105 protein-coding genes, 1 pseudogene and 1 riboswitch (1 of these 107 running past the window's edge) are annotated in these 115,343 nt (G+C 48.5%); of the genes and pseudogenes, 61 read left to right on the top strand and 45 right to left on the bottom strand.

All coding sequences use genetic code 11. The features are described 5' to 3' along the window. Positions 1–267, top strand: partial view of a competence protein CoiA gene (locus J4760_RS08375; RefSeq protein ID WP_237605423.1) — the 3' end only. Its footprint begins 690 nt before the window's first position; only the last 267 of its 957 coding nucleotides appear in the window; the start codon falls outside the window, past its left edge; its stop codon occupies positions 265–267. A gap of 68 nt (positions 268–335) precedes the next feature. Then, complete coding sequence (gene pepF / locus J4760_RS08370; protein WP_237605422.1) at positions 336–2,135, top strand: oligoendopeptidase F; 1,800 nt, start codon at positions 336–338, stop codon at positions 2,133–2,135. Between the two features lie 437 nt (positions 2,136–2,572). Here the strand turns inward: pepF and J4760_RS08365 are convergent, their stop codons facing one another. From J4760_RS08365 to J4760_RS08355, 3 genes are read right to left on the bottom strand one after another with little or no spacing between them, the layout of a single operon-like run. Further along, positions 2,573–3,364, bottom strand: coding sequence for a DsbA family protein (locus J4760_RS08365; protein ID WP_237605421.1), 792 nt, complete (start codon positions 3,362–3,364; stop codon positions 2,573–2,575). A 13-nt stretch (positions 3,365–3,377) separates the two neighbouring features. Beyond that, the gene (locus J4760_RS08360) at positions 3,378–3,746 is read right to left on the bottom strand and encodes a globin domain-containing protein (RefSeq protein ID WP_237605420.1); all 369 of its coding nucleotides are present in this window, start codon (positions 3,744–3,746) and stop codon (positions 3,378–3,380) included. Further along, positions 3,730–4,332, bottom strand: coding sequence for a CYTH domain-containing protein (locus tag J4760_RS08355; RefSeq protein ID WP_145284262.1), 603 nt, complete (start codon positions 4,330–4,332; stop codon positions 3,730–3,732). The genes J4760_RS08360 and J4760_RS08355 overlap by 17 nt, the downstream gene beginning before the upstream one ends. 119 nt (positions 4,333–4,451) lie before the next feature. Here J4760_RS08355 and J4760_RS08350 point away from each other — a divergent pair, with 119 nt between their 5' ends. The 6 genes from J4760_RS08350 (at position 4,452) to fabI (ending at position 10,547) form a co-directional block, all read left to right on the top strand. After that, the gene (locus tag J4760_RS08350) at positions 4,452–4,796 is read left to right on the top strand and encodes a UPF0738 family protein (RefSeq protein ID WP_237605419.1); all 345 of its coding nucleotides are present in this window, start codon (positions 4,452–4,454) and stop codon (positions 4,794–4,796) included. 26 nt (positions 4,797–4,822) lie between these two features. Beyond that, positions 4,823–5,446 carry a GTP diphosphokinase gene (gene yjbM / locus J4760_RS08345; RefSeq protein WP_145284267.1) on the top strand — a complete coding sequence of 208 codons (624 nt, stop codon included), beginning with the start codon at positions 4,823–4,825 and terminating at the stop codon, positions 5,444–5,446. A 35-nt stretch (positions 5,447–5,481) separates the two neighbouring features. Next, positions 5,482–6,276 carry an NAD kinase gene (locus J4760_RS08340; protein ID WP_237605418.1) on the top strand — a complete coding sequence of 265 codons (795 nt, stop codon included), beginning with the start codon at positions 5,482–5,484 and terminating at the stop codon, positions 6,274–6,276. A gap of 78 nt (positions 6,277–6,354) precedes the next feature. Beyond that, positions 6,355–7,728: a magnesium transporter gene (mgtE, locus tag J4760_RS08335; protein WP_145284273.1), complete on the top strand. Its 1,374-nt coding sequence runs from the start codon at positions 6,355–6,357 to the stop codon at positions 7,726–7,728. A gap of 10 nt (positions 7,729–7,738) precedes the next feature. Beyond that, positions 7,739–9,598 carry a cation:proton antiporter family protein gene (locus J4760_RS08330; protein ID WP_237605417.1) on the top strand — a complete coding sequence of 620 codons (1,860 nt, stop codon included), beginning with the start codon at positions 7,739–7,741 and terminating at the stop codon, positions 9,596–9,598. A gap of 181 nt (positions 9,599–9,779) precedes the next feature. After that, entirely contained in the window at positions 9,780–10,547 is a 768-nt protein-coding gene (gene fabI, locus J4760_RS08325) for an enoyl-ACP reductase FabI (RefSeq protein ID WP_237605416.1), read from the top strand. A 111-nt stretch (positions 10,548–10,658) separates the two neighbouring features. Here the strand turns inward: fabI and J4760_RS08320 are convergent, their stop codons facing one another. From J4760_RS08320 to J4760_RS08310, 3 genes are all read right to left on the bottom strand, one after another. After that, positions 10,659–11,171 (bottom strand): YjcG family protein, encoded by a 513-nt coding sequence (locus J4760_RS08320; RefSeq protein WP_145284282.1) that lies wholly within the window; start codon positions 11,169–11,171, stop codon positions 10,659–10,661. 64 nt (positions 11,172–11,235) lie between these two features. Further along, a complete protein-coding gene (locus J4760_RS08315; protein WP_145284284.1) occupies positions 11,236–11,961 on the bottom strand; it encodes an alpha/beta hydrolase in 726 nt (241 codons plus the stop codon). A 66-nt stretch (positions 11,962–12,027) separates the two neighbouring features. Then, a complete protein-coding gene (locus J4760_RS08310; RefSeq protein WP_237605415.1) occupies positions 12,028–13,587 on the bottom strand; it encodes an alanine/glycine:cation symporter family protein in 1,560 nt (519 codons plus the stop codon). A gap of 155 nt (positions 13,588–13,742) precedes the next feature. Between J4760_RS08310 and J4760_RS08305 the strand changes: the two genes are divergently transcribed. Both J4760_RS08305 and J4760_RS08300 read left to right on the top strand, forming a co-directional pair. After that, the gene (locus J4760_RS08305) at positions 13,743–14,843 is read left to right on the top strand and encodes an AI-2E family transporter (protein WP_237605414.1); all 1,101 of its coding nucleotides are present in this window, start codon (positions 13,743–13,745) and stop codon (positions 14,841–14,843) included. A gap of 121 nt (positions 14,844–14,964) precedes the next feature. Then, a complete protein-coding gene (locus J4760_RS08300) occupies positions 14,965–15,699 on the top strand; it encodes an MBL fold metallo-hydrolase (RefSeq protein WP_237605413.1) in 735 nt (244 codons plus the stop codon). 89 nt (positions 15,700–15,788) lie between these two features. On the opposite strand, the gene J4760_RS08295 is transcribed toward J4760_RS08300, so the two are convergent. The 3 genes from J4760_RS08295 to J4760_RS08285 are packed head-to-tail and all read right to left on the bottom strand — an operon-like array spanning position 15,789 to position 18,864. After that, positions 15,789–17,351, bottom strand: coding sequence for an ABC transporter permease (locus J4760_RS08295; RefSeq protein ID WP_237605412.1), 1,563 nt, complete (start codon positions 17,349–17,351; stop codon positions 15,789–15,791). Then, positions 17,348–18,238 (bottom strand): ABC transporter ATP-binding protein, encoded by an 891-nt coding sequence (locus J4760_RS08290; RefSeq protein WP_237605411.1) that lies wholly within the window; start codon positions 18,236–18,238, stop codon positions 17,348–17,350. Before J4760_RS08290 ends, J4760_RS08295 begins: the two co-directional genes overlap by 4 nt. Positions 18,239–18,240: 2 nt before the next feature. Beyond that, positions 18,241–18,864, bottom strand: coding sequence for a TetR/AcrR family transcriptional regulator (locus J4760_RS08285; protein WP_237605410.1), 624 nt, complete (start codon positions 18,862–18,864; stop codon positions 18,241–18,243). Between the two features lie 121 nt (positions 18,865–18,985). Here J4760_RS08285 and J4760_RS08280 point away from each other — a divergent pair, with 121 nt between their 5' ends. Further along, positions 18,986–19,777, top strand: a complete 792-nt coding sequence (locus tag J4760_RS08280; RefSeq protein WP_237605409.1) for a M23 family metallopeptidase — start codon at positions 18,986–18,988, stop codon at positions 19,775–19,777. Positions 19,778–19,885: 108 nt separating this feature from the next. Here J4760_RS08280 and J4760_RS08275 read toward each other — a convergent pair whose 3' ends face one another. Further along, positions 19,886–20,290 (bottom strand): hypothetical protein, encoded by a 405-nt coding sequence (locus J4760_RS08275; RefSeq protein ID WP_145284308.1) that lies wholly within the window; start codon positions 20,288–20,290, stop codon positions 19,886–19,888. Positions 20,291–20,372: 82 nt separating this feature from the next. Between J4760_RS08275 and J4760_RS08270 the strand changes: the two genes are divergently transcribed. The 4 genes from J4760_RS08270 (at position 20,373) to galU (ending at position 24,782) form a co-directional block, all read left to right on the top strand. Beyond that, complete coding sequence (locus J4760_RS08270) at positions 20,373–21,164, top strand: gluconate 2-dehydrogenase subunit 3 family protein (protein ID WP_237605408.1); 792 nt, start codon at positions 20,373–20,375, stop codon at positions 21,162–21,164. After that, entirely contained in the window at positions 21,164–22,894 is a 1,731-nt protein-coding gene (locus tag J4760_RS08265) for a GMC family oxidoreductase (protein ID WP_237605407.1), read from the top strand. Before J4760_RS08270 ends, J4760_RS08265 begins: the two co-directional genes overlap by 1 nt. Positions 22,895–22,903: 9 nt before the next feature. After that, entirely contained in the window at positions 22,904–23,770 is an 867-nt protein-coding gene (gene tatC, locus J4760_RS08260) for a twin-arginine translocase subunit TatC (RefSeq protein ID WP_237605406.1), read from the top strand. Positions 23,771–23,897: 127 nt separating this feature from the next. Then, positions 23,898–24,782, top strand: a complete 885-nt coding sequence (gene galU / locus J4760_RS08255) for a UTP--glucose-1-phosphate uridylyltransferase GalU (RefSeq protein WP_237605405.1) — start codon at positions 23,898–23,900, stop codon at positions 24,780–24,782. 80 nt (positions 24,783–24,862) lie between these two features. Here the strand turns inward: galU and tatC (J4760_RS08250) are convergent, their stop codons facing one another. From tatC (J4760_RS08250) to J4760_RS08240, 3 genes are all read right to left on the bottom strand, one after another. After that, complete coding sequence (gene tatC, locus J4760_RS08250) at positions 24,863–25,681, bottom strand: twin-arginine translocase subunit TatC (RefSeq protein ID WP_237605404.1); 819 nt, start codon at positions 25,679–25,681, stop codon at positions 24,863–24,865. An 89-nt stretch (positions 25,682–25,770) separates the two neighbouring features. Then, on the bottom strand, positions 25,771–27,489 hold the full coding sequence (locus tag J4760_RS08245) for a GMC family oxidoreductase (RefSeq protein WP_237605403.1): 1,719 nt from the start codon (positions 27,487–27,489) through the stop codon (positions 25,771–25,773). Between the two features lie 18 nt (positions 27,490–27,507). Further along, complete coding sequence (locus J4760_RS08240) at positions 27,508–28,284, bottom strand: gluconate 2-dehydrogenase subunit 3 family protein (RefSeq protein ID WP_237605402.1); 777 nt, start codon at positions 28,282–28,284, stop codon at positions 27,508–27,510. 97 nt (positions 28,285–28,381) lie between these two features. On the opposite strand from J4760_RS08240, the gene J4760_RS08235 reads away from it, so the two are divergent. Both J4760_RS08235 and J4760_RS08230 read left to right on the top strand, forming a co-directional pair. Beyond that, positions 28,382–28,813 carry a 6TM ABC transporter family protein gene (locus tag J4760_RS08235; protein ID WP_237605401.1) on the top strand — a complete coding sequence of 144 codons (432 nt, stop codon included), beginning with the start codon at positions 28,382–28,384 and terminating at the stop codon, positions 28,811–28,813. 147 nt (positions 28,814–28,960) lie between these two features. Next, positions 28,961–29,947, top strand: coding sequence for a nuclease-related domain-containing protein (locus J4760_RS08230; protein WP_237605400.1), 987 nt, complete (start codon positions 28,961–28,963; stop codon positions 29,945–29,947). Positions 29,948–30,520: 573 nt separating this feature from the next. Here the strand turns inward: J4760_RS08230 and J4760_RS08225 are convergent. Continuing rightward, the gene (locus J4760_RS08225) at positions 30,521–31,666 is read right to left on the bottom strand and encodes a CapA family protein (RefSeq protein ID WP_237605399.1); all 1,146 of its coding nucleotides are present in this window, start codon (positions 31,664–31,666) and stop codon (positions 30,521–30,523) included. Between the two features lie 85 nt (positions 31,667–31,751). Continuing rightward, entirely contained in the window at positions 31,752–32,948 is a 1,197-nt protein-coding gene (locus J4760_RS08220; protein WP_237605398.1) for an MFS transporter, read from the bottom strand. Between the two features lie 160 nt (positions 32,949–33,108). Between J4760_RS08220 and J4760_RS08215 the strand changes: the two genes are divergently transcribed. The 7 genes from J4760_RS08215 (at position 33,109) to J4760_RS08185 (ending at position 41,475) form a co-directional block, all read left to right on the top strand. Further along, positions 33,109–34,596 (top strand): UDP-N-acetylmuramoyl-L-alanyl-D-glutamate--2,6-diaminopimelate ligase, encoded by a 1,488-nt coding sequence (locus J4760_RS08215; protein WP_237605397.1) that lies wholly within the window; start codon positions 33,109–33,111, stop codon positions 34,594–34,596. Next, a complete protein-coding gene (locus tag J4760_RS08210) occupies positions 34,583–34,822 on the top strand; it encodes a YueH family protein (RefSeq protein ID WP_237605396.1) in 240 nt (79 codons plus the stop codon). The genes J4760_RS08215 and J4760_RS08210 overlap by 14 nt, the downstream gene beginning before the upstream one ends. 10 nt (positions 34,823–34,832) lie before the next feature. Then, positions 34,833–36,389, top strand: a complete 1,557-nt coding sequence (locus tag J4760_RS08205) for a peptide chain release factor 3 (protein WP_237605395.1) — start codon at positions 34,833–34,835, stop codon at positions 36,387–36,389. 256 nt (positions 36,390–36,645) lie between these two features. Then, positions 36,646–37,449, top strand: a complete 804-nt coding sequence (locus J4760_RS08200) for a TerC family protein (RefSeq protein WP_145284338.1) — start codon at positions 36,646–36,648, stop codon at positions 37,447–37,449. A gap of 44 nt (positions 37,450–37,493) precedes the next feature. Then, positions 37,494–39,053: a S1C family serine protease gene (locus J4760_RS08195; protein WP_237605394.1), complete on the top strand. Its 1,560-nt coding sequence runs from the start codon at positions 37,494–37,496 to the stop codon at positions 39,051–39,053. Between the two features lie 175 nt (positions 39,054–39,228). Beyond that, a complete protein-coding gene (locus tag J4760_RS08190; protein ID WP_237605393.1) occupies positions 39,229–40,584 on the top strand; it encodes a TrkH family potassium uptake protein in 1,356 nt (451 codons plus the stop codon). Positions 40,585–40,620: 36 nt separating this feature from the next. After that, positions 40,621–41,475, top strand: a complete 855-nt coding sequence (locus tag J4760_RS08185; protein WP_237605392.1) for a bifunctional UDP-sugar hydrolase/5'-nucleotidase — start codon at positions 40,621–40,623, stop codon at positions 41,473–41,475. A gap of 619 nt (positions 41,476–42,094) precedes the next feature. Here the strand turns inward: J4760_RS08185 and J4760_RS08180 are convergent. The 4 genes from J4760_RS08180 to J4760_RS08165 all read right to left on the bottom strand — a co-directional run bounded on the left by J4760_RS08180 (position 42,095) and on the right by J4760_RS08165 (position 43,565). Then, positions 42,095–42,286, bottom strand: a complete 192-nt coding sequence (locus J4760_RS08180) for a YkvS family protein (RefSeq protein ID WP_145284350.1) — start codon at positions 42,284–42,286, stop codon at positions 42,095–42,097. 139 nt (positions 42,287–42,425) lie between these two features. After that, the gene (locus tag J4760_RS08175; RefSeq protein ID WP_237605391.1) at positions 42,426–42,776 is read right to left on the bottom strand and encodes a spore coat protein; all 351 of its coding nucleotides are present in this window, start codon (positions 42,774–42,776) and stop codon (positions 42,426–42,428) included. 18 nt (positions 42,777–42,794) lie between these two features. Next, positions 42,795–43,001, bottom strand: coding sequence for a spore coat protein (locus J4760_RS08170; protein ID WP_237605390.1), 207 nt, complete (start codon positions 42,999–43,001; stop codon positions 42,795–42,797). An 84-nt stretch (positions 43,002–43,085) separates the two neighbouring features. Next, on the bottom strand, positions 43,086–43,565 hold the full coding sequence (locus J4760_RS08165) for a sigma-70 family RNA polymerase sigma factor (protein WP_237605389.1): 480 nt from the start codon (positions 43,563–43,565) through the stop codon (positions 43,086–43,088). Positions 43,566–43,774: 209 nt separating this feature from the next. Between J4760_RS08165 and J4760_RS08160 the strand changes: the two genes are divergently transcribed. The 4 genes from J4760_RS08160 to J4760_RS08145 all read left to right on the top strand — a co-directional run bounded on the left by J4760_RS08160 (position 43,775) and on the right by J4760_RS08145 (position 47,311). Further along, positions 43,775–44,281, top strand: coding sequence for a competence protein ComK (locus J4760_RS08160; protein WP_237605388.1), 507 nt, complete (start codon positions 43,775–43,777; stop codon positions 44,279–44,281). A 95-nt stretch (positions 44,282–44,376) separates the two neighbouring features. Continuing rightward, positions 44,377–45,930, top strand: coding sequence for a hypothetical protein (locus J4760_RS08155; RefSeq protein ID WP_237605387.1), 1,554 nt, complete (start codon positions 44,377–44,379; stop codon positions 45,928–45,930). After that, entirely contained in the window at positions 45,908–46,702 is a 795-nt protein-coding gene (locus tag J4760_RS08150) for a hypothetical protein (RefSeq protein ID WP_145284370.1), read from the top strand. The genes J4760_RS08155 and J4760_RS08150 overlap by 23 nt, the downstream gene beginning before the upstream one ends. A 192-nt stretch (positions 46,703–46,894) precedes the next feature. Beyond that, positions 46,895–47,311 carry a MarR family winged helix-turn-helix transcriptional regulator gene (locus J4760_RS08145; protein WP_237605386.1) on the top strand — a complete coding sequence of 139 codons (417 nt, stop codon included), beginning with the start codon at positions 46,895–46,897 and terminating at the stop codon, positions 47,309–47,311. 43 nt (positions 47,312–47,354) lie between these two features. On the opposite strand, the gene J4760_RS08140 is transcribed toward J4760_RS08145, so the two are convergent. Next, on the bottom strand, positions 47,355–47,654 hold the full coding sequence (locus tag J4760_RS08140) for a spore coat protein (protein ID WP_145284376.1): 300 nt from the start codon (positions 47,652–47,654) through the stop codon (positions 47,355–47,357). Between the two features lie 27 nt (positions 47,655–47,681). Next, entirely contained in the window at positions 47,682–47,909 is a 228-nt protein-coding gene (locus J4760_RS08135; protein ID WP_145284378.1) for a spore coat protein, read from the bottom strand. Between the two features lie 159 nt (positions 47,910–48,068). Between J4760_RS08135 and J4760_RS08130 the strand changes: the two genes are divergently transcribed. The 9 genes from J4760_RS08130 to J4760_RS08090 all read left to right on the top strand — a co-directional run bounded on the left by J4760_RS08130 (position 48,069) and on the right by J4760_RS08090 (position 57,443). Beyond that, positions 48,069–48,827 carry a MerR family transcriptional regulator gene (locus tag J4760_RS08130; protein WP_237605385.1) on the top strand — a complete coding sequence of 253 codons (759 nt, stop codon included), beginning with the start codon at positions 48,069–48,071 and terminating at the stop codon, positions 48,825–48,827. Positions 48,828–49,065: 238 nt separating this feature from the next. Further along, positions 49,066–49,875 carry an ABC transporter permease gene (locus J4760_RS08125; RefSeq protein WP_237605384.1) on the top strand — a complete coding sequence of 270 codons (810 nt, stop codon included), beginning with the start codon at positions 49,066–49,068 and terminating at the stop codon, positions 49,873–49,875. 13 nt (positions 49,876–49,888) lie between these two features. Then, positions 49,889–51,040, top strand: coding sequence for a glycosyltransferase family 4 protein (locus tag J4760_RS08120; protein WP_145284386.1), 1,152 nt, complete (start codon positions 49,889–49,891; stop codon positions 51,038–51,040). Next, positions 51,027–51,407 (top strand): hypothetical protein, encoded by a 381-nt coding sequence (locus tag J4760_RS08115; protein WP_145284389.1) that lies wholly within the window; start codon positions 51,027–51,029, stop codon positions 51,405–51,407. Before J4760_RS08120 ends, J4760_RS08115 begins: the two co-directional genes overlap by 14 nt. Then, positions 51,400–52,035, top strand: a complete 636-nt coding sequence (locus J4760_RS08110) for a hypothetical protein (RefSeq protein WP_237605383.1) — start codon at positions 51,400–51,402, stop codon at positions 52,033–52,035. The genes J4760_RS08115 and J4760_RS08110 overlap by 8 nt, the downstream gene beginning before the upstream one ends. Next, positions 52,035–54,128 carry a hypothetical protein gene (locus tag J4760_RS08105; protein ID WP_237605382.1) on the top strand — a complete coding sequence of 698 codons (2,094 nt, stop codon included), beginning with the start codon at positions 52,035–52,037 and terminating at the stop codon, positions 54,126–54,128. The genes J4760_RS08110 and J4760_RS08105 overlap by 1 nt, the downstream gene beginning before the upstream one ends. An 11-nt stretch (positions 54,129–54,139) precedes the next feature. Next, on the top strand, positions 54,140–55,048 hold the full coding sequence (locus tag J4760_RS08100) for an ABC transporter ATP-binding protein (RefSeq protein ID WP_145284398.1): 909 nt from the start codon (positions 54,140–54,142) through the stop codon (positions 55,046–55,048). Between the two features lie 23 nt (positions 55,049–55,071). After that, positions 55,072–55,284 (top strand): hypothetical protein, encoded by a 213-nt coding sequence (locus J4760_RS08095; RefSeq protein ID WP_145284400.1) that lies wholly within the window; start codon positions 55,072–55,074, stop codon positions 55,282–55,284. 8 nt (positions 55,285–55,292) lie between these two features. Then, the gene (locus J4760_RS08090; protein WP_237605381.1) at positions 55,293–57,443 is read left to right on the top strand and encodes a glycosyltransferase; all 2,151 of its coding nucleotides are present in this window, start codon (positions 55,293–55,295) and stop codon (positions 57,441–57,443) included. 23 nt (positions 57,444–57,466) lie between these two features. On the opposite strand, the gene J4760_RS08085 is transcribed toward J4760_RS08090, so the two are convergent. Continuing rightward, entirely contained in the window at positions 57,467–58,405 is a 939-nt protein-coding gene (locus tag J4760_RS08085; RefSeq protein ID WP_237605380.1) for a leucine-rich repeat domain-containing protein, read from the bottom strand. Between the two features lie 121 nt (positions 58,406–58,526). On the opposite strand from J4760_RS08085, the gene J4760_RS08080 reads away from it, so the two are divergent. Further along, positions 58,527–59,270, top strand: coding sequence for a polyphosphate polymerase domain-containing protein (locus tag J4760_RS08080; RefSeq protein WP_237605379.1), 744 nt, complete (start codon positions 58,527–58,529; stop codon positions 59,268–59,270). Then, the gene (locus J4760_RS08075; RefSeq protein WP_145284412.1) at positions 59,267–59,956 is read left to right on the top strand and encodes a DUF4956 domain-containing protein; all 690 of its coding nucleotides are present in this window, start codon (positions 59,267–59,269) and stop codon (positions 59,954–59,956) included. Before J4760_RS08080 ends, J4760_RS08075 begins: the two co-directional genes overlap by 4 nt. A gap of 44 nt (positions 59,957–60,000) precedes the next feature. On the opposite strand, the gene J4760_RS08070 is transcribed toward J4760_RS08075, so the two are convergent. The 8 genes from J4760_RS08070 to J4760_RS08035 all read right to left on the bottom strand — a co-directional run bounded on the left by J4760_RS08070 (position 60,001) and on the right by J4760_RS08035 (position 68,225). Continuing rightward, a complete protein-coding gene (locus tag J4760_RS08070; RefSeq protein WP_237605378.1) occupies positions 60,001–61,734 on the bottom strand; it encodes a CotH kinase family protein in 1,734 nt (577 codons plus the stop codon). Positions 61,735–61,915: 181 nt separating this feature from the next. Further along, entirely contained in the window at positions 61,916–62,992 is a 1,077-nt protein-coding gene (locus J4760_RS08065) for an acyl-CoA dehydrogenase family protein (protein ID WP_237605377.1), read from the bottom strand. Then, positions 62,985–63,743 (bottom strand): ABC transporter ATP-binding protein, encoded by a 759-nt coding sequence (locus J4760_RS08060; RefSeq protein WP_145284421.1) that lies wholly within the window; start codon positions 63,741–63,743, stop codon positions 62,985–62,987. The genes J4760_RS08065 and J4760_RS08060 overlap by 8 nt, the downstream gene beginning before the upstream one ends. Then, the gene (locus tag J4760_RS08055) at positions 63,733–64,515 is read right to left on the bottom strand and encodes an ABC transporter permease (RefSeq protein ID WP_237605376.1); all 783 of its coding nucleotides are present in this window, start codon (positions 64,513–64,515) and stop codon (positions 63,733–63,735) included. The genes J4760_RS08060 and J4760_RS08055 overlap by 11 nt, the downstream gene beginning before the upstream one ends. 16 nt (positions 64,516–64,531) lie before the next feature. After that, the gene (locus tag J4760_RS08050) at positions 64,532–65,533 is read right to left on the bottom strand and encodes an ABC transporter substrate-binding protein (RefSeq protein ID WP_237605375.1); all 1,002 of its coding nucleotides are present in this window, start codon (positions 65,531–65,533) and stop codon (positions 64,532–64,534) included. A 112-nt stretch (positions 65,534–65,645) separates the two neighbouring features. Further along, a riboswitch (TPP riboswitch) is annotated at positions 65,646–65,744 on the bottom strand. 121 nt (positions 65,745–65,865) lie between these two features. Continuing rightward, positions 65,866–66,294, bottom strand: a complete 429-nt coding sequence (locus tag J4760_RS08045; protein WP_237605374.1) for a GNAT family N-acetyltransferase — start codon at positions 66,292–66,294, stop codon at positions 65,866–65,868. Positions 66,295–66,305: 11 nt separating this feature from the next. Further along, positions 66,306–66,773 carry a DUF2538 family protein gene (locus J4760_RS08040; RefSeq protein WP_237605373.1) on the bottom strand — a complete coding sequence of 156 codons (468 nt, stop codon included), beginning with the start codon at positions 66,771–66,773 and terminating at the stop codon, positions 66,306–66,308. A gap of 9 nt (positions 66,774–66,782) precedes the next feature. Further along, complete coding sequence (locus J4760_RS08035; protein WP_237605372.1) at positions 66,783–68,225, bottom strand: LCP family protein; 1,443 nt, start codon at positions 68,223–68,225, stop codon at positions 66,783–66,785. 197 nt (positions 68,226–68,422) lie between these two features. Between J4760_RS08035 and J4760_RS08030 the strand changes: the two genes are divergently transcribed. Beyond that, the gene (locus tag J4760_RS08030; RefSeq protein ID WP_237605371.1) at positions 68,423–69,592 is read left to right on the top strand and encodes a glycosyltransferase; all 1,170 of its coding nucleotides are present in this window, start codon (positions 68,423–68,425) and stop codon (positions 69,590–69,592) included. Between the two features lie 36 nt (positions 69,593–69,628). On the opposite strand, the gene J4760_RS08025 is transcribed toward J4760_RS08030, so the two are convergent. Then, on the bottom strand, positions 69,629–74,419 hold the full coding sequence (locus J4760_RS08025) for an N-acetylmuramoyl-L-alanine amidase (protein ID WP_237605370.1): 4,791 nt from the start codon (positions 74,417–74,419) through the stop codon (positions 69,629–69,631). A gap of 289 nt (positions 74,420–74,708) precedes the next feature. Here J4760_RS08025 and J4760_RS08020 point away from each other — a divergent pair, with 289 nt between their 5' ends. From J4760_RS08020 to J4760_RS07975, 10 genes are all read left to right on the top strand, one after another. Continuing rightward, positions 74,709–75,518, top strand: coding sequence for an ABC transporter permease (locus J4760_RS08020; RefSeq protein ID WP_237605369.1), 810 nt, complete (start codon positions 74,709–74,711; stop codon positions 75,516–75,518). A gap of 15 nt (positions 75,519–75,533) precedes the next feature. Further along, the gene (locus tag J4760_RS08015) at positions 75,534–76,457 is read left to right on the top strand and encodes a hypothetical protein (protein ID WP_237605368.1); all 924 of its coding nucleotides are present in this window, start codon (positions 75,534–75,536) and stop codon (positions 76,455–76,457) included. Beyond that, entirely contained in the window at positions 76,457–79,081 is a 2,625-nt protein-coding gene (locus tag J4760_RS08010; protein WP_237605367.1) for a glycosyltransferase, read from the top strand. Before J4760_RS08015 ends, J4760_RS08010 begins: the two co-directional genes overlap by 1 nt. Before the next feature lie 99 nt (positions 79,082–79,180). After that, entirely contained in the window at positions 79,181–81,166 is a 1,986-nt protein-coding gene (locus J4760_RS08005; protein ID WP_237605366.1) for an acyltransferase family protein, read from the top strand. An 11-nt stretch (positions 81,167–81,177) separates the two neighbouring features. Continuing rightward, the gene (locus tag J4760_RS08000) at positions 81,178–82,464 is read left to right on the top strand and encodes a glycosyltransferase (RefSeq protein ID WP_237605365.1); all 1,287 of its coding nucleotides are present in this window, start codon (positions 81,178–81,180) and stop codon (positions 82,462–82,464) included. A gap of 23 nt (positions 82,465–82,487) precedes the next feature. Next, complete coding sequence (locus J4760_RS07995; protein WP_237605364.1) at positions 82,488–83,399, top strand: ABC transporter ATP-binding protein; 912 nt, start codon at positions 82,488–82,490, stop codon at positions 83,397–83,399. A 24-nt stretch (positions 83,400–83,423) separates the two neighbouring features. Further along, a complete protein-coding gene (locus J4760_RS07990) occupies positions 83,424–85,274 on the top strand; it encodes a hypothetical protein (RefSeq protein WP_237605363.1) in 1,851 nt (616 codons plus the stop codon). Positions 85,275–85,288: 14 nt separating this feature from the next. Further along, positions 85,289–86,122: an alpha/beta hydrolase gene (locus J4760_RS07985; RefSeq protein WP_237605362.1), complete on the top strand. Its 834-nt coding sequence runs from the start codon at positions 85,289–85,291 to the stop codon at positions 86,120–86,122. Between the two features lie 91 nt (positions 86,123–86,213). Then, on the top strand, positions 86,214–87,467 hold the full coding sequence (locus J4760_RS07980) for a nucleotide sugar dehydrogenase (protein WP_237605361.1): 1,254 nt from the start codon (positions 86,214–86,216) through the stop codon (positions 87,465–87,467). 67 nt (positions 87,468–87,534) lie between these two features. After that, on the top strand, positions 87,535–88,548 hold the full coding sequence (locus tag J4760_RS07975) for a hypothetical protein (protein WP_237605360.1): 1,014 nt from the start codon (positions 87,535–87,537) through the stop codon (positions 88,546–88,548). A gap of 39 nt (positions 88,549–88,587) precedes the next feature. On the opposite strand, the gene J4760_RS07970 is transcribed toward J4760_RS07975, so the two are convergent. Genes J4760_RS07970 through J4760_RS07960 form a run of 3 tightly spaced genes read right to left on the bottom strand, consistent with a single transcriptional unit; the run spans position 88,588 to position 90,013 of the window. Further along, positions 88,588–89,163, bottom strand: coding sequence for an SGNH hydrolase domain-containing protein (locus J4760_RS07970; RefSeq protein ID WP_237605556.1), 576 nt, complete (start codon positions 89,161–89,163; stop codon positions 88,588–88,590). Further along, positions 89,048–89,665: an acyltransferase family protein gene (locus J4760_RS07965; protein WP_237605359.1), complete on the bottom strand. Its 618-nt coding sequence runs from the start codon at positions 89,663–89,665 to the stop codon at positions 89,048–89,050. The genes J4760_RS07970 and J4760_RS07965 overlap by 116 nt, the downstream gene beginning before the upstream one ends. 51 nt (positions 89,666–89,716) lie before the next feature. Next, positions 89,717–90,013 (bottom strand): acyltransferase family protein, encoded by a 297-nt coding sequence (locus J4760_RS07960; RefSeq protein ID WP_237605358.1) that lies wholly within the window; start codon positions 90,011–90,013, stop codon positions 89,717–89,719. Between the two features lie 338 nt (positions 90,014–90,351). On the opposite strand from J4760_RS07960, the gene J4760_RS07955 reads away from it, so the two are divergent. Then, positions 90,352–92,376, top strand: a complete 2,025-nt coding sequence (locus J4760_RS07955; RefSeq protein ID WP_237605357.1) for an acyltransferase family protein — start codon at positions 90,352–90,354, stop codon at positions 92,374–92,376. A gap of 159 nt (positions 92,377–92,535) precedes the next feature. Continuing rightward, complete coding sequence (locus tag J4760_RS07950; protein WP_237605356.1) at positions 92,536–93,714, top strand: glycosyltransferase family 4 protein; 1,179 nt, start codon at positions 92,536–92,538, stop codon at positions 93,712–93,714. A gap of 76 nt (positions 93,715–93,790) precedes the next feature. Here the strand turns inward: J4760_RS07950 and J4760_RS07945 are convergent, their stop codons facing one another. Both J4760_RS07945 and J4760_RS07940 read right to left on the bottom strand, forming a co-directional pair. Next, the gene (locus J4760_RS07945) at positions 93,791–94,897 is read right to left on the bottom strand and encodes a glycosyltransferase family 4 protein (protein ID WP_237605355.1); all 1,107 of its coding nucleotides are present in this window, start codon (positions 94,895–94,897) and stop codon (positions 93,791–93,793) included. Between the two features lie 158 nt (positions 94,898–95,055). Then, positions 95,056–95,961 (bottom strand): hypothetical protein, encoded by a 906-nt coding sequence (locus tag J4760_RS07940; RefSeq protein ID WP_237605354.1) that lies wholly within the window; start codon positions 95,959–95,961, stop codon positions 95,056–95,058. A gap of 418 nt (positions 95,962–96,379) precedes the next feature. Between J4760_RS07940 and J4760_RS07935 the strand changes: the two genes are divergently transcribed. Next, a complete protein-coding gene (locus J4760_RS07935; RefSeq protein ID WP_237605353.1) occupies positions 96,380–97,525 on the top strand; it encodes an O-antigen ligase family protein in 1,146 nt (381 codons plus the stop codon). A 3-nt stretch (positions 97,526–97,528) separates the two neighbouring features. Here the strand turns inward: J4760_RS07935 and J4760_RS07930 are convergent, their stop codons facing one another. The 4 genes and pseudogenes from J4760_RS07930 to J4760_RS07915 form a co-directional block, all read right to left on the bottom strand. Then, positions 97,529–98,314, bottom strand: a complete 786-nt coding sequence (locus tag J4760_RS07930) for a WecB/TagA/CpsF family glycosyltransferase (protein ID WP_237605352.1) — start codon at positions 98,312–98,314, stop codon at positions 97,529–97,531. A gap of 43 nt (positions 98,315–98,357) precedes the next feature. Beyond that, positions 98,358–99,737, bottom strand: coding sequence for a teichoic acids export ABC transporter ATP-binding subunit TagH (gene tagH / locus J4760_RS07925; RefSeq protein WP_237605351.1), 1,380 nt, complete (start codon positions 99,735–99,737; stop codon positions 98,358–98,360). Between the two features lie 11 nt (positions 99,738–99,748). Then, positions 99,749–100,570, bottom strand: a complete 822-nt coding sequence (locus tag J4760_RS07920) for an ABC transporter permease (RefSeq protein WP_237605350.1) — start codon at positions 100,568–100,570, stop codon at positions 99,749–99,751. Between the two features lie 36 nt (positions 100,571–100,606). Next, positions 100,607–101,767 (bottom strand): annotated as a pseudogene (locus J4760_RS07915) (CDP-glycerol glycerophosphotransferase family protein); the annotation flags it as partial. A gap of 154 nt (positions 101,768–101,921) precedes the next feature. Here J4760_RS07915 and tagD point away from each other — a divergent pair. Continuing rightward, complete coding sequence (tagD, locus tag J4760_RS07910) at positions 101,922–102,317, top strand: glycerol-3-phosphate cytidylyltransferase (RefSeq protein ID WP_145284537.1); 396 nt, start codon at positions 101,922–101,924, stop codon at positions 102,315–102,317. Next, on the top strand, positions 102,310–103,473 hold the full coding sequence (locus tag J4760_RS07905) for a CDP-glycerol glycerophosphotransferase family protein (protein WP_237605349.1): 1,164 nt from the start codon (positions 102,310–102,312) through the stop codon (positions 103,471–103,473). The genes tagD and J4760_RS07905 overlap by 8 nt, the downstream gene beginning before the upstream one ends. Here J4760_RS07905 and J4760_RS07900 read toward each other — a convergent pair. From J4760_RS07900 to J4760_RS07880, 5 genes are all read right to left on the bottom strand, one after another. Next, positions 103,470–106,139 (bottom strand): CDP-glycerol glycerophosphotransferase family protein, encoded by a 2,670-nt coding sequence (locus tag J4760_RS07900; protein ID WP_237605348.1) that lies wholly within the window; start codon positions 106,137–106,139, stop codon positions 103,470–103,472. The two genes, J4760_RS07905 and J4760_RS07900, sit on opposite strands and share 4 nt — an antisense overlap. Positions 106,140–106,296: 157 nt before the next feature. Then, positions 106,297–106,779, bottom strand: coding sequence for a pyrimidine dimer DNA glycosylase/endonuclease V (locus J4760_RS07895; RefSeq protein ID WP_237605347.1), 483 nt, complete (start codon positions 106,777–106,779; stop codon positions 106,297–106,299). Continuing rightward, positions 106,779–107,219 carry a YtoQ family protein gene (locus J4760_RS07890; protein WP_237605346.1) on the bottom strand — a complete coding sequence of 147 codons (441 nt, stop codon included), beginning with the start codon at positions 107,217–107,219 and terminating at the stop codon, positions 106,779–106,781. The genes J4760_RS07895 and J4760_RS07890 overlap by 1 nt, the downstream gene beginning before the upstream one ends. Before the next feature lie 97 nt (positions 107,220–107,316). Then, a complete protein-coding gene (locus J4760_RS07885) occupies positions 107,317–107,964 on the bottom strand; it encodes a flavodoxin family protein (protein ID WP_304621234.1) in 648 nt (215 codons plus the stop codon). A 72-nt stretch (positions 107,965–108,036) separates the two neighbouring features. Then, on the bottom strand, positions 108,037–109,107 hold the full coding sequence (locus tag J4760_RS07880) for a YkvI family membrane protein (protein WP_237605345.1): 1,071 nt from the start codon (positions 109,105–109,107) through the stop codon (positions 108,037–108,039). A 260-nt stretch (positions 109,108–109,367) separates the two neighbouring features. Here J4760_RS07880 and J4760_RS07875 point away from each other — a divergent pair, with 260 nt between their 5' ends. From J4760_RS07875 to J4760_RS07850, 6 genes are all read left to right on the top strand, one after another. Continuing rightward, on the top strand, positions 109,368–110,039 hold the full coding sequence (locus J4760_RS07875) for a YveK family protein (protein WP_237605344.1): 672 nt from the start codon (positions 109,368–109,370) through the stop codon (positions 110,037–110,039). A gap of 21 nt (positions 110,040–110,060) precedes the next feature. Further along, positions 110,061–110,771 carry a CpsD/CapB family tyrosine-protein kinase gene (locus tag J4760_RS07870; RefSeq protein ID WP_237605343.1) on the top strand — a complete coding sequence of 237 codons (711 nt, stop codon included), beginning with the start codon at positions 110,061–110,063 and terminating at the stop codon, positions 110,769–110,771. Next, positions 110,768–111,559 (top strand): tyrosine-protein phosphatase, encoded by a 792-nt coding sequence (locus J4760_RS07865; protein ID WP_237605342.1) that lies wholly within the window; start codon positions 110,768–110,770, stop codon positions 111,557–111,559. The genes J4760_RS07870 and J4760_RS07865 overlap by 4 nt, the downstream gene beginning before the upstream one ends. Before the next feature lie 19 nt (positions 111,560–111,578). Further along, complete coding sequence (locus J4760_RS07860) at positions 111,579–113,402, top strand: polysaccharide biosynthesis protein (RefSeq protein ID WP_237605341.1); 1,824 nt, start codon at positions 111,579–111,581, stop codon at positions 113,400–113,402. Between the two features lie 5 nt (positions 113,403–113,407). After that, positions 113,408–114,262 carry an NAD-dependent epimerase/dehydratase family protein gene (locus J4760_RS07855; protein WP_237605340.1) on the top strand — a complete coding sequence of 285 codons (855 nt, stop codon included), beginning with the start codon at positions 113,408–113,410 and terminating at the stop codon, positions 114,260–114,262. Continuing rightward, positions 114,237–115,343 (top strand): glycosyltransferase family 4 protein (locus J4760_RS07850; RefSeq protein ID WP_370637551.1); only part of this gene is annotated, 1,107 nt, incomplete at its 3' end. The genes J4760_RS07855 and J4760_RS07850, both read left to right, overlap by 26 nt.

Raw genomic sequence — 115,343 nt, 5'->3', positions numbered from 1 at the left:
CCGACGCTCACTTTTCTGTATCAGCTGGGGCTCGATCCGGAGAATCTGCCGGCACATCTCTGCCATAGTGTCGAAGCAGAGCGATGGATCATGAATTCGCCATTGGAATGGAAGCTCTATATCATGCATGCGCTCGATAAGGGGACATTCGACTGGAACCAGTTCAGCCGCTTCATCCGGCTGCGCACCACACAGCAGGTGCCGGACAGGCAGAAAGTACTCAGAAGTTTGATTGATGCCTATAAATCGTTATATATTTCACAATAAGTTTCGATACTTGAAATTTATCGGAAATATTGAGAAAATTATATTATCTTGAAAGTGGAGGGAAAGTCATGGCAAAAGTCATTACACGTGAAGAACAGGAAGAGAAATATACATGGAATCTTGAAACAATCTTCGAATCGGATGAAGCATTCGAAGAAAAGTATAAAGAATTGGAAGGGCGTCTCGGTGAAGAGGCACAGTTCCAGGGCAGGATCGATTCGTCGGCAGTGCTCGCTGAAGCGCTGGAAACGGAACGTGCCATCAGTGATGAAATCGGCAAGCTGTTCGTCTATGCCCATCTCAAGCACGACCAGGATACTTCGAATGATACATACAGTGCGCTCGAGTCGAAAGCCCGCACGCTGGTTGTAAAGTTCAATACTGCATGGAGCTTCCTCGTACCGGAAATCATGAAGATCGATCAGGATACTCTTGAGGAGTGGCGCCAGGATGACCGCCTTTCCGAATTCTCCTTCGATCTAGAGAAGCTCAACAAGAAGCGCGCCCACGTGCTCAGTGACAAGGAGGAGAAGCTGCTCGCACAGGCGGGTGAAGTCATGTCGAGCCCGACATCGACATTCGGCATGTTCAACAATGCAGACCTCGAATTCCCGGATGCAGTGGATTCAGAAGGCAAGGCGCATGCGCTGACGCAGGGCACGTACATCGACCTGCTCAAGTCAGGCGACCGCACACTCAGGCAGTCGGCATACGAGAATCTGTACAGCACATATGGTGCCTTCAGGAATACACTCAGCCAGACGCTGCAGGGTGTCGTCAGCACGCACGTATTCCAGGCTCAGGCACGCGGCTATGATTCCGCAAGGCATCAGGCGCTGTCCAACAACTTCATTCCGGAAGCAGTATACGACAACCTCGTGAAGACGGTGAACGACCATCTGCACCTCATGCACCGCTATACGGAACTGCGCAGGAAGCAGCTCGGTCTTGACAAGCTCAGGATGTATGATGTCTATACACCAATGATCAAAGACGTCGAATTCGAAATGACCTACGAGGAGGCGAAGGACTGGATGCTCAAGTCCCTCGAGCCGATGGGGGACACGTATCTCAACATCATCAAGGAAGGGCTCGAAAACCGCTGGGTGGACGTCTACGAAAATAAAGGCAAGAGAAGCGGCGCATATTCCTCCGGCACATACGGCACAAATCCGTTCATCCTGATGAACTGGCAGGATAACGTCAACAATCTGTTCACGCTGACCCACGAGTTCGGGCACAGTGTACACAGCTACTACAGCAGGCAGAACCAGCCATCCAATGCGTCCGGCTATTCCATTTTCGTCGCCGAGGTCGCCAGCAATTTCAACGAGGCACTGCTTGCCGACTACATGTTCAGAAATCTCGAAGATACGAAGAAGAAGCTCTACCTGCTGAATGAGCAGCTGGAAGGGTTCAGAGGCTCCGTCTTCAGACAGACGATGTTTGCAGAATTCGAGCATAAGATCCATTCCATGAAGGAAGCGGGCGAACCGCTGACTGCCGGCAGCCTGAATGCGGTATACGGGGAACTGAACCGCAAGTACTTCGGTGACGCGGTGGAATATGATGAATTCATCGATGTGGAATGGGCGAGGATCCCGCACTTCTACATGAACTACTACGTATACCAGTATTCCACCGGCTACGCAGCAGCTGCGAGCCTGTCGAAGCAGGTGCTTGAAGGGGACAGCGCAGTGGCGGAACGCTATATCAACGAATTCCTCAAAAAAGGATCTTCCGACTATCCGATCAACGTGCTGAAAAATGCCGGCGTCGATATGACGACAAGCGAACCGATCGAAAATGCAATGAAAGTATTCGAGTCGCAGCTCGACCAGTTCGAAGCACTACTGGCAGAACTTTAGAGAATGCATTGGCCTCCCATTGGATTTTTATTCATTGGGAGGAATTTTCTGATAACATGGCGGAAGGGTCATGTCCATAATTTATATACAAGTTTACAAGTGGATGCGTTTTCATTATGACAGTCTTGTGAAGACGTGTTCAAAATGTTGTCTGGACACTATTTACGTGGTATATTTTAGACATGAAATTTTTATCACTAAAACATACCCCTTTGTTTAAAAAGTGAAAAATTTCTCCCATCCCCTTTGTTTGAGCAGCACACTATAGAAGGTGTGCTGCTTTTTTATTTATTCAGGATAAGAGTATATATATGCGGCACGGTGAATCATTGCGATCACCGTGCCTTTTTCTGTTTCAATTGGGATGGGACATACATATAAAAAGAGACATCAGCTCGGCTGATGTCTCCTGCGTCTCTATTTATATTATAAAAATACTATCTTCCCAGTACAGATGTACCGCCTCGTACCTGGTAGTACATGCCATCTTCTGTTTCAAATTCTTCGACCAGCCGCTGCAGGCGCAGCTTTTTCAGTTCGTTGAGAAGCAGGCCGGTCCGCCATTCGAAGACTGTCTTCAGCTCATGGAAGCTGACCACTTCATAGGACTCGATATAGTCGTGGATACTTGGCAGAGGATGCTTCTCTACCTCCTTGTCGATGAGCTCATTTATGATATAGGTATAGATATGATAGGGATATACGCCTTCCACCTTGACCCCTTCTGATTCGATGTCTCCGGAGAAGAAGATCATGGCAGGCAATGCCTCGACATCCATCTCACGGTACACCATGAGATCACGTTTAAGCAGGCTGCGGACCTCTTCCGAGTGGGCATCGATCATGAAGGCGTGGACATCCAGACCTGCGAGCCTGGCGCTCTCCTCCATATGCTGTATGGTGCATATGTTCTTTGTCGGCACAATCCGGTTCAGGACATAGCGTATGAATGCACGTGCCTTATTGCGGCCCTGTATTTCTGCAGCCTTATAGGCAAGCGCGATATTGTCGATATCCGAGGTGGACTGGGCCTGGCATTTAGTCAGCACCTGCAGAGAAGGGGCCAGTATCTTCTTTATTGTGACGTGACCCCGATACTCGAGCTGCAGCTTGTTGATGATCGGTTCAAGCGCAAGGCAATCCGCCGAGAACGGGTCGAAGAAGTAGAAGATTTCAATATGATGGGATGTCGGTTCGAGTACGAGTGACTGTGTTCCAGTTCTGTTCATGTCCTCACCCTGCTTAATCTATTGAATTCACCATATGGTTCGCTGTCAGTGTATACCGTGCCATGATGAATGTTTTCAATTCTTCTTCAAGACCCACTTCATCCATTGCCTTCGCCATGTTCTCAAGCCATGCATCGCGTGCTTCCGGTGTAATGCGGAAGGGCACATGGCGGGCTTTCAGCATCGGATGTCCATACTGTTCGTTATAGAGATTGGGTCCGCCGAGGAACTGGGTCTGGAACAGCTTCTGCTTATATGCTGTCTCAGTCAGATCATCGGGAAAAAGATGGTTGATGCGCGCATCTTCCGCCACGTGGCCATAGAAGATATCAATCATGCGATGCAACTTTTCCTCTCCGATATCCTTATAGGGTATTGGCATAGTTATCACCTGAGCGGATGCTTTCAAGTTTATTGTAGAAGCGTTCAACTTTCGTTGTTTCCTTGCGGCGTTCTATGCTGTATTGTTCGAGCAGATCCATGAATCGCGTCTCGCCTTTATCGTACTGGTCCACTTCATACTCCAGTTCGAAGTCTTCAGTGTCGAGAAAATTATTCTTATCCAGTACGAGCAGCCCCTCCCTATAGGGGACTTCCCGACGTTCTGTCGACAGAGCACCATAGATCTTGAGCTGTGTTGTATCTATATTGAAGCGTTCGAGTTCACCTAAAATCAGTTCCGGCACTTCGTCCGTACGGATATTACGGTCGAAGTTCAGATCATTTTCGACTTCGCCATGATATTCCATGACACCTTTTTCCGTCGGTTCCTTGAGCGTCATGATCTGCTTGCCGCCTGTATCCCTGATTCTGAGCAGAAGGCGATGGTGTTTTAAATCAAGATCCGGGGTATCTATATAGAAGTTCGTCTGCACGATGGGCTGTGTTTTGGTGAACAGTGCACTGTGCAGACGTCCATATTCTTCCCCTGTCAATAAGTTCTTAAATTCTATCTCCAGTTCTTTCATCAGATCCACTCCTTAATCATTATTATCTATAATTTGAAATGCAGTGTAAAGTAAACAGTTTATGACGTTATCAAATGGTGGATACTATGGTAAAATAAATGGCGCAAGGAGTGAAAATAATGGATATTTATGTAACAGAGATAAAATATGAAGACGAAGCATTGAAATGCTATGCAGATGAAGAGACAGAAGGTCTCCAGGCCGCATCACGCATGATCGTCGATTCCGATGATATGGCGTTCATCTACCTCCTGGATGATGGTGAGCAGTTCAGAAGGGTGCATTTCGTGAAGGAGACATGGTCCATGCTGCACACACACCACAGCGCTGAGGTCATACTGAATACGGATGTGATCCTGACTGATTTCTGGGATGAGTTGGACTATCTCGTCGACAACATCGACGGCAACAACAATTATGGGGAAGCATTTGAAATTGCAGTCAAGGAAGAGTTCACACATTAGAACGGATTTAGACTGGAGTGTAAGCGATGGAACAATGGGAGAAGTTTCTTGCACCTTACAAGCAAGCTGTTGAGGAGCTTAAGGTGAAGCTGAAGGGCATGCGCCAGGATTATCAGCTCAACCGTCAGTCCTCTCCGGTGGAATTCGTAACAGCAAGAGTAAAGCCGGTACAGAGCATCATCGAGAAGGCCAGTGCACGCAACATTCCCTACGATCGTCTGCAGGAGGGGATGTATGATATTGCAGGCGTCAGGATCATGTGCCAGTTTGTCGATGATATCGAAGTGATCTGTGCACAGATCCGCAACCGTACCGATATGCGGGTGGTTGAAGAGCGGGACTATGTCGCCAATACGAAGGAGAGCGGCTACCGGTCGTATCACCTGATTGTGGAATACCCGGTCGAACGGCTCTCCGGAACCGTCAGTATTCTGGCGGAGATACAGATCCGCACATTGGCGATGAATTTCTGGGCAACGATTGAACATACACTGAACTATAAGTACAGCGGGGAATACCCGCCGGAAATAAAGAAACGTCTGCAGAATGCAGCAGAAGCGGCATACCTTCTCGATCAGGAGATGTCGGAGATCCGTGAGGAGATCCAGGATGCCCAGAAGTACTACACGAAAAAGCGCAATATGCGCTAGCATGATGGATATGGATTCCAGAGAGGAGTGGCGGCATGAAATTTTTCATCGTTTCCAAAGGAGACACCAAATCGAATGCCTTGAAGGATAAGATGATGAACTATATGGTGGATATGGGCATGACATCGGATCAGGCGGCGCCGGACATCGTCATATCGGTCGGCGGCGATGGCACGCTGCTCCAGGCCTTCCACCGCTATCAGCATCTTCTGGATCATACGGCCTTTGTCGGCGTACATACAGGGCATCTCGGGTTCTATGCAGACTGGCTGCCTCAGGAAGTGGAGCGCCTGATCATCGCCATACAGAATGATGAGTTCCAGGTCATCGAATATCCGCTGCTCGAGACGATCATCCGCTATGAGACGGAAGGCACGGAAACCCGCTACCTGGCGCTTAATGAAGCGACACTTCGGACCGACAACGGTACAACCCTTGTCATGGATGTGGATATAAGAAACCAGCATTTTGAACGGTTCAGGGGAGATGGCCTGTGTATTTCCACGCCATCCGGCTCGACCGCCTACAATAAGGCACTCGGTGGTGCCCTGATCCATCCATCCATCGAAGCCATACAGATTACGGAGATCGCCTCCATCAACAACAGGGTATTCCGTACAGTCGGCTCACCGCTCGTACTGCCGAAGCATCATACATGCCAGGTACTGCCGGTGAACAGCGAAGTCTATCAGATGACAATCGATCATATAAATCTCGTGCACAAGGGCGTCAAATCGATCCAGTTCAGAGTCGCAGATGAAAAGATGAGATTTGCCCGCTTCAGACCATTTCCATTCTGGAAAAGAGTGCACGACTCCTTTATTTCCTAGAGTTCAAAGCACTGTTGAAGTGCTTTTTTAATTTTTCATATAATATGTAATCCAAGATTATACGTAGGTGGTGGCATCATGGCTGAAATAGAAGAAAAAACGGAAATTGAGCTTGAGTACGAATCGCTGCTCGTCCATTTGAGGGAAGCACATATCGATACATTCCGGGACGTATTCTTCGATCTGCACAATTATGAGCAGAGTGAATTCTATCTTGAACTGGAAGAAGCAGACCGGCAGAGAATGTATCACTATCTCAGTCCGGAGGAAGTGGCCGGGTTCTTTGACAGCCTCGAGCTCGATCCCGAGGAATATGAGACACTGTTCGATGCCATGGATGCGCGCTATGCAGCGGAGATGCTCGGGGCCATGCAGTACGATAATGCCGTCGATATACTGAGTGAAGTTTCAAAAGAGAAGCTCACCTCGTTCCTGACCCTGATGGAACGCTCGGACGCGCAGGAGATACGCAAGCTCATGAACTATGAAGAGGACACCGCCGGTGGTATCATGACCACCGAATTCGTCAGCGTCACCTCGCTGATGACGGTGCGGGAGGCCATGCGCCATCTGAAGCGGATGGCACCGAATTCCGAAACCATCTACTACGTCTTTGTTGTGGATACCGATCGCAAGCTTGCAGGCATCCTTTCCTTGAGGGAACTGATCATTGCAGATGATGATGCCTACATCGGGGATATCATGGTCGAGCGTGTCGTCTCCGTCCTTGTGTCCGAGGACCAGGAGGAAGTTGCCCGGATCATGCGTGACTACGACTTTCTGGCAATGCCGGTTGTCGACTACCAGGACCACCTGCTCGGCATCATCACAGCGGATGACATCATGGACGTCATCGATGAAGAGGCGAGCGAGGACTATTCCAGACTTGCCGGTATGACGGAGATCGAGCCGACTTCCGATTCTTCATTTTCAACGGCGAAGAAGCGGCTGCCATGGCTTGTCGGACTGACGTTCATGGGCATGATCACAGCAGCGATGCTGACCACTTTCGAGGATACGCTCGCCCAGGTGGCTGTACTCGCCGCCTTCATTCCGATCATCGGGGGCATGGCCGGCAACAGCGGCACCCAGTCGCTCGCTGTCGCCGTGCGCGGTATCGCGACAGGAGAAATAAAAGATACGAGCAAGATGAAGCTGGCACTGCGTGAGACGGGATCCGGCATCATTACGGGACTCGTATGCGGTCTCATTCTTTTCGGCATCATCAGTCTCTTGTACCAGTCGCCGATTCTTGGTATTATCGTCGGAGTAAGTCTGCTGATTGCCATGACGCTGGCGACACTGCTCGGAACACTCGTACCGCTCGTGATGAGTCGTCTGAACATCGACCCGGCAGTAGCCAGCGGACCGTTCATTACAACGGCGAATGACATCATCAGTCTACTGGTGTATTTCTCACTCGCGAATGCATTCATGTCTTACTTGCTATAAGGAGAAAATAATGGAACATGGACCATCTGTAGTATCATTGGCAATTGTCGTCCTTGCAGCACTGCTGACGCCAATACTGATCAATAGACTAAGAGTAAGCTTTTTGCCAGTGGTGGTTGCAGAGATCATAGTCGGGGTCATCATCGGAAGATCATTCCTTGATATCGTCGATGCCAGCGACCCTTGGCTGAATATACTGTCCACACTGGGTTTTATATTTCTGATGTTTCTCAGTGGTCTGGAAATTGATTTCGATGCATTTACGCAGAAATCCTCCGGCCAGAAGAAATCGAAAGTGCTGAAACGCCCGCTGCCGAATACTCTGATGCTCACAGTCGGTATATTCCTGGGCATTCTCGCACTGAGCTTCCTGTTCGCCTTAATGATGCAGAGCTTTGGTGTGTTTGATGACATCTTCCTGCTCGTCATCATCATTTCGACGATATCCCTCGGTGTCGTTGTGCCGACATTGAAGGAAGCAAACCTGATCACCACCCAGATGGGGCAGATCATTCTGCTGGTTGCCGTCATTGCGGACTTGGCAACGATGATCATGCTGGCATTCTATTCCCAGCTCTATGCGGATTCGAGCCAGCCGATCTGGCTGATGGCGATCCTGATCGGATTCGCCATACTGTTCTACTTCCTCGGACGGGTCATGCACCAGTCCCAGCTCATCAGACAGCTCAATAACGGGACGATGCAGATCGGCATCCGCGGCGTCTTTGCGCTGATCATCATGCTGGTTGCATTGGCTGAAGGTGTTGGAGCCGAGAACATACTCGGTGCCTTCATTGCAGGCTGTATCGTCAGTCTGCTGAAACCGGACCAGGATACGGTGCACAAGCTGGATTCATTCGGCTACGGGTTCTTCATCCCCATCTTCTTCATCATGGTGGGCGTCGACCTCGATCTGCCGTCGCTGTTCTCGGACAGCCGCGTCTTCATCCTGATACCGGTACTGCTTGCCGCGTTCCTCTTGAGCAAGCTTATACCGGTGGCCATACTGCTGCGGTATTTCGACGTGAAGCGGGTCACCGCTGCCGGCTTCCTGCTGACATCGACGCTGTCGCTCATCATCGCAGCTGCGGTCATTGCGGAGGAGATCGGCATGATCACCAGCGCCGAGAGCGGCATGTTCATACTGAGTGCCGTCGTCGCATGCATCATTACGCCGGTCGTCTTCAAGCAGCTCTATCCGAAAGGGGAAAATGAAGAGCGCTCGATCAACGTGACGATCATCGGCAACAACCAGCTGACTGTCCCGGTGGCGCACAGCATCGCCGGTGGCCTGTACCATGTGAAGCTCGTCTTCCATAAGAACTATACAGATTCGAGGGAGAAGAGTACTGAAAACTTGAGCTTCAATGAAATCGCGGAGTACTCGGAGGAATGCCTTGATGGCATCGATGCCTTCGATGCCGATATCGTCGTCCTCGGGGCGAATGATTCCGATATCAACTGGCGTGTCGCCCAGATGGCCGAGAAGCACGGTATCGAACGCATCATCTACCGTGTCGATGATCCAGCTCAGGAAAATGCGGTCAAAGAACGCGGATTCGAGCTGTTCTCCACGATGCTCAGTTCAAAAACACTGCTGCGTGGACTCATCGAGTCTCCGAATATGATGCAGCTCCTGTCGGATGAAGAGACATCCATCTACGAAATACAGATGAACAACTACCGCTATGACGATATGATGCTCAGAGACTTCCCGTTCACCGGAGACATCATCTTCCTGCGTATTCTGCGTGGCCAGGAATCGCTTGTGCCGCACGGGGATACACAGCTGTTCGTCGACGACCGGATCTTCATGACCGGTTCAAGGGAGTATGTCGAGGAACTGAAGCGTGAGCTCGAACTCTACTGATTGATGGCGTGTGTCCTGTCTGGGGACACACGCTTTTTCAATATATGAATGTCCGGCGGAAATATCTTTTTTGTTGCATTTCAATTTGAAAAAATGTAGATTAGGAGTAGGTACTAATAACAAACTATAATTGTCAGTGCACTTTAAGGCACGCAATGAGTTGAAAAGGGAGTATATACTTATGAATCTCGAAGGTAAAACTTTTGTCATCATGGGTGTTGCCAACAAGCGCAGTATCGCTTGGGGCGCAGCACGCGCACTCGATCAGCTGGGTGCAAAACTGGTGTTTACGATTCTGAACGAGCGTTTCAGACGTGAGCTGGATAAACTCCTCGGAGAACTTGAAGGCAACCACGACATCATCGTCGAATGCGATGTGACGAATGATGCGCAGGTTGAAGCTTCATTCAAGGAAATCGGTGAAAAGACAGGCGGCATCGATGGCGTGCTGCATGCGATTGCATTCGCCGGCAAGGATGAGCTGCAGGGTGGCTATAGCGAAACAACGAGAGAAGGCTTCAAGAATGCCCTCGATATCAGTGCATACTCACTGGCGGTTGTTTCAAAGCATGCCAAGACGATCATGAATGAAGGCGGCAGCATCGTGACAATGACCTACCTCGGCGGCGAGCGCGCAATGCCGAACTACAACGTCATGGGTGTCGCGAAAGCAGCACTTGAATCCAGCGTACGCTATCTGGCACTGGACCTCGGCGCGTCCGGCATCCGTGTCAACGCAGTATCTGCCGGCCCGATCCGTACACTCAGCTCTTCAGCAGTCGGCGATTTCAAGTCGATCCTGAAGGAAATCGAAGAGCGTGCGCCATTAAAGCGCAACGTCGATCAGCTTGAAGTGGGCAACACGGTTGCCTTCCTGCTGAGCGGCTTCTCAAGCGGCATCACAGGTGAAGTGCTCCACGTCGATTCCGGCTACCACATCATGGCCTAGATATCAGAATGCAAAGTCCGAATGCGGGCTTTGCATTTTTTTGTCTGAAAATGGACATGAAAGAACCCGTACACGTCTGCTTGACGGTACAGGTTCATATATGGATATGGTCTATCCTTCGCCGAGCCGGTATGTTTCGTAGACTTGCCACACACCGTTCTCCAGCTGATAGAGCAGGCTGATCTTATCGAGCGTCTCCTTGTGCTGGATGCCGATCATGCTCAAGTGCCCGAAAATATCTTCGTATTCCTGGGTCGTCTGTCCCTGGGCGATGGTCAGGTGTGGCACGAACGGGTGTTTATTCTCCCCGTAGAAGTCACCTTTGTTCAATGCATCATGGAGTGACTCGAGTGACTCATTCTTTTCCACTTTGAAATAGATGACGAGAGAGTTCGGTGAGAAGCTGGAGACTTTCTTGATTTCGATCTCGGTCGGCTGCTGCTGTTTCGCAACTTCGCTCAAGTATTTTGCAATCTCTTCCTTCTCCGACTCGTCTGCTTCAAAACCCTCTTTGATCGTAATATGTGGGGGAATGAGTGCATAATGTGTATCGTATCTTTTTCTGTATTGATTCACTTTGTCTTGCAGTTCTTTGGACGGAAACATTGCTACTCCGAACTTCATCGTGATTCCTCCCTATCGATTATATTCTCAATTATAGCAAATTTCTTACTAGTTAGCATAGTAGTCACCCGAGAAAATGTTTCAGTGCAGGTTCGAGCTCAGGTTTCCATGACTTCCATACGTGTCCGCCTTCAAGCTCGCGGTACGTATATTCGAGCGGTTCAGATGATAGATAGTCGTTCAGTTTGCGGTTTGGTGTCAGGAAATCGGCCTGTTCCTTGGAGATGGTGATGAAATCATCCTCTTCAAGCCCGATTGTGTGATAGAGGTCGAGGTGCATCAGTGACATCTGCGACTGGAAGCGCCCGATGAACGCATCATCGACGAATGGGCTGAAAGCCAGCGCCTGTGAGAATGTCGCCGGATAGGTGGCTGCGACTGAAAAGGCGAAGCTGCCAGCCAGCGAATCTCCCATCAGTGTACGTGATGTGCCGACTTTGAGCGTCGGGAATGTGGCATCAATCCAGCTGATCAGCTCCCTCGCCACAAAGGTCACGAAATCATCATGGCGGTCCCCATTCGGGCTGAAGTAGTCATTGCGCCATTCTACACTTGGATAGGGTACGCCGACGATGATGGCACGTTCGATCTCTTCATTTTTCCTAAGCTTCTCATACGCCCTTTCTATCTGGCCATATCTGAAGAAATCCTGCGAGTCGAACGTAATGATCACCTCGTGCTTGTATAGGTCTGAAAAGTTCTTCGGCAGATAATACTGGATTTCATAAGTCTCTCCGAGTGTTTCCGATTCGAAATCGATAGTGTGGATCTTTCCTGGTTCCATTTCCATAAAATAACCCCCTTATGGCTAGTTTACCAATAAGGGGGCATCTTCGAAACATTAATTCATTGTATATCAGCGGTCGAGCTTTCTGACATCTGGATTGTATTCCTTCTCTTCTTTGAGACGCTGTAGATAGTCATGATGCCAGAAATCCGCTTCCTTGACTGTCGACGCGTCCGGTGAATAGATTGCGTACTTGCCGGAACCTTTCTCCTTCTTCTGGCGCTCGAAATCCCTGAGGGCTGCGAGTGCCGGCTTCTGCAGGATCAGTATGGCGATGACGTTCAGCCACGCCATCAGCCCGACCCCGAGGTCACCCATATCCCATGCCAGCCCGGCAGAGCTGACTGTGCCGTAGAACACGGAGGCAACCAGAAGGACACCAAGCAGGATCTTCAGAATCGGCCAGCGGCCGTGTGTCAGATAGACAAGGTTGGTCTCTGCAATATAGTAGTAGGCGAGTATTGTCGTATAGCAGAAGAACAGCAGTGCAAACGAGATGAAGTAGGAACCGAAGCCGACAAAGTTGATGTCGAATGTCTCCTGTCCGCTGAATGCTTTATCAAGACCTGCCTGGGTATAGGCGACTGTACCGCCGTAGTTCTCCTCACCATCCGGTGATACCTGGTGGACACCGCTGTCGACGATAAGGCCGTCATTGCCGTCCGACACGTTGTACATGCCGGTCATCAGAATCATCAGTGCTGTGGCTGTACATACGAACAGCGTATCGACATAGACCGAGAACGCCTGGACGAGTCCCTGCTTTGCAGGGTGGGATACTTCTGCAGCACCGGCTGCGTGCGGTCCTGTACCTTGACCGGCTTCGTTCGAGTAGATGCCGCGCTGGACACCGATTGCGATCATGGCACCGACGATGCCGCCGAACTGCTGCTCAAGACCGAATGCACTGCGGAAGATGAGCCCGAACATTGCCGGCACTTCCTGTATATTTATGAGGACGACGATGATTGCGACCGCGATATAGACGAGCGCCATGAACGGCACGACCGCTGAGGCAACGTTTGCGATGGAACGGATTCCCCCGAAGATGACAAGGCCGACGAGTACGACAAGCGCGATACCGATGACCCAGTGCTCTACTGGGAAAGAATTGGTCATTGATCCAGCAATGGAATTGGACTGGATGCCTGGAAGCAGGAATCCGGTCGCAAGAATCGTGACAAGTGCGAAGACGATGGCATATGCTTTGCCTATACCGCCGCCGATTCCTTTTTCTATGTAGTAGGCTGGACCACCACGGTACTGCTTATCTTCATTCTGCTTATAGATCTGTGCAAGTGTCGACTCGATGAAGGCGCTGCCTGCACCGAGGAAGGCGATCAGCCACATCCAGAAGATGGCGCCCGGTCCGCCGATGAAGATGGCGGTCGCAACACCGACGATGTTACCTGTACCGACACGGCCGGACAGTGATACGGCAAGTGCCTGGAAACTCGAGATGCCGACTGGTGATTTTTCCCCCTGGAACATCAGGCGGATCATTTCCTTGAAGTGTCTGATCTGGAAGAAGCGCATTCTCAGACTGAAATAAAGTCCGACGGCGAGCAGGCCGTACACGAGAGGCGAACTCCACACCAGTCCATTCAGAAAGTCTACAATTGATTGCATAGTTATTTTCCCCTTTTCCCCTTTGTATTGAAGATTCTGACAATATTTATGATACTGTTAGTTCACGCATTTGTCCATATATATTTAATGCGCCATGTATTTTTATGATACACTGTATACACCTTTTAAAAATGTCAATGGAGGAGCAGTTGAATATGACAAAAAAAGTCTGGTTCCAAACCGGTATTGCAATCATCATCACCCTGCTGATCATCATGCTCGTCATTCGGGTGCAGGTCATTTTCGAGCCGGTCTTCACAATCGTGACGACAATTTTCGTGCCTCTTCTCCTTGGTGGGCTGCTGTATTATATTACCGAACCGATACAACGCTTTCTTGAAAAGAGAAGGGCTGGCAGGTTGACCAGCATTCTGGCAGTATTCGTCATCATCCTGCTCGTTCTGACGATGCTTTCCATGATCATCGTGCCGATGGTCACAGAACAGGTGCAGAATCTCATTTCCCGTGCGCCATTGATTCAGAATGAAATACAGGACGTCTTCAATATGATCCTGTCGTATAGGGATCGCCTGCCGATCAATCCGGAGCAGTACATCCAGGATGCGCTGAATCGTGGATCGCAGATGCTCTCCAATCTGGCGAGCAATGCGTTTACGATTCTGACAAGTACAGTGAGCGTACTGATCACACTGGTCCTGGTGCCATTCTTCTTCTTCTTCATGCTGAAGGATCACGAGAAGCTCATTCCTTCCATGGTCTCTCCATTCAGGGGCACCTTGAAGCAGTTTCTGACCGAACTGTTCTATGATATCGATCATACACTGCGCGCGTTCATACAGGGACAGATGCTTGTCAGCTTCATCCTCTGCATCATCCTGTACATCGGCTATGTGATTGTTGGACTGGATTATGCATTATTGCTGGCAATATTTGCACTGTTCATGAACCTGATTCCGTTCATCGGTCCATGGATTGCTTTCCTGCCTGCAGCACTGCTTGCAGTCATCCAGGATCCGTTCCTGCTGGTCTGGGTTTCACTCATCACGCTGATTGCCCAGCAGATCGAAAGCAATCTGATTACACCGAACGTCATGGGACAGACGCTCAAGCTGCACCCGTTGACAGTCATCACTGTAGTACTCGCGGCAGGAAATATAGCTGGATTCATCGGCATGCTGATTGCGATACCGACGTATGCGGTCGTCAAGACGATCATCCAGAATATGTGGAGATACCGCAGCAACCTCAAGGAAACAATGTTCACCACCACAGGTGAAGGTGGACCACCACAGTAGACAGAAAGCGGGGGCAACCCCGCTTTTTTTTGTAGTAGAAGAGTGGGGCGAAGGACGGCATTGCTTGCAGTGCATGAAAAAAGGGTATGAGTATGAATAGAAGATCATAGGGGATGATGCCATGAAAGTCATCATTATAGGAATGTGGAACAGTTTTCCGAAGGGGCTGGAGCCGACGTCCGGCTACCTGATCCAGAAAGACGGAGTTTCGATCCTGCTCGATGCAGGCAGTGGTGTGGCTGCAAATGTACAGAAATACACCAGTATCCACGACATCGATCATATCTTCCTCTCCCACTATCATCATGATCACGCAGGGGATATCGAGGCATTCATGCTGGCCAGAAAGATGGCCAGGCAGCTGAAACGTGTCGACCGGAATCTCAAGATCTACGGCCCGGAAAGCGGCACCATCGTCAAGACCATCCGCCGGGCGAAGTACAGCACCTTCATGCCGATCCGCGCTCAGAAGCACTACACCGTCGGGCCCTTCCAGATTGAATTCCACCGTAACGAACATCCAGTCGAAACATATGCCATGCGAGTCACCGATAACGAGGGGAGTGTATTCGTTCATACATCCGACTCAAGCTACCGCGGCAGCCTTGTGCGGTTTGCATTCGGTGCAGATCTGCTCATCATCGACTGCAAACTCTACGAAGGATTCGACGGCAAGGTGGATGGTCATATGAACGCAGAGCAGGCCGGCCGGCTCGCATCGAAATCCGATGCCCAGATGACCCTCCTTGCCAACCTGCCCCATCACGGAGAACTCGAAGTGCTGCTCGACAGTGCCAAACAGCATCCGACGAATGTAGTCAGGTTGGCTGAAGCCGGAATGAAGATCGAAATCTAGAAAACAAGAGTCCGAACCCGTTGATCGAGGTTCGGACTCTTGTCTATTTTTGTGTGGGTCGGCTGGAGGATCGGCTGACGCCCGAGCACTCATCCCACATCCCTTCGCCTGAACAGCATCACACCGGCACCCATCATCAAGATTCCGAGTCCGAAAATGATGAACCATGGTGTCCAGGCCATTTCTTCAACCGGCAGTGCCGCAAGATGGTGGAACGGCGTCGCCAGCAGCCATTCATCGCCAAGCCCGATGATCAGTCCGAGATAGTTGACGAAAAATGTGAAGAGCAGGTAGAACCAGACGATGAAATGCAGCTTTGCACGAAGCCCGATCAGCAGCACCGACAGTCCAACGAATGCGATGATGCCGGCACTGTAGTTGATTGCAGCAATGACGTAGTCGTCGGCCGTCATATCGATGCCTCGGACCGTCATGCTCGCGCCGTACATGCTGAGCAGCGCAATGAGTACACCGGCTATTCCGACGATCACTGCATACAGACCGTGGCTCGGCAGCATGACCGTCCGGCGCATTCCGGCGCTCTCCAGCCATTCGAGCCGGCCGTGCTTCTCTTCGCGCAGGATGCGGCCTGAAACCATGAGGGCCGGAATCACACCGATGACAGAGGTGATCATGATGAGCACGCTGATGAACTGGCCGATCGGATCTTCCCCGGTCGCGGCCATGCTGTTGGCAAGAAATGCATTTTCATTGATGAACGCATCGAGATCCCCGAAAATCGAACCATATGATGCACCGATCAGCGCCATGCCGACGAGCCAGCTCGTCACAAGCACCTTCATGCTGCCGGTCATCAGCCGGGGGTATGAACCGATGGTCCGCGGTTTTCTATTCCTCTCCATGCTGAAATAGGCATCCCCGAGGTCCCTTCTGGAAAATAAAGCCCAGGCGAGCCCGGTGAAAACGGCGATCAGCAGAAATGGCAGCAGCCACAATACTTCATTGGAGGCGAATGGCTCAAGCCGTGTCAGCCAGTTGTAGGGCGATATGACAGACAGCTCGGGCCGTGCCACGTCAGTGATGGCACGGTACAGATAAAGCAGCAGCAGAATGGTGAGCGCCATGCCGAATGTCCATTCCGAACTGCCGAGGAGCTGGGCAAACACGAGTGTCAGCGTATAGAACATCAGGCCGAACAAACTGGTGCCCACAGCATAGAGTGTGCATCCGGCAAGTGTAAACGAGTCGTCCGACGACAAGTATGTGCCGAGAAAGATCACCAGGCCGAGCAGTACGTTCATGCCGGCGCCGATCAAAAGCTGTGTCATGAATATGGCCCCTCTCGTGATGCCGGCACTGTTGACGTATTCAATCAGGCCCTGGTCCTCCATTCTACGGCTGATGGCATTGGCGATCATGATGCCGAAAAGACCGTGGATGATTGCCATGAAGACGAGCATTTCATGGCTGAACATGACAGCAATCGTATAGGCGCCTTCCGGAACGGGGCCGATCATGGCGATGAGTGCCGGGTTGTCGAGTGTCTGCCGGAGCACTTCCCGTTCCTGTTCACTGCTGTACAACCCCTCGAATGCGAAGGGGACGATCAGGGTGAGCGCACTGATGCCGGCAATCCACAGCAGGATGCGCAGCCATACATCCTTCAGTATCAGACCGATGAAGGCGTTCATGGTGACACGCGTCCATCTTCGTAGTAGCGCATGAATATATCTTCAAGCCTTGGCGGCAGTGTTTCCAGGTGGTGCGGCTGATGGCGTGCGACCGCCTGGAGGAAATCACCGACGGAATCATTGTCGACACGCATATGCGTGCCATCGTCTGCTTCCTCATAATCGTGGACGTATGGCAGCTTCTGCATTTCAGCAAGGTTCTGTCCGGATTTCACGACATACTCGGTGCGGGTGATATGGCGCAGCGTTTCAAGCCGTCCGGTCTCGATGATTCTGCCTTCACGGATGATGGCGATGCGATCGGCGAGTTTTTCCACTTCCGATAATATATGGCTCGACAACAGTATGCTCCGTCCCTCCGCTTTCGCTGCTGCAAGCTGTTCATGGAAAATGCGCTCCATCAGCGGGTCGAGGCCGGAAGTCGGCTCGTCGAAGATGAGCAGGCGGGCGTCCGACAGGAAGGCGCAGATCAGGGCGACCTTCTGGCGGTTCCCTTTGGAGTATGTCCTGCATTTTTTCTTTGAATCCAGACGGAACTGCGCAATCAGGCTGTCCTTCTTCGCAGTATCGGTATAGCCTCTCACTTTCATGAAGAAGCGGATGACCTCCTCGCCCGTCAGATTGCCCCACAAGTTCACATCCCCTGGAACATAGGCGATGTTCTGCCTGTAGTGGCGATTGCCGGCAACCGCCTGCCCATCCATCAGAATCTCTCCGGAATCCTGCGTCAGCGCCCCGATGATCATGCGCAGGGTGGTGGACTTGCCTGCTCCGTTCGGACCGATGAAACCGAAGACCTCGCCTGCCTCGAGCTTGAATGAAACATCCTTTGCTGCAACTGTCTTTCCAAACGTTTTCGTCAAATCTTTCAGTTCAAGCACTGTCATTGTTATACCTCCTTATAATAGAGCTTCCGCATTGTATCGAGATAGCCGCCGAACTGCGCGAAGTAGGTATCGACCTGGTCGAAGTCGATGCCCTGCGCCTCGAAGTACTGCTCCATTTCCTTGACATAGCCTTCGAACGTCCAGCCGATCATCTTCATTGCCATCTCCCGGTCGATATCCGTACGGAACAGCGTCATATCCACATTCTCGTACATTGCATGCAGACTCGATTCGCGCAATGTCTGCATTTTCGACTGGTAGGTCGAGAGCAATCCTTCGGCATAGTACATATGCGTCACAAATTGGGCAATTTCCGGATGCTGGGTAAAATAGACATGCTTGATCCGGGAAAGTCTCGCGAGCCTTTCAATGAAACCTTCCGCTTCTGTGGTGAACCGGGAAAGCAGATGCGTTGTGAAATGATCATAGGCGAACTCGGCGGTACTCAGATAGAGCGTTTCTTTATTTTCGAAATAGTAGTAGAGCAGCCCTTTGCTGATGCCGGCGGCATTGACGATGCGGTTGGTCGAAGCTCTCTTATAGCCGTGCGCCGAGAACTCTGCCATGGCGGTGGTCAGGATGTGGTACTGCTGACTGTCATCAAGCTTCTTGAATGGTTTTTTCATGGTCGCCCCCTTTACTTTGACCAGTCTGGTCAGTTTTATTGTATGCCTGTTGACCAAAGTGGTCAATAACTTTTTGCACAATATTTTCGATATATGGAGTATCACAGTAAGGAGGGCATTCATGAATCCAATCGAATATCTGAAGAGGCAGGGGTTTCGCGTCACATCGGACCCGGCAAAGTACGATGGCGGCGTATGGGGGAAGCGCGACTACACGGTCGACGGCTATAACTATGACACATACTGCGGCGGCTACCACCGGGCATATGATCTTGCCAAGGCGCATCTGGCACCAGTTCCGGCAGTATGCAACGGGGAGGTGGTTGCAGGCACCAGCCGATATGGCAACTTCGGGGGGACAGTCGTCGTGGCAAATAAAGCACTCGGCATCCAGGTGATCTACGGGCATCTCGCCCGCAATCTGAAAGTCCGCGTCGGCCAGTCCGTCAAACAGGGCGACACCGTCGGTCTGCAGTCCTACACGAACTATGACAATGTAAGGATGGCAAGCCACCTGCACATCCAGTTCCAGAAATACGGCTACATTCCGAATGAGCGTGCATTTGTATGCAGCGGCATCAATCCGCTCCAAATAGACGTCGGAGGTGAATCCTACGACGACGCATGGCTGTGGCATGGCCAGTTCAAAACGGACAGCCGCATCCGTATAAGGCATCATCCATCAGCGCATTCAGCATCGGATGGCATACTGCCTAAAGGTGCAAATGTCCGCTTCGACAAGCTTTTCGTCAATGAGGGGCTATGGTGGATCCGCATCATGATCAAAAAAGAATTGAAGTGCATCGCCATCGGAAAGAGACGTACAGGCATCAACTTTCGTATGGCCGACCAGACCGGTGATCTGTGGGGAAGGGTAAGCAACCTGGATACGTCGAGAGGAAAGGAAAAATAAAAATAAAACCGGATGGGCCATCTGACTTCTTTAAGAAGAAGGACGGCGCATCCGGTTTTTGCGATTTTGGCTATTGATGTTTGAAAATGTTGCTTTCACAAAAGATTATCAGCCCTGTCTGATCGAATGAGATGATGCTTTCAGGTCCTGATCAAGCTTATGGAGTACCTGATTGATTTTCACCTGGTTGACTGCTTCGACGACGAAGTAGGCCAGGATGGTGTAGATGATGATGACACCAAGAAGAAGAATGTTTTCCTGCATTACACTGATGATCAGTGCAGGAAGGAATACAAGTGCAAGATAGATGATCAGCATGCCGATGCGGTTGGCATTGATGACACGCTGTGCATCGCGTATGGTTCCCGAGTATTCATCATTGATTCTTGTCATATCCACTTTGCGTGAATCCTGGTAGACGTTGGTTATATTCATATGACCGTCGTATGGATCCTGCTCGTAGCGCAGATCCATATGTGCATTATCCCACGTCAGATATTTAAAAAAACCCATTATTTTCTCCCCTTCACTATCTATGAATATTCTGATATCATTATATATTGAAAAGACATTTAAATCAAAGGGGTGTTTATAAATGGCAGATAAAACCAATAAAGAAAAGCAGTTCTCACGCCGTGACTTCCTCAAGACCACAGGTGTGGCGACTGGAGGCATCATAGGCGGTTCCATGCTCGGCGGTCTTGTCGGCTTCAGGCTCGATTCACCGACTGAAGAGGCGGATACAGGCCAGCAGAGCGCAGAGCAGGGCGCAGAAGGTGGCGGCAATTCAGGGAGCTACAATCCAGGCAGGATGTTCTTCCATAATGATACGACCTTCGACACGATTTCACAGGCCATGGAAAGAATCTATCCGGAAGATGACATGGGACCTGGCGCCATTGCGCTCGGTGCACCTTTCTTCCTCGATATGCAGCTTGCAGGTGAATACGGCAACAATACACGGGAGTATATGCAGGGACCGTTCTACGAAGGAGAGGCTACTCAGGGCTACCAGTCAAGGCTGATCCGTTCGGAACTGTTCAGGCTCGGCATCGAGCGGCTTGATACCGAAGCCAATGAAATGTTCGACGACGACTTCCGCAATCTGGATGGTGGGCAGATGGATGAGATACTGACACGCTTCCAGGAAGGCGAAGCGGACATGGGTGTGCCAGCGGCTACAGCAAAACCGGAGGATTTCTTCAGACTGCTGCGCTCTTCAACCATCGAAGGTGTATATGCCGACCCACTCTACCGGGGCAATCATAATATGGAAGGCTGGAAGATGAAAAACTTCCCGGGCCACCAGCATGCATACATCCAGGAAATCGATACTGACAGCTTTACGGAAATCGAACCACAACCATTGTTTGGAGGGAATCACTAATGGCGACAGAACTGGATAAAGTAGATGTAGTGACCATAGGCGTCGGCTGGACAGGCGGCATCATCGCAGCAGAAGCGGCAAAAGCAGGTCTTAGCGTAGTTGGTCTTGAAAGAGGAAGAGAACGCGGTACGGAGGATTATCAGAATATCCACGATGAATACAAGTATGCCATCCGCTATGAGTTGATGCAGGATGTCTCAAAAGAAACACTGACGTTCAGGAACAACAGGGAGCAGCGTGCATTACCGATGCGCCAGCTGGGCTCTTTCCTGCTTGGCGAGAATCTTGGTGGTGCAGGCACACACTGGAACGGTCAGACATGGCGCTTCCTGCCCTACGATTTTGAAATCCGTTCGATGACGGAAGAGCGTTATGGCAGCGAAAAGCTGAGAGAGGACGAAGGATACAGGCTTCAGGACTGGGGAATTACATACGATGAACTTGAGCCATACTTCGACCAGTTCGAGAAGACTGCCGGTATTTCCGGAGAGGACAATCCAATGGCCGGTGAACGCTCGGATGCCTATCCGACACCACCAATGATAAAAACCCGCACACTGCAGATGTTCGAGGAAGCTTCAACCAATTTGGGCTACAGTCCGATCATGATGCCTTCTGCAAACTTGAGTGAGCAGTATGAGAATCCGGATGGAGAATCGATTGCTGCATGCCAATACTGTGCATTCTGCGAACGTTTCGGTTGTGAATATGGAGCGAAATCATCTCCTGAAGTCACGGTCATTCCGACTGCAAGGAAAACCGGCAACTATGAGGTGCGTACACACGCAAACGTGGTGGAAGTACTGAAGGATGAAGACGATGATTCCCGCGTTACCGGTGTAAGATACGTTGACGTCAGAACCGGAGAGGAATTCATCCAGCCGGCGGACGTTGTCGTACTGACAAGCTATGTCTTCAACAACTACAAGCTCCTCAGGGTATCCGATATCGGTCAGCAGTATGATCCTGAAACAGAAGAGGGTACACTCGGCCGTAACTACTGCTACCAGATCTTCGGTGGCGCAACGGGCTACTTTGACGAACAGTTCAACACATTCATGGGTGCCGGTGCACTCGGCATGGCATTTGATGACTTCAATGGAGACAACTTCGATCACTCCGACCTTAATTTTCTACACGGCGGGAATATGGCCATCACGCAGACCGGCAACCGTCCGATTGCGACAAACCGGACGAAACCGGACACGCCATCATGGGGCAGTGAGTTCAAAAAAGAATCCATCGAAAGCTATACTCGAACATTGCGCGTACAAGGTCAGTGTGCGATACTTCCACACCGTGATAACTACCTCGATCTCGATGAGACATACAACGATGTCTATGGTGTTCCGCTCGTGAAGCTGACATTCAATTTCACGGATCAGGATCTGGCGGTCCAGAAGTATGTTACTGAAAAAGCAGGCGAGGTCATGGAAGAGATGGGCGCCAACGACGTCGTTCTTGATGCCGCAAGCACAGACTATGATATTACACCATACCAGTCTACCCACAACACCGGCGGCACGGTGATGGGAGATGATCCGGAAACAAGTGTCACGAACACTTATCTTCAGCATTGGGATCGGGATAACCTTTTTGTTGTCGGCGCGGGAAGTTTCGCGCATAATAGTGGATATAATCCAACTGCAACAGTGGGTGCTTTGGCATACCGTTGTGCGGAAGGTGTAATACGGTTCGCCGAGGAAGGCGGACGTCTCGAAGAAGAATAGGTGATCTAGATGGTTCGTAGGCAGGATCAGAGTACCAACTCTGATAATAAGGAGAGCAGGAAAGAAATAGAAATGGATGAAAATGAAGTATCCGGTGACAGCCGGAAAATAGAACAGACAGCCGTCACTGAAGAGAGGAGTAGCACGCCGGAAGAGGAAGACCCATTCGAGCCGCTGGTCGAGCAGCTTGAGAGCCTGCGCAGTCTGCTGATCAAATCAGCGGTCACCTTCGTACTGTGGTTTCTGATCATATTCACCACAGTACGTTGGTGGTTCCCGGTTGTTTCAATGGGGGCGGACATCGTCGTCTTCGGACCATTCGAAGTCATCCGTTTCTACATCCGTACTTCGGCAGCAATGAGCCTCGGACTGAGTACACCGTTCATCTGCTGGTATCTATGGCAGTATGTCAGATCAGGACTCGTCGACAAGCAGACACAGTTCCTGAAGGGGTCACTTCCGGTAATGCTCGGACTTTTCTTGATAGGGCTGTCGTTCGGCTACTTCGTCGTCCATCCGCTCAGCTACTACTTCCTGATCGAGATGGGCGAGCGCAACTTCGACGTGCTCGTCACGGCGGATGAATACATGTCATTCCTGCTTGTTACAACGATTCCTTTCGGTCTGATCTTCCAGCTGCCGATTGTCGTACTGTTTCTGAACCATATAGAACTGCTTGATTCGGAAATCATGAAGAAATCGAGAAAGTTTGCCTACTTCGGGCTGCTTGTCATCACGGCGATCATTGCACCGCCTGATTTCTTCACGCATATCATCACGCTGCTTCCAATGATCGGCCTGTATGAGTTGAGCATCATCCTTGTCAGACGCAAGGAGAGGAAGGCCAAAGAGAAGGAAAAATCAAGAACAGCATGATTGGAGGGCCTCGTGCCCTCTATTTTTATATGTTGGCAGCTGCCAGAACGAAATTGCATACAGATTCCATATAAATCGATATTTTTGTTATAGTGATAGTAGATGTTACGGAAAAGGAGATCGAGATATGAAGAAAGTAAGAAAAGCAGTCATACCGGCCGACGGGCTCGGAACGCGCTTCCTGCCTGCGACAAAAGCGATGCCGAAAGAGATGCTGCCGATCATGGACAAGCCGACCATCCAGTATATTGTAGAGGAAGCGGTGGCTGCTGGCATCGAGGATATCATCATTGTCACCGGCAAGCATAAACGGGCGATAGAGGATCACTTCGACCACCAGATCGAATTGGAAATGAACTTGAAGCGCAAGGAAAAGTACGAACTGCTCGAGAAAGTCGAGCATGCGACGGGGCTGGCCAATATATTCTACGTCAGACAGAAATCCCCGAAAGGACTCGGACACGCGATACATACAGCCAAGCAGTTCATCGGTGATGAGCCGTTCGCTGTGCTTCTTGGAGATGATATTGTGGATAATGGGGAGGGTACGCCTGCAATCGGCCAGCTGATGGCGCAGTATGATCAATGCCAGAGTCCGATCATCGGTGTCAAACAGGTGCCGAAGGCGCAGACTTCACGCTATGGTATTGTGGAATTCGATGAAAAGAAGGGCAATCTCTACCATCTGTCCAACATGTATGAAAAACCCGAACCGGGAGTCACGGATTCGACGCTTGCCATCATGGGACGCTACGTGCTGACACCTGAAGTTTTCAAGCATCTTGAAGCTGGCAGGGTCGGTGCCGGCGGGGAAATCCAGCTGACCGATGCGATACATGCAGTCATCCAGTCCGGCGGGGATGTGCACGCAGTCGACTTTGAAGGCCGCCGCCATGACGTCGGTGACAAGACCGGCTTCGTCAAAACGACCATTGAGTATGCCCTGAAATCAGATATGAGAGAGACACTGCTCGATTTCATGGAGGAAACATTAAAAAAGAACGGCAGATGAAAAACATCTGACGTTCAATGATGAAAAGCGATATGACAATGGCAATCCTGTATGGATGGCCCTGCTGTCATATCGCTTTTTTATTCGGACTTTTGTGATGCATCTGCTTTTTTCAATGCACGGCGTTCTCTTATCCTTACAATGTATATACTTATTTCATATAAAATGAACATCGGTGTCACTGTAATGATATGTGTGAAGAAGTCGGGCGGCGCAATCAGCGCGGTAATGACGATAAGACCAAAATAGACATATTTTCTGATGGCTCTCATCAATGTTGAATCAAGCAGTTCGATATAGTGCAGGAAGAGTACAACGATCGGGAGCTGGAAGATAAGACCGAATGGCATTGTCGACAGCAGCAGGAATGACATGTACTCATCCGCTGTGACCAGTACATCGAAGTTGCGTTCACCCATCTGAATGAGGAAAAAGTAGCTGATCGGGTGGACGACGAAGTATCCGAAGGACAAGCCAGCCAGAAAGAGCAGGAACATCAGCGGAAAATATGATTTCAGAAACTGTGTCTCTTTTTCGACGAGGCCCGGCCGCATGAATTGCCAGAAGAAATAGCAGATGAAGGGCAGACTGAGTCCGATTCCAAGTGCACCAGAGGTACGGATGTAGAAGCGGATGACTTCGAATGGTCCTCTGACGATCAAGTCATGCCCCTTAGTCAGATAGGGGAACCAGTACTGGATAGTCAGAAATATGAGCATGAAGAATAGGACGAAAGTGACAACCGTCTTTATCAGCGTCCCTCTCAGATCATCGAGGTGTTCGACAAGTGTCGCATCAGGTGTATCTACTGTCACCTTATGCTTTCTCCTTGTTTCTTCCACATCATCCTGTGCAATTTCCTTAATTGTTTCTTTTCTCTTATTCTCAATTTTTTTCATATCATTCACCTACATCCCATTATAGACATAAGAGGCACATACGTAAATTCGTATATGCCTCTTTGGAAAAAGTTCAATTGTCAAATCAATCAGGCTTCAACAAGCGGGCCGTTGTCATCGAGATACTTTTCGATGCCTTCAGCTGCACGGTAAGCAAGCGCACCAACGGTACCTGTAGGATTGTAGCCACCATTATGTGGGAAGTTCGATCCGCCGATGACGAATACGTTTTCCGCATCCCACATCTGGAGATAATTGTTGACGACACTTGTATTGGGATCAGCTCCCATGATTGTTCCACCAACAATGTGGTCATTGTGTGCAGGAAGAATATCGAAATGTTCATCCAATACACTTCTGCTTTTAGCGACTGGATTCATTTCATCGATGATCTCCTCGATGCGGTCTCCGATGTAGGAGTGAACATTTCTATCGTGCTCGGTCACATCGTAGGTGAGGCGGAGCAGAGGACGTCCGTAGTCATCCTTGTATGTTGGATCAAGAGAAAGATAGTTTGTCCTGTATGGCAGCGTGATCATCTGTGCCCATGCACCGGCAGAGCGGTTGTACGCCTTGACGGATTCGGCCTTGAATTCTGCCCCCCAGTTCTTCTCGACACTGTCAGGTACAGCATTCTCAAGAATCGGACGCTTGCCCTGCTGTTTCATGGAAATCGATCCACCATGGATGAAATCAAGGTCCGAGTGGTCGAAGTTGTCATTATTGTAGTCGTCGACTGTGACACCCAGTGCACCGGCACCCATGGAAAGGTTATATTCTTTATCGAAGAAACCGGTCACGGACGGTGTAATGTGCAGGCAATAGTTTTTGCCGACAGCACCTTCACCTGTTTCAGGGTCATAAGGTGTACCGAGTTCGGAATGCAGCAGCAGTTTCGTGTTGTTCGTCGTGTGGCTGGTGATGACGACAACATCTGCAGGCTGGATGAACTCTTCATGTGTTCTTGTATCAACATAGCGTACGCCTGTTACTTTTCCGTCTTCTTTAATAATATCGACAACGTTCGCATGCGTCCGCATTTCAAAATTGTCATGCTGCTGTGCAACCGGGATCGTTGCAACGATCGGAGAGGATTTCGCTCCCCATTCACAACCGAATTTCTCACAGAATCCGCAATACTGGCACGCAGCGATGGTCATGCCATCCGGGTTGGTATATTCTTCCGACATGTTTCCTGATGGTGTTCTGAAAGGTGTCGCACCTGCTGCTTCACATGCTGCCTTGAAATCGGAGAGCAGGGGTGTCATCTTCATTGGAGGCGTCGGATAGGCCATCTTGCGTTCAGGACCCATCGGGTTCTGTTCTCCACTGACGCCTGCCGTCCTTTCATACCTTTCATAATACGGTTCAAGTTCTTCGTAAGTAATGCCCCAGTCCTGGATAAGGTAGTCGTCTGACAGTTTGTCTTCTCCATATTTTTCATCGGTACGTGATTTGATTTCAAAATCATATGGGTTATAGCGCCATGTGTCACCGTTCCAGTGCACACCACCGCCTCCAACGTCGGTACCGATGAGGAAAGCACCGAATCGGCGCATCGGCAGTGCCTCTTCATCAAGATTATTTCTGTAGGTAATGGTTTCCTTGGATAGATCCTGCATCATTTCATGTCCGACGACATAACGGTATTCGTCATGCGCAAGCAGGTAGTCCTCCGTCTTCTTTTCAGCGCCGCGTTCCAATCCGAGTACATCTTTGCCTGCTTTAGCCATTTCAGCAGCAATGATGCTGCCAGCCCATCCCAGGCCGACGACAACAACTTCTTTTTTATCCAATGTTTCTGCCAATGCAATTGCCTCCTAAAATTAATGCGAAATGTGCGAAGAAAGTGGCTGTGGATCTTTCTCCACAAATCCTTCAGTTTCAATTTCGTTTGCATAGCTCATGTATGCGCCAGGGAATTTCTTCATGTCCCAGGATTTCATTCCTTTATTTCCGCCGTAAAGAGGGTCTGCATAGGCCCCGGAAAGGGTGGCGAGTCTTAGCTCCTCAAAGAAGTCATTTGACTTGATGCCTTTCATTTCCAATTCGTTATTCTGCATCTCGGTCAGGATTTCATCCATCTGTTCACCTTCGAGGTCAAAGAATGCCATCTCGTGACGGGACTGTGCTTCCGCATTCATCACACGGATGCCTTCTGCAAAGATGTCACGTCTGATCAGCGCATACTGCGGTCCCTGGTAATCGGTGCCCTGCTTGAATGGACCTTTCATGTACTCTCTGGCATTCGCTCCATAGCCGCCCGCAAGTTCATGATCGATGAACCATGCGACGCCAAGAGTGGTTGCGCCCGGACCGTTATCATCTTCAGGGAAGATGCGTTCAGCTGCTGCTTCGATCGTCTGGAACTCATCCTTGTGCTGGAAGTATTTGAAAGCATGGTTGAAATTTTGTGTCGCATCGTCACTTTCAGGCTGGTGGGCTTCCTGATCCTGGACCTCCGTCTGCTGAATTTCTGACGACGTATCATCCTTCAGCAGCGATCCCAAATATGTTCCAGTGACAAGAGTACCTGTCGCAACACCCGACATCTTCAGGAAATTACGTCTGGAAAAAGATTTTTCCGTTTCCTTGTTAGACATATCTTCACCTCTATATTAGAATAAGTTGGTATGTTATAGCTTGTTCACAAAAATATATAGTAAACCATTATAGTCAATTGCACAAGGAGGAAAAATAATGCGCGTTCCTTTAAGCCAAACTTCGAAATATCTTTTCAAGTCCCACCCAGGTGTCGATATAAAGTATCTAGAGCATGATATCAGCGGTGAGACGAAAGTCACAGAATTCCTGACACCGAACCAGTTCGAGTCGCTCGGATCTGAAGCGAGGAAAAATCACGGCAGATTTCTGGAAGAGATCAATGACAAAGTCCGTGATCAGATCCGCATATCGAACTTCTACCGATTTTTCAGTGCTGCGCTTCTGATCTTCTTCATCATCCTGCCCGCCCTTATCCTCTTTTTCCTGGGAGGAAGTCATTGGGGACTAATCGGCGGTGTCTACTATGCATTCTTTGCCTACCTTCTTGTCGAAGCATACATCCAGGCGAACAGAAACTATTTCGAGTACCACCTGTATGAAAAATTCGAAAAAGAATATGTAGGATGAACCGGCAGCCTTCTTTGGCCCGTTTCCTGATTTTCAGGAGACGGATCAGGAGGATGCCGGTTTTTATTTTCCTAAAGTGTAAAACTGCCTTAAAAATAAAAATCAAAATGGCCATTTTTCACCATATATAGAGTAGGAGGTGTTTTCATGTTCATGACAGAACGGCATGAATCGAAAGAACAGTTATTTTATGAGGTGCTTGAAAAGAGGTGCGCATTGCATGATGGAGAAGCGAAGCGGTTGAAAATACTGCGCCAGGGACTGGAAGGCGAGCGTATCTATGATCGGCTGTGGGATGAGGTCGGGCATGCAGATCTGATGATATTCCGTGATATATGGATGCGGATCGAGAATGCGGTTCTGCAGATCGATGCACTGGTCGTGACCGATGGCAAGCTGATCGTCAACGAAATCAAGAATTACAGTGGGCGGTACATGTATGAGGATGGGACCTGGTACGTCAACAATTTCCAGATTTCCGAAGATCCGCTGGCCCAGCTCAGTCGGACCGCCGGCAAGCTGGTCCGCTTGAAGTATCTCGATCAGAAGCAGTTCGATGCGGAGAAAAAAGTGGTTTTCGTCAATCCAGATTTCAATCTCACTACGAGTTCAGTGGAAGGCCGGAAGCATATTGTCGACCGGTCGCTGCTCAAACACTATCTGCGTGATATCGCCCGCAGCCATTCCGGCCAGAATGCGTCGGAATTGGCATCAGCCATCCATCAGTACATGACCGAAGATCCGATGACCGTGCCGGAAGTGGAGACCGGGCGGATCAGAGCGGGCTTTTATTGTGGGCGGTGCAACGCTTTTGATCTTGAGTTGGAGCCCTTCCGGACGCGGTGTATCCTGTGCGGTCATCTGGAGACCGTTGAATATCAGACAGTGCGGGCCATCATCGATTTTGCAAATTTATTTCCAGAGCAGGGCATCACCAAGCATAATCTCCGCTGGATCACTGGCGGAGAAGTGGGCGACCGCAGAATGGAACGGTATCTGAACAAATATTGCACACTCACAAGGAGAGGGAAGCACTCAGCCTATACAATCGATACGTTGGACCTGGGAGAGCTGCTGAAAATGAAAAGCTATACTTCGAGGTATGAAAAAGACAAGTCGATTCTGGCGGACTAGGATGGCTAATTCACCGTCGTGGGCGGCGCCATGGTGAGTTGAGCGTCCAATTCACCGTCTCAGACATCACCATGGCGAGTTAAACGTCTAATTCACCATCTCAGACATCACCATGGCGAGTTGGGGGGCTAATTCACCATCTCAGGCGTTACCATGGCGAGTTGGGCGTCTAATTCACCATCTCAGGCACTACCATGGCGAGTTGAGCGTCTAATTCACCGTCTCAGGCACTACCATGGTGAGTTGAGCGTCCAATTCACCGTCTCAGGCGTTACCATGGTGAGTTGGGGGGCTAATTCACCATCTCAGGCGTTACCATGGCGAGTTGGGGGTCTAATTCACCGTTTCAGGCGTTACCATGGTGAGTTGAGCGTCTAATTCACCGTCTCAGGCGTTACCATGGTGAGTTGGGCGTCCAATTCACCGTCTCAGGCGTTACCATGGCGAGTTGAGCGTCCAATTCACCATCTCGCGCGCCCCGCCGCCGAGTTGGATCCACACCCACAACCCCAACACACACAAAAACACCGCAAAGCCCTCCACAATCCCGGGTTTTGCGGTGTTTTATTTCACCTAATCCAGATATTCGACGACTTCCAGCTCATCAGTATAGGATGTCATATGCGTCTGCACATCGGAATAGACAGCGTCAGCATCCTCCAACCCGTATTCGGCAGCATCGGCAAGTGGCACCAGTTCGAAATCGGTATATTCATTGCTGTGGACGTAGGTCGGCATGAAGCGGACGTCTTCGACTGTTGTCCCACCGCCACCAGCACGATGATTGATATCAAACTCGATGATGCCGCCGAGCTTCGTATCCAGATCCTGCTGGGCGCTGAAAAAGTTGGCGAGGGAGTAGGCGATGACGGTTTCACCGCCGTCCGATCGCTCGTATATATCGACAGGCTGCAAAACATGCGGATGGTGGCCGAGAATGATGTCGGCGCCGGCTTCCGCAATCTGCTCGAACTGCACGACGTGGTCCTCCCGTGGATAGGGGGCGTACTCGACGCCCTGGTGCATGCTGACGACGAGGAGATCGACTTCGTCACGCAGTGCTTCCATATCGGACAGGATTGTCGGCATGTCGATGAAGTTCACCAGATAGTCCTGGCCCTGGGGCACGGGGATGCCGTTCGTGCCATACGTATAGGCGAGGAAGCCGACAGTGACGCCATCGACCTCGATCACTCGCTCCCGTGCGGCATCCTCTGCACTGGCATTGGCACCGACATATTCGATGCCTTTCTCCTGCAGAATCTCCGTCGTCTTCTCGACCCCACGGGTACTCCGGTCAAGCGTATGATTGTTGGCGAGCGAGACGATATCGGCGTTCAAGTACTCGAGCAGATCGGCCGTCTCAAGCGGTGCATTGAAGGCAGGATAGCCGCTCAATCGCAGTTCCTCTCCGCCGATCGGCGTCTCCTGGTTCAGAAATACCAGGTCCTGATTCTGCAAGTATGGCGCCACTTCATCGACACGTGAAATAAAATCATAGCCCGATTCCGTTGCGACATCCTCATACAGATGGTCATGGATCAGCACATCACCGGCGGCTGCAAAACTGAACGACTTTTCAAAGTGTGTACTGACGACGTGGTTGATCACTTCTCCCGCAACCGGCTCAATTTCTTTTGAATATGCTTCATGGACTGCAGTATCAGCCCCTCCCCCGAAAGGCCAGCTGAGCAGTACAAGCATGAATACTTTTATCATTTAATCACCCCATTTACATGTATTATACTGGTTTCAGGCAAAAAAAAGAATGGCCGGCAGATTGCCAGGCCATCCTTACACGGAACTACCCTTTGGCAGTCCGCCTTTCCAGCGTATACAGTACGGCGTAGTAGGCGAACAGGATCAGGAATATGATGCCGCTCGCCATGAGTGTGGCGGTGACGGTGCCGAACAGGTCGGCGGTCAGGCCGCCGAGCATCGGTCCGATCATGGCACCGATGCCCTGGATGGAACTGATGACGCCCCATGATTCCTCCTTGTCGCTGCTGGCGATGGAGCCGGCGAGGAATTTATTCCACGCAGGCAGCATCACGCCGTAGGACAGGCCGATCAGACTGGCGATGATGAAGATCAGCCAGACGGTTTCAAGTGTGCTGAACCAGATGACGCCGACGGCATAGACGAGGAATCCGGCAACGATGATGGTGCGCGTGAACCCTTCGGTATGCAGGTCGAGTGCACGGCTCAGCACTGTCATGCTGAAGGCGACGATGCCGAATACGAGCAGGATGAAGAATGTATACTCGAAATAGTTCAGCTCGAGCAGCGATGTGATATATGTCGGCAGAATCGGCAGCAGCATGCCGACGCCAAGGCCCTGGAGCATGATTCCGGGCATGTTCTTCATATGGCGGCGCAGAATGACCCATGTCTCCTTGAGTGGCAGCCTGCGCTTCCTGCGGTCCTCCGCGACACCTTCCCTCGCCTCGACTTTGTAGTCGCCCGGCATGACCAGGAAGACGATGAAGTTCACGAGGAACACGGCACCCATCGCATAGACGGACGCGGCATCGAATATGCCGATCAGGAAGTTCATGATGACCATGCCCGAACCAAGCCCGCACAGCCATGCGAAGAAGATGAGCCCCATCTCACGGCCGCGTTTCTCATCCTGCACGTTCGACAGCGCGATGATCCATATCGGACAGACGCTGATGCCGAGCAGACAGGCCGCGATGAGCAGCACGTAGAAGCTCTGGTCGAACATGACGACGACCATGGCGCCGATACCGACAAGGTAGCTCAGGAACATCGTCCACCATGCACCGATCTTGCGCATGATGAAGCCGAGCCAGATGTTCGTCACCGCGTCGAATACATAGTGCATCGTAATGACGATGGATGAGAGGCCAATCGATATGATGCCGATGGTCGGCAGGGCAGGGAGGTAGCTCAGTATGAACATGCCACGCACAACTTCCGTCAGGCACAGTATGAAAGCGAGTTTCCAGAATCTTTTCTTATGGTCTTTCGTAGTCATATTATCACCCATATGACGCAATGCCTGTCGCAAAGCGTGTATCCTATAAAGTATTGTAGTACGTTTTGATGATACTTACGGCGGGTACCCTCTGTCAATTACTACTATTAAAGCGCCCCCTTATATTGTATAATATAAAAGTTGAAAGGTGGCTTGGAACATGAATTCGAGGACTTTGATTTCCCTTTTGAAAATAAAGCAGACATACGGCAGTTTCCCGGAAACTGTCTCCCATATTACAGTGGATTCGCGCGAAGTGGATCAGAATTCCGTCTTCGTCGCAATCAAAGGCTACCAGCGGGATGGCTTCGATTTCATCCCCCAGGCGATCGAATCGGGATGCCGCTTCATCGTAAGTGACCGCTACACGGCACTGCCGGATACAATCGGCCTGCTGGTCGTCAGAGACCCGGGCAAAGTGGCGGCGCTGTTTGCGGAATATATATATGAATTCCCGCACGAGACCCAGACGATGATCGGTGTCACCGGCACGAACGGCAAGACGACAGTCGCAACCATGATCCACAATCTGAGCCGGGCACTCGGCAAGAACAGTGCCTACCTCGGAACGAACGGCTTCATGCTGAATGAAGACCGCTACGACAGCGCCAATACGACGCCGGAGACGACGCGCCTGCACAAGCGGCTCCACGAGGCGCATGAGCGGGAAACGGAAGTATTTACGATGGAAGTCTCCTCCCATGCACTGAAGATCGGCCGGACGTACGGCATCGACTATGATATCACCATATTCACGAACCTGACGCAGGACCATCTCGACTTCCACAATACGATGGATGAATACGGCTACACGAAGGGCCTGCTGTTCTCACAGATGGGGCAGAACATGAAGGACCGCAAATACCTCGTGCTGAACCATGATGATCCTTGGACGGAGCGCTACCGGACGATGACCGCGCATGAAGCCATCACATACGGCATGACGGATGAGGCGGACTTCTGGCCGTCCGAAATCGAAGGGACGCTCGAAGGCTTCAACTTCACACTCAATACACCGGAAGGGCCGTTCCACGTCGAATCGCCGTTCATCGGCCACTTCAATATACAGAACCTGATGTGCGCCATCATCAGCGAATGGCTCCAGGGCTACAGGCTGCCGCGCGTCGTCCAGGCCGTCAGCACGATGGCGCCGGTGGAGGGACGTCTTGAAGTACTCGATAAGACGCTGCCGGTCGATATCATCATCGACTTTGCGCATACGCCGGACGCGCTCGATAAGATCATCGATACGATCGAGCCGTTCGTCACAGGCCGGCTGATCTTCCTCGTCGGCATGACCGGCGAGCGCGACCTGTCGAAGGCGGCGGAGATGGGACGCATATCAACACGGGCGGATGTGGCGATATTCACGCCCGACAACCCGGCCAACGATGATCCCGGAATGCTCGTCCGTGCGCTCGAAGCCGGTGCTGCACATGACAACTACCACTCATTCACCGACCGTACAAAAGGCATCGAATATGCCATCGATATCGCAGAGCCCGGTGATACGATTGTGCTCGCATGCAAGGGGCGCGAACCGTACCAGATCATGGAGAACTACGTCAAGATCCCCCACCGCGATGATCTGATTGCGCTCGACCGCGCCTACCGCAAGTACCGGAGTGAAGAATATGCAGCAGATTGAGACGCATATCGAAGGCCAGGCGATCGAGGCCTTCATTTTCATGCATGACACCCGGGATACGTACATCATCAGCATACCGGATGTCAATTTCAGCATCGAATACAGCCGGTCGCTCGATACAAAAGGCCAGTTCGAAGAGATCGTCGTCCATCTGTTCAATGTGATGGATGAGGCGTCATGCGAAACCGTTGCACGCGACATTACCGAAGCAACCTCTACCAAGTAAGGAGAAAATTATGGATTTGACTCATGAAATAGAAAAAAGAAAGACGTTCGCCATCATCTCGCACCCGGATGCCGGGAAGACGACACTGACCGAGAAGCTGCTGCTGTTCGGCGGTGCCATCCGCCAGGCCGGAACGGTCAAAGGGAAGAAGAGCGGCAAGTTCGCGACTTCGGACTGGATGAAGGTCGAGCAGGAACGTGGCATCAGTGTGACGAGCTCCGTCATGCAGTTCGACTTCGACGGCTACAAGATCAACATTCTTGATACACCGGGGCACGAAGACTTCTCGGAGGATACGTACCGGACGCTGCTCGCCGTCGACTCGGCCGTCATGGTCATCGATGCTGCAAAGGGCATCGAGCCGCAGACGCTGAAGCTCTTCAAAGTATGCCGTATGCGCGGCATCCCGATCTTCACGTTCATCAACAAGCTCGACCGCATGGGCAAGGAGCCGTTCGAGCTGCTTGAGGAGATCGAATCGACACTCGAGATCGAAACGTACCCGATGACGTGGCCGATCGGCATGGGACAGAGCTTCTTCGGCATCATCAACCGCAAGGACCGCACCATCAACCCGTACCGTGAAGAGGACAAACTGACACTTGATGATGACTATGAACTCGAGGAGGATCATGCCATCCAGGCGGATGAAGCATTCCAGACAGCCATCGAGGAGTTCATGCTGGTCGAGGAGGCGGGGGACGCCTTCGACCGTGAGAAGATTTCAAAAGGGGATCTGACACCGGTCTTCTTCGGTTCCGCACTATCCACATTCGGCATCGAGGAGTTCCTCGATACGTATGTCGACTATGCGCCGATGCCGACACCAAGAAAGACGAAGGCAGAAACGGAAGTCGCGCCGACGAACGAAAACTTCAGCGGTTTCATTTTCAAGATCCAGGCCAACATGGACCCGCGCCACCGCGACCGCCTGGCATTCCTGCGCGTCGTCTCCGGCAAGTTTACGCGCGGCATGGATGTGACGCTCGCCCGTACCGGCCGCAAGAGCAAGCTGAACCGCGCGACGATGTTCATGGCCGATGATACCGAAACCGTCAACGAAGCCTTTGCCGGCGACATCATCGGTCTGTACGACACCGGCAACTTCCAGATCGGTGATACGCTCTATCACGGCAGCAAGGTGGAATTCGAGGAGCTGCCACGCTTCACACCGGAGCTCTTCATGAAAGTTTCCGCCAAAAACGTGCTGAAGCAGAAGCACTTCTACAAAGGCATCGAGCAGCTCGTGCAGGAAGGTGCCATCCAGTACTACAAGACGATGCACACCAACCAGCCGATCCTCGGTGCCGTCGGCCAGCTGCAGTTCGAAGTGTTCGAACACCGCATGAAGAACGAGTACAACACGGACGTCATCATGGAGCCGGTCGGCAAGAAGATTGCCCGCTGGATTGAAAATGAAGAAGCGATCACGGATGCGATGAACAGTGCCCGCGCCAACCTCGTGCTCGACCGCTATGACAACCAGGTATTCCTGTTCGAAAACGAATTTGCGATGCGCTGGTTCAGCGAGAAATATCCGGAAATAAAACTCTACAACCTGCTCTAGCATAATTGCTTTACTTCAGTCGTCAAATCGACTATATTTAGATAGGTAATAAAACTGAACACGCACCTTTTCATCGGAAAAGGGGAGTAACGAATGGGGCGACCCATCAATGTATCGTCATGACGGATAATTCCCGGTACATTGAGCAATACGCTGTATTGTATCGTGAGACCTTGGCCGGATGCCTGCCACAAGTGGAGGCATTCCTGGATCAGGGTCTTTTTGTGTTCATACCAGAAAAAGGAGGAATAAGGATATGGATTTTGCAGTTCTACTCGAATATGCATGGGTACTTGTCGTACTCGTTGTACTTGAAGGTCTGCTCGCAGCAGACAACGCGGTCGTCCTTGCTGTCATGGTAAAGCACCTCGACAAGGACCGTCGCAAGAAAGCACTCTTCTACGGGCTGCTCGGGGCATTCGTGTTCCGTATGGTCGCCATACTGCTGCTCGTCTGGCTCGTACAGTGGTGGTGGATGCAGGCAGCAGGTGCACTCTACCTGTTCTATGTATCGATTTCACACCTCATCAAGCTGAAGCAGGGTGAGAAGGAGCCGGAAGAACCGACAGCCGGTACGGAAGGTGTCGTGCTTGACGAAGCGAAGAAGAAGGGCGGCGGCTTCTGGTTTACGGTCTTCAAAGTTGAACTCGCCGACATCGCATTTGCCATCGACTCCATTCTGGCAGCCGCAGCCATCGCGCTGGCCCTGCCTGAAGTCGGAGGAGATTTCTTCGGCATCAACGCCGGGCAGTACACGGTCATGCTGATCGGTGGTCTTGTCGGTGTCATCATCATGCGTTTCTTTGCCACGTGGTTCGTCGAACTGCTCAACAGGAAGCCGGGACTCGAAGTGGCCGCATTCATCATCGTCGGCTGGGTTGGTGTCAAACTTGCCGTGCTGACACTCGCACACGATGCCATCCACGTCATTCCGCATGATTTCCCGCACTCTGTCACATGGAAACTCATCTTCTGGGCAGTCATGGTCATCATCATTGCAGCCGGCTGGTTCCTGAGCAATGACGACAATAACGGTAAAAAAGTGGAAAGCCTCCACTAAAATCTCTATAATGAGGGACACAAACTTATTAGGAGGAGTCGCCTTTGGAAAGATCACAGAAGCACATCATTCCAAAAGATCAGTATCGTCGGAATAGACGTGTATTTTCAGACGATGGTTCACAGAAGATCAATGGACCGGATCAGACACCACAAGATACTACAGACACCGTTTCATCAGAAAACCACTATGATACAGTCCAGGATCCATCAGCGGATGGAGCGGACACGACGTATGCAGCAGCAGAGCGTGAAAATGACGGAAGCCAGGCAGACGGGTCGCGCGACTATGCTCCTGGTGAAGAGGACTACAGGGACAACAGCGCACCGGCCAGCATGGGAGGCACCCCAGCAAATACGTCCGGTCGCGGTCCGTCAGATGGAAATGGCAACGGTGGCGGCCGCAGAAGAGGCTGTCTCGGCAGCCTGCTCCTGCCGTTCCTTGCCGGTCTGATCGGTGCACTTGCCATGCTTCTCCTGTTCAACCTTTTTGATGATAATAATGACGGTGGCGGTACCGGGAATCCGGACGACGGCGTTTCTGAAGAAAACCGCCAGGAAATCGAAGACATCAAAGGTCAGCTCCAGGAGCAGAGCGGTGATGAGAACAAGCAGATCTCCGATATAACTGCTGCGATCCAAAGAGCCAAGCAGTCGGTCGTATCGGTCATCAATCTGCAGAAGGCCGGCCAGATTGTACCGGGCTACCAGGAGGTTCCTGAAAGTGAACCCGAGGAAGCGGGCACCGGTTCCGGTGTCATCTACAAGCTGACTGATGAGTATGCCTACATTGTCACGAACAACCACGTAGTGGAAGGGGCAGAAGAACTTCAGGTCAATCTTGAAAATGGAGACCAGCTGACTGCTGAACTGATCGGTACCGATGTCTGGACCGATCTGGCTGTCCTTCGTGTCGAGCGTGGCAACATTGAAAACGCGATCGATTTCGGCAACAGCGACGAGCTGCTTGTCGGTGAAACAGCAATCGCCATCGGTTCTCCGCTCGGCCAGGCCTTCTCAGGCTCTGTATCGAGAGGCATCATCTCCGGTCTTGACCGCAGTGTGCCGGTCGATATCGATACCGACGGCAACTATGACTGGGAAGCCAATGTCCTTCAGACTGATGCTGCCATCAACCCCGGCAACTCCGGTGGTGCACTTGTCGACCAGGCCGGCAACCTGATCGGCATCAACTCCATGAAGATCAGCATGCCGACAGTCGAAGGCATCGGCTTCGCGATTCCAGTGAATGAAGTCGAACAGATCGTCACCCAGCTCGAAGAGAACGGTGAAGTGCAGCGCCCTTACCTTGGCGTCATGCTCCAGGATCTCTATACTGTACCGGCTGAAGTGCTGGTCAACCAGATGAATCTGCCGGACGATGTCAATTCCGGTGTCATCATCAGCAATGTTGAGGAAGGCACGCCTGCTGCCGAAGCCGGACTCGAAGCACTGGACGTCGTCGTATCGCTGGACGGCGAGCCGGTGGAGAACATGCTTGAGCTGAGGAAATACCTCTATTATGAAAAAGCCCAGGGCGAAGAACTCGAGATCGAGTACTACCGCAATGGTGAACTCCAGACGACTACAGCAACACTCGAATAGATAGGCAAGCACCGGCCACAGGCCGGTGCTTTTTGTATGCTTGAGCATGAGAGGGACAGGGTAGTATAGGACAGAAGCCAATCTTACCTTGACATGATTGTTCACGGTACGTAATAATGAGGTGTATTTTTGAAAGCATCGAATGAAACGGGTGCATTGGAAAGAAGGGGTCGCAATGTTTAAGTGGCTGGAGAGGTTCCTGGATTCCCTCACTCCACAACGGGGCATTTTTTTATACTATCTTATTGCATTATTCATAGCGAGCGCCGTTCTGAGCCTTCCCATCCTATACCGCGGTGAAAAGGGTACGGCACTGATCGATACGATCTTTGTCGCGGCATCGGCCCTGTCGGTGACTGGACTGACCTCCATCAACATTTCGGAAACATTCAATACTGCTGGATACGCCGTCATCATGCTGATCATGAACCTCGGCGGCATCGGAATCATGGCGATGGGAACGATGGTGTGGGTACTGTTCGGCCGGCGTATCGGTCTTCGAGAGCGTGTACAGATTGCGGTGGACAACAACCAGTATAAATTTTCAGGTGCGGTCAAGTTGGTGCTTGAGATCATCCGGACACTTCTCATCATCGAGGTTGCCGGTGCGCTCATCTACTTCACCTATTTCATGATCAATACGAATGATCTTTACTACTCAGTCATGCATGGCATATTCCTGTCAGTGTCCGCCACAACCAACGGCGGCATGGATCTGTTCGGCAACTCGCTGCTCGGCTTCGAAGAGGCATACATACTGCAGGTGCCGGTCATGATCCAGATCATGCTCGGCGCAATCGGATATCCTGTACTGATCGAAGTGCAGCGTTTCCTGAGCAAGCATCACAAGAATTTCCGCTTTACACTGTTTGCCAAGCTGACCACGCTGACGTACGGACTGCTCTTTTTCATCGGTGCATTCTTCATCTTCGTCATGGAATCCCAGCACTATTTCCTGACTGATTCCTGGTTCAAGACGATGATGAACAGCCTGTTCGCTTCAGCAACCACGCGGAGCGGAGGGCTGACCACCGTCGATCCGAGCCAATTCAGTGATGGCACCCAGCTTATGATGAGTGCCTTCATGTTCATCGGTGCCTCGCCAAGTTCTGCCGGCGGCGGCATCCGGACGACCACATTCGCGCTGCTGATCCTGTTCCTCATCGCATTCAGTCGAGGACGGACGGACATCCGGATCTTCAATCGCGAGATTGCCAAGGAGGATCTGCATCGTGCCTTCGCCGTCATTACGCTCGCAACACTGCTCGTCTTCACCGGCATCCTCTCCGTCGTGCTGTTCGAGGACGGCCGGTTCGACCTTATTGATATCATCTTTGAAATAACCAGCGCGTTCGGAACGTGCGGCATGTCGACCGGCATCACCGATGATCTGTCCTCTCCGAGCAAGGTCATCGTCATGATCTTCATGTTCATCGGCCGGATCGGCTTCATATCATTCCTGTTCTCGATGGCCGGACGCCAGAAGGAACTGCCGTACCACTTCCCTAAAGAGCGCATCCTGATCGGCTAGACTTCATTTTGAAATATGAAAGGGGCCAGTGAGATTATGCAAGAGTTCTTCAGTGTCAGCCTCATCCTGACACAGCACATCAACCGCAGACTGGGGAGGACGCCCGGTGTGACACTGTCCAAAGTATCGAGATACAAGCGGGAAGTCTCCCTCGAGGAGAACCATCACATCCTCCTGTGCGATCTCGGCGGGACACTCGGCATCGACCAGGAGTATATCGCGCCACGCAACCCGTCGATTACCGCCATGAACTACATGGGCTACAGCTTCGGCGTCTTCAACCACCAGGATATGTCGAACATCTCCCATCTGCGCCGCACGATGAGCTTTTCGAAGTTCCCATGGATGAACTGCAACATCACCCATCCGATGACAAAGGAGCCATTTTTCGGCGAACCGTACGAAATATACAACATCAATGGCATGAAGCTCGCCATCCTGAGCGGATATGGCGGGTCCTTCCGTCCTGAAGCTGAAAATGAACACCCGACACTCCACGTATCATCACTCGGCAACTCGGTAAAACGCTGGCTCCGCTATATATACGATACGGAAGATCCGGACTACGTCATCGTCTGCATCTCGGACGCCGATGATGAAATCGACACCATCGTCGATGACATGGAGGGTGTCGGTCTGCTCATCACCGGCAGCTGTGAAGGCGAAGATCTCGAAGAGAATGAATATGAGACCTTTTCGATCGAAGACGGACAGAACATCCCAAGGTATCATCACCATCACACCGGAAAAGTCATGCATGTCGAGCTCAGCTTCAAGACACGCACCACCACTTACGAATTTCTGAACCACTCCGTAGCGCGCATCGACCGTGAAATCTCCCAGCTCAGCGATGACCAGCGTATGCTCGATCTTGTGCATTATCATCTGTAGGATGTGGATTGAAAAAGAAGCTTCCCCCTCGTGGGGAAGCTTCTTTTTTGTGGAGTCGGGCGTGGGGTGGGGTGAGATGGCGGGGCCAATTCACCATCTTGGGCGTTACCATGGCGAGTTAGAGGGCCAACTCACCATCGTGGACGTTACCATGGTGAGTTAGAGGGTTAATTCACCATCGTAGGCGTTACCATGGCGAGTTAGAGGGCCAACTCACCATCGTGGACGTTACCATGGTGAGTTAGAGGGTTAATTCACTATCGTAGGCGTTACCATGGCGAGTTAGAAGGCCAACTCACCATCGTGGACGTTACCATGGTGAGTTAGAGGGCCAACTCACCATCGTAGGCACCGCCATGGCAAGTTGGAGGGTTAACTCACCATCGTAGGTGCCGCCATGGCAAGTTAAGCGTCCAACTCACCATCATCGGGCGGCGCCATGGAGAATTGAAAATATACTCCCAAAAAACCAGCACAAAAAGCCGCCCTCCGCACAAACTGGAACAAATCCAGTCTGCCAGGGGGCGGCTTCGTCTCCATCTATAGCTGCTTCAACGACGTCCGGCATAGGCCGAAACCCTAAACCATAAACCCGAAACGCCATTGACGATCAGAGAAATTAACCTTCGATGATTTTATAACGTTTGTGGTTGACTACTGTTTTTTCAAACATCTCATGTTCATCGAAACTATCGTTGATTGTAATGTCGACGATGACCGAGTTTTCATTCACCTTCTCGACTTTGCCTCTCATACCATCAAATTCCACGATATTTCCGACTTTCGCAGCTTCTACTTCTACTTCCTCCATGCGTCATACCTCCACATCAATGATGTAAGACATTATACTACTTTTTACGAATTTTTCAATCCATACAAGGTCTGATTCGCAAAAATAAAAGTAACCGCTTACACTTTCGCCTCCGGCCCCAAGCTCCGAAACAATAGGCCTACACTTCAATCCGCCGGCGGTGCATCCTGAAGTTGCGGGACTTCGGTTGCGCGCTTTTTGCCAGAATCTTACGTGTACGCTTCAGCTTCTTTTTGTCCTTCTTCACCTGTTTTTCGAGGTCGAACGGGTGAAGCATGTCGTGGGCGACCATGTAGTCTGTAATGCGTGCATGCTGGTTCAACGCCTGGGACATCTGCCGCTTCAGCATATCGCGTATTTCCGGATTGACTGTTTCCGTCAGCGCCACTGCATACGCACGGACGGTGGCTTTCGATGAGACGAGCAGTTCCGTCGCAACCAGCTCGTCAGTCTTTCCGCCGGCATTTTTCAAAATATCATCAAGTTCCATCACTGGGGCCTCCCTGATCTATGGTAAAAATGTTTCAATCTCATCTATGGCTTTTTCGGAGTTGTGCTGCTCCCGACGCAGCAGTTTCTTAAGCTCCGGATCTTTCACAATTGCATCCATCATATGCGCCTTCAGCAGATTGGACCGTCGCTGCGTGGTCACTTCGTGAAGCTCCAATGTTTCATGGATACCGAGTTCAACATTATCATTCTCTTTCCCTGCCATGACCTGCCTCCCAAATTCCCTATAGGACACAAGAATACCATGAGTTGCCGCATCAGACACCCTCCATTAAAATAATCACAACTTTCAAAATTCATCAAACAGCCTGCGCAGCTTCAGACGCGCCGACTTCCGCCAGTTCTTCACGCTCGATACGCTATAGCCGGACATCCCGGCAATCTCCCGTACGCTGTAGCCTTTTACAGTATAGGAGAGCCACAGCAGCTCATTCGGATCAAGGTATTGATGCACGCCTTCAAGTTCGAACAAGCCGAGATGATCCGCGCGGCCGCCGACACTTTCGTACAACAGCTCGTCCACCGTCACACTGACGGCATTCGTATATTTCGAAACTTTGCGGATCTCGTCGATCATGCGCTGATAGATGCGGGTGTACACGAACTGTGATTCCGTCGCGCCTTTTGCTGCAATGTCATCGTAGGTGGACAGTGCGTTATACACCGCCATGCGGCCCACCTGCATATAGTCGTCCTGGTCGAACTGGATGTTGAGCCGTGCCATGATGCTGTAGATCATCGGTTCGTAGCCTATTATCTTATCATTCATACTGTCGTCCTGTGACGCATCGATACATCGTTTATTTCCGGATGACTGCATCTTAAAATAAACCCGGGACACCGGCGAACGCACCAGCACACAAAAAAACGTACTAACTTCCACTATTAGTTAACATTTTATTAAATATTGTTAATATTATGTTATATAAAGTGGAATTAGGGTATAATTGACGTTGCAAATAAACAAAGGGGTGAACCATGCTTACAACATCACTGCTCAATCCCGGAGTCTGCTACATCGAAACGCTGCAGCATCCGGAGTTCCTATGCCAGGCGGTCTATCATGGCGAGGCACCGGTCCCGTCCAGGCAGCCGAGTGAAACGCTGATCGATGAACTGCTCATCTACTGCCACGCCACCAATCTGAGTGCGAAGCGCGCCCATCTGAAGGCGGCGCACGGCATCCACCGGATGGGACCGATCGTCGTCGATGAACGCATCCAGTTTGTACTCTTTCCGATTACTGTCAGCCGTACCCGCAATCCGTTCTGGGTCAATCTGCATCATTTCCTGCAATTTCAGCCATCGGATGATGGCATGACAATGATCCACTTCAATCATGGTATGATGAAGGGGGTCGCAGCCGACTACAGAATGTGCGAGAAGCAGTATGAGAAAGCGCTCAAAGTGCTCGACCGGTCGACGAAAATAAAGGAGCAGAGTGCCCTCTACATCACACGCAGCCACCAGATGCCGAATATCTGACGGCAAATGCACCCAGTTAATTTATTTTTCTGTATATTTTACTTCAAATTTTTCATAAACTTTAGCATAATGAATTTATGGATGGAGGCAGTGACATGAAAATTCTGATAGCCGGCGGCATTTATATCGATCAGAAAGCTGGCACTGTGCCATTCATCGGCGGACACGAAGTGGCCAAGCTGATCGGCAGCCATTCCCGCCACACCGTCCATCTGCATACCAATTTCAGCACCGAAGCCACGCAGCAGACGAAAGTGCTGAAGCGGTCCCTGCGCACATATGGAGTGGATCCGCGCATTGCCGGCCGTGTGTCCGCATCCTACGGTACAATCGACGGCGACACCGTCGTACCGGGCAGCAACGTGTTCGAAACTGCGAGCAGCAACCGCCTGGATAAGCTTCAGGACATCGATCTGCTTGTCCTGACGACGGACATATCGGAACGCGACTTCAGACTGCTGCTCAACCATGCAAGGCGGGGCGCGGTTCCAGTCATCGTCTTCACGTGCAGCGAGTATGCATCCTACAGCACAACGGGCATCGACAACTACGTGCTGACGGATTCCGGCGTGCCGGAGTATCACGCCCACATGAAAGAGATCAGCGAGATACTGGAAGCCCAGGGCATCATTGAATCCACACCCGTCGCGCGCACCCGCCGGGAGTCCGTCAGACCGCCGTACCACGCCGTCCTGCGTGTCCTCACGCAGCTGGTCGCCATCAGCGCCCTGCTGGCACTGCTCACCTTCGGGATCCTGTATGCACTCGGGCTCACCGGCAATGACGAGACATATGATACATATATCGACCCGGATCAGGCGGTGGACCATGCCGACTGCAGCACCATCGGAGAATGCCGGGAGCTCGGCGATGACCATCTCGAGGCGCTCCGGACATATATCGATATAGATGATGCGCCGCATCTGTTTGTGGAAAACCGTACACAGACGGAGTACATCACCTATACCGTCCGGGACTTTGCGCTCACGGATGCGGAAGTCCACACGCCGCTGCCCGTCGGTTCCGAGGAAGAATACGCGGAGATCTGGGACAGGATCACCACCTTCTTCCCGAATGAATATATCGACACCATCAACCGGTTCGAACTCTTCTCCGATGGGGAAGGGAGTACGCTGGCGTTTGTCGATATCACCGAAGCCGGGGTCACGTTCGCCATGGACATCCGCGACAATCAGGATCGGCCGAGCGAATACCGCACGCTGATTCATGAGTTCGCCCACGTCTATTCCTTGCCGATCGAGGATTTCAACCATGATGATACAGAGCTTGAATATCTGAAGGAAGACACGCTGATGGCGGATTTCATCGACAGGTTCTGGAGCCAGTATGGCGAGGCGTGGATTGAAAATAAATACAAGTCGGATCCGGAACGACAGGCATTCTACAACAACAACGTCAACGATTTCTTTGAACCGTACCAGGCAACCAACCCGAAAGAGGATTTCGCAATCACTTTTGTCGAATTCGTCACCAGCCGGATGCCCGAGTCGGGCAGCCAGCTTAAGAATGTAAAAGTACGATCTTTATATGAAGACCCTGAACTTGTCAGATTGAGAGTGGATATATTATCAAACATCTTAGAGTATGAGAAAGAGAGGGCCTTGAATGAAGCTCAAGGTAAAAGTTAAGGATACCGCGCTCAAAATAGAAACCATCCATATCGATGCGGAATCTACAGTGAAGCATCTCATCGAACATATTGTGGGCGCGGATCTTACAACATGGAATATGGCAGAAGACTTGACTATAAAAGGCCATGAAGGTGTCGGACATGACAGTCTCAGACTGTCCACGCTATTCTGCGACATCGACAAGGTCTACATGAGCAATATACATATCAGCATTACATTGACTGCAAAGCATGTCGCATCGACGCTTGCGAATCAGACACTGCTCGACTATTCGAAAGTGGTCCAGGCGGTTGAAAAGTACGATGAGGCATTGAATGCACTCGCTGTGGTGCCGGGGACGGTGTTCTTCGTCCAGCAGGATGCGGACCAGTACCTGATACGACGGGAACTGTCAGGCATCGAAATCTTCCATTTCGGCACACAGTATCAGGAAGCGTTCCGGGAAACAGGACGCAACCCGATCGTATACATAGAACTGAAGACACGGGACGCGCTGAGTGACTCCGAGCTGAAATGGGTGCGGACGATCATGTTCCCTTCCCGCAATCCGTGCAATCCATTGATCCACCTGAACCACCCGCCCATTTCACAGAACCACCTCAACCTCGTTGCGACGCTGATTCATCGTCTGGTCGTCATCATGGGCAAGTTCCAGATTTCGGGTACATATCTTGAAAGCAGCGACATGCATCTGCCGACATATGTGCAGCTCGGCGAGCAGTGCTCCATCGGATATATCGAGCGCGCCCAGCTCGAGAACATCCGCTGAAATACAATTGACAAAACTTTCTGCAAAACTATATTGTGCACAACTTATTTCAGTGTATAATGAAGACAGAGTAGGATATTCTTCCACGAAGTGTATAGGGAGCGCTGCTGAATGTGCAGCATTCGGCAGAATTTTCATCCCGATATATTGTACACTACTGAATAATATGTCAAGAAAAGCAGGTCGACAATTATGGGTAAATTAAACACACGCAACGTCTGCAGATATATTTATCTGCTTAATGCCAAAGTGGATCATCTGGCGGAATTCAAAACCAGCAAGGGCGTACTGAACAGAGAACAGCTGTACATCATCGAGATGGTTGCTGAAGAGCCCGGTTTGACACAGAAAGTACTGATCAATCGATTGAAGCGGGAACAGACATCCATTTCACGTGCCGTGCAGAAGCTCGTCGATCAGAACTATCTGATCAAGCGCCAGAACCGGGACGATATGAGAGCTTCATACCTGGAGGTCACAAAACAGGGCAGAGACGCACTGGATGAACTTGAAGACAGTATATGTGAAATGACAGACGATGTACTTGAAGATTTGAATCGTGACGAAAAGAAAGCACTGACAGACATCCTCGAAAAAATACATCTATGACAGAAAGGCGCTATGGGAATCATGTTCCCATAGCGCCTTATTTCTATTTATCCTTGACGAGCTTTTTCACGGTCTTCACTTTCTTCTTGTCATGCTTCAGCTGGTCCTTGACATCGTGGGCATGGTACATGCCGTTCTCCATCATGTAATCCGCGATACGCGCATGCTGATTGATCGCCTGTGTCAGCTGGCGCTTCAGTACGTTGCGGACTTCCGGCGTCGCAGCCTCGGTCAGCGCCACCGCATATGTGCGTACAGCCGCTTTGGCGGTCACGAGCATTTCCGTCGCAATCAGTTCGTCTCTATTTTCTCCGGCTTTCTCAAGCTGTTCTTCGATTTCCATCCTGTCATCTCCTCTCTTTCCCTGCCTCTATGGCAGCAGTTCCTGGATTTCATTGATCGCTTTTTTCGACAGTTTCTTCTCTTTGCGGACGATTTCACGGAGTTTGCTGTCCTCGACGAGTGATTCCATCAGGCCGGCTTTCATCAGTGACGCCTGTTTGACTGTCATGACCTCGTGCAGTTCGATGGTTTCATGGACTGCGAGATCCGGTTTATCTACATTATCTGATTTTTTCTTGCTATCTTTTTTAGCCATGTCGATCCTCCTCTTGATTTGTCTGAAGCAGGGGTGTCTGTCTAATAATAGGATTACCCTGAGCGGTTCGATGTAAACACTGCTCTGTAAAGAAGCTATAATGATGTTGACATTGACGCAGCGTCATCGTTCATCATGGAAATCGAGGAGGGGAAATGAATGGAATATACAGTGAAGGGTCTCGCCGCTCTGGCAGGTGTCAGCACACGGACACTCAGATACTATGATCAGATCGATCTCCTGAAGCCGACCCGGATCAGCGAAGGCGGCTACCGCATCTATGGCCGGGAGACGGTCGACCGTCTGCAGCTCATCCTGTTCTATCGGGCGCTCGGTGTCCGGCTTGAAGAAATAAAGCACATCATGGATGACCCGGATTTCGATGCTTTGGCTGCACTGGAGCACCATCATGCTGAACTCCTCAAAGAACAAGATCGGATCGCACAACAGATCAGCAACGTGGAGAAGACCATCCGGTCGAAAAAAGGAGGCACTCAGATGAGTGATCAGGAGAAATTCGAAGGGTTCAAAAAACGGAAGCTTGAAGAGAACGAAGCCAAGTACGGTGAGGAGATCAGGGAGAAATACGGTGAGGAGACCATCCGCCAGTCCAATCGTAAATGGATGAACATGACCGAACAGGATCATAATGAGATGAACGTACTCGAACAGAGGTTGGCTGGTATATTGAAGGAAGGCGCAACGAGCCCTGAACCGTCAGAAGAAATGTATCGGCAGGCGGCCACACTGCACAAGGAGTGGCTGATGTACACCTGGACCGACTATTCGAAGGCTGTGCATCAGGGACTTGCCGAGATGTATGTTTCGGATCCGCGTTTCAGAAAATACTATGATGATATTACACCTGGGGCGGCGCAGTTTCTGAGGGACGCGATTGTGGAGCATATGGATGAGTAGAGCATGCGGGTATGCTGTCTCCGGAAAATTGATACCAGTACCAGCTGAAATGTATGACATTTCAGCTGGTACTTTTGCTTTCGCAGGAAACAAAATGGGGTTAGATCATTAATTTATGGGGAAAGAGTGAAAAAATATATGTATAATACTTTATAAAGTATCTGTGCGGCAATTGTCCGTGCAGGCTGCCGTATAAATTGAAGTTTGAACAGAACGTCACAGCGATAGAGGTAGGGATATGAATCATTTAAGCAATCTATTGAAAGAGCAGTATATGAACCTCCATCTGATATGGAAGCTTTCCATATACAATATTAAAAGTGAATATTCCAATCACTATCTGGGTCTTTTCTGGAATATTCTCCAGCCATTGATGCAGGCGGCAATCTACTACATGATTTTCGGCCTCGGGCTGAGAGGGGCAACAGCACCGGATGCTGAAATTCCATTCATCATCTATCTGATTTCAGGGCTGTTTCCGTGGCTCTTCATCTCCCAGGCGATCAATATCGGCTCGAATGCCATATATGCTCAGCTGGGTCTGGTCACAAAGATGCGCTTTCCGTCCAGTGTGCTCCTTTCGATTTCCTATACAAACAGCCTGATCAACCTTATTTTCATGACCGTAATCATCGGGCTGGTATCGGTGGTCAACCAATATGTGAACCCGCTGTATTTTTTGAGCCTTGTATATTTCGTCATTGCTTCCTTTGCACTTATTTTCGCAATCACGCTTGTAATGAGTACATTGATCATACTGGTCCGGGACTTCCGGAATGTACTGCAGAATTTCATCCGGATGGGCTTCTTTCTCACCCCGATATTCTGGCAAGCGGATGAGAGGGGCGGACTGCTCCAGGTTGTCTCCGACCTCAATCCTTTCGCCTATCTTGTGCAGAACTACAGGAACGCCATGATCTACGGTGACGGCATCATCTATGGTGATGGTGCAGACCACTTGTATTTCTGGAGCATCACAATGTTCATACTGATACTCGGCAGCTATCTGCACATGAAATTCAGATACAGGCTGATTGACTACTTATAGAGGAGAGTGGCTGATGACACGATATTTAATGATCTGCAATGCCTATCCGACGCGGGATAAGGTGTATGCAAATGGATTTCTCCACAGAAGGGTAAAAGCATATCAGACATATGGCATCGAAGTCGATGTCATCGTCATGACAACGCGCGTGATGAAGGATAGGTTCCATGATGGCGTCCACATCAAGTACATGGATCAGCACCAGGTGGCTTCTTTTCTGAAAGAAAACCACTATCCGACGGTCCTCTTCCATTTCATCAATCCGAAGATGTTCCATGGAATCACCCAGCTTCCAAAAGCGGAACGTCCCAATATCGTTGTATGGCTGCATGGTTTTGAAGCGGAGGCCTGGCACAGAAGGTATTATAATTTTCTAAGTGATATAGAATCCCTGGATGCGATGCTTGAAAGAAAAGATACGGTATTCGAAACCCAGCGAAGTTTTCTGAGGGAGATCATGACAAGCAGCGACTACAGCATCAGATTCGTCTACGTATCCAGGCGTTTCAAGGAACTCTATGTCGATCCCTACACCGGTGTGGTGCCAAAAGAGTACTACATCATTCCGAACATTGTGGACGATCAGCTTTTCCCATATCGGCAGAAGGTGAAGACGGACCGGTTGAACCTCTGCAGCATACGGCCCTATACGGCCAGAAACTATGCCAATGACCTGACAGTGGATTTCATAATGGCTCTGAGCAGAAAAAGATACTTCAGCAAACTGACGTTCGACCTGTACGGTGATGGCCCATTGTTTGAAGTGGTCACAGAACCTCTGAAACGCTATGGCAATGTGAACCTGCACCAATCATTTGTGCCACAGAACGAAATACCTGATATCCATGAGTCCCATGGCGTCTTCATCTGTCCGACCCGTCATGATTCCCAAGGGGTGTCCATCGGTGAAGCAATGAGTTCGGGACTGGTTCCGCTCTCAAATGACGTGGGCGGCGTACCGGAATTTGTCGAACATGGAAAGACAGGCATGCTGGCTCCGAGAGATGATGTTGAAACCATGGTTGAGAACTTCGATCATCTTTATAAGCATCCAAAAACATTTATGGAGATGAGTGCGGAAGCATCAAGAAGCATCCACAGGCAGGCAGGAGTGGAGGCTGTAATCAAACAGGAGATGGAGGTGATCCAGAATGGCTGGAGTTGACTGGAAGAAAGCGTATCATGATCTGGAAAGTCATATTGAACATATAATGAAAGAAACAAGCACTCTGGTGCATAATGCTGTACCTGAACTCAGAATCAATGAAGTCGCCCGTAATGATCAGAACGGCCTGCTGGAGATCATCATCGATGCAACAGGTGCCAGAATGAAATATGCACTATACCTGATTGATCGGACTGGCAAGCATGAAACCATCAAGCGGCCTTATCAGCAGTCGAATACTTTCCTTCTGGATGTGCCGGGCGGCAAGTATACGCTGCAGGCTTTCGTGCAGGAAGACGGAGCGGCGGATCAGACAGCCAGCGTGAAGATCAACTTCAGGCATGACAGGGTGGATGACGATGAATAGGCTCATCAGAACAGAGGACCTGGAGTACCGCACAGTCGAGTATGCCCTTGACGCGAATTCCGCCGATTCACTCGCAGCGGATATTAAAGAAGTTTTCAGAAGGTATGATCCGCCGCATCTTACCATCGACATCACCGCACTTGCACCTCATCATCGGGCTGATATGGATCATTTTGTTTCTTCCGATTACAGGCACAGATGTGCCATCTTCATACCAGCCGAAGAAATGGACCGGATCCAATTCGAGAAACTGGACTGGGTTTCAAAAGTCGAGCCGGAGGGCGACGGCTTCCTTTTCCATCTTGCGGGGGCACGTGCATCCGATCCGGTGGAGACTTTTGCTATCCTAAAACGCAATTTCAGCCTGAAGCAAAAATCCTATGAGATGGAAATCATCGAAAGTCTGATAGGAGAATCGAATAGGGAGCGTCAGAAGTATGAACTGCTGCAATCCCGGTATGAAAATTTGAAGGCAGCCCGGATGGGCGGACGGGATATGGACCTTGAGAAACGCTATGTTGAACTGATGGAAAAGTACAAGCAGTCACTTCAGCGTCTTGAGAAGCTGCGGCAATCCAAGCTTGGCCGGCTTCAGATGTTCTATTGGCGACAGAGGAGGCGACGCTGATGAAATTAGACTATAGAATCAATATCAGTGATGTCAACTCCGACTACATCAACCAGCAGGCAGCAAAATACAAGAGTGACAGGCCGTCGGGTCTCTCGATCATCCAGTGGACAGAGGATATGAATCACCATGTCGCAATGAATATGAAGCGCATGAAGCGTTGCACGAATGCCGAGCTGATCATCGCCAGCCGTTCTGATGCGGTTCAGGAGGCAGTCCATGAAGCGGAACAGAAAAACATCATCCTTGCGAACAGCATCGAGCAGGCGAAACTGTATGTGAAATTCGGCCACTACATCCTCCTGGATGCCCATCAGACACTTGGTATTCCAGAAGATTGTTCCTTCAGTTGGCAGCCGGATGATACTGTGTTGTGCAGGATGGATGACGCTGTCTCACTGAATGGACGCATCTATCAGGCATTCTTCAACGCATTCGATACGGAGCAGACACAAATCGACCAGGTATCATCCATCGATAAGATTGTTTGGGAGAATGTTCTGATTCTGCCTTCCGGGACGCTGTACAGCCATATATACGATGACGCGCTGCCTTTTGCGGCGAATGTCTGGCTCCACCAGATTTTTTCGATCGTCTCCCATACGGGTGAGGTCATAAAATGCGACACCATCTCCGTGTGTGGTCTGATGCGGCGTATGGCGTCATTGGATTCTCCTCAGACAGTGCGGATTCTCGCCCATATCGACAGGAAGCTCAACCAGCGCTATGACGGACGGGCAACAGATGTTCTTGAGGACTTCAACCGCCAGTTCACAGTGATGCTGAAGATGAGAGTGGACAAGGGAGAGGTATCCAAGCAGGAGATGGTCAGAGCGCTCGAGCAGAACGGCATCCGCCACATCCACTACAGTGTTCTGAACAGGGGGGATGCCGGAAAACTTGTTCTTGCCTACTGCTTTCCGCCATATAACGATACAAGTGGCAATGTCATGGCGAAGCGGGTCCAGGCGGATGGTCTGCTTGTGGATGTCATATCGAATTCGATGGATCGCATCCGCAAGAGAGACGACAAGCTTCTGAACCTGACGTCCAACCTTCTCGATACTCAAGTCATGCTCGATGGTCCACAGGCCTTCAGCAGCTGGGCAAGCATCGAACGCTATATGGAGGATGGTTTTGCCGAATATCGCAAGTATGCATATAAATATAATGAACTTTATTCAAGAGCAATGTTTCCCCATTCCCACTTTCTCGGGTACAGGATCAAAATGGAGAACCCCACTCTGAAATGGACGGCTGAATTTTCGGATCCTCTCCATAAGGATGTCAAAGCAGAGCTGAGGTACGCGCCGGTGGAAGACGAAGGTTTTCTCGAATCTATTCTTGAAAGTCTGGAAGAACATTACCATCATCTCATCAATGATAATGTATTCAATCTATGCGAAATACTGCCTTTCATCTACGCGGATGAAATCATCTTTACGAACAGATTCCAGATGGAATACATGCTCGAACGCTTTGAAGATGCGCTTCAGGAGACGGTCAGAGCGAAGGCGGTCATCAGCCAGCACCCGGTACCCGGGAAATCCTATTACAGCCTCGTGCAGTCATACTACAAGATCGAGGATACCACCATCAATCTGGCATACTTCGGCAATTTTTATGATACCCGCGGGTTCAGGCAGATCGAACTCGTCGCCCAGCAGCTGTACAAACGAAATATCAACAACTTCGTCATCCATGTATTTACCAATATGAACCGTAATACAATGCAACTGTACCAGGCGAGCGAATACCGCCACTATATCCGAATGAATCCCTACGTATCCTATTTCGAATTTCTGAACTTGGCAGACAAGATGGACATACTGATGATCTTCGATGCACAGACCATCGGCATCAAACCTTTCAATCCCTATGTGCCTTCCAAGCTGAGCGACTATCGTGGCAGTGACAGTCTGGTGTGGGCATTCACGGAGCCCGGCAGCATACTGGATGAAACGGTTGAAGACCAGGTCATTACAACCGGGCAGCTTGACTATCATGAGTATTCGGATGACTTTGCAGCGATGGCAGAACAGCTGGGCAAGGTCCTGTACAGAGTTTCCCGTATCGAATGCATGACAGACTAGGAAGTGTGAATATGGAATATAAAGTGAAAGTGGAGAATGTCTCGAAAGTCTATAACATCACCAGAAACAAAAAGAAGCTGTGGAAGATACTTTTTCCATTCCTTGAAGACAGAAGTGAGTATTTCCAGGCATTGAAAGGTGTTTCATTCGATGTAGAGCCGGGAGATTCGGTGGGCATTGTCGGCTTGAACGGCTCAGGCAAATCGACGTTGTCCAACTTGCTCGGTGGTGTCTCAGAGCCTTCTTCCGGCAGCATCCACGTCAACGGCAGAGCATCGCTCATCGCAATTTCCGCGGGCCTTAACAATGAGCTGACGGGAGAGGAGAACATTCGGATGAAGTGTCTGATGCATGGATTGAATGAAAAGGAGATTGATGCGGTCTACGACGATATTGTCGCCTTCAGCGAACTGGAGGACTTCATGAACCAGCCGATCAAGTCCTATTCAAGCGGCATGAAATCCCGTCTCGGATTTGCCATTGCAGTACACACCGATCCGGATGTGCTCATCGTCGACGAGGCGCTTTCTGTAGGGGATGATACATTTGCCAACAAGTGCATCAGGAAGATGGAGGAATTCCGTAGATCCGGAAAGACGATATTCTTTGTCAGCCACTCCATTCCGCAGATCCAGCAGATGTGCAACAAGGCAGTATGGATCCACTATGGGGAACTGCGGGAATATGGTGATGCGGTGCCGGTTGTCGGACTGTATGCAAGATTCATCAGGGGCTACAACGAGAAGCCGAAGCATATCCAGCAAAGGTATAAGAAAGAAATGATCAGCCGTCAGAAAATTGATCAGTATGCAGAGAAGAATGATGATACGAAACTCGGGCTGCTGAATGCGCTTCTTCTTGGAGCGACTGGCATCAGTATCGTCGTAGCGGCTTATCTGCAACTTGCAGGGCATCTATAAATAACCAGAGCAGGTGAAGTGACATGACAAACCATCCTGATTATGAAACATTGAAGGATATATCCTTGAAAAGTTTGAGAAACGAAGCAAGAGTGCTCAATGAGCTGAAGATTGTCGACCAGGAAATGTCTGCGCTGCGCAACGAAAATGCAAGGCTGAAGCGTGAATTGCGAAAATATAAAACCTTTCTTCCAATCAAGGCAGCACTCAAAGTAAGGAAGATGCTGAAAAAGTAGGGGATTCCATGACAGAAATAAAAATCAGAAAAAGACTGCAGGAGATTGAGCAGCTGGAACGTTACATTCAAACAGGCATCAGGCCTGAAGAAAAACACGAATTCAGCTGCCGTCCTCTTGATCATGGCATTACAGTCATCGTTCCCATTCATAGGGGAGAAGCGTATATGGAGCAGCTGATCGAGACTCTGGAGGCTCAGACGCTTGATGCGGATCAATTCGAAACCATCATCATTTTCAATGGCGATTATGAAAAGAGCGAAGCATTGTTCCACAGTGCGGAAAAGACGAAGAACTACATTGTGCAATACTCGGAAAAAGGCGTCTGCCGCGCGCGCAATACAGGCATCAATGAGGCGTCATTCCTCTATACTGCCTTCCTGGATGTGGATGATACACTCTCGCCAGACTATCTGGAACATTCACTTGAAGCATGCGAGGAGAATACGATTCTGCTCAACCAGTTCCACGAAGTGAAAGGGGGGAAGTCGGATGACGGCAGCAACCACATCAACAAGGAAAGAGCAGATGCTGATGAGTACCCTGACAACTACTACCAGGTCGTCAAAAATCTATCCATGAACGGAGCGAAGGTCATTCCGACAAAACTGCTGCTGCAGACCCGTTTCGAAGAGTCTCTGAACAACGGAGAGGACGTCGTCCTCTATATGGCACTGGTATCGGAATTCAAACCCATAGTAAGAATCAATAGGAATGAGGCCGTCTACCAACGCCATCTTATTGATGGATCACTGAGCCGCAGCAAACCGACGTACCAGTTCAATGTCACCGATAGGATCAATGTGCTGAGCAGGCTGCAGAATATCCTGAAAACGGAAGATGACGAAGAGATCAGAACTTTGATCATCGATCGGATGCGTGCACAGGCAGGTTTCATCAACCGTTACCTGAAGAAGAACATGGAGGATTATGGAAAGGTGCAGCAGGATATTGAACAGCTGTCCGATGAATACTTCCCCTATGATCGAATAAATGAAGATCTTCCAAAGAGGCTCTATGTCAGCTACTGCTTCCCGCCCTATGCGGATACAAGCGGCATTGTCCTCGCCAAAAGAATTGCGGGTGACAAAGTGCCATGCGATGTTGTGCACAACAACATGTATGATGTAAGGTCGCTCGACCTCAGTCTCACTCGTCTGGCTGAACCTTATATTCATCAGAAGTTTGAAGTCAATGCGACTTCCTCGTTCTCGAACAGAAACCATATTGAGATCTTCATCAAAGCGGCACTCAAAAAAGTCAATGCCGGCAAGTATAAGGAAATCTATTCCCGTGCAATGTGGCCGGCATCCCACATGCTGGCGTTCGAAATCTACAGGCGCAACAGTTCAGTGAGGTGGATTGCCGAGTTCTCCGATCCACTGTTCAGGGATATAAAGAATGACAAAAGGGAGACTGCGTTCTATTCGAAAAAGGAACTGAAGAAGATCAGAAAACTCATACCCGAGCAGTTTCATGGATATGTGGATGACAACCTCTTCAATATGGCCGAGCTCCTGCCCTTCATACTGGCGGATGAACTGGTTTTTACAAACCACCATCAGATGACCAGCATGCTTGAACGTTTTGATGATGGTCTGCAGGCACTCGCAAAAGAAAAAGCGACGATCTCCAGGCATCCGACACTCAGCAGGGCATATTACAACTATGAAAGGCATCACGTGGAACTCGATGAAAATAAAATCAATCTCGGCTACTTTGGAAACTTCTATGAAACGAGAGGTGCGGAAGATATCAAGAAGATTGCCATGCTGATCAGGAAGGAAGGGATTGATGCTGTCATCCATGTGTTCACAACCAATGTAAGACAAGTCCAGAGCGAGCTGTACAGCGGAGTACTGAAAGATGTAATCAATGTGCATCCCTATTTGAAGTATTTCGAATTTCTGAATGTGACGCAGGACTTTGATTATCTGCTCCTCAATGATGCCCATACGCGAATGTACAAGCCAAGGAATCCATACCTGCCTTCCAAATATGCAGACTACATTGGATCCGGCTCGAGAATATGGCTGCATTATGAAGCGGGCAGTGTACTCCATGAGATCAGTCTCGAAGGACATGAAAACATTATAGCGAATCCACTCAATGATGAAGCGGCCATCCGTAATCATCTCCATAAACTGACGAAAAAATAGAGCACCCATCCGGGCGCTCTATTTTATTGACCATCGAAATCCTTTTCCAGTATGAAGCCACTGTATTCCAGCACTTCTATATCCTCGATGCTGTTATCAGCAAGATAGAGTCTCTGGGTAAGGTTCGTATGATTCTGAAGCGGGGCGACTGAAGTAATATTGTTTTCACGCAGATTCAGATCCTCCAGTTTCGTAAGCGATTCCAGAGGTGCAATGCTGATGACTGCATTGTTTCTCAAATTCAGTGCCTGAAGTTCCATAAGGTTTCCGAGAGGTTCTATATCCGTGACATTGTTATCCCTCAGATCCAGGGACTCGAGCTCTGCCAGTCCATTGAGGGGAGTGACCTCTTCAATATCATTATCACGCAGATCAAGGTGATCCAGTACAGTCAGTCCAGATAGTGGATGCAGGTCCGTGATTTGATTCTCCCTCAGATTCAAGTGCTCAAGCGACGTCAGGTCCGACAGGGGGGGAATGATGACGACCTCATTCCCCTGCAGGTTCAGCTCCGTAAGATTCCCAAGCTCGGCAAGGGGAGCGAGATCTTCAAGACGGTTGTACTCGAGATTGAGCGTTTCAAGCCGGGAGAGTGCACCAATGCCTTCGATATCCCTGATTTCATTCGTGCCGGCATTGATCTCTGTGAGATGTTCCATCCCATACAATGCTGAAATGTCATTGATGCTGTTATCGGCAATATCGATGCTTTCCAGGTTGGAAAGTTTTGAGATGCCGTTTAGATCGATGATGTTGTAGCCTGCAGCGTCAAGATGGGTAAGGCTCTCCAGCTGATTGACGACGATCGCATCTTCATCTGCAAGGTTCAGATTATCGCGTATGGCATCCTCCAGGTTATCATCCTGGAAGTGGCTGCCTTCCGGGGCATACATCAGGCTCCCGACCCAGAGCATTACTGCTATCGTACTGAAGATGGAGACAAGCAGAATATTTTTTAACATTTCTCTAACCGTCCTTTAATTATTAATCATTATACTGATTTTGAGTAGATAGACGATATTATTTTCATTTTACAATAATTTTTTAAAATGGTAAAATTAAAAAAATCTTAAAGGTGATGCTATGGTTCTGGAAGTATTCAATCGAAGAGAAGGAAAATACTTGATACCGTTCGAAACGTACGAAAGTATTGTGCAGGAAATAATGGACTGGATGCGATACGATAAGTTCGGTACAGATGGCAAGTATAATATCGTCAGTCTCTATTTCGATTCTGCTGACGAAAAAATCTATACGGAAACAAGAAACAAGCTGCTGTTCCGTCAGAAGCTGAGGCTCAGAGTCTATGATGAAGCGGATCTGACGAGTACATCGTTTCTTGAGATAAAGCAGAAGTACAACAATGTCGTCAATAAAAGAAGGACGGCGCTGCCGCTATTCGAGGCATATGACTATATATACCGTCGCAATGATGTCAGCCATGCGGTCACCAATCCGCAGATCTACAAGGAAGTGGATTATTTCCGCAACCTCTATGATCTGGATCCGAAAGTGGTGGTAAGCTATGATCGCCATGCTTTCCATGGCATTCACGAAGCCGACTTGAGGGTGACTTTCGACTATAACCTGAGATGCCGTTCAGATGATCTGAATATTGAAAATGGCCCCCATGGGACACACTTCATCGATAGGAATCTGGTGGTCATGGAAGTCAAGATGTCTTCAAGCATTCCGTTATGGCTTACAAATATCCTGTCGAAATACGGATTGAAAAAGGAGGGTGTCTCCAAGTTCTGCACGAGCATCGATGTGGAAAGTCTGGGGATTGAGCATGCCATCCAGGAAAGCAGGGTGGGTCAGAGATGAGGGAATTCATACAGAACTATCTGGAACTCGGCAATGAGACGACGACATTCACAATCGTCGAACTGATGATTGCCATCCTGCTGAGCTTCATTTTGAGCATCATCGTCACACTGGTCTACAAGTGGACCCACCATGGTGTCCGGTACTCGCAGTCCTATGTCCAGACAGTCGTCATCATGAGTGTCGTCGTCGCCATCATCATGATCGTCATCGGCAACAATATCGCTGTCGCCTTCGGCCTTGTCGGTGCTTTTTCCATCATCCGCTTCAGAAGTGCGATGAGTGATCCGAAAGACATCGCCTTCATATTCTTCGGGATGGCCGTCGGAATTTCTTGCGGCCTCGGATTCTATGTACTCGCAGTACTGTTCACTTTTACGATGAGTGCACTCATCCTGATCATGCATACGGTCAACTACGGCAGCAAGGGAACGGACGAAAAGGTGCTCAAGGTCACCGTGCCGGAGAATATGAACTTCGAAGGTGTTTTTGACGATGTGTTCGAGCAGTTCCTCGATCAGGCCCAGCTGGTCAACATTGAAACGACGAATCTTGGAACGATGTACCTCCTCGAATACAGGGTCCGCACAAAGAAGAATGTTCCCGATAAGGAGCTGATGGATGCCATCAGAGTAAAGAATGCCAATATGAAGGTGACGTTGAACGTATCGAGTCTGAGTTATTGATATCTACATAAGGACAGGTTCAGAGATTTCTGAACCTGTCCTTTCTATTGTGTAAACTCGATCGTATAGCGTGCCGTGCCTTCCAGTGTATCATCGAATACTGCTTTATTGGTGTAGGGGTTGACGGTTGTCTCGATTGCTGTACCATCCTTTTGCACCTGCAGGTCATGCAATGCCTCGAAGTCCGAGCCGTTCATGATCCAGTTGCCTCTGCTGAGCCAGCCGGTGTTGTTCCGGTAGTAGAGTGTCAGCCTGCCTTCTACCGAGCCGTCCTGTGTTTCCAGGATGTAGCTCCGGTTGATGCCTTCGACGTCGTTGTTCTGCTCTATGGTCAGGCGCATCACGGGATCACCGGTCACACTTTCCGGTTCCAGATATGCCATGACGAAACCGTCGGCATTCGTCAGATATACGCCTTCATTTTCGGTGATCTGACCCGCTTCAGCGGAATATTCAGCTGCTGCTTCAGGGGTTTCAAAATGTCTCGGCAGAAATTGATATCGCAGATCGAAGAATTCGGGAACAGTTTCCTTCCTTTCATCATACGCTGCAGTATTGCCGAAGAAGTTCTGCCCGTGGAGTGTAAATGCATCCGCACTCAATGATGCAGCCATTTCACCGTCCACAATATGCTGATGTTCTGCAATCCTTCCATCGATCCAATCATTGGAAAGCTGGCCATCCATCAGCTCCAGTATACGTGCTTCAAGTGAGTTTCTGAGCGCATCGGATGCAAGCGTCTTGTGGACGAGCAGGTTCTGCCATGTCGGTATGATTGGGTTTTCGTAGCTGAAATAGTCATTTGCAATGCCGCCGACCTGGCCACGGCTGTCAGATCCCATTACAAGGTCCTTGTCCCACGGAATGAACTGCCATTTTGCATCCGGATCCTGGTGGTCCAGATACATCCAGTAGTCGTTGCCGAATGTGTCGATATCACCAATGATGAAATGGACGGCGAGAAAGTCCATGAAGTTCTTCTCATCCACATATTCGAATAGACCGGATTCGAATCCGCTGCCTGCCGGGGTGGAATAGACCCACTCCTGGAACTGGCCGAGCTTCAGCCAGTTGGGCTCGCCACGGTAGTCATACACCTGCTCCAATACCGCCGCCTTGTCTTCAGCGTGATAATCGAGATTGAATGCGAAAGTGGAATCGACCGTCGTACCGATTTCACCTTTGTGAGTACGCATCTGGTCTCTGACCAGAGTCCCTTCAGGATCAAGGCCGTGGGCCACAAGAAACTCCTCGTCAATGCGTTCCACACTCGTATAGAACCCCTCATAGTTATCGTTGATATAGAGACGGTAATATTCCGCTCGGGGCGCAGGGATATCAAGTCTGCTGAACATATCAAAGGACAACTGTTCCCGAATCATGGAAGGATCCGTGTACATGGCATTCAAGTTCAGCCGGTCCGAACCATGCAGAAAATCCTGTGGTTCTGCGAATTCTATGCTTAATGGCTTCTTTTCACGGTTGCGTGTGGAATTTCCGCGGAATCTGACACCTTCCAACTGCAGAACCGTCTCTTCCTCATTTATTTTCGCATGGGCAGCGATGGGGACATCGGAATTCGGATCTCTTTCATAAAGGTAGTCGAGATCATCCGCCTCCATGTAGAGCCGCAGCGTACGTACACCATCGTCGGGATGATTTTCAGGCTCGAATGCATCTGTAGCAGCCACCGACTGTTCCGGGTCCTCAGCAGGCATATTGCAGCCGGCCAATATCAGTAAGGCAGAAAGAATGAAAATGCTGGATAACTGTTTCATGGAACCCCCTCAAATAATCTTCGGGTCATGGGCACCCGACCGGTATGTACTGGCTTTATATCATTGGCTATATTATAAGGGATACTCCGAGGGGAATGTGGTTTTTAATCGAGTTTTAATAAAAAAACTCCAAAGCAATGACTTATAGTCTTTGCTTTGGAGATGCTGATTTACTATTGTCTTAAAACTGCTGTCCATCCAGTTCCAGAGTACCTGTCGTATCCGTCAGCAGACCATGCTGTGAAGCGGTCAGCAGATCGCGGTAGATGCGGTTGAGCGGATGGTCCGCCATGATGACGTCCATGCCGAGGTGGCGGTATAGCTTCTGTGCGCCACCGACCGCATGATGCGCGACAATCTTGCTGAGGACGGGGATGTCGTCGGAATCCGGACTGATGCCCTGCTGATGCTGTGCCCAGGACGACTCGATTGCACTATGAAAGTTTTTCCTGGCTTCAAGGAATGCCGCTTCACTGTCATCCAGCACCTTCACTGCATGCACGTGTCGTTCCTTTTTCCATGAAGTCTCTTTTTCTTCAATATGCGCTCTTGCGGCATCGAAGAAATGCCGCGCGATACCAATCGTCGTCGCAGCGATATTCGCTGCTGCAAACGGCTCGAACGGGTAGTGATAGATCGGATTATCGTAATGGAAGTGCGGGTCTGCCACATCGAAGCGGTAGTGTGCCGGAACAAGTGCATCTTCGACATGGATGGTATGGCTGCCTGTGGCGCAAAGTCCGAAGGCATTCCAGTCACTTTCCACACGGACCTGGTCCGGTAGCATCGCAAAGGCACGCAGCAGTCCGTCATCGGAATCATCGGATTCGATCCGGCAGGTGGCGGTGAACAGACTCGCATGATCTGCGCCGCTTGCGTACGGCCATGCACCATTCACAATATAGCCGTCATCCGTCTTCCTTGCCACACCGAGCGGCCGGTCGCTGCCGGCAATATAGAAGTTCCGCACACTGAACAGTTCCTGTACAGCACGGGGATCCATGACTGTTGCAAAGAAGCCGGCCCCGGAGCCGATCTGGACGAGCCAGCCGAAGCTGCCGTCGATGTAGGCGGTATCTTCGAAGTATCTGATGGCTTCCGGAAAAGGGGTCATCCTGCCGCCGACCGCGTCCGGAACAAACAGCTTGAAGAGTCGATGCTCATAGATCAGATCGAGTACCGTCTGATCAAGCTTTCCATTCTGTTCCATGTCGGAAGCGTACTTCCGGACGGTTTCAGTCATCTGTTGATCAATCATTCTCATTTCCCACTTTCAGCATCTGATAGATTTCCCGCTTGAGCTGGTTGAATGTATCTTCAAGTGTGATGTCATGGTGGCGGGGTCTTGCAAAGGGCACTTCGATCTCCCTTGCAATACGTGCCGGCTTGTCTGACAGGATGAGGATCCGGTCGGACATGTAGAGTGCCTCCTCGATGCTGTGGGTGATGAAGAGCACGGAACGCCGGTCCATCTCCCAGATTCTGAGCAGCCAGTCCTGCATATCAAGACGGGTCAGCTCATCCAGGGCACCAAAGGGCTCATCGAGCAGCATCAGTGGCTGGGGACTCAGCAGGGAACGGATGAAGGCGACACGCTGGCGCATGCCGCCGGACAGCACATCCGGGTACGATGATGCATACCCGCCGAGTCCGGCACGCTCGAGCCATTCCCGGGCAGCCGTCTTATCCACCTTGCCGGTGATCTCCTGTACCAGCACTACATTATCCTCGATCGTCCGCCATGGCAGCAGGGAGTCCTGCTGGGGCAGATAGCTGATATGCCCACGCTGTCCGTTGACGCGTTCGCCTTCGATCAGGATATCGCCTGCATCCGGTCTGAACAGACCGCCGATCAGGTTGAAGATCGTACTTTTGCCGCTGCCGGACGGACCAAGCAATGTGACGAACTCACCTTCAGCGACATGGAGTGACAGATCGTCCAGTACATGCACTCTGTTCTGTCCATCAAATGTATGGGTCAGGCCGTCTATCTCCAGTTTATTCACCATCTCCACGTGCCTCCTTCTGATTCGTATCCCACGGAACAAGCCACTTCTCAAGCAGCAGAATAAAACCGAACAGGATGAGGCTGATGACCATGATGACAAATATGGCGACAAACACCTGATCCGTACGGAAAGCAGAGGAGGCGAGCGTCATGAAGACACCAAGCCCTTCCTGCGCCCCGAGCCATTCGGCGATGACGGCGCCCATCACGCTGTAGGTGGCGGAGATTTTGAGCCCTGAAAAGAAGTAGGGCAGGGCACTCGGCCATTCGAGCTTGAAAAAGATCTGCCGGCGGCTGGCACCGATCATCTGCATGTAGTTCCTGAGTGTCGGACTGGTCTGGCGGAATCCGTCGATCAGCGACACGGCGACCGGAAAGAAGCAGACGAGTGTGATGATCAGAATCTTCGGCAGAGCGCCGAATCCGAACCATAGTACCAATAGTGGCGCCAGTGCGATGATCGGTATGTTCTGCGACAGTACCATGAGCGGATAGAGGCTCTGCCTCGCCTGCGGAATGAGGTGGAGCACTACCGCAAGGACGATGCCGACAAAGACACCGATGGCGAATCCGCCGAGCGCAATCTGTATGGTCGACAGCGTATGCCCGAGCAGCCTCGGATAGATCGCAATGCCTTCCTGGATGATCTGGATGGGACTTGGCAGCATCCAGTCGGCAATATTGAAAATACTTACCGCAAGCTGCCAGATGACCAGTATCAGAAGTATCGCCAGAATCGGCGGTCCGACACGCCATGATGAAAGTCGTCGCATTTACTATTCCTCCAATTTATTCAGCTCCGGGCAGAAATTCGTTCGTGTATGCCTGTTCCACATCGAGTTCCGATTCAATCAGTTCATTTTCATACATCCAGTCGCTGTAGTTCTGCCACACATCCTGTGCCTGATATCCCCAGTATGGCGCATCGCCCTGGTAGACGTCCACCAGCCACTCCTGGCTCGCCCTGACGAGTTCCGGATCAAGGTCCGGCTCAGCCTCGATCAGATGTTCCGCAGCCGCCTCAGGCTGCTCCATCGCAAACTGGTAGCCTTCCGCCGTCGCTTCGGTGAACGCGCGGACAGTCTCCGGGTCGCTGTCGATCAGGTTCTGGTTCGTCATCAGTACAGGGGTATAGAAATTGAGTGCATCCGAATACTCGGTGAAGTCGATCGTATTGAGCGGGAAGTCGCGGAGCTCCGCTTCAATTCCTGTCCAGCCATAGTAGATCCAGGCAAAGTCGACGTCACGCTGTACAGCTGTGAAAAAGTCCGTGTCGCCGATGTTCAGAATATCTACTTCGCTGATATCCGCACCGTCCGCCTGCATGATGGACGCAATCGTCTCCTCCTCGATCGGCGAGCCGTAGCCGCCGTATGTCTGTCCTTCAAGGTCGGACGGCGTCTCGAGCCCATACTCCTCCGGTGAGGCAAGGACTGATGTATTGTCCTGGATGATTGCAGCGAGTGATACGATATCGACACCCTGGAGACGGGCCTGGGTGACGTTCTCCTGGGCACTGATGCCGAAGTCGCCATTGCCGGTGGCAACCGTCTGTTCTGCACCCGCTTCACCCGGCAGAACGATATTCACGTCGAGCCCGCGTTCCTCGTAGTATCCTTCCGCCTGTGCGGCATAGATGCCCGTATGGTTCGTATTCGGCGTCCAGTCGAGGACGAATGTAATCTCCTCCAGTGCTCCGTTTTCTGCCGAACTGCCATCATCGGCATTGTCGCCATTGCCGCATGCGGCAAGAAACAGTGCAAGAATGATGGGAAATAAAATCTTCTTCATATGGAAACTCCTCTCAAAATGGCGGTGTCCTGCATCCGATAGAAATGGGAATACAAAAAAACACCTTCCGTATCTGGAGGCGTCAAGAACTGTAAGACGATACACGAGTGCCGTATATGCGCTACACATTCCCTACGCTGGTATTATCCAGATCAGGTCAAAGGGTCAGGTCATGCCTTCTCAGCCTCATACGGCTCCCCTATGCATCAAATATTCTATTGATATGTCCATTATACCATGGCGACAAATCAAGTCCAAGGTGCAGGAATCAGAATCCGGACAATGAAAAAAGGCGTCTTCCGGGCATATTGCTCGAAAGACGCCTGATGATTCTATTCTGTCAGATCCCTCTCCATGTACACATGCGGGATGCCGGCATCCATGAATTCATCGGAGGAGACAGTATAGCCAAGCTTCCTGTAGAAATCGATGGCATGCACCTGGGCACCAAGCCTGGCACGGGTATAGCCGGTCTCACGTGCATGGGAGTGGACGAATGCCATCAGTTCACGGCCGAGGCTTCTGCCGCGTGCTTCAGGCAGCACAGCCATACGTTCCACTTTGATCATTTCGTCATCGGCCGGACGGTAACGGACAGTGCCGACCGGTTCCTCTTCAATCAGCAGTATGTGTGTGGCCACGTCTTCATAATCATCGACCTCACGGTCCATCGGCACATTCTGCTCCTCTACAAAGACACGTTTACGGATGGCAAGACACTGGTTGTACAGGATATTGTTGTCTGCGACTTTAATTTCCATCGAAATTCCTCCTACATTGCATTCTTGCGCCGGATGGCGGTGAACTGCCAGAAGATCTTGAGCTGTTCCAGGTTCCAATAGGCCAGACCGAGCGACAGGGCAGGCTTGGTGTTGAACTTCATGCCGCTCGCTTCAGCTGCTGCAAGTGCGAGATACTGGATGTGCGGCTTCAGTTCCTTGAAAGGTGCCGACAGCCGCTCATCCTCCCTGATCCAGTCCATCGGGAAGGTCAGCTCGAAAATGTTGATGCGGCGGTAAATGTCCGGCATGGCGATGATGTAGCATGCCGCATCCACCTCGGGATTCTTCAGCGCTTCCGCGAAGTACCCCCGGATGGAGAGGAACATCTCCTTGTGCTCATGGTTCTGGTAGTAGTACGTATCCTCTATGGCAGGCTGGCCGCTGTGCTTGATCTGATCATCCAGGTAATCGAACATTTCATTGATATTCGTTTCCTTGTCGTAGGTTTTTCTCATCATCATCCGCTCCTAGACTTCATTTTGCGCACGATCATAGCTGTCGTAGCTTCCGGTGCCGTTGTACTCCTCCGTGCTTTCCTCGTAGTATTCGCCAGTGTTCTCTTCATAATTGTACTGTTCAGTGCTTTCTTCGTAGTTGTACTGTTCTGTACTGTCCTCCTGGATGCTTTCGGAACCATTACCATCTTCCGGTGCCCAATAGTCATCCTCTTCGGTCGTTGCACCTTCCTGAGAGGTGCCTTGTTCTGTAGTAGCATCTTCCGAAGTACTTTCACCCGTCGGCTCTTCAGAGGATGACTCGATGTTGCCTTCACCCTCGATGCTCGCCTCCGGATCCTCTTCTCCCATGTTGAATCCGTTGCCGATATCGCTCGTATAGCCTTCCTGCATGAAGTACGGTACTGTTTCCGGGACAAATTCGTTCAAGTAGTAGTCATCCACATACTGGTACGGCACGATGTAGTCGGACAGCCGGATATTGATCAGATCATACGGTTCCGGTGCCTCCAGGTTCAGTGTCTCTCGCAATGTCTTTGAAATTGCATAGAGGTGCTCTTCATTCGTCCAGTAGAAGTAGGCGCCATTGCCTTCATACCAGAAGTCGCTGCCGCGTATCTGTGTCGGGTTGAACTCGATGTCGTTGAAGGAGTAGTAGGCGGCAAGACTACGGATCTCCTTGCTGGTCATGTTGTGTTTCGTATTGTCGGCCACCACTTCAATCAGGTCATCGAGTTTGGTCAGTGCACCGGTGGATTTCGCTTTGGCGAGTATCTTCTGCACCATCTCGAGCTGGCGCTGGCCACGGCCGAGGTCGGTATCCACACGACGGCTGCGGACAACAGCCAGTGCCTCTTCACCATTCAGTTCCTGGACACCCGGTTCCAGAATAATGCGTCCACGGTCCATGGAGTTCGGCTCATTCATTTCGAATGGTACATCGAACTCGACACCGCCGAGCGCGTCGACAAGATCGACAACAGCCGCCATATTGACGCGGGCATAGTAGTCGACAGGGACATTCAGCAATGATTCAACCGCGTTCATGGAGCCCGCCGGCCCGTTTTCACGATGGGCATGCGTAATCTTATCGAAGTAGTTGTTCTCCGGGAAGTAGGTCAGTGTATCCCGTGGGATGCTGACGAGCTTCACTTCATCCGCTTCCTTGTCGAACGTCGCAAGGATCATCGTATCCGTTCTGAAATCGCTTGTGGACAGATCACCTTCCTCCTTGCGCGATTCACTTTCGTCAACACCAAGGATCAGAACTGTAAAACTGTCGAGTGACGGGTCCACATCTTCAAGCCGCAGTTCCGACTGATCACGGTCCGCTGCCTCGAATGAATCGCTGATACCCTGCTCGAACGAGTTGAATAGGTTATAGATGTATGCGCCAATGACAACCAGTGCAATGATGAGGAATATCAGTACACCGTAAAAAATTTTTCTTTTCATATTATTCAAGTACCCACTTTTTATGATTTAGTATGTGATGACATATTGCCATTGTTTAATTATAATATGAGAGAGCCATAAAATGGAATAGATATGAGCAATCATCACATAAACTTCAAAACTGTATATAATCATATAGAATATGAAGACGTACTACAAGAAATAAACGAAGCAATGAAAGCCAGAAGAGGTGCCGTATGAAGAAAGTGACAATGTTTGTATGGAATAATTTTGTGAATGATGCGAGAGTGCTCCGGGAGGCGACAGCGCTGACGGAAGCGGGCTATGAAGTGACAGTCATCGCCAAGAAGGAGATGGATGAGCTGCATCTGGCTTCAAGCGAGACCGTGGCCCCCCATGTCTATGTCAACCGGCCACTTAAAGTGGAGCTGCCGAAATGGATCCGGAAGAAAATAAAATCCACAATACTCACAAAGCATCTGCCGAACATGCTCGAAATGTTCAAGATGATGATGCTTGGACGTCAAAGTAATGCGGATATCTACCACTCCCATGATCTGAATACACTGCTGCAGGGCATTGCGAGCGCCAAGCTCCGGCTCAGTAGAAAACCGCTTATATACGATTCCCATGAAGTGCAGACCAGCCGGACCCACTATTCTTTCGATAAGATCTACCGGCTGGAAGGGTTCCTGCTCAAATTCGTCGATCATGTCATCGTCGAAAACGATACACGCGCCAACTATCATAAGCGATTGTATAAAAGTAGGCCGACGCCGGTGCACAACTACTCGGAGCTCTATGACATCGACAACGTAGAAGCGTATCCGGTCCGTGAAGAGTATGGTATCGGGCCAGAAGAGAAGATCGTCCTCTACCAGGGCGGTATGCAGGAGGGGAGGGGACTGTTCAAGCTGCTGGATGCCTTCAAGGACATCGACGGCGCCCGTCTCATCATGATCGGTGACGGCAAGGAGCGTCTCAATCTGATCGAGTACCACAAGCACCTCGGTATAGAGAACAAGGTCATCTTCATCGAACGCGTTCCCTACAAAGATTTGAGACGCTATACAAAATCCGCCGACATCGGCATCCAGTTCCTCGAGAACACCAACTTCAACCACTATTCGGCATCATCCAACAAACTGTTCGAATATATCATGGCCCATGTGCCGGTCATCGGTTCCAGACTGCCGGAGATCGAAGCGGTCATCGAATCGGAACAGGTCGGACTGACGGTCGAACCGGAAAGTACACAGGCATTGAAGACAGCCATCGAAAAGCTGATTGAAAACGACGCTTGGCGGCTGTCCTTCAGGGAAAATACGAAAAAAGCAAAAATGAAGTACAATTGGAATGAAGAGAAGGATGTATTGAAGCGGGTATATCGAAAAGTAGACAAGTAAAAAAATCGCGACTCGTTATGAGTCGCGATTTTTTGTTTAGAACGTATATCTTGTAAAGTACTGGCCATTGATGCCGAGCTGATCATAGTAGTTCTGAAGATTGCGTGCCGTAGCATAGGCCCAGTTGACATCTGTTGCGTACTGGTAGGTACCTGGATTCAACGGGTTCCAGCGCATTGCGTAAAGTGTCGTCTGGTTGCGGTTGAAGTAGCCGCTTGAGATGAACTGTGCGCCTCCAGTGACTGCTTTGGAAGGTGAATCCCAGCCCATCTGCTGTGCGTAGCGTGCGCCTTCAAGGACAGGGTTGTGATCATAGGCACCGATGCCGTACATGTTGTAGTAGAGTGTACCATTTTCTGAGATATTGCCATTCTCGTCCAGGCGTACCCCTTGGGAAAGTTGGCTCGTTCCATTACCTGTTTCATGAAGTGCATGTGAGATGAGATACACTTCGTTTATACCATACTGGTTTGCTGCCCTGACAAAGGCCAGGCCTTGGTTATCCAGAATACCCTTGCCATCAAGCAGTTTATTGTTGAGTTCTGTACTTGAAATATTCTGGGCACGGTTCAGATCCAGGAATGTATAGTTCCAAGTATCCGACTGGTGATTTGCAGAATCAAGATAGTACCTGACCTCATCACGTGTCGCATCTCTCCAACCGCCACCGGAAACCCAAGCCTGCGGTTTTGCTCTCAGACTCATCTGTATATCGAGCACCTCTTCCAGACTTTTGTTATATGGAATTGTATTCACAATATATTCTCCTACACTATCTGCTGTTACCCAGCCTGCATAGCTGCCGACATGTCCGTAGTAGTAGGTTGTTCCATCAATTACTACGGATTGTTCCGCTTTGAAGTCATTGCTGTTCAGACCATCAAGTTGACCCACTCTCTGCTTGTATGAGCCGTAAGGCACAGCCATGAGATGGCTCTCGCCATTAATGATATGGTAATTGGACTTATGTTCTTTTGGAGTCGACATCGATTTGAGACTGATGTCTTCAGCTCTTACATAGCCGACAAAGTTATCATTGATATTGCTGTATACGGAATAGAAATCACGGTTGTTGAATCTTACTCTCTCTTTTGTAAATAAAGTACTGTTCGTAATGGAAGTATTCTGCTTACCTTTAATATCATAGATGGACGTGTAAAGACCATCGTCGAGAGAAGCACCGATACGGGCTGCATGGGTACTGCTTCTACGGTCGATTGCCACTTCACTTTCTGGTGTTACATGCTTGTAGTGGGCCCATCCATACTGTCCATTGATTTTTCCGTAGTAGTAGTGCAGGCTTCCGACCTGGACATGCTTCTCTGCTTCAAAGAGGTAGGAACCGACCTTCCGATAGGAGGCGATCTGCTGTTTGTCATCCCCAAATGCAGCTGCCAGTAACGGCTTATCAATATTGTTTACAATATAGTTCACATTATGTGATTTTGCTTCAGACATGTCATAGATGGACAGATCTTCCGCATTCGCCCATCCGACTGCTTTGTTTGTCACAGCATCATAGATGGAATATACAGTATTGTCTTTCCATTCGATTCTTTCTCGAGTATAGAATGTCCTGTCCATGTAGTCCTGGCTGACGGTACCATCCACGTCATAAGGAAGAGCTTTTACTTTCTTGTCTCCGCTGGACTTCAATCTGACTGCACTCGTGTCGTTGGTTCTGACGTGGTGTACTTCATCCAGTGGTGTGACGTGGGCAAAGTGTGCCCACCCAAAGGTTCCGCCTGTCCGGCCATAGTAGTAGTCGAGGGCGCCGACTCTGACATGCTTCTGGGCTGTGAACAGCTGGGATCCTGTATTTCTGTAAGTATCGACACGCTGTGTTTTGTCTCCAAAAGCAACATCAAGCAGGTGCTCATCAAGATTGTCCACGACATAGAATTTCACGTGCTTCTTCTCAGCTGTTCTATCATATGTTGCAAGGTCATCTCCCTTCATCCAGCCGATGAATTTGTCATTTTCAGGGTTGTAGAGGGAATAATAGTCATCCCCTTTGAATGATACCTTTTCTTTTGTAAAGAAAGTGGTATCTGCGAGAAACTTGCTTTTACCACCCTTGACGGAATAAGGCGTGGAGTAGACCATATCACTTGAACTGCTTCGTGTGCGTGCTGCACTGGAATCGGATACTCTTTTATGATTGACTGCTTCTAATGGTGTGATATGCCTGTAATGCGCCCATCCAGTCTGGTCTCCGACACTGCCATAGTAGTAATCAAGTGCACCAATCGAAACCTTCTTCTGTGCACTGAACAAGTAGGACCCGATGTTACGGAAGGTGCTGATCTGCTGCTTGTCGTCACCGAATGCTACAGAGAGCAGTGAATTATCCAGGTCTTTGATGGCATAATCCTTTTTATGGTTCACTTCCGATGATTTGCTGTAAACGTGCATATCGTCTTCTTTCGCCCATCCAACGAATGCGTTGCTATCACCATCGTAGAGTGAATAGAAAAGTTTTCCATTGTAGTTTACACGCTGCTTGGTAAACAGTGTGTAGTCATTATATTGGGAACGTACAGTGCCTGACTTATCCTTATATGATTTATATACGACAGTCTGATCAGCACCCTTGAATCTTGCTGCATTGATGCTCTCCACAGGTGTTTTGGATTCAGGTGATGGTGCAGCAAGCACATACTCTTCCAGATCGGATAGTTTGATCCACCCGGATCTACCGTCGAACTGGCCGAATAGATAATTGGTGTTGCTGATCTTCATAATCTGGTCTGAAACGAACTTCTTGGAGCTGTAGCCTTTCAGGCTTTCCCTTTGGGTAGGTGTTCCCCAAGGTGTATCGAAGAAATAGCCGCTTGCATCTTTGACAGAGAAGGCTTTTTTATACTCTGACGGGGCAGTTCTTTCAAGTTTCCTCAAGTCATCTTCATGCACCCAGCCGACATAGCTGTCCTCAAGATCACTCTGCACCAGATAGTAGTTATCATAGTTGTATGTCGCCTTCCTGGTAACGTAGAATGTCTTATTGATGTGGTCATCTGCAGAAGCTGTCTTGACGTCTGTGACACTCGCATATAGTCCTTTATTATCATTGTGGATGCGTCCTACATATTCCGCTTCCTCAGTTGTAACAGGCATCGTTACTTTAGGTGCTGTCTTCTTGTTGTAGAGATCCGTATATTTCTCTTCAATGAGCTTTTCAACATCACGGTAGGAGTAGCCGAATTTGCTGAAGTACGTATATGGATCCACGTGGTTTGTGCCTCCGAGGTGAGTGGATACAGCACTGTGGGACCATAGTGTACCTTTTGCATCCGCTTCAGCACTATCAACCGGCAGCTTGTACTTGTACAGCAGATTCGCAATGTAATCGGCATAGTTGTTGATGGATTTGGCAAAATCATGCGTATTATCATGTCTGACGAGTTCTACATGAAGAAATCTGGGATTCGCGTTCGGCCCGGCACCCCATGCGAGGTGATCCGTATCGGCAACTTGGATGATATTGTCCTTATCAACAAAAGCATGGACGAATGCATTTCTATAATTTCTGCTCATCCAGTTGATTTCACCGTGGATGGTGGAATTGTTGTTTGCCGTTTCGTGAAGCACGACACCTTCAGGTTTGCCTTTACCATTACGGTAGTTATACTTCGGCAGGCCGGCGATGTGGTTATAGGTGATACGGGGTGCTTTAAAATTATTCTGCTCGATATAATCATTGATGTTTGTAATGGCTTGGGCAAGCGTCATCCGGGATGAAGTGGCTGTAGATCTGAAGAAGGATCTGGATGAATCGGGCTCGATATCGTACTTTGAAAGCATTGTAATAAGTTCTGTCTCAAGTGCTTCATCTACGACGATTTCATCCGCATCTTCTTTAATGGAGACAGCTTCCTCTGAAAGGGTCTCTGCTTCATCAGTTTTCACGCTTTCCTCGGATGCTTCTCCCTCTTTGTCGTCTGTCTCTTTTTCTACAGTGTCTGTTTCCTCTTCGGAAGTGTCATCTTCAAATTCTGCTGCTTCGTCAGTCCGGCTTTCTTCGGATGCTTCGTCTTCTGCATTTTCTTCAGTATCAATTTCGGGATCTATTTCTTTCTTAAATTTTTCTTCTGATTCATCAGGTGCGTCTTCAATGTTTTCTTCGGAAGAGGCATCCTGGGCCGGTTCAGTGCCTACTACATCTTCTGTGTTCTGAACTGCTTCAGGTGTTTCTTCACTCTCTTCAGAGATTGGAGCATCTGCTGCAGGATATGTAGGCTCTTCAGAATCTTCAACGATCATTTCAGGTGGTTCCAAAGTCTCTTCCTGCGCGTCTTCCGTTTCCGGATTTTTTTTGACAACCGGTTCTTCGACTGGGGCTGTTGCTTCCGAATCATCAGTTGCCGTCTCTTCAGTCGATTCTTCCACTGTTTCTTCTAGTAGAACTTCCTCGATAACAGGGGCTGCAGTCGTTTCATCTGTTTCTATAAACGGTTCTGCGACGGGGACCTCGACGGTTTCCTCATCATTGACAGAATTCGTGGATGCCTCGACAGTGTCTGGAGTTGTCTCTTCGACAGTCGCTTCAACTGTCTGCGTCTCAACGCTTGCAGCTTCCGTTTCAATTGTTTCTTCAACCTGTCTTGTGCCGTCCAAGGAGGCATCTTCAGATTCTATATATGTATCCTTGTCCTCTAGTGGTTGTGTTTCTTCATTTTTTGCAGGGACATCTGGTTCTTCAACTGTATCTATATGATTTTGTGTCATTTCTTCCTTCGGTATTTCTTCAGCTTCGGCGTTCAATGCTGCACCAAAAAGAGCAGTGGAAATTAATGTAGGAACAATGAGTCTATTTTTATATTTCATCTGTACCTCCTAAAAAATATATTACATGTAATATATTAAATGATTTCAATATTATTCGGTAGAAAGTTTTCCAAATTCATTAAAAAGTAATATAACTGTAATATTGTGGGACTCATTTTGTAATGGGATGACATCCATACTTGAAAAGATTATAATGATACGAGTGGAAATCCATTAGGTTTCATCAGTCGCTGCATGAAATGCAGCCGCTCTCCGAATGGACCAACAAGAATGTTAATCATTATAAGCGAGAAACATGTTTTTAAGCTTACTGAATCGAGGCCTTAGCATGAAGAAAATTTTCGACATTTTAAGAGAGCAGTGGGTGCATCGCCATCTGATCTGGCAACTCAGCATCTATCAGATCAAGAGCCAGTATGCGAACCACTACCTGGGTGTATTCTGGAATATACTGCAGCCGGCAATGCAAGTGCTGATCTACTATATTGTGTTTGGAATGGGACTGCGGGGTGTCAGAGGAGATGTCGGCGATATCCCATTCATCATCCATCTGATATCAGGTCTGTTCCCATGGCTGTTCCTGTCGCAAGGAATAAATGCGGCTTCAAACTCCATACAGAGCCAGCTCAGCCTGGTGACAAAAATGAAGTTTCCGTCCAGTACACTCATATCGATTGCGGTTGTGAACAACATCATCAATTTGCTGATGACAACGGTGCTCATTATCGTACTAAGTCTCTGGCATGGCTACTCGGAGCCAACCCATTACCTTGGCTTCATATACTTCCTGATAGCATCATACAGTTTCATTTTTGCATTCGGACTTATCATGTCTTCTCTTGTCATCATCATACGGGACATGAAAAATGTACTGCAGAATATCATTCGGATGTTCTTCTTCCTGACACCGATCTTCTGGTCGCTTGATGGTGTACATCCGGTGCTGCAGACAATTACCGCATTCAATCCGTTTGCATATCTTGTAATGAACTACCGCCATGCGTTTGTACTGTCCGAAGCGCCAATCTACGGTGATTTCGGAGACCATCTATACTTCTGGTCGCTTACACTGCTGCTATTGTACATTGGGGTACATATCCATTACAGATTCAGAAATAAACTCATCGACTACTTATAGGAAAGGTTTGAGAACATGATGAACGCCCAGCTAAAGAGCAAGATGGAGAGGATTCTCCAGGATCCATACGTGTTTCAGCTTGTTCTGGATGAAGATCCTGAACAGGATATATACAACGAATTCGACATAGAAGAGACAAAGCAGCCACTCGGTGTATTCAATCATCGTCTAGTGACGGTGATTTCAGTAAAACAGATGAACGATACCTTCTATGTACTATTCAAGCATGGGGGAGAGATCAGAGGATGGACAAGCGTGGCGAATTCCCACTATGTCTATCCGAAAGCGACAGAGTCCGTAAAAGTCGATCTCGAGACTTATACTGCGCATCCATTCAACAGAACAGTGATGGGCCCGATGGATATGATGACCGAGTTCAGAGGGCGTCTGTTTGCTTCAAAATCCTATGTGGAAATTGACGGGGAAAAACTCGAGATGCTGTTTATAAAAGGAAACCTGCGCGGTCTGGTGGAGAGCAAGGATCTTCAGAAGGGCAGGAGCATGAATGATACATGTACAGTCCAATCGGACGCCCGCCGCTTCAGGGATTCCAATTTCGCGGTTGAACTTCCGGTAAGGGAAGAGGACTTTGAAGCGCAGATTGTCCTTTATTTCCCGGATCTCAAGCTTGTGAAGCTTCAGCATGGTTCACTCGTCTCATGGATGGATGAATCCGATGTGGACTATGATTTCAGCCAGCTCGGTGCAGATAATCCGGTCATAGAGGAGGATGCCCACCAGTACTATGTGGATGAGCGTCAGAAGACGAAAGCGATTATCGACGGGCTGTTGAGAAGGCAGATCAGGCTCGAGCAGGATGCAGATAACGCCAAGGCACGTCTGCAGCGGATTGAAACACTCTATAAAAACCTGAAGCAATCGAAGCTTGGCAGTCTTCAGGTTAAACTCTGGGAACGCCGTAAAAGGAGGGCGAAGTAATGTCTGACTTCAAGAAGGACAATCAGGAAATGACCGGTTCGAACAAAGAGGTTCAGAGTCTGAGTGAAATGAACAAGTCGGAACGTCTGAAGTTCTATACAAAACTCCTCGACCAGGACTACTTGAGGGCGATAGAGCATCTGAGCAACGAAAAGATGTACAATACGCGACATAACTATTATGAAAAGTTCGATCAGGAGGGCAAAGTGGATTTTCTGAATGAAATTGCGCCCTATTTCAGTGATCTCGGAAAAAGTAACGGGTCGCGCTACTTCGAAAAGCTGAAGCTCGACATCGGCATCATCTGTGATGAGTTTCTATACCACTCCTATAAGGATGTCGCAAACTTCCATTACATCAATTCGGAAGGCGGCGGATTGAGCAAGTCCCTGGATTTCATCATTGTCGCATCGACATGGAAAGGTCTTGATCAGAGTTGGGAACAGGTTGCCTCCCCAAGAAGCGGGAAGCGTGAGCGTCTTATGGAACTCATCCAGCATGCGAAGGATCTCGGCATTCCGGTCGCCTTCTATTCAAAGGAGGATCCGGTCAACTACGATCTTTTCAAGGATATTGCCAAGGAATGTGATGTGGTCTATACGTCTGCAGAAGAGATGGTGGAGGAGTACAAGAGCTACTGTAGCAATGACAAGGTGTATGTCATGGAGTTCGGCGTCAATCCGGAATACCATAATCCTGTAGGATCACGCTCCAGTATGGCTGAGAAAAATAAGGATCATGTCATTTTCGCCGGCAGCTGGACGAAGAAGTATCCGGTCAGAAACAAGGAATCTGCCCAAATGTTCGACGGTACAAAAGAGAGCGGCTATGATCTGACAATCATCGATAGGAATCTGCACCTGAAACGGACGCGCTACCAGTTCCCTGCCGGATATATTGAAAATCTCACTTATCCGATGCAGCATGAGGATCTGATGAATACCCATCGGCTTTTCCGGTGGGCCATCAATGTCAATTCGGTCAAATACTCAGAAACGATGTTTGCAAACCGCGTGTATGAACTGCAGGCAATGGGCAACCTTATGCTGACAAACTACAGCATGGGTGTAAATAACAAGTTTCCGCATCTGTTCATGGTCAACCTGAAAGAGGATGTCATGCCGATGCTTAAAAACCACACTGAAGCGGCCTATGAAGATATCAGAGCAAAAGGGATACGCCAGGTGATGCTGAATGATACGGCATACCACCGCATCGGACAGTATGCCCGGAATTTCGGCATCAGTACGCAGTTGAATGCAAAAGAAGTATTGGTTGCAGTCGATGAAGTGACGGCACTGGCACAGGAAAACTTCAACAGGCAGATGTATGCAAATAAAACACTGATGAAGAAGACGGATATCACATCCGAAGTTCTGAAACTATATGATTTTGTGACGTATTTCAGTGATGCATATATCTATGAGGAATATCATCTGGAGGATCTGCTGTCAGGTTTTGTCTATACTGATGTGGACTTCATCACCAAGGCCGCTACAGGCATGCATGATTATACAAGCAGATGGCATGACAAAGAACTGACCATGTTCGATGTCGATGTACTCGATGAGAATCTGGAGCCTGCCGGTACGCAGGGTTACATGATTCCGATGACGGAGGTCATGAAGGAATATCCGAGATCTTTGAATGGGCCTAAAAAACTACTTTCGGTCATTGTGCCGATCCATAACAACGGCCGCTACCTTGAAGACAAGTGCTACCGCAGTCTGACAAGATCTTCGATCTTCGACAAGATGGAGATCATCTTCATCAATGATGGAAGTACGGATGAGGAGACCATCAAGATCATCGATAGATTGCGCCGCCGCAACCCGGATATCCGCTACTTTGCTTTCGAAGAAGGTTCAGGAAGCGCATCTCGTCCACGTAATAAGGGTGCTGAGATGGTGCCGACCAAGTATATGACCTACCTTGACCCTGATAATGAAGCTTCAGGAGAAGGATATGCCGATCTGCTCGATAAACTGCTTGAGTATGAAGAACTCGATATGGTAGTAGGCAATATCATCAAGGAGGACAATCATAGGAAGGCAAGCTTCCGCTATTCCAGTACCGTGAGAAAATATAACGGAGATCAATACTATATAGAAGATACACATAAATTCATGAAACACAGTGGTTTAAGAGCCCAGAGCATCCAGGCGGTCATCGTCAAATCCGAAGTGGTACAGAAAAATGGCATAAAAATGGTTGAAGGCGCGGCTGGACAGGATACGATGTTCTTCCAGGAACTCATGCTGTATTCCGATAAGGCGATGGCGGTGGACACGTTTGTACACATGTATTATGCAGCGGTCAGTGGTTCGGTGACGAATACGATCGGGAAGAAATTCTTCGATAAATACTATCGACTTGAAATTGAGCGCATTCCATTCCTGAAAAAACACAACCTGCTCGAGACATATATGCAGGAGCGCTTCAACTTCTATGTCAAAGGCTGGTACATTGTACGTCTCGACCGCATCAAGCCTGAAGAACGACACGAAGCGATTACCCGTTTCCTAGATATATACAGTCTGTATGATGGATATTCGAGACCGAAGAGTGAAGAACTTGATGAAACCATCAGACAACTGAAGAACGAGGTCGGCTATAACGGTTGATAGGGGCCCTAATCAAGAGCAGTTTAGACTTTATAGGGAATCCTATAAAGTCTAAACTGTTTATAAACCAAATCAGTATATTAAGTCAGGTGAGAGAAATTGGAAATAAAAAAACAATATCGTCCCGAGATAGAGGGACTCAGAATAATAGCCGCACTTCTGGTGGCGATCTATCATATATGGATGATGCGCGTCTCAGGAGGAGTGGACGTATTCTTCGTCGTTTCAGGCTTTCTGATAACGACCTCCCTTCTATCCAAGTATGCCAGGGATGGATACGTCAAGTTTTCAACTTTCATCCTTGGGCTTCTGAAGCGTCTGCTGCCAAATGCACTGACGGTTCTCCTTTTTGTTACAGTAGCAGGGTATTTCATCCTGCCTGAAGTCAGGCATTTTGATACAATGAAGGAGATACTTGCTTCCCTGTTCTATTATGAAAACTGGCAGCTGGCAGTCATAGGGACGGATTATCTTGATCAGACCAACGAAAAAAGTCCTGTCCAGCACTTCTGGGCGATGTCAATCCAGGGACAGTTCTATGTCATATGGTTTCTGATCATATCTTTGACCATCTTCCTGCATCAGAAGCTGAAGAAGAACTTTAAGAAGATATTCTTTACGATACTGGCTGTACTGTTTGCAGCTTCACTTGCGTATTCGATCTATCTCACCGCAGTAAACCAGCCATGGGCCTATTTCGATACACGGACACGCGTATGGGAATTTGCGGTCGGCGGCATACTGATGTTGTTCATATTCAAAATCAAGCTCCCTGGTATCATCAGCACAGTGATAGGCTGGGTGGGTCTTGTAGGATTGATCAGTACAGGCCTGCTGCTCGATGTTGAAGGCAGCTTCCCGAGCTATGTGGCTCTATGGCCAGTCATGGCAGCGGTGTTTGTCATGCTTGCCGGTCAGAATCCGACCCGGCTCGGTGTGGAGAAGTTCCTCGGCAGCCGTCTAATGGTCAAGCTTGGAGGCTTGAGTTACGGTCTATACTTATGGCACTGGCCGCTGCTCAGTTTCTATTATGTTATATTTAATACGAAGGATGTCAGCGTCATCCACGGGATAGCCATCATTCTGCTTGCACTCGTTCTAAGTTTCCTGTCGACGAATCTGATCGAGAATCCGATCAACAGATACATCTCGAGAAACAATTTTACATTAAAGGCTTTTAGACCGATATTCGCACTGATTGGTGCACTTATCATTGCTGTCGGGACATGGTTCGGCATCAGCCAGTACCAGTCGTCCGCAAACGCAAATCTTGCGGGCAGCAGTGATTATCCTGGCGTCATGGTCAATGCTGAAGGGTTCGATCAGGCATCATTCGAGGAGAAAGATCCGATACCGGCAATGTCCGAAGTGAAGGAAGACAAAGAGGAATCCTACACGAATGGATGTCAGCAAGGTATCGATGAAGCGGAAGTTGAATTGTGTGAATACGGCGATGTTGAAAACCCTGAATATGTAGTAGCGGTGGTGGGGGGATCGAAATCCACGCACTGGACTTCTCCAGTGAAAGTCTTTGCTGAAGAAGAGAACATCAAAGTACTTAATGTGACAAAAAGCGGATGCCGCTTCTCACTTGACCCTGTCAGTGCAGAAGACTGCAATGAGTGGAACGAGAACGTAGTCCAGAAGCTGGTCGAAGCGGATGTTGATGCAGTAGTGACACTTGCGGATATTGCTCGTCCGGATGAAACGGAAGTGCCCGAAGGGTACTTGGATCAGTTCAACCGTCTGCAGGAGAATGATATCAAAGTGCTCGCGATCAGGGATACACCCTATTTCAATGAGGATATTCCAGAGTGCATCAGTGCCAAAGGTGCGGATCACGAGGACTGTTCTGTCCAGGCGGATGTTGTCTATCCAACCCCATCTGCGTGGGAGAAACTTGAAAACCCACCTGAAAACGTACAATATGTAGACTATCATGAATACTATTGTGAAGAAGGTACTTGTGGACCGATCATCGGCAATGTCATCGGCTATTACGACCACGACCATATGACGCAGACGTTTGCTGAAAGTTTCGCACCGATATTAAGAGAAGACCTGATGAAAGTACTAGAATCCTGATAGGTGATAAAATGAAAAAAGTGACTATGTTTGTATGGAACCATTTCACCAACGATGCCCGTGTCATGAGGGAAGGCGTGACGCTCAGTGCGCACGGCTACGATGTGAATCTTATAGCGATCGAGAATAAGAAGGACCCGCGTGCAAAAGCTTTTGAAGTGGTCAATGACCACTTCCGGGTGCATCGCGTACCCATGTATCCTTGGCTGCTCGAACTCTATCAGAATAACAAAAAAGAGTTTGTCATCAGTGTGGCTGGAATTACGGCAATCGTCGCTCCAGCCCTTTTCTATAAATCCTGGATACTGATGTCAACCTACTTCGTCTTCCTCGCCACTGCATATGGTGCAGTGAAGCATAATGGTACAAGGCGTAATTTGATAAAGCTTGCCAGAAGTACAAAGATGATCATCAAAGGATACCGTCAGAATGCGGATATATACCATGCACATGATCTGAACACCCTGACCCAGGGGGTAATCTGCTCTAAAGCAAGGTTCAGGCAAAAAAAATTGGTCTACGATTCCCATGAGGTGCAGACCGACCGTACCGGATACAACCCAAAGATGATTGCCAGATGGGAGGGAGCACTTCTTCCATTCGTCGATGAGACGATCGTCGAGAACCATACGAGAGCTAAAAAACATGAATCTCTGTATGGCTACTATCCACATACGCTCTACAACTACTCGGAACTGTTTGATATAGAGGAAAGACCAAAAGCAGATCTTCACAACACACTCGACCTTCCCAAAGAAGAGAAGATACTGCTGTATCAAGGGGGTGTCCAGCCGGGGCGGGGTCTTGAACTCCTTGTCCAGGCAATGCCCATGATTCAGGAAGGCACACTTGTATTCCTGGGTGATGGCAGGCAGAAGCCAGAGCTTGAAACTATGGTGGCGGAAATGGGTCTCACAGACCGTATCAAGTTCTTGCCGAAAGTCCATCTATCCGAATTGCCATCCTATACGAGCAATGCCTATCTCGGGTTCCAGGTACTGCAAAACATCAACTACAACCATTATTCGGCATCATCCAATAAGCTGTTCGAATACATGATGGCGCATGTGCCTGTCATAAGTTGTGATTTTCCCGAAATCAGAAGTGTCGTCGAGGGCGAGCAAGTGGGTCTCTCGATAGATGCAAGCGAACCATCCGCCATTGCTGATGCAGTCAATCGTATGGTCGAGGATGAAGCAATGCGGAAAACATTCAGTGATAATTGTAAAAAAGCGAAATACAAGTATAATTGGGATATCGAAAAAGATAAGCTTCTTCAGGTGTATAAAGAACTCTAGCTGTATGAAGGAAGGTCTTATATATGACTTACAAAGTCAAAGTTGAAAATGTATCAAAAGTCTATGATTTGAACCGTAGTAAAGTAGCCAAGCTGCTATCACTGTTCACTTTGGGACATTTCTATAAAGAAAAGCCATACTATGCCTTGCGTGACATTAATTTTGAGGTCCAGAGTGGCGACTCCGTCGGAATCATCGGACTGAACGGCTCCGGCAAATCAACATTGTCCGATCTGCTCGGCCAGGTCACAGTAGCGACCACCGGTAAGGTCCGCATCAATGGAAGAAGTTCCCTGATTGCAATCAATGCGGGTCTGAACAATGATCTGACCGGTGAAGAGAACATACGTATGAAATGCCTGATGCACGGTATGAGTGAAGAAGTGATCGATGTACGCTATCAGGATATCGTGGATTTCAGCGAGTTGGGAGAGGAATTCATCAAGCAGCCGATCAAATCCTATTCGAGTGGTATGCGGTCAAGACTCGGTTTCTCCATCGCAATCCATACGGATCCCGATGTACTGATCGTCGATGAGGCACTGTCGGTCGGAGACGAAACATTCTCCAACAAGTGCATCGAGCGCATGAAGCAGTTCCAGGCTGAGGGCAAGACGATATTCTTCGTCTCCCACTCGGCAGCCCAGATCTCAAAGATGTGCAACAAGGCACTGTGGATCCATTATGGGGAGATAGAGGACTACGGCGAAGCGGCACCAATCATCAGTAAGTACGTCAAGTTCATCCGTGAATTCAAGGACATGACAAAAGAAGAGCAGCTTTCCTACAAGTCCGGGATGACCAAGAAGCAGCAGGAATGGAGCGAGCAGATGGAAGTGAAGAAATACAGAAGACCACTCTACCGCTATATTCCTGCAGTATCAGTGTTCGGTCTGTTCGTCTACAGTGTACTGCATCAGCTGAACATATTCTAATTGCGCCGCAAGGGGGATGATAGTATGAATCGTGAGTTTCAAAGAAAACCGTTTATCTTATCAAAGAACGCACTTCCTAAGGTAAGGGAGACGTTTGAACATGAAAGGCATCTGTCTGCTGCCCGACTATACCATGACGACAAGACGGAGATCAGTGAAGCGAAGAGTGGTAACGTCGGCATCATACTGATCGGCTATATTCTGGACATTTCTGATGGCAGTCGGAATGAAGTAGACATTCTGTCCGAGCTCTGTGACCTTTATGAATCGGACACTGCATCATTCCATGAAAGGATCGATTACCTGAATGGTCGGTACGTACTCGTACTGGATGATGGGGCTGAAACGGTGCTGTATACAGACGCCACCGGCATGCGTCCGGTATTCTACTGGAATGGTGAAATTTTTGGTTCCCATGAGATACTCGTAAGGGAGAGCGTCCGAAATGAAAAGGGGATCGACCTTCCAGGCGAGGTTTACAGAATGAACGGCTTCCTCGACTATACTTCGACACAGTCGGTCTACAAAATGAATCCGAACATGCATTATTCTATAGGGGCTTCAAAATACCTGCGACATTACCCGAGAACCGACAGCCGCAAGGCAAAAGTCGATGAAGTGGTCGAGAATACCATGCGCTACTACCAGCCTCAGGTGGAATGGCTGGATCGCAACTACGAGCTGATCTACCAGTCGCTGACTGGAGGCTATGATTCGAAAGTCTCTTTGGCCATCACAAAGCCGATCATTGATAAGATAAAGTTCTTCACATACATGATCGATCTTGAAAACACACCGGATACACAGTTCAGCCGGATTTACAGAAAGGACAAGGACCTTGTCGACCGGCTGGTGTACAACCTCAATATCGAGGACAACCATATGTACTATTATTTTCATGACTATGAAGTGCCGAAGGACTATGAAAACCATATCGGCCGCAATGTGTCATCTTCCCACTCTTATGCACTGAGTTATCTGACGCATCTTGAATTCGAGAAACGGGGCATCCATGTAAAGTCGACCCTATATGAAATAGCCAAGCTGCCGTTCAGTGAGAAATATGATGACGCCAAGGATGAGGATTCACTGATCAGTGTCATCACCAACTGGGCACCGAAAGTGCTGAGGGAAGAGCGGGAGATGCTCCGGGATATGTATCAGGCATTTGCAGAAAGAAACAGTATGGATGAATTGGCAGACCATGGCTACAACCTCCCACTCATGCTCTACTGGGAGACACGTATGGGCAACTGGCACAGTAATATCACCCAGGAGACCGACAATGTGCTGGAGACGTTCGTCTTTGTCAACAACCGTCATATGCTCAATCAGTTCATGTACCTGGATACAAAAGCAAGGGCAGACAGGACCTATTTCAATAAGGTGATATCGACCGCCTGGCCGATACTGAACTATTTCGTTCCGAATCGCTATGAGACATTAGAGGACAAGGTGGCGAAGCAGCAGAATACCGAAGCGCAGCAGATCAAAGGTTCTGCATCTCGTGCTCTGGTCGGACTGAACTATCGCAACATCAATGTCCGGGGCATCAGCAACCTGGAAGTGACAGCACAGGCGGATCATATTGAAATCAAGCCCCTTGAGGGGACGAAATTGAAGGATGATGAGATTACTCTGACACTGGCCAATAGAGACGAGTCCGACAGACCACTTGTGCTTGAAGGCTTTTATCATCACACTTCACAGAACATCTTCATCGCGCTGAATGGTGAAAAATTCTCGATCAACGACTATCACGGAGGAAAAGCCGTAACTTTGAAAGCCGGTGAGGAAATGGAAATCTCCTACCACTACGTGAAGAATTTCGATCGTTCTTCATGGTATAAAGCAGGTACGCTAACAATCAGATAAAGAATGTGATAAATATGGTGAAAAGTAGAATAGTGACAGTCCAAAGTACCGAGCTGAAAAAGGTCAAGCTGCCGTTCAATCGGCAGACGCAGCTTGAAGTGCTTCATGAAGGCAGGACCTACCATTTCCTGCTCTATCTCAGAAAGCGGACGGACCATCTGCTTGTCATGTCGAATGGAGCCATCAATCCTGTAAAGAAACGTCCACCGGTCTTCATGCGGAGTACTTGGACGGATAGTCTGCCGGGCTCGCTCATCTTTATCGATGATCCGACACTGCATGGTACTGACCTGAGACTCGGATGGGGGCAGGGCACAAGAGACCAGTTCGCCCTCGAGGTCATCTCGAATCTTATCGACACAATCTCCGAAATGCTGAAGTATGACAGGTCGCAGATCTTTTTCTACGGTTCTTCGGCCGGTGGTTTCATGTCGCTGATGTATGCCACTATGCTGGCCGGCACAACTGCTATCGTCAATAATCCACAGACGAATGTACTGAGATACTATGCTACATCATCGGACCCTTTGATTCGCCATGTTTATGGCATTCTGGATAGGGGAATCATGATGGAGCAGTATGGACACCGTTTGTCGGTTGCAGAGGCATTCAGTCACTATGGCAATGTGCCACGGATCCACTACTTTCAAAATACACTCTGCCTCCACGATATGAGAAATCATTTGGAACCCCTGATAGCAGAAATGGAGGCGGGCGGGCTGGACATGTCGCAGTTGTATGTCCATCACTATTTCGATGCTGAAGCCGGACACCGCCCGCTGTCGAAGGCGGGTACGGAACGTATTCTGCACAGTGTTCTCGTCGATGATCTCGACTATCATGTATAGCGAGACCAGAAGATGATGTGAATTTGAAAACGATAAGGAATTTGCTATAATACTTAATGATAATAATAATTACTGGAAAGAGGATTCTAATATGAAATTAACGACAGTAGGTTTAGGATATATCGGCTTGCCGACATCCATCATGTTTGCGAAGCATGGTGTGGAAGTGGTCGGAGTAGACATCAAACAGGAAGCAGTGGATATGCTGAATGGCGGGCAGATCCATATCGAAGAGCCTGGCCTACAGGAAGCTTTGGAGGAAGTACTCGAACAAGGGACGTTTAAAGCATCCACAAAGCCGGAGGCGGCAGATGTCCATATCATCGCTGTACCGACCCCGAACAACGATGACGAATTCAAGTCCTGTGACATCTCCATCGTCATGTCCGGCGTACAGAGTATTGTACCCGTACTGAAAAAAGGAGACACGGTCATTGTCGAATCCACCATCGCACCAAGAACAATGGACGACCATGTTGCTCCTTATCTGGAAGAACAGGGATTCAAAATAGGCGAAGACATCTTCCTGGTCCACTGTCCAGAGCGGGTCCTGCCCGGCAAGATTATGGAAGAGCTCATCTACAACAACCGCATCATCGGCGGTATGACGCCGGCGTGTGTCGAAGCCGGTAAGAAGGTATACGGCACGTTCGTCAAAGGGGAAATGATTGAGACGAATGCCAAGACGGCCGAAATGTCCAAGCTGATGGAGAATACGTACAGGGACGTCAACATTGCACTTGCGAATGAACTCGCGAAAATCTGCAACCATCTCGATATCAACGTCCATGAAGTCATAGAAATGGCGAACAAGCATCCGCGTGTGAATCTGCATACACCAGGACCGGGTGTCGGCGGCCACTGTCTCGCAGTGGATCCATACTTCATCATCGCAGAAGCACCGGACAAATCCCCATTGATCCAGCAGGCAAGGGAAATCAACAACTCCATGCCGGCATATGTTGTGGACTATACGAAAGAGATTCTTTCCAAAATGGATGGAAAGAAGGTGACGGTATTCGGTCTGACCTACAAGGGAGATGTGGATGATATCCGTGAATCCCCAGCTTTCGACATCTACGAGCTGCTCAGAAAAGAAGAAGGGCTCGAAGTGGTCGCCTATGATCCGCATGTCAGGATGGATTGGGTAGAGAAGGACGTCAAGAAAGCTGTGGAAGACAGCTCACTCGTACTGGTGCTGAGCGACCACAGCCAGTTCAAGGATATGACGGACGCAGACTTCTCCACGATGAAGAACAAGTACATCTTCGATACGAAGAATGTCATGAAGCATGACTTCCAGGAAGTTGAATACTACACCTACGGCAACATTCAAAAACTATGATTATTCAAGGGGAAGCAGTGCTTCTCCTTTTTTTAGAATACTATCCAAAAGTAAAGGTGATACTGTTATGTTGAGAAACTACAAGAACGATATAAAAAGGCATGAGCATCACTACAAGGGTGAAAACCATAAAATAGACTACCTTCAATACAGACAGGAGAATAGTGATCATCTCATTGTTGTGCTTTCGGGCTTCAATGGTAAGGAGACACAGGGGTCACCGGGCAGATACAACTATATGCGTACGCTGAATGATATACATATCAATAAGCTGTTCATCAAGGATTCGGTGGATAATGTGCCTGTGTACTATATGGGGACAGAAGGGAGTACCAGTTATCTGGATGACGTCTGTAGACTCATAGAAGAGAAACTTGTGGAAATGAATATTGATAGGAAGCGTCTTATTTTTGCAGGTTCCTCAAAAGGGGGAACTGGGGCGTTGCTTATAGGACTGGCTGTAGGAGCGGGTCATATCATTTCAGGAGCCAATCAACTGGATGTTGGAACTTATATCAGCACCTTGAATGATAAGCTTAAGAAGATGCTGTTCACTAGAATTGTCGGTCATGATGGACCGGATGCACCTGCAATACTCGACCGGAAATTTCGTGAAAAACTGCTTATAGATGATACACAGACGCAGTTCCATTTTCATGGCGGGAACAGAGACCTGCATTACAGCGAGCACATGGTGCCGCTTCTCAGACACTTTGACAAGCAGGGGATTCTGTATGAACTGGACTTAAGAGCATACGCGGGACATGATAATGTAATGAACTATTTTCCCGAATATTTCATCAGGAAAGTGGAAGAAATTACAGCGAATGCATTTCTGGAAAGACCTGGCGTCAAAAAGAAGAATGATGGCACGGAAATAGATGTAAAAATAAAGAATAAGACCGACAACATGGACTGGGCAATATACGTATACAAGAAGGATAGAAAGATTGAGAAGATAATGTATAACACTGAACAAAAGCACATGGTTTCAGTCAGATACGAAGATATCAGGTCCGTAAAAGTATTCCTCCGGGTGAATGGCGAAAAGGTCCAGATTGAAGATTACATTGTAAAATAAATGCGTAGGGATATGCTTATATATCCCTGCGCTTTCTTTCTATTCGACAATATTCATGACGTCCTCTTTCAATATCGGGCCCATTGTTGAGGAGTAGGTGTTATTGATATGGCCTCCATCATAGTAGATCAGAACATTACCGATAATCGGTTCATATTCACCATCGACCTTGAAGTATTCCGTATAGTCCACCGGATGGACATTCGGTGATTTATTTTCGACAAGCGACCATGGCATGGTTTCACTGATCGTCTCGACGCTCAGCATCTTCTCTTTAGTCGACTTGTAGCCGTACTGATCAAGGTATTCAGGTATATTGAATCCAAAACGTTGATTGTCGCGTATGGCGAGAACAGGAATACCGATGTCGTCACCTATCCTGTTCAATTGTTTTCGCATGCCTTCTGGGACTTCCGTATAATTGGCAAGACCGATGTCAGCAGTGGCAACAACCAGATCTATATGCTGTCTGTTCTCTCTCAGATACTCGATAGCATTTTCATTCCACTCCTGCTGGGGACCATCCGGATGAGTGGTAGAAAAGCGGCTTCCAAGCTGAGTCATATTGATGATTCTTATCTTCTCCTCTTCTGAAAATTGCTGTAGCGCACCCAGCCAGTGGGCAGAATGGGAACTCCCCGCAAGGACAAAGGAAGGACTTTACGCCGTACTTCGTATCCATGTTGCCTGACAAAAGGATACCAACTGCACAGAGCATCGGCCATAGAGCAATGTAACCTGGAAACATGGAGGATACCTCGAAAATGATGCCTGTCAGAACCAGGCCGATCAGGCCAAACCAGCCGGTAATATCCCCAAGTACGCCTGGTATTGTAATTCTAGATAAATTTACTGCCAGAAGACCGCCGAGAGAAAACTCCCACACCCTTGTACTGACATCAAAATATGCCCATGGCTGGTTCACTTCGGTGAGATATATCGAGTAGCTGAGAGAAATGATGAACGTCAGGCCAAGGGTCGTATTGATCAGTTTGCGTCCATTCCAATCGATTTTCCTTCTTAAGATAAAGAAAATGAATGTGAAGACAATGAACCAGATCAGATAGAACTGCCCCTGGATGGACATCGCCCAAAAGTGTTCCAGAGGCGTTTTCATCTGCTCACGGTCCAGATAATCAGTACTGGACAGGGCCAGCTGCCAATTCTGTTAGTAGAGCAGTGAAGCAATGGTTTCATTGAATGTCTTTTCTAGTATAGTTCTTGGCAGTAAGAATATACTCAGTGCAATGATAGCCAGTACGACTGTCAGAACCGAGGGCAGCAGTCGCTTCAACAGATTGGATATGTATGGAAAGAACTTGAATTCTCCAGTTTTATTGTAGCGGGAAATTATGGATGTAGTGATCAGGAAGCCTGAGATGACGAAGAAAACATCTACACCACCAGATATGCGACCGAACCATATATGGTAGATTGCAACAAGCAGTACAGCAATGATGCGCAAACCTTCAATTTCAGGACGGAATTTTTTTTTCTAGATCTATGGTCTTATACATGGAAGCGTCTCCTATATTGAAATTCAATTGTTCATTATACGTCAATATATGTAAAAATCATATAGCATTACCAAATGATTTCTTTTGAACTTACAGTTGCCACCTCACACATTATTCTATATTATAAAAATAACATATTACATTTTTCAAAATATTTAAAAATATGTAATTGAAGGATGGCAAGCCAAGGGCCATAATTGAATTCCATATAACAGTGATGCTGAATTTCCAGTCGACGATATAATGACAGATCGAGTTTATAGAAAACTTTAAAGAAGGTCATATTATGTCAAAATCAAATGTGCAGTTGGACATGCAGCAAAAGCAGTTCAGACCGGAAATTGAAGGTTTGCGTATTGTCGCAGCCCTACTTGTTGCGATCTACCACATATGGATGCAGAGGGTATCTGGTGGCGTGGATGTATTCTTTGTCGTATCCGGTTTTCTTATTACAGCTTCCCTATTATCCAAAGCAGGGAAGAATGGTACAGTCAATTTCTTCGACTTCATACTGGGACTCGCAAAACGATTGCTCCCTGCGGCGCTGATTGTACTGTTCACCGTCATCATAGCCAGCTACTTCCTGTTGCCCGAGACGCAATGGAACCAGACGATAGGGGAAGTATTTGCGTCACTCTTCTATTACGAAAACTGGCAGCTTGCCTTATCGAATACTGATTACCTGGATCAGACCAATGAAAAGAGTCCGGTGCAGCATTTCTGGGCGATGAGCATCCAGGGACAATTCTATATCATCTGGTTCTTCATCATCATTTCTGCACTCTGGATCAGCCAGAAGTTCACTAGAAACATCAGAAAGACGCTATTCATCATTCTGGCGGTGCTGACGCTCGCCTCTCTCAGCTACTCGGTCCATATTACAGCGACAAACCAGCCGTGGGCATATTTCGACACGGGTGCGAGAGTATGGGAGTTCGCACTTGGCGGCATATTGTTCCTATTCATTACAAGAATCAGGCTTTCAAGTGCATTGAGCAGTGCAGCGGGGTGGCTCGGCTTCATCGCTCTGATCAGCTGTGGTCTCTTGCTTGATGTGGGTGGGCAGTTCCCGGGACTCATCGCCTTCTGGCCGGTACTGGCAGCCATCCTGGTCCTCGCTGCCGGACAGAACCCGACAAGGTTCGGGGTGGAGAAGTTCCTCGGCTCAAAACCGATGATGAAACTTGGCGGCTATTCATATGGGCTGTATTTATGGCATTGGCCGATACTGGCATTCTATTATGCCGTGATGGAAACGAGAAATGTACCGGTCCACCATGGCATCCTGATCATTCTCGCATCGTTCATGCTGTCCTTTGCAGTGACAACTATCATCGAGAAGCCGATAAGGAGCATCAAGGAAAAGAATCGCTACCATTCGAAAGCAATTGCCGCGCTGGTCATAGTGGCTGTTCCTGTTTTCGTTGCCAATACACTATGGAGTGGTTCCATCAAGGAGGATGTGGCTGCAAGTACTGCCGAGGGATCGGAGGAATTTCCAGGAGCGCTGGCCATAGTGAATGATCTCGACATCTCCTATGATGAAAATACGGAATTGCTGCCGAGTCCTGCGAACCTGGATATCAATATGGCGATCACCTACGAAGTCGGATGCCACCATGAAGAGGGTCAGGAAGAATTGCCGGTATGTGAATACGGGGAACTGGAGAATCCGGAATACGAAGTGGTGCTGGTGGGCGGATCACATGTTGTCCCTTGGCTGAGCACCATACAAACTTTCGCAGAAGAGGAAAAGATCAAGATATACAACATCACTAAAATAAGCTGCCGTTTCAACGGCACAGGCACAGGAGAAGATATGTCGGAGGAGTGTCCCGAGTGGAACCAGATGGCCAAGGAGAAGGTCATCGAACTCGCTCCTGATCTGGTCATCGTCAATACGGATATCGGCATACCGACTTCCCCGGTCGTCGAGCCTGAGCGGGTGGAGCTGTACAGAGAATTCGATACCCACGGTCTTGAAATATTCGGCATACGGAACAACCCGCGTCCGCTGTTCGATATGAATGTGTGTGCAGATCCTGCAAATATAGAGCATGAAGAATGTTCGATTGTTGCGGAGGAATACGTGCCCATGCCAAGCAAATGGGACAGGGTGGAAAATAAACCATCCAATGTCACCGAATATGACTACTCCGAGTACTTCTGCCCGGATGATACATGTCCAGCAATCATCGGGAAACGGATCGTCTACTTCGACGGATTCCATATGTCGAGAAGCTATGCCGAGTCTCTGGGTCCCATCGTCAGAGAGGATCTGGTGGAGAAACTGAAAAGTACAAAGCGCTAGAAATCTGATTCTGCACGAGTTCTGAGGAAGTTCTGATCACAAAAGGCTTCCTCGGAATTTTACTATGCGTACATTCCGTATTGATAGGAGAGCGATTCACCTTCGGTATGTTACAATTCTAGATGATTGTATAATATTAATTACTTTAAAGGTGACCCAATGAAAATACTACTCATTACACAGAACTTCTATCCCGAAATCGGTTCGGGTGCAAATAGATTCAAGAATCTTTATATGCAGCTGTCGAAAAAACACGACGTCACGGTACTGACCACCCATCCGACATATCCGAATGCCAGGATGTATCAGGAGGACAAGTACTGGAATGAACCAGAAATCAACAACTCTAATGATATATTGAGGTTGAAGATGCGCAGCAACAAGCAGGGGAAGTCGATGGCTTCTCGCATGCTCTATTATCTTGAGCTTTCATACAAGGTCAGAACTTACGTCCGAGAGTACCAGCATGAATACGACATCGTATATGTGACGACACCAAACATTTTCATCCCATGGTCCGCTTTCTTTTTCCAGAAGAAGGTTAAATCGACACGCAGGATACTCGAAGTCCGTGATCTGTGGCCGGATAGTGTCCGAGATATCGAGAAGATCAATATCGATAAAATCTATCCCATGCTCAAGTTCATGGAGAAGCGGATGTACCAGAAGGCCGACAAGATCATCATCAACAATGAAGGCTTTCGCGCCCATATTGCCAGGATGGTACCGCTGAAGAAACAACTATTCATTCCAAATGGATTTACTGAAGACGAAGTTGATTTCAAGTCCATACCGGAAGATTTCAAGGTCATCTATACTGGGAATATCGGTTTTGCCCAAAGCTATGAGCAACTGATTGATGTAGCCCATCTGCTTGAAGAAAGGCAGATCATATTCAATGTGATCGGTTATGGAGTAAATGCGCATAGATTCAATGACTACATCAGACAGCATAAATTCAAGTATGTCCATACTCATGATGAGAAGAGCAGGGAAGAGTGTCTTGAAATGATACGTCACCATAGCGTACAGCTTTCATTGCTGAAAGAAAGTGATGTTTTCATGAATGTCTTGCCGGGCAAAATTATTGATGGAATCGGCTGTGGCATACCGGTAGTGACAAATCTCGGAGGCTATACGAATCAGATGATCAACAACTATAAGGTCGGGTTCGCAAAAGAGAAGGCGACAGCTGAAGAAATTGTCGATGCAATCGAGAGAATCAGGAACAATGCAGAATGGGAAGAGATGTATCGCAGGAACTCCAAGGCGCTGCTTGATGAGAAGTTTCTCTGGGAAAATAATATAGAGAAACTTGAAGCGGTGCTGGAACAGTAAAAAGCTTGAATACATACCACAATAAAGCGCACAGGTCCTGTAAGGATCTGTGCGCTTCGTTATATAGTAGGTAGACTTACTCCAAGGATGCTTTTCTCAACTCATCCTCCTGCAGAACAATTCTGTATATGTTCAGCAGATTGCTGTTGATTGCTTCGGCATCGAAGAATTGTGAAGCAATTTTGTATGAGAATTCACCAACAGGTCTGATTCTTTCGGGATGCTCCAATAGGTAATCAAGATCATTCTCTATACTGTCGAGTTTGTAGTTTCTAAACTTCTGCCCGGCACCGCCAAAGTTGTTATGTACGCCCGATTGCCAGTTATCGTGATTGATCAGCCCAATATAATTTTTACTCCCGACAGCGATTACGGGTTTGCCGCATGCCATGCCCTCTATAGCAGACCTGCCAGGCGCAATGATGATGTCGCAATCCAGATATGCTTTCTTCAATTGTTTATCCACTAGCCACCCTTTGAATTCAATCTGATGCTGACTGTCCTGAAGAAATTGCTGGCACAATGTAATGAACTCATCCTTGAATGTTCCATCACCGATGATATGGATATTCAATTTCATATGCTTCTTATGACCGATATGGTTGACCGCCAGAAGCATGATATCCATGATGAACTGCTTGTCCTGATCAAAGCGGGTGATCAATCCAATGTTCACCTCGTTTGAAGAGTTATTGTAGAACTTCGGTCTTTTGAAAAGCTTTCTATCGTATCCATTCGGCATGACGTAATATCTTTCATGATGCCTTTTAATTTTGCTCTGCAGATTCGTTTTGATGCCTTCTGATACCGTCACAACTGCGTTCAGGTGATCGATATGTTTTCTCAGTTCATCGTGCCACATCCCGTGATAGGTTTCTATCATGGGAACGTTGTGCTTTCTGCCATACATCAGAGCAGAGTGCTTTGAAGGCCCTGGATGAAAATGGATCAGATCAAAATGAACGCCTGCCTCTTCGATAAGAGCTACAGTATCCTCGGCACTCGAAAAATCGGTAGGTATCGTTCTGATACCCTGATTTTCCATACGCTCTTGCAGCAATCCGGGTTTCAGTACAATATGGACTTCACACTTCTGCTTTTTCATATAGAGGGCAGAAGCATAGACGTTCTCATGAAGGCCACCCATTGGTGCGTTGAAATAAACGATGTATAACAGTTTCATAATATCCTCCTTAAATGGTAAATTCTGAATCATTATTACCATTAAACTATAAATCTAGAAATGAATAAAGCGTTTCTACTACATATATGGAGGTTAAGTGAATTGTCCTGAGGCATCAAATAAGCAATGCAATTATCAGATTGCGTCACTTATTTCAGTTATTGGACCGCTACATTGTCCAATTCTTCATAGGAGACGATGTAATAGCGTCCATCCTGCTCAATCACGTCATATCTCGTGTAGGTCTCATTTACACCATCGGATGTTGCATGGGAGTACTCTCGATAGGCGTAGACGCGTAGGGTGCCGTCTGCAGCCTCTTCGACTCTATCAATCTGGACGGAGTAGGTCATATGATTTGCGAACTGGCCGGAAGCTTTGTTGGCGACAAGGCGTTCATGTCCTTCTGATCCAGGATAGAAGTAACTCTCTGCCTGGTTGCTCACACCACCGAAATAACCAGGCAAGGCAAATAGATAATCGGTTATAAAGTTTTCTGGGTATTCAGCGTCCGGTTCAGTGTCGGGTACAGCTTCGCCTTCCTGGCTCACAATGTCACGTGATTCACCGTACTTCATCTCGAATGAATATTTAACAGCGCATGGCAGGCATCCACTCCCAGGCGCCTGCGGCAGCGTGCCATCATCCACCAGCTTTTTATATGCGTCAAATTGTGCATTCAACGGGACATTTTCACATTCAGTCAATTGGGACATGATGCAATGTTCAGCATTGGTATATCCGGATGATTCTTGTGGTTGAACCGTCTCTTCTGTCGATGGCTCGGCTGTTTCCTCGGAAGAAGCTTCTATGGAAGGTTCAGCAGATTCCTCCGATTCCATTTCAGTTGTCTCTTCTGACTGTTCTTTTTCAGGTTCCGCATCACTATTACTTTCTTCAGAGACGTATTCCGTAGAACTTTCTAAGGAATTATTTTCTGCCGGCTCAGTTGCATTGATTGACGGTACCTCTTTCGAATCATTATTTTCAATAAAAAGAGTGGAAATAAATAAAACTCCGATAATCAACATACCTAGTCTTATGGTTATATGTAAGTCCTTCATTGGACCCCCTCAGTTCTTTTTATTCTAGTGTAGATTAATAAATAGATAAAAGGAATACTTTTTATTAGAGGCTGTCAAATACCTTTCCAACATACTTTCCTCAAGGCATGATAGAATGACGTTCCAGATAAATAGAGTAATAATATTGGCGTGAACCAATACGAAACCCTGCTTTTCATCAAAGTTTTCACTTTTTCCAGTGGCTAATTTGAAGACAGCATACTAATGGCTTCCAAGTTATTTATATGTACATATTGCGATTTTAACTTTATTTTAACAAGATTTGCGATAATCTATAATAAACGAGTGCCATCATGGGTATGAAAGAAGTTAACGATCAACACGTCATAGTTTTTCAAACACTTTTACAAACGTTTCATGCTAAAATGACGTATCAGAGAATAGGAGAGGATCCATAATGGCAAGAATCAACATGCATCGTTCATACTTCACCTATGAAGCACTGCTATTCATCGCGGTCTTTACGGTCCTGTTCGTTATCACGAACATTGTCATGATGGATTACCGTGGCATCCAGGATCTCATCTCTTCACAGGATCCTTTCATGATACTGATACTCGGAGCAATTCTTGCCTACCTATATAAGAATTCCAAATTGTCATTTGCGCCACTTAGAAAGGCCTTTCTCGCTTTGTGGGGGCTCTATCTCGGTTTTGTATTCCTGAGCATGTTCATCGCCGACCACTTCGTCGCCACAGAAGCACTGATACTGCTTATGGTGACGGTTATCCTTGCCTATAAGATACCAAAGCAGCTGATCATCTATCTGGTGCTCGCTGCACTGATCAGCCTGCCATCCCTGCTCATCATCGATCATACGCTGAATGAGTCGGGGGCGACGCTGGTAATGGTCATCACAGCCGGTTTCCTGATCGTACCGAGAACGAACCGTGCGATGATTCTCTACCTGCTGCCGGCCTTCCTGCTGCTCAATCTGATAACGACGAGCCGGACGGCGATGGGAACGTTTCTGCTCATCTCAGCGTTTCAGCTGGCCTGGATCAACCTGTACCAGACACCAGGGAGACAGAAGCGGTGGTTCTTCGGCGCAGCAGCTGGTGCTGTCGTTGCTATCCTGGTTTTATTTGCAGGACGCATCTATCGTTTCTTCATCGGATCGAGTCTCGATAGCGGTGGTTTCAGCTGGAATGACCTGACATCGATACGCTACGAACTTTGGGCAACGGTGTGGCATAATAGACAATGGTTCGGGGAAGGGCACAGCTACTTCGATTTCACCGAACTGCTGCATGCCCATAATATCCTTTTCGATACACTCGGCCGCTACGGCATCATTGCGGTGATCCTGTTCATCCTGGTACTCGCAAGCATCTGGGTCCTGTCCATTACGAAGTATACGCTGAGCATCTTTCTGTTCATGAGTGCCTACATGCTGATCGGCATGTTCGAGTACAACTATCTGTTCATGTTCGTCTACTTCTCACCGATCGTCCTGTTCTTCATACTGACGGCCTACCTGCTGACATTGAGGGAAGCCCATACAAACGTTATAGAACTGAAAAAAGCGCTGAGATTTGATTAGATCTCAGCGCTTTTTGCGTGCCCGGCTTCTATTGTAGCCGATGATTTTTCCAAGGTGTTGGATGATGGGGACATGCATCAGCATGAACTGGCCGACCTTGACGACACGGATGATGCGTTTCGGCTGTCTGATCAGCCGGTACAGCCACTCGAGCTGGAATCGGATCCAGATGGAAGGTGCACGCTTGCTCATTCCGGATAATGCATCCAGGCTGCCGCCAATCCCCATGAAGACGCCTTTGTCGAACCAGTCGATATGATCTCTGATCCAGCCTTCCTGCTTCATCATGCCAAGTGCCACAAGAACGATATCGGGCTTCGCCTCGACGACGGTCCTGATAAACGCTTCGTCATATAGATCTGCGTAGCCGTGCTGCCTGCCGGCGACGATCAGTCCCGGGTACTTTTTCAGTGCATTTTCGACGGCTTTTCTGTTCGAATCTTCTTTGGCACCGATGAAGTAGACACTGTAGCCTTTCTCAGCAGCATGGCCGAGCATATGATGCATGACATCGACGCCACACAGCCGCGCGTCAATCGGTGTGCCCATCATCTTTGCCGCATTGATGATGCCGATGCCATCAGGCAATACGTAGTCGGCGGACTGGACAGTCTCCTTGAAGTGGGCATTGTGGCGCGTGGCAATGACGATCTCCGGATTGGCAGTGACGATGAAACACTTCTGTGACTGTGCCAGACGTGGATAGACTGCATTGCTTAGAAACAGATCCATGGTCGTACTCGTGAAGTCGATATCCATCACCCGGACGTTCTTGAATTGATCTGTCATATTAATCCCCTCTGTTCATAGGAAAATACCGGTCGCAGACCGGCTATCCTTTATTGATGGTGGGAGCAACGTGCTGGCCATCAGATGCTTCTGTTTCACTGATGACGTTGTTGCTGTGGATCCAGACGCCCGCATCTTCCCCTTTGATGCGGCCCTTATACCATACATTGTTCCCGATCAGTACTGTTTCCGACACGGAAAATGAAGTGCCCGCGTAATCTGCCAGTGATTCATGAACGTACTGCCTGTGTCCGCCCCACGGGTCGGTGGATGCGTAGCCTCTGCCGCGCAACGTGAAATCCTTCTGGTCGTAGTCGACAAGAACATGGACATGGGAGGTCGTCTCGATGGCTCTAATCCAACCGATGACGCCTTCGGTGCCACTCGGCTTTGTGCTGAGCAGGTAGTAGCTTTCGAACTGGTAGGTGGCGACCCTTTTAACATAATATACCCGGTTTTTATACTTTTGAGCATCGAGTATGCTGTCGGTGGTATCAGGTGTCTCGTATATGTCGGTGCAGTCGGCCTTGAGGTGCGCCAGCCGGCTGACGGGCTCCACAGTGTAGCCGTGTGCCGCAGACAGCTCATCCCCGTCATCGAGAATCTTGAGGTTGCCATACTGCTTGTAGTTGTATGCGTTCGGATCCCGGTCCATTACACGCGTGCGGTAGTCGTCGCGTTCCTCCTTCGACATCGCCTGCCATTTCAGCAGAAACGATTCATAGAGCGGAAGGACATCCCGCACTTCACCGAACGCCTTGACACGTCCGAATTCAAGCCACAGGATCTTGTCGCAGAAACTCTTCATCTGGCTGATCGAATGGCTGACGAAGATCATCGTCTTGCCCTGTTCCTTGAATTCAAGCATCTTCCTGAGGCTCTTCTCGGCAAATGCCTTGTCACCAACCGACAGTGCCTCATCGATGATCAGAATGTCAGGGTCGACATTGACGCTGATGGCAAAGCCAAGCCTCGACTTCATTCCACTCGAGTAGGACTTGACCGGCTGGTCGATGAAACTCTCGAGTTCCGAGAAGGCGATGATGTCCGGTTCGAGGGCCTTGATCTCATTTTTGGAGAAACCGAGCATCAGGCACTTCAGTTCGATATTGTCCCGGCCTGTCAGTTCATCGTTCAGCCCCGAGGCCACCGCAATCAGCGCTGTCTGTCCATTGACGTGCACTTCGCCGTCGGATTCCGGTACGATGCCGGCAATGATGTTCGACAGGGTGGACTTGCCGGAGCCGTTGATGCCGATGAAGCCGATGACATCCCCTTTATCCGCCTCGAAGTCGACACCATTCAGTGCATGGAATGTGCGTCCATGACTGCGCGGGCTGAGCAGCCCCATGATGCGTGCCTTCTGGCTGTCATACAATGTATATTGCTTGGTCAGGTTTCTGGTAATGATTGCTTTAGTCATTTATATCCCTCTTATAGGTAGTCGATGAAATTCCGTCTGAACTTCACGTGCAGTACCGAGCCGATTGTAAGCAGCACGGCAATCAGCCCCCAGAAGTAGAGTGTCAGCTCCCAGTGGGTGACGAGGTACCATTCGGTGCCGAAGAATACGGAACGGTAGCCTTCGATCAGGTAGACGAGCGGATTCAGTTGCATGATGCGCATTAATGTCGGAAAATCCGACAGCAGTGACAGCGGCCACAGTACGCCGGACAGATAGAGTGCCATGCGCAGCAGTGAATTGAGCAGCAGGTGCACGTCACGGACGAGTGTCGACAGTGTTGAAGTGATCAGTGAAAATGAAAACACCAGCATGTATGTGCCGAACACGAAGTAGAGCAGCTGGACGTAGTATATATTGATGTAGTATCCGGCAAACTGGAAGACAACGAATGCAATTACCAGCATGAGGATATGCGTATAGAATTTCGAGAATATCGTAATGTTCGGAATCAGGCTGAGCGGGAAGTTCATCTTCGACAGCATCTTCAGACGCTTGTAGATCGACTTTGAAGCTTCGATGCTGCCCTGGAAAAAGAATGTCCATACGACGAAGCCGATGAACAGCCAGAAGAAGAAGGGCACTTCCATCGCGCCCATTTCGATCGGCTCCCGCTGCCTGAGTGTGGCAAATACGAACCAGTAGATCAGTATGCTGATCATCGGTGTGAGGATCTCCCACACGATACCGAGGTAGTTGTTCTGGTTCTTGCTCTTTATGTCATACATGGACAGACGTCTCACCAGATAGAGGTGGGACAGCTGCTCACGCAAAATGATCCATATGGATTTCATCTGTTATTTCACAACCATTCATTCATCGTTGTTGAATTATACAATTTTATCATTCAAATGACAAACAATCTCGTCACACACACGCTTTGTGGCATTCCCGTCCTCAAGCGCACAGAACCGCGCCCTGAAGGCCGCCGTGTTGTACTTTTCATTGAATCTTCCGGATTCGCCTTCATACACCGCATGGATCAGCGCATCCGTCGTCTTCACAAGCGGTCCCGGTGCTTCCTGCTCGAAGTCGAAATAGAAGCCGCGCAGCTTGTCGCGGTAGTTGTCGATATCGTACGTATAGAAGATCATCGGACGCTCGAGGTTCGCATAGTCGAAAAAGACGGAGGAGTAGTCGGTGATCAGCATGTCGGAGATGACATAGAGGTCGCGGATATCCTCATACTGCGACAGGTCATAGAGGAAGCCTTCATATCCAGTCAGATCCAGATTCTCCGCAATGAGGTAATGCAGTCTCAGAATGATGATATAGTCATCGGACAGCTCACGGCACATCTTCTCCGTATCAAACTGCAGGTCGAACTTGTACTTGCCGCGCTCGTGATAGGAATCATCGCGCCATGTCGGTGCGTAGAGGATGACCTTCTTATCAGCCGGCAGACCGAGCTTCTTTCGTATGTTCTCCCTCGCCGCTTCGTCGTTGTTTGTAAACAGATGGTCGTTCCTTGGATAGCCCGTCTCGAGCATCTCCTTATCGAACTGGAACGCCCGTCTGAATATATCCGTCGAATAGCGGTTCGGCGAAATCAGATAGTCCCATTTGCTGGCTTCCGTCGTAAAGTTCCGCTTGTACCGCTCAGTATCCGTCCCCGGCATATGTACCGTATCGATATCCGTGCCGAGCCGCTTTAGCGGCGTGCCATGCCACGTCTGCAGATACGTCGTGCCTTCCGGTTTCGGGATCCATAGCGGCAGGCGGCTGTTGGTCACCCACAGCGTCGCCTTGTTCATGTAGATCATCCAGCTCGGCGTGAAGCGGGAGACGTAGGGAATGCCATATTTTCTGAAGATCCGTGCATGCTTGCGGTCGACGCTCCACATCAGCCGGTACTCCGGATACTGGATCGACATGTACTCGTAGATCGCCCGCGGGCTGTCGCTGTACTGCTTGCCGAGAAAGCTCTCGAACATGATCAGCCGATAGTCCTTATGGAATGAATTGCCGAGCAGCCGGAACAGTATTTTATACATTTTCAGAGATAAGATTTTCAAAGTTTTCATTTTCACCACACCTGTATTAATGTTAATTTGCGTATTTATGGTATAATCTTTACGTTATCTTTACCATATTAACCATAACTTCAACATTATATCATCAACGGGGTATATCAGGGGGCAAAGCATGAAAAAAGTAATCACCTATGGCACATTCGATCTGATTCATATGGGCCATATCAATATACTGCGCCGGGCAAGGGCGCTCGGAGACCATTTGACCGTGGCAGTATCGTCGGATGACTTCAATACACTGAAGCATAAGCAGGCATACTATTCCTATGAGGACAGAAAAGAGATACTCGAATCCCTGCGTTTTGTGGACGAAGTGATTCCCGAATGCAGCTGGGACCAGAAGATCGAGGACATAAAGAAGTATGACATCGATCTCTTCGTCATGGGTGGCGACTGGGAAGGGGAGTTCGACTTCCTCAAGGAATACTGTGAAGTGAAGTACCTGCCACGTACTGAAGGCATCTCCACGACGAAGACCAAAACGGACCTGTCGCACAGAAATGTTTAGGGAAGCAGGGCTTTCGCTCTACCTGGCTGTGGTGCGCGTCCTGTTCACTGTCTGCAGTGTACTGCCGCTGAAAAATAAAACCGTCATGCTCTCGGCATTCGGGGACAATATCCAGCAGGTGATCAGTGAAGTATCACAGGAGACATCATCCCGGATCATCGTGCTGAAGGAACCGGGATGCAGACGCACATTCCACGATGTGCCGGAAGCGGACATCATCCAGTTTTCACCGAAGTCCATAACAAATCATTTTAAGGGCATCTACCATCTTGCCACGTCGAAGGTGGTCTTTGTCGATTCCTATCACGTCATCCTCGCATCATGCGATTTCAAACAGGATGTGACATGCATCCAGCTGTGGCATGCCAATGGAGCGGTCAAGCTGTTCGGCCTTCGGGATAAGACGATCAGGGAGCGGTCCAGGTCTGCACACAGACGGTTCAGACGCGTGTACCAAAGATTCCATAAGGTGGCGGTCAGCTCCGATGCCATGGCGGAGATCTTCAAAGCTGCATTTGGCCTGAAAGATGACAATATGCTTAAAACCGGTGTACCACGCACGGACTTCTTCCATTCACAGACTGCGCTCGATGCTGCGAAAGACAAGGTAACTGGAAGGTTGCCGCAAACAGAGGACAAACAGGTCATCCTGTATGCACCGACGTTCCGGGACGACGATTTCGAAGTCTGCACACTGGCACTTGATATCGATACCATGGCGTCCGCAGTCGGTGGCACGTACCATCTGCTCATCCATCTGCATCCGGCAGTGGATTTCGAAGGATTCGACAATACCAGTTTTGCGACGGATGTATCAAAGGGGTATGACATATTCGAACTGCTCAGCATTACGGATATTCTGATTACGGACTATTCATCGATTCCGTTCGAGTTCAGCACACTGAAAAAGCCGATGATCTTCTATCCATATGACCTGGAACAGTATGAAGAGAAAAGGGGCATCTGGTTCGACTACGAATCCTTTGTACCCGGACCGGTTGTCCAGAATACAGAAGGCATTGTCGACATCATCGAAAACCGCACTTATAATATGGAAGCAATAGAAGCTTTCGACCGGAAATGGAACACCTACGCCGACGGTAATGCCACGCGCCGCCTCATTCAATCGATATACAAAAATAGCATCGGAGACTAGTCTCCGATGCTATTTATTTTGTCCATGACCGCATCATGGATCCGTCTGCGGTTGTTATGATCCTGATAGGTGAATATGCCCGACAGATCATTGGTCTTCGGTTGGAAGCCGTTATGGATGTACGCCTCGATGGCGTCAACGAGCGCCTCTTCCGTATGGGCAATATCTCCGATGAATGTCTCGGGAATTGGCCTGAGACTCCCTTGCCTGAAGAACCGCTTCGCATCGAAATGATAGTAGGCAACCGGCTTCTGCATCAGAGTGAAGTCGAAGCTGACACTTGAGAAGTCGGTAATAAGTAAGGCATGCTGTATCAGCAGGTCCTGGACCGTCTGCTGACCGAGCCGGATGAAGCGGATGTTCGGACCAAGGTCCATATGCTCGTCGTTGAAATAGCCTTGTGCCCGGTAGTGCGGATAGAAGTTCAGTCGCACATCATTGTCTTCAAGCAGCCGGTTCAGCCGTGCATTGTGGATGAGGCTGTTGTAGCGGGCGTAGTATTCGCTATCAAGAAACATTTCATCCGTATTGATCCAGTCCCGCCATGTCGGCATGAGCAGAATGTCCTTCGGCGCATTATCGTAGGGCAGCAGGTCGAAGCGGGCGAGTCCTGTAACAGCCACTTCCTCATCACTGTACCCCATCCTATTCATGACAACATCCCGCTTCTCCGCTTCACTGCTGACGATGAACAGATCGAACGGCAGGTCATAGTATTTCCGATGATATTCCACCGGCTTGCGGCCAAGTACGCCATGCTGCAGAAAGATTTTGACTGTGTCTTCATATCCGAAGAATCCTCGAGCTGCCTTATAGGGCAGCAGGTTTTCAAGGTCATGGGTACCGAGCAGCACGCCGGCACGGAATGCGACATCGAAATGCATCTTTGAACCGAAGCGGAGGATGTTTGATTCCTCCCTGATCTTCTGATAGTCCTCCGATGTATCCTCGATGACGTAGTACGCCTCAATATCCGTGTGTGCCTTCAGCCATCTGAACATGGCATAGCCATTATCCTGGGCGGTATCATAACGCTCGCCGAGCAGCCACACATTCATATCCTTCTCAACCCTATCCTCCGGCAGCTCGATGCTGCTGGGAATCATGAAGCTCTCGAGTTTCAGATTGTTGAATGGCGTGATTGTAATCAGATGATAGTGGGTGTTCCCTAGAGAATCCATTATTTCCTGCCGGCCATAGTGGGTATCCTTCTTATAGACGGCATCTTTCAGTTTGATCTTTTCTCTTCTCAGTACTGCACCACTGGAATGGACGATTTCAACGAACAGGTCGATGACCGTCTTATCCTTGCTTTTGATGTCGATGATATCAACTGATCTGAGATCCACCCGAAATCGTTCATCAACCTCCACCCGGGCATACTCCTGTGAATAACGATCGACAAATGCAAGGTGGGGTGTACAATCGATAAATGCATCCTGACCTTTGATATAGCCATGAAGTGTAAAGTCATCCACCTGCACCACCTGCCGTCTGAGTGGACGTTGTGCTACATTGAAGCCGAGCAGTCCATCGCGGCGTCCATAGAACCAGATTTTGTAGACCTCATGCTGATATTCCGCCTGGAACCGACCGGGAAACCCGATGGTGTCGAGGTTGCTGATGTTCAGTTGTAGACGAATCGGTTCCGGTCCACTAGTTACGAGTACCAGCCGCTTTCTTGAAACAGTATCGATCAGGGCGGAAAGGGGCACGTGAATTTCTGTCGTCATTGTCTCTTCAGAGCTTGAAAACGGTACTTCAACCGTTTCGCCTGTAGTGGCATCGACAATCAGCAGTGTATGCAACGTGGCGGGTGAATTGAATGCAAATTGCATATTAATATGATCATCTTCCACACTGGCATCAAACCGGGTCAGCTCAATCTCATGCTTCGTGATTTCCAAGGTCAGATATCCATCCTCGGAAAGATATGTAATCTCATGGTTCATTGTATCCATGGTCAGAGCATCTCCGCTGAAGGTCAACGGTGCCAGTTCATGGCCATGAAGCAGGTAGAGCGTCGGATGCCCCTCGGTCAGTGTGTTGAAATCTTCAGCCACCAGAGTATCGTCCTCCACAAAGACATTCTCCAGAACTCTCAGTCTGCTCTGGTAGAGGCACGCCAGATGACACTCTGAATCCATTCTCTCTTTAAACTCCAGATGCAGATGTCCATAAGCTGCAGATAGATGATCAACCTCTACCGGCTCTTCCATATTGAAGCGGTAGCCAGGTAACAGATTCTCGATCACCAGACTGCCTTGTGTCGATACGTTGAAGTATTTATCGTTTGAGAAGAAGGACAGCCTCTGGCTTTCTTCATCCCCGTCCAGTCCAACAATCATCTGTTTCTGGTTATATTTCAGTTCGATGGATGCCCGGCCGTCCATATCATCGAGCACTATGTAGGGTATCTCGATCTGCAGCCGGTTCTGTTCGATACGGTAATCGAGGACGTATTTTGTACCAGCAGAGGACAGCTCTATCTCCAGCTTATGCTCCAGTTGATACTTCATGAAATTCTTTAATGTCAGGTTGATGGTGAAGTGGTGTGCATGGGTTTCCACATCATGCAGTGTCACCTTCTTGATCAGGTACTCCCGTATATTGCGGGGCACCCGCTTCCGAAGCCTGCTGCCTATCTTTCTCCTGAATGTGTTCATAGCCACACCTCCTGTATGTATGGTGTCTTATCCATATTCTACTTCATTTCACGATTCAAGTACAAAGCAGTTTGAAAATAGGAGAGTGGCACGACCACCCCAGTCCATACACGAGAAAAGGAGCACCTGGCGTACCAGATGCTCCTAATGGACGTTGCTATTCAATTTCGAACTTCACCCCGCACCTTGGCGGAATAGTATCATTCATCCATTTGTCATTCAGCAGCTGGACATAGAGATCATATGCCGCATTGCCATAGATCTTATCCTCTCCAAATACATAGAAGGGTGGTAATGGTTCGTCACTCCATAGGTCCTTATGGGAGAAGTGGGTGATCAGCTGCTTCAGTGCTTCAAGATCCTCACGGAACTGCGGACTCCGCTTGCCGCCGCGACGCTGGTGCTCCAGGTCGCATGCGACAAGTAGCTTGAATGTGTCGGTAATATACGGATAGCCGTTGTTGTAGATATGGTTTACAATCGGATGATGCCGGTAGCGCGTATTCGTGTCCAGTATGTCAAGCAGGCTCAGATTGACCCGCAGAATCTGATAGAGTTCGAGCACCTGCTTGCTCAACCTGCGGTTATCGAGATACCGCGCACTCACTTCATGCGAAGGACTGACTCTGAATACTTGCATTACGCGTAGATGTAGGCGAGTACATCGAGCGCCTGTTCCACCGTTTCCACCGTGATGTTCGCCTTGTTGGACAACTCTTTAAGCGGGTGGATCAGTTCTTCCGGACGCACGATGATGAGCGGCTTGCCGAGTGTCACGGCTGCACTCGCATCCATCGCCGTATTCCACTGCTTGTACTTTTCGCCGAAGAGCCCAATGACGACATCCGACTTCTGCATGAGCACCTGGGTGCGCAAGTTGTTGACGGCGGAAGCGGCATCATCCTTGAAGAAAGGCCCTGGCTGCTTGCCCAGGATATCCTCTCCGATTTTATCCGAACGGTCATGGTTCGTCTGCGGGCCGACGAAAGTGAGCGGCAGGTTCCTATCTTTCGCCAGACTTTTGACATCCTCACGCCAGTCGTCGTGGATCTGGCCTGCCAAGTATACTGTAAGTTCCATAATCATCCTCCTAAGTGCTGTTTCAATCAATGATATCGTAAATCGACTGCCTTTAAAATAAAATAAGCCCCGCCGAAGCGGGGTAGTCTAACCGAAATTACATCGTGTTGCCTTCGGCTGGAATCGGATTTTCCTTCAAAATCTTCGCCAGGTGCATCGTATTATAGGCAAGCAACTGCACGTGTGTCTTCGTGAAGTCGTTATCCTTATCCGTATCCATGTAGGATGGTCCCGGACCGGCTTCTCCGACCCAGTACGTGTCGACATTCGGTGGGATGGTGAAGCCGATATGGGAGAGTCCATAAAGAATAGATTGGGCCGCATGCTTCGCGCCGTCCTCGTTACCGGTGACAACCACGCCGCCGACCTTGTTGTAGAAGATGGCCTGACCTTTATCATTCGTCAGTGATGCACTGCCATACAGACGTTCGATCAGCAGTGTCGCGATGCTGCTCTTCTCACCAAGCCAGATCGGTGTGCCGATGATGACAATGTCAGCTGCTTTCACTTTCTCCAGAATGTGGGGAAATTCATCACCATCGCCCATGTCATCCGCAATGCCGTATCTGATATCGTAGTCGTTCACCCTAAGGATTTCCGTCTCGACACCTTCCTTCTCGTGTATATCCATGACTTCTCTCGCAAGGACTTCTGTACTGGATGCTTCATCTCCATACTTCAATGTCGTATTGAGTATCAGTGCTTTCAATGCCACAAATATTCCTCCATTCGTTGATCTATACATACTACTATGCCCGAAGTTGCCGGAATGGAAACACAAAAAGACACTGGAGAGAAATCTCCAGTGCCCAAAGAATCATACCAGCTTCTTCTGGGTGAACTTGTTCATCACCCAGCGGACGGTCAAGCCGGCTGCGATGAACAGTCCGATATAGCCGAATATCGGATAGAAGATGTTGACCAGATCCACAAATCCGACAAAGCTCAGTGCATAGCCGAATAATAGTCCAACAGTAAGCATGATCTTATACTTTTTCGAATAGGGTGCTGAAAACCGTGTCAGGAATGGATACATCAGACCGACTGCGGTATTATAGATGACGAGCAGCATGACAATCGACAGCCCAAGACTGAGTATCGGATGGATGCTCTCGGCAAGCACAAGTGTAGGCAGTGCGGCTTCATTGGCGATGTCCAGATTCGCGAGCAGTCCGCCATTGATCAGAAGCATCAGCAACAGGATGATGATGCCGCCGACAAGTGCACCTCGACGGGCAGCTTTATGTTTGGATGCCTCAGATCCCATGATGGAAAGGAAGCTGAAAGCACTGGCCAGTACAAGTCCGCTATAAGTAATTGCGTCCCACCACCATAGACCTGAAGGCGTCCGGTCGATGTCCGTATGCGCATTGACTTCACTGAATGGGATGTCAGGGCTGAATATGTTGAATGCAGCTATGATGAGTATGAATATAATAAGGAATGGCGTCACCACACCAAGCACCGCAATGATCTTGTTGAAGTCGAGCAGCAGCGTGGCGAATACCGCAATCATCATGATCAGTGCACCGAGCCATGGCGCCACGCCGAAACTTTCATAGAATGCTGACCCTGCACCGGCAAGCATGATGACCGCAATGCCGTATAGGAAAAAGACGAGTATGTAGTCGATGCCTTTTCCAATAATACTTCCAAACATTGTATTGATGGGTACCTCGTGGGAATCCGCTTTAAGTCGATAGCCGAGTTTAGCCGCCTGACGTCCAACAAATATGACGATCAGTGCAGCAAGCAGTATGGCAGCGTAGCTCCACGTACCATAGTTGGTAAAGAACTGGAGCATTTCCTGTCCAGTAGAAAAACCAGCACCTACAATGACACCTGTGTAGGCAAATCCAATAATCATCGATTCACGTCGATAGCTCAAAAAATCTCCTCCGTATTTTGTTTTGACACTCTATAACTATAGACACTATCCGAAAACTTAAACAATATTTTGATAATGGTGCAGCACCGTGCAGCAATGTGTCCACAGCATTTCATTTATCTTCAATTAATACTAATGATAATAAGAGAACGCTTTCTGTAAAAACTTGATAAAAAATGTGCAAAAGTATTGTTCAATCTGATATAGTAATAAATTGTAAACGTACATAACATATATACATATAAATTATGGAGGCCAATATGGAAGAAACACTGAATCTGGAAGACATTCTGGAAGTAATCAAGAAAAACCTGGCGATGATCATCGCCCTTGTACTGCTCTTCGGTTCCATCGCTGCATTCGCCACTGCATTTCTAATGACCCCGCAATATGAAGCCAACACACAGATACTTGTGAGCCAATCACAGGATTCTGAAGTGGCGGTGGATAATCAAAACATTCAAGCCAGTCTCCAGCTGATCAATACATATAGAGATATCATCAAAAGCCCAACAGTGCTGGATGATGTCGTTGCAAACCTAAACCTGGAACAGTCAACAAGTGAACTCGCAGAACAGATTACTGTCAATAATCAGGACCAGTCGCAGGTTGTAACTGTGACAGTGGCAAATGAAACGCCACAAAATGCTGAAACAATTGCCAACGAAGTGGCAAATGTATTCCAACAAAGAGTCATGGAAGTTATGAATGTCGATAATGTATCCATTCTCGCACCGGCGGATATCGGTGAAGATCCTTCTCCAGTATCTCCTCAACCACTGATCAACATCGCAATCGGTATGATTCTCGGTGCGCTGCTCGGACTCGGAATTGCATTCCTAAGAGAATTTCTCGATAAACGCATCAAGACAGAAGAAGAAATGCAGAAGCATCTGGATCTGCCAGTACTCGGTACCATCGCCAAATTTTAAAAGTAGGAAGGAAATAGAGTTATGTTCAGAAAAGATAAGCATGCATATACGTCCGGTCCCAGACAACTCATCGTTGAGAAGGAACCGAAATCACCTGTAAGTGAGCAGTTCCGTTCCATCAGAACGAACATTATGTATTCGAGTGTTGATAAAGAAATCAAGACAGTACTTTTCACTTCCGCAACACCGAGTGCTGGGAAGTCGACAACTGCAGCCAATATTGCGCTTACATATGCTCAGTCGGGTAAGCGAACTGTACTAGTAGATGCGGATCTGCGTCGTCCAACGATGCACTATACATTTGAATTGACAAACCAGCGTGGGCTTTCAACAGCAATCGTTAATGATATGCCAGTGGAAAGTATTCTTAGAGAAACCAGCATCGAAAACTTGGATGTGGTGACAAGTGGTCCAATCCCGCCAAATCCGTCAGAACTTCTATCTTCGAAGAAAATGGCACATCTATTGAAGACGTTCTCCATGCACTATGATATGGTCATAATTGACACACCACCGCTTCTCGCTGTGACAGATGCGCAAGTATTGAGTAGAATCACAGACGGTACAGTGCTCGTTACAGATGTGACCGGCAACAATAGAGATCGACTTCAGGATGCGAAGAAGCTGCTTGAAAAGGCAGATGCAAAAATTCTGGGTGTCGTCATGAATAATAAGAAGATGAATACCAAGAATGACAATTACTATTATTATTATGGAAGTGATGAATCTTGATAGATATTCATAACCATGTATTGATCGGTATTGATGATGGTCCGCAGACTGAAGAAGCTGCAGTCGTATTGCTAAAGCAAGCCATTGATAACGGAATAACGGACATCATTGCAACTCCCCACCATCACAGTAGGGCTTTCTTTAATCCGAAAAGTAAGATTATAGAAAAAATGGAAGAGCTTTCAAACGTAATAGAAAATCATCAACTAGACATCAAAGTGCATCCAGGCCAGGAAATACGTATCAACGGGGACATGGTGAGTGAATTGCAGTCTGATATCAGTATTCCACTCAACCAATCGCAGTATGTGCTGGTTGAGTTTTCATTTACAGAGGTACCGAATTACGTGGAAAAACTGTTGTATGACCTGCAGATGAAAGGCTATGTCCCTGTGATTGCGCATCCTGAGCGATGCAAGCCGATTATTAAAGATCCTGATAGACTCTATGAAATTGTTGAAAAAGGCGCGATTGCTCAGATTACCGCTTCATCCATTACAGGAGCTTTAGGAGATAATCTGAAAGAAATGAGTCTTAGAATGATCGAGAATAATCTCGCGCATGTCATATCGAGTGATGCACATAGTGCCGAAATAAGACCTTTTCTACTGAAAGAATCATATGAAGTGGTTACTGAAGAGCTGGGAAGAAACTTTACAGAACTTTTACAGTTTAATGCTGATGCTATCCTTCATAATAAGGAAGTGAAAGCCAAAGCACCACAAAAGATGGAAACACATCATGAAACGAAGAAGCGAAAGAAGAAAAAGTTTTTAGGTCTATTTTAAAGGAAAGAAGCGTGAAGTTATGGGAGCGAAAGAACGATATATTCTTCTCCTGATTATCGATTCACTTATAGTATCATTTTCAGTATTCATCGGTTATTATATATTGGCTCCATTTTTCTTGGAGTATACTTGGCCGGTATTGCTAGTCACATCTTTAATACTCCTCATTAGTCACCATGTATTTGCATATGCTTTCAACCTCTACCATAGGGCATGGGAATATGCCAGTGTAAGAGAATTAATGGCAATTGCACAAGCAGTTACAGCCTCAATTGTTACTACCTACATATTAAATTTATTGCTTTTTCAAACAACATTTACAAGATTAATGATTATTACTTGGATGATGCATCTGATATTGATAGGTGGGTCTAGACTTTCTTGGAGAGTATCACGTCACCATATTATAGGTAAGCATAATGATGAAAACGATATGGTTAAGACGTTAGTTGTAGGAGCCGGTAAGGGTGGTTCACTGCTTATTAAACAAATGTTAGATACCCCAGCAATGAAAATGATGCCAGTAGTTGCGGTGGACGATGATTTGGTTAAACAAAAAATGGAACTAGCTGGTGGAGTTAAAGTAGAGGGAACTAGAGAAGATATTGAACGACTTATCAAAAAATATGAGATTAGTAAAGTGGTTATAGCGATCCCTTCTTTGAGTAAAACCGAGCTGAATGAAATATATGAGTTGGCAAACCACGAGAGTCTAGTCGTAATGATCATGCCCAATATTGATGATGTGATGTCTGGTCGAGTAGAAGTCAATGAGTTAAAAAGAGTAGAAGTAGAGGATTTACTAGGCAGAGAACCAGTAGAACTCGATACAGAAGGTATAGAGGATCAGATTAGAGATAAAACAATTTTAGTTACCGGCGCTGGAGGCAGTATTGGTTCAGAGATTGTAAGACAAATCACCAAATTCCAGCCAAGACAGATTGTGTTGCTTGGACACGGTGAAAATAGTATATACAGTATACTGGAAGAAATGACATTGCTTAAAAACAACGTTCAATATATTCCTATAATTGCAGATGTGCAAGACAGAAAGAGGATTTTTGAGGTTTTCGATAATTTTAAACCTGAGATGGTTTATCATGCTGCAGCTCATAAGCATGTACCATTAATGGAGTATAACCCCAAAGAAGCAGTGAAAAACAATATCATAGGAACAAAGAATACAGCTGAAGCGGCTTGTAAGTATAAAGCTAAAAAGTTTGTAATGATTTCCACTGATAAAGCAGTTAATCCTCCGAATGTAATGGGAGCTACGAAACGTGTGGCGGAGATGATAATTCAGGCGCTTGATAGAAAACATACAGAGACTACTACTCTTGTTGCCGTACGATTTGGTAATGTTCTAGGAAGCCGAGGTTCTGTAATACCTAAATTTAAAAAGCAAATTGAACAAGGTGGACCTGTAACTGTAACAGATGAACGGATGACTCGATATTTTATGACTATTCCCGAGGCTTCTCGTTTGGTCATACAAGCTGGTACTTTGGCTGAAGGTGGAGAAGTTTTTGTCTTAGATATGGGTGAGCCAGTCAAAATTGTAGATCTAGCGAAAAATATGATTCGCTTAAGCGGATTTAGTGAAGAAGAAGTAGGTATAGAATTCAGTGGCATTAGACCTGGAGAAAAATTATATGAAGAATTATTAAAAGAGGAAGAAGTACACTCCCAACAAGTATATAAAAAGATTTATAGAGGTAAAGTCGAGGACGTAGATGAAACTCATTTAAATGAATTTATATCAATTTTAATTTCCGAAGAATCAACAAAAGAATATCTTCTGCAATTTATCAATAAAGAGAAGAAACAGAAAAGCGAGGTGTAAATGGCATGAAACAGATTTTAATCACTGGAATGAATAGTTACGTAGGTAATTCATTAACGGATTGGCTATCAAATCATCCTCAAAACTATAATATTACTCGTATTAGTATGAGAAGTGATGAATGGAAAGAGCAAGATTTCGGTAGTTACGATTGCATAGTTCATGTTGCGGGTTTAGCACATGTTTCTACTGACAAAGACTTAGAGGATAAATACTACAAAGTGAATTATAAGCTTACAGAAGAAGTAGCAGAAAAAGCTAAAACAAGTGGCGTTGGACAATTTGTATTTCTTAGCAGCATTATTGTATACGGTAATGCACAACAAATAATCAATGAAAACACTGAAGAAATTCCTTTGGACTTTTACGGTGATAGTAAACTGAAGGCAGAAAAATCATTAAAAGAATTAGCAAGTAATGACTTCAAAGTCAGTATTATAAGATCTCCTATGGTGTTTGGGGAAAACTCAAAAGGTAATTACCAGAAACTTTCTAAATACATTATGTTCATGCCTTTGTTTCCAAAGTTCAAAAACAAAAGAAGTATGATATATATATATAATTTGTGTGAGTTTATTAGGTTGTTGATTGATGACAGAGCTCAAGGCACCTTTTATCCTCAAAATGACCAGCATACATCTACTACTAATTTGGTAAAACTGATGGCTAAATCACAAAATAGACGTGTAATCTGTGTTAGAATATTTAACCCACTAATTCGTAAATTGATACCAAAAATAAATATAATGAATAAGTTATTTGGTAATCTTGCTTACGATTTAGAAATCAGTCGCTACAAACATAAGTATAATTTATATTCCCTTGAAGAAGCGGTTGAAAGGACTGAAAAAAATAGATAAAAATAAATCTCAAAAAAGAGTATTATTCTTGGTGAATCATGATGTTGTGATATATAACTTTCGTTTAGAAATAGTCAAAGCACTCATAAGTGAAGGCTATCAAGTATACATATCTTCCCCGTATGGTGAAAGAATCGATGAACTTGTCGAGTTGGGTTGCATCTACATCAAAACTGAGGTCAACAGGCATGGTAAAAATGTGTTCCAAGAGCTAGCATTAATGAAACACTATAGGAAAATACTCAAAAATATCCGCCCCGATGTTATTCTGACTTATACAATTAAACCTAATATTTACGGTGGTTTTGTTGCTTCGATGTTAAAGATACCTTATATAGCTAATATCACAGGCTTGGGGACAGCAGTAGAAGAAAAAAGTCTGATGCAAAAATTAACTGTTCTACTTTACAAAATAGCATTTAGAAGAATAGATACTATTTATTTTCAAAACAAAGTAAACCAGCTTTTTTTTGAAAATCAAAATATTTATCCTGATACTCACAAAATGCTACCTGGTTCAGGAGTCAATCTAGACCATTTTAAGTTACAAGAATATCCTCAAGAAGAAAGTATTCAGTTCATTTTCATTTCAAGAATTATGAAATCAAAAGGAATAGAAGAGTATCTTGCTGCCGCAAAACACATTAGAAATAAATATCCTCAAAGTGTCTTTCACATACTAGGTTTTTGCGAAGAAGATTACCAAGCAAGGTTAAGACAATTACATAACGAGGGTATAGTCAACTATCACGGTATGCAAAGGGATATCAGACCATTTCTCGAAAAAGTACATTGCACAGTCCATCCTTCATTTTACCCTGAAGGTTTATCAAATGTTCTCCTCGAGAGCGCTGCTTGTGGTCGGCCACTCATCACAACAGATCGTCCAGGATGCAGAGAAGTTGTAGAGGAAGGATACAATGGCTACTTGGTGGAAACGAGAAATACCGCTACTTTGATAGAAGCGATAGAAAGATTTATTGATCTCCCATATGAGGAGAAAGTCAAATTGGGCGAAAATAGTAGGAAGAAAGTAGAGTCAGAGTATGATAGAACAATTGTGGTCAACTCATATCTAGCA

The organism is Salinicoccus sp. ID82-1 (assembly GCF_021991715.1).
GTDB classification, from domain to species: Bacteria; Bacillota; Bacilli; order Staphylococcales; family Salinicoccaceae; genus Salinicoccus; species Salinicoccus cyprini.
Note: the sequence above shows the minus strand (reverse complement) of the source record. Positions and strands in the feature narration are given on the sequence as shown.

Coding starts and splice junctions, on each gene's coding strand:
- J4760_RS07980 (WP_237605361.1), top strand. CDS start 86,214: ATGAAATTAACGACAGTAGGTTTAGGATATATCGGCTTGCCGACATCC.
- J4760_RS08100 (WP_145284398.1), top strand. CDS start 54,140: ATGGAATATAAAGTGAAAGTGGAGAATGTCTCGAAAGTCTATAACATC.
- J4760_RS08350 (WP_237605419.1), top strand. CDS start 4,452: ATGGATATTTATGTAACAGAGATAAAATATGAAGACGAAGCATTGAAA.
- J4760_RS07935 (WP_237605353.1), top strand. CDS start 96,380: ATGGCAAGAATCAACATGCATCGTTCATACTTCACCTATGAAGCACTG.
- J4760_RS08170 (WP_237605390.1), bottom strand. CDS start 43,001: ATGGCAGGGAAAGAGAATGATAATGTTGAACTCGGTATCCATGAAACA.
- J4760_RS08290 (WP_237605411.1), bottom strand. CDS start 18,238: ATGACAGTGCTTGAACTGAAAGATTTGACGAAAACGTTTGGAAAGACA.
- J4760_RS07870 (WP_237605343.1), top strand. CDS start 110,061: ATGTTCAGAAAAGATAAGCATGCATATACGTCCGGTCCCAGACAACTC.
- J4760_RS07965 (WP_237605359.1), bottom strand. CDS start 89,665: ATGAAAACGCCTCTGGAACACTTTTGGGCGATGTCCATCCAGGGGCAG.
- J4760_RS08315 (WP_145284284.1), bottom strand. CDS start 11,961: ATGGAAATGGAACCAGGAAAGATCCACACTATCGATTTCGAATCGGAA.
- J4760_RS08200 (WP_145284338.1), top strand. CDS start 36,646: ATGGATTTTGCAGTTCTACTCGAATATGCATGGGTACTTGTCGTACTC.
- J4760_RS07930 (WP_237605352.1), bottom strand. CDS start 98,314: ATGACAGATCAATTCAAGAACGTCCGGGTGATGGATATCGACTTCACG.
- J4760_RS08135 (WP_145284378.1), bottom strand. CDS start 47,909: ATGGCTAAAAAAGATAGCAAGAAAAAATCAGATAATGTAGATAAACCG.
- pepF (WP_237605422.1), top strand. CDS start 336: ATGGCAAAAGTCATTACACGTGAAGAACAGGAAGAGAAATATACATGG.
- J4760_RS08320 (WP_145284282.1), bottom strand. CDS start 11,171: ATGAAGTTCGGAGTAGCAATGTTTCCGTCCAAAGAACTGCAAGACAAA.
- J4760_RS07950 (WP_237605356.1), top strand. CDS start 92,536: ATGAAAATACTACTCATTACACAGAACTTCTATCCCGAAATCGGTTCG.
- J4760_RS08085 (WP_237605380.1), bottom strand. CDS start 58,405: ATGTTAAAAAATATTCTGCTTGTCTCCATCTTCAGTACGATAGCAGTA.
- J4760_RS08225 (WP_237605399.1), bottom strand. CDS start 31,666: ATGATAAAAGTATTCATGCTTGTACTGCTCAGCTGGCCTTTCGGGGGA.
- J4760_RS07860 (WP_237605341.1), top strand. CDS start 111,579: ATGGGAGCGAAAGAACGATATATTCTTCTCCTGATTATCGATTCACTT.
- J4760_RS08360 (WP_237605420.1), bottom strand. CDS start 3,746: ATGCCAATACCCTATAAGGATATCGGAGAGGAAAAGTTGCATCGCATG.
- J4760_RS08040 (WP_237605373.1), bottom strand. CDS start 66,773: ATGATGAGAAAAACCTACGACAAGGAAACGAATATCAATGAAATGTTC.
- J4760_RS07855 (WP_237605340.1), top strand. CDS start 113,408: ATGAAACAGATTTTAATCACTGGAATGAATAGTTACGTAGGTAATTCA.
- J4760_RS08210 (WP_237605396.1), top strand. CDS start 34,583: ATGCAGCAGATTGAGACGCATATCGAAGGCCAGGCGATCGAGGCCTTC.
- J4760_RS08165 (WP_237605389.1), bottom strand. CDS start 43,565: ATGAATGATAAGATAATAGGCTACGAACCGATGATCTACAGCATCATG.
- tagD (WP_145284537.1), top strand. CDS start 101,922: ATGAAAAAAGTAATCACCTATGGCACATTCGATCTGATTCATATGGGC.
- J4760_RS07990 (WP_237605363.1), top strand. CDS start 83,424: ATGAATCGTGAGTTTCAAAGAAAACCGTTTATCTTATCAAAGAACGCA.
- tatC (WP_237605406.1), top strand. CDS start 22,904: ATGGTTCGTAGGCAGGATCAGAGTACCAACTCTGATAATAAGGAGAGC.
- J4760_RS08000 (WP_237605365.1), top strand. CDS start 81,178: ATGAAAAAAGTGACTATGTTTGTATGGAACCATTTCACCAACGATGCC.
- J4760_RS08365 (WP_237605421.1), bottom strand. CDS start 3,364: ATGAACAGAACTGGAACACAGTCACTCGTACTCGAACCGACATCCCAT.
- J4760_RS08155 (WP_237605387.1), top strand. CDS start 44,377: ATGAAAATTCTGATAGCCGGCGGCATTTATATCGATCAGAAAGCTGGC.
- J4760_RS08070 (WP_237605378.1), bottom strand. CDS start 61,734: ATGAAACAGTTATCCAGCATTTTCATTCTTTCTGCCTTACTGATATTG.
- J4760_RS08305 (WP_237605414.1), top strand. CDS start 13,743: ATGACAAAAAAAGTCTGGTTCCAAACCGGTATTGCAATCATCATCACC.
- J4760_RS07985 (WP_237605362.1), top strand. CDS start 85,289: ATGGTGAAAAGTAGAATAGTGACAGTCCAAAGTACCGAGCTGAAAAAG.
- J4760_RS07940 (WP_237605354.1), bottom strand. CDS start 95,961: ATGAAGGACTTACATATAACCATAAGACTAGGTATGTTGATTATCGGA.
- J4760_RS08060 (WP_145284421.1), bottom strand. CDS start 63,743: ATGGTGAATAAACTGGAGATAGACGGCCTGACCCATACATTTGATGGA.
- J4760_RS08130 (WP_237605385.1), top strand. CDS start 48,069: ATGGAATATACAGTGAAGGGTCTCGCCGCTCTGGCAGGTGTCAGCACA.
- J4760_RS07895 (WP_237605347.1), bottom strand. CDS start 106,779: ATGCAAGTATTCAGAGTCAGTCCTTCGCATGAAGTGAGTGCGCGGTAT.
- J4760_RS08020 (WP_237605369.1), top strand. CDS start 74,709: ATGAAGAAAATTTTCGACATTTTAAGAGAGCAGTGGGTGCATCGCCAT.
- J4760_RS07890 (WP_237605346.1), bottom strand. CDS start 107,219: ATGGAACTTACAGTATACTTGGCAGGCCAGATCCACGACGACTGGCGT.
- J4760_RS08180 (WP_145284350.1), bottom strand. CDS start 42,286: ATGGAGGAAGTAGAAGTAGAAGCTGCGAAAGTCGGAAATATCGTGGAA.
- J4760_RS07905 (WP_237605349.1), top strand. CDS start 102,310: ATGTTTAGGGAAGCAGGGCTTTCGCTCTACCTGGCTGTGGTGCGCGTC.
- J4760_RS08185 (WP_237605392.1), top strand. CDS start 40,621: ATGCAAGAGTTCTTCAGTGTCAGCCTCATCCTGACACAGCACATCAAC.
- J4760_RS08230 (WP_237605400.1), top strand. CDS start 28,961: ATGTTCATGACAGAACGGCATGAATCGAAAGAACAGTTATTTTATGAG.
- J4760_RS08015 (WP_237605368.1), top strand. CDS start 75,534: ATGATGAACGCCCAGCTAAAGAGCAAGATGGAGAGGATTCTCCAGGAT.
- J4760_RS08150 (WP_145284370.1), top strand. CDS start 45,908: ATGAAGCTCAAGGTAAAAGTTAAGGATACCGCGCTCAAAATAGAAACC.
- J4760_RS08215 (WP_237605397.1), top strand. CDS start 33,109: ATGAATTCGAGGACTTTGATTTCCCTTTTGAAAATAAAGCAGACATAC.
- J4760_RS08035 (WP_237605372.1), bottom strand. CDS start 68,225: ATGAAAAGAAAAATTTTTTACGGTGTACTGATATTCCTCATCATTGCA.
- J4760_RS08080 (WP_237605379.1), top strand. CDS start 58,527: ATGGTTCTGGAAGTATTCAATCGAAGAGAAGGAAAATACTTGATACCG.
- yjbM (WP_145284267.1), top strand. CDS start 4,823: ATGGAACAATGGGAGAAGTTTCTTGCACCTTACAAGCAAGCTGTTGAG.
- tatC (WP_237605404.1), bottom strand. CDS start 25,681: ATGAAAAAAATTGAGAATAAGAGAAAAGAAACAATTAAGGAAATTGCA.
- J4760_RS08295 (WP_237605412.1), bottom strand. CDS start 17,351: ATGAACGCCTTCATCGGTCTGATACTGAAGGATGTATGGCTGCGCATC.
- J4760_RS07885 (WP_304621234.1), bottom strand. CDS start 107,964: ATGTATAGATCAACGAATGGAGGAATATTTGTGGCATTGAAAGCACTG.
- J4760_RS08090 (WP_237605381.1), top strand. CDS start 55,293: ATGACAGAAATAAAAATCAGAAAAAGACTGCAGGAGATTGAGCAGCTG.
- J4760_RS08145 (WP_237605386.1), top strand. CDS start 46,895: ATGGGTAAATTAAACACACGCAACGTCTGCAGATATATTTATCTGCTT.
- J4760_RS08010 (WP_237605367.1), top strand. CDS start 76,457: ATGTCTGACTTCAAGAAGGACAATCAGGAAATGACCGGTTCGAACAAA.
- J4760_RS08065 (WP_237605377.1), bottom strand. CDS start 62,992: ATGATTGATCAACAGATGACTGAAACCGTCCGGAAGTACGCTTCCGAC.
- J4760_RS08310 (WP_237605415.1), bottom strand. CDS start 13,587: ATGCAATCAATTGTAGACTTTCTGAATGGACTGGTGTGGAGTTCGCCT.
- J4760_RS08050 (WP_237605375.1), bottom strand. CDS start 65,533: ATGAAGAAGATTTTATTTCCCATCATTCTTGCACTGTTTCTTGCCGCA.
- J4760_RS07955 (WP_237605357.1), top strand. CDS start 90,352: ATGTCAAAATCAAATGTGCAGTTGGACATGCAGCAAAAGCAGTTCAGA.
- J4760_RS08030 (WP_237605371.1), top strand. CDS start 68,423: ATGAAGAAAGTGACAATGTTTGTATGGAATAATTTTGTGAATGATGCG.
- J4760_RS07875 (WP_237605344.1), top strand. CDS start 109,368: ATGGAAGAAACACTGAATCTGGAAGACATTCTGGAAGTAATCAAGAAA.
- J4760_RS08115 (WP_145284389.1), top strand. CDS start 51,027: ATGGCTGGAGTTGACTGGAAGAAAGCGTATCATGATCTGGAAAGTCAT.
- J4760_RS08095 (WP_145284400.1), top strand. CDS start 55,072: ATGACAAACCATCCTGATTATGAAACATTGAAGGATATATCCTTGAAA.
- J4760_RS08190 (WP_237605393.1), top strand. CDS start 39,229: ATGTTTAAGTGGCTGGAGAGGTTCCTGGATTCCCTCACTCCACAACGG.
- J4760_RS08240 (WP_237605402.1), bottom strand. CDS start 28,284: ATGTCTAACAAGGAAACGGAAAAATCTTTTTCCAGACGTAATTTCCTG.
- J4760_RS08330 (WP_237605417.1), top strand. CDS start 7,739: ATGGAACATGGACCATCTGTAGTATCATTGGCAATTGTCGTCCTTGCA.
- J4760_RS08275 (WP_145284308.1), bottom strand. CDS start 20,290: ATGGGTTTTTTTAAATATCTGACGTGGGATAATGCACATATGGATCTG.
- J4760_RS08175 (WP_237605391.1), bottom strand. CDS start 42,776: ATGGAACTTGATGATATTTTGAAAAATGCCGGCGGAAAGACTGACGAG.
- mgtE (WP_145284273.1), top strand. CDS start 6,355: ATGGCTGAAATAGAAGAAAAAACGGAAATTGAGCTTGAGTACGAATCG.
- J4760_RS08045 (WP_237605374.1), bottom strand. CDS start 66,294: ATGGAAATTAAAGTCGCAGACAACAATATCCTGTACAACCAGTGTCTT.
- J4760_RS08285 (WP_237605410.1), bottom strand. CDS start 18,864: ATGAAAAAACCATTCAAGAAGCTTGATGACAGTCAGCAGTACCACATC.
- J4760_RS08110 (WP_237605383.1), top strand. CDS start 51,400: ATGAATAGGCTCATCAGAACAGAGGACCTGGAGTACCGCACAGTCGAG.
- tagH (WP_237605351.1), bottom strand. CDS start 99,737: ATGACTAAAGCAATCATTACCAGAAACCTGACCAAGCAATATACATTG.
- J4760_RS08055 (WP_237605376.1), bottom strand. CDS start 64,515: ATGCGACGACTTTCATCATGGCGTGTCGGACCGCCGATTCTGGCGATA.
- fabI (WP_237605416.1), top strand. CDS start 9,780: ATGAATCTCGAAGGTAAAACTTTTGTCATCATGGGTGTTGCCAACAAG.
- J4760_RS07945 (WP_237605355.1), bottom strand. CDS start 94,897: ATGAAACTGTTATACATCGTTTATTTCAACGCACCAATGGGTGGCCTT.
- J4760_RS08270 (WP_237605408.1), top strand. CDS start 20,373: ATGGCAGATAAAACCAATAAAGAAAAGCAGTTCTCACGCCGTGACTTC.
- J4760_RS08125 (WP_237605384.1), top strand. CDS start 49,066: ATGAATCATTTAAGCAATCTATTGAAAGAGCAGTATATGAACCTCCAT.
- J4760_RS07995 (WP_237605364.1), top strand. CDS start 82,488: ATGACTTACAAAGTCAAAGTTGAAAATGTATCAAAAGTCTATGATTTG.
- J4760_RS08340 (WP_237605418.1), top strand. CDS start 5,482: ATGAAATTTTTCATCGTTTCCAAAGGAGACACCAAATCGAATGCCTTG.
- J4760_RS08265 (WP_237605407.1), top strand. CDS start 21,164: ATGGCGACAGAACTGGATAAAGTAGATGTAGTGACCATAGGCGTCGGC.
- J4760_RS07920 (WP_237605350.1), bottom strand. CDS start 100,570: ATGAAATCCATATGGATCATTTTGCGTGAGCAGCTGTCCCACCTCTAT.
- J4760_RS07900 (WP_237605348.1), bottom strand. CDS start 106,139: ATGAACACATTCAGGAGAAAGATAGGCAGCAGGCTTCGGAAGCGGGTG.
- J4760_RS08235 (WP_237605401.1), top strand. CDS start 28,382: ATGCGCGTTCCTTTAAGCCAAACTTCGAAATATCTTTTCAAGTCCCAC.
- J4760_RS08140 (WP_145284376.1), bottom strand. CDS start 47,654: ATGGAAATCGAAGAACAGCTTGAGAAAGCCGGAGAAAATAGAGACGAA.
- J4760_RS08075 (WP_145284412.1), top strand. CDS start 59,267: ATGAGGGAATTCATACAGAACTATCTGGAACTCGGCAATGAGACGACG.
- J4760_RS07975 (WP_237605360.1), top strand. CDS start 87,535: ATGTTGAGAAACTACAAGAACGATATAAAAAGGCATGAGCATCACTAC.
- J4760_RS08355 (WP_145284262.1), bottom strand. CDS start 4,332: ATGAAAGAACTGGAGATAGAATTTAAGAACTTATTGACAGGGGAAGAA.
- J4760_RS08300 (WP_237605413.1), top strand. CDS start 14,965: ATGAAAGTCATCATTATAGGAATGTGGAACAGTTTTCCGAAGGGGCTG.
- J4760_RS08025 (WP_237605370.1), bottom strand. CDS start 74,419: ATGAAATATAAAAATAGACTCATTGTTCCTACATTAATTTCCACTGCT.
- J4760_RS08280 (WP_237605409.1), top strand. CDS start 18,986: ATGAATCCAATCGAATATCTGAAGAGGCAGGGGTTTCGCGTCACATCG.
- J4760_RS08220 (WP_237605398.1), bottom strand. CDS start 32,948: ATGACTACGAAAGACCATAAGAAAAGATTCTGGAAACTCGCTTTCATA.
- J4760_RS08120 (WP_145284386.1), top strand. CDS start 49,889: ATGACACGATATTTAATGATCTGCAATGCCTATCCGACGCGGGATAAG.
- J4760_RS08205 (WP_237605395.1), top strand. CDS start 34,833: ATGGATTTGACTCATGAAATAGAAAAAAGAAAGACGTTCGCCATCATC.
- J4760_RS08160 (WP_237605388.1), top strand. CDS start 43,775: ATGCTTACAACATCACTGCTCAATCCCGGAGTCTGCTACATCGAAACG.
- J4760_RS08105 (WP_237605382.1), top strand. CDS start 52,035: ATGAAATTAGACTATAGAATCAATATCAGTGATGTCAACTCCGACTAC.
- galU (WP_237605405.1), top strand. CDS start 23,898: ATGAAGAAAGTAAGAAAAGCAGTCATACCGGCCGACGGGCTCGGAACG.